Below are 113,146 nucleotides of genomic sequence, written 5' to 3'. Positions count from 1 at the left end.
AGCCGGAAGTTTTCAATCTCGCTCAAACTGTCGTCGGCTTTGACGAAGCGCGGCAGGATCGGCTTGCGGCCCTCTGGCCGCGCCGTGCAGCGCATCGCGATCTCGACCGTGTTGGCGAGTGCCTCGGGCAGGTCCGCGAACAGCGATACCATTTCAGCTTCGGTCTTGAGATAATGCTCGGGACTGGCGCGACGGCGGTTGTCTTCGACGACGTAGCGGCCGTCGGCGATGCACAGCAGAACGTCGTGTGCCTCGTAGTCACTCCGTTGCGCGAAATAGCATTCGTTCGTCGCGACGATCGGAATGCGCCGTGCGTAGGCGAGTTCGAGAAGATCGGGCTCGACGTCGGCTTCCTCGGGCAGGCCGTGGCGCTGCACCTCGACGTACAACCGATCACCGAAAATCTTCTCGAGCGTTTTGATGCGCTCGAGGGCGAGATCGTGCTGGCCGTCGCGGAGGGCTGAATCGATCGGGCCTTGCGGTCCGCCGGTCAGCGCGATGATGCCTTCCGAAAACTCTTCGATGCGCGCGATCTTGACGTGCGCGGGCTCGTCGGCTGCGGCTTCAAAATAGAGCGCCTTCGACAGCCGCATCAGATTGGCGAAGCCGTCCGCCGTCATCGCGAGCAGCGCGATCTTGCCCGCAGGTTTGCTGCGCGGTTCGTTGCTCAGCGATCGCAACGCCGACGGCTGCGCGTCGCGGTTGTCGCCGAAGTCGACATCAAGCGAGCCGCCGGCGATCGGCTGCACGCCCGCGCCCCAAAGCTTGTCGGAAAATTCCAGCGCGCCGAAAAAGTTGTTGCTGTCGGTGAGGCCGAGCGCCGGAAGCTGCATCGCTTCGGCGAGCTTGGCGAGCTTGGTGATCGGCAGCGCGCCTTCGAGCAGCGAGTATGCCGAATGCACCTTGAGATGCACGAACTGCGGAGCTTTGGCGGGCCGAATCTGTTCCATGCTTTAGACTACGGCATCATAGCCGTTTTCGTCAGAACGCCATCCACAGCCGGAAAAGGCAGCGCGTTCAACGTCCGACGCTTGCCGGAGCCAGCTCGACGAGCCGCCCTTCGTGCATCTGCAGAACGCGGTCCATGCGCCGCGCCAATTCGAGGTTGTGGGTCGCGATCAGCGCCGCGACGCCCTGATGGCGAATGAGGTCGATCAGCTCGCGGAACACGTATTCGGACGTGTGAGGATCGAGGTTGCCGGTCGGCTCGTCGGCCAGCAAGAGCTTGGGCGAATTCGCCAGTCCTCGGCAAATCGCAGCGCGCTGCTGCTCGCCGCCGGAAAGCTCCGCCGGGCGATGGTTGGCGCGCTCGCCGAGGCCGAGGCCGCTGAGCAGGGCCAATGCGCGGGCTTCGGCAGCCTTGCGGGCGCGACCAAGAATGAGCTGCGGCAGCACGACGTTTTCAAGCGCCGAGAATTCCGGCAGCAACTGATGGAACTGATAGACGAAACCGATTTCCTTGCGCCGGAGCCGCGTGCGTTCGCCTTCCGAAAGCGTCGCACAGTCACGGCCGTTCAGGAGGACGCGGCCGCTCGTCGGAGATTCGAGCAGCCCTGTGATGTGCAGCAGCGTCGACTTGCCTGCGCCAGACGGTCCGACGAGGGCGACGGCCTGGCCCGGCCACAGCACGGCGTCGACACCCTTCAGGACCACGATCTCGCGCTCACCCTGGCGGAACGATCGCGTCACGCCCTCGAGCTGCAAGATCGGCGAAAAAGTCGTACCTGCTGGCGATGTCTCCATGAGCGTCACTCGTACCGCAGCGCTTCGACGGGGTCGAGCCTTGAAGCCCGCCACGACGGATAGAGCGTTGCAATGACCGAAAGGACGAGCGCCATGATGACGATGCCGCCGGTCTCGTGCACATCGATGTCGGCGGGCAGCTTCGTCAGGTAGTAGACGCTCGGATCGAAGACCGTCGTGCCTGTCACCCAAGACGCGAAATTCTTGATGCTGTCGATGTTCCAGCAAAAGACGACGCCGAGCAGCAGCCCCGCCAGTGTGCCGACAATACCGATCGAGGCTCCGGTGATGAGGAAGACGCGCATCACTGCGCCTTTCGTGGCCCCCATCGTGCGCAGAATGGCGATGTCGCGGCCTTTGTCCTTCACCAGCATCATCAGGCCGGAGATGATGTTCAGCGCCGCGACCAGCACGATCAGCGACAGGATGATGAACATCACGTTGCGCTCGACCGAGAGCACGTTGAAGAACGTCTCGTTACGCTGCCGCCAGTCGGCGACGGCGATCGACGGGCCCCCTGCCTGCAGAATATCGGTGCGGAATTTATCGACGTTTTCAGGATCGTTGACGATGACCTCGACGACGTCGACCTCGCCGCCCTTCGAGAAATATTTCTGCGCTTCCTTGAGCGGCATGAAGATCATCATGCGATCGTATTCGCTCATACCGAGTTCGAAGATCGACGTGATCTGATAGGGCTTCGATCTCGGAGCGGTTCCGAACGGCGTTGCCGCTCCGCGTGGCGAGACGAGCGTGATGCTGTCGCCGAGGCCGACGTGCAGCTGGTTCGCCAGTCGCACGCCGATCGCGATTCCGGTTTGCGCGTCGAAGCCGTCGAGCGTTCCTGCGCGGATATTCCCTGAAACGAGTTTCAGAGCTTTGAGATCGCTTTCGCGCACGCCGCGAACGAGCCCGCCCAAGGCCTGCGAGCTCGACGATACCATCACCTGGCCTTCGATGACCGGCATCGCGACTTGCACGCCGGGCACGCGGGCGATCTTGTCCGCCATCTGCTCGTAATCGTCGAAGCGCTCACCGAGCTTCTGCACGATCACGTGGCCGTTGAGGCCCATGATTTTGGAGAACAGGTCGTGGCGGAAGCCGTTCATCACGGCCATGACGATAATGAGCGTCGCGACGCCCAGCATGATGCCGAGAAACGAGAATCCGGCGATGACCGAGATGAAGCCTTCCTTGCGGCGAGCGCGCAAATAGCGTCCGGCGATCATCCATTCGAACGACGAAAAGGGCTTGGTGTCCCGGACGGCCGTCGTCATTGCCCCTCGCTCCGTCTTCCCCGTGAAGCGCGCCGCATCGCACCCCCATGTGTCTGAGTTAAGGCATGGGGTGAGTTGCGGCTGCGCGATTCCCTAAGGGTTTTTAATAGGCTCGGGCGATTAAGACATACTCCTTCGCGGGTTCTCCCGTGAAAAGACACTTGCCCACCGCTTGTTCCTGCCCGAGCGGGGCGTTCCGGATGGTCAATTTCAAGGCTTTCAGGCGATCCGCGATCGCGTCCAGGCTATTGCCCTCGGGCCGCGACCAGGGAACGCGCGCCCAGCCCTTGAAGGCGCCACCTTCGTCGTCGCCCTCCGCCGGCCCGAAATACGCGGCCAGATCTTCGAACGAATTGAGGTTCGTGATGATGTTGCCGTCGAGCCGTGCCTTGGCTTCGGCATAGAGCGCCTGCTGGATTTCCTTCAGCAGCGCCGGAGCCTGACTGACGAATTCGGCGCGCGGAAGGGTCTGCGAGATGACCTTGTCGCCGTCGCGCAGCTTGTCGCGGCGCATGAACGTGACGTTGCCGCCGCTCGCGTCGCGGCCGCCGATTTCGACGATGACGGGCGCGCCGCGGCGCACCCAGTTCCAGCGCTTCTCGGCGGACTTCACCGCCTTCGCATCGACAAGCGTGCGAATGCCGGCGGCCTTCAAATCCTTTTCGAGAGCCGCGCAATATTCGATGAGTGCGGCGTCTTCCGGCTTCTCGCGCAGCATCGGTACGATGACGATCTGGCGCGGCGCGATCGCGGGCGGCAAACGCAGGCCATCGTCGTCGCCGTGGGTCATGATCACGCCGCCGATGAGACGGGTCGAAACGCCCCAGCTCGTCGTATGGCAATAGGTGAGCTTGCCGTCGGCGTTCTGGAACTGAATGTTCTGCGCTTCCGCAAAATGCGTTCCGAGATAATGCGAGGTGCCGGCCTGCAGCGCCTTGCCGTCCTGCATCATCGCTTCGATCGAATAGGTGTTGTCGGCGCCGGGGAAGCGCTCGTTCGCCGGCTTTTCGCCCGCGATCACCGGCATCGCGAGGACATCCTCGGCGAACGTGCGATAGACTTCGAGCATCTTCAGCGTTTCGGCGACGGCGTCGTCCTTGTCCGCGTGCGCGGTATGGCCTTCCTGCCAGAGGAATTCCGCCGTGCGCAGGAAAAGACGCGTGCGCATTTCCCAGCGCACCACGTTCGCCCACTGGTTCACGAGCAGCGGCAGGTCGCGATAGCTTTTGATCCAGCGCTGAAACGCGTCGCCGATAATCGTCTCGGATGTCGGACGAACGATCAGCGGTTCTTCGAGTTTCGCATCGGGATCGACGACGAGCTTGCCGCCCTCGTTCTTCAGCCGGTGGTGCGTGACCACCGCCATTTCCTTGGCGAAGCCTTCGACGTGCTCGGCTTCCTTGGCGATGAAGCTCATCGGAATGAACAGCGGGAAGTAGCAATTGTCGTGTCCGGTATCCTTGATGCGCGCATCGAGCTCGGCCTGCAGGCGCTCCCACACGCCCCAGCCCCACGGCTTGATGGTCATGCAGCCGCGCACCGGGCTCGTCTCGGCCATGTCGCCGTCGCGGACGATCGCCTGATACCAGTCGGGGAAGTTCTCTTCACGGCTGACGGACAGGGCACGCTTGCTCATTCAATAGGCTCGCTTTTTTGGGGCTCAGCCGGGTGTCGTGCCCGGCCCGTATCGGTCATCGGCGATAGCGGATTGCGCCGCTTCTGGCAATGCGAAGGCAAGGAACGCGTGCGCGGCCTCGGTCCAGCAATTCGAGATTGCGGATCGTGCCCGACACTTCGACAGCGGATCAGTTAGCGGGCTCGCGTCCCAGCACCACGCCGAAAAAGCCCGCGATCGCATCGAAGTTGGCGATGACCACGTAGACGACCGCGAACGCGACGATCGCCACCAGCGTATTCACCAGAAACAGCTTCCAGATGTTGATGCGGGACGGGGCGCTTTCAGGCGTGCCGGGCACGACCTCTCCCGCCTCGTCCTGCGTCTTGGCGAAGAACGGAAGAACGCCAAAGAGCGTAATGAACCAGAGGCAGAAAAAGATGGCTATCGCGATCGACGTTCGCATCAGTCGGCCCTTGCCTGCCTTTCGCCTTTCGGCGGCTCAGTCTTAAACCTGCTCAAGCTCGACGAGCGTGCCGCAGAAATCCTTGGGGTGCAGGAACAGCACGGGCTTCCCATGCGCGCCGATCTTCGGATTGCCGTCGCCGAGAACGCGCGCGCCTTGCGACTTCAGCTGATCGCGGGCGGCCGTGATGTCCTCGACCTCGTAGCACACGTGATGGATACCGCCATCCGGCGCCTTCTCGAGGAATTTTGCAATCGGTGAATTCTCGCCGAGCGGCTCGAGCAGTTCGATTTTCGTATTCGGTAGCTCGATGAAGATAACGGTCACGCCGTGCTCGGGTTGCTTCAGCGGCGGGCCGACCTTGGCGCCAAGGGCGTTTTTATAAACCGATGCAGCCTTTTCGAGATCTTTGACCGCGATGGCGACATGGTTCAAACGTCCGATCATGCGTCGTTCTCCAGAATGGTGAATATCGGGCGGCACCTGTCAGGCGCGGCTAGCCCCTAGCTTCCACCACGGAGAGCAGCACTTTGACAACCGGCTTCTTGCCCCAGGCTTCGTTAATGGCGGCGCGAACGGCCTTTTGAACGGCCTCCTGCACCATCGAGAGATCGCTGCGCCGCTTCGGCGGGATCGACCGGAACGTCCCGTCGATGGCGTCGAACACGACTTCCCGCATCGAGTCGCCGTCGGCATCGGCCGCCGGGATACCTTCGAGAACGAGCCCCGGCTCGCCGAGCACATCGCCCCGGCGCGACAGCACCAGCGATACGACCGCGATGCCGACGAACGACAGCTTGCGGCGCGCCTTCACCGGCCCTTCGACATCGGGAACGATCAGATTTCCGTCGCGATAAAGCCGTCCGACGGGTGCTTCGTCGATGACGCCCGCCTGCCCCGGCCAGAGCTTCAGAATTTCGCCGTCGACGATCGTGAACGTCTCGCTGACGCCGCAGGCGCGCGCGAGCTTCGCGTGCTCGCGCAAGTGGCGGGCTTCGCCATGCATGGGCACGGCCAGCTTCGGCCGCAGCCAGGCGTACATGTCTTTCAATTCCTCGCGTCGCGGATGTCCCGTGACGTGAACGAGCGCGTCCGTATCGGTGATCAGGTCGACGCCGATGCGTGCCAGCGCGTTCTGGACTTTCGAGACGGCTTTCTCGTTGCCGGGAATGGTGCGCGAGGAAAAGATCACGAGATCGCCCTTGTCGAGGGAGATATCGGGATGCTCCTCGCTGGCAATGCGCGCGACGGCAGCTCGGCTTTCGCCCTGGCTACCCGTGCACAGCACGAGCGTCTTGTTGCGCGGCAGATCGGAAAAGCGCTGCTGATCGAGATATGTGAAACTCTCCGGCAAATAGCCGGTCTCTTTCGCGACTTCGATGATGCGGTGAAGCGCGCGGCCTGCAACGACGAGCGTGCGCCCGGACTTGCGCGCCGCCTCCGCGATCGACGCAACACGCGCGACGTTCGACGCAAACAACGTCACGGCGACGCAACGCGGCGCGTCTGCGATGATCTTCATCAGCGTGTGGGCAACGTCGGCTTCTGAGGCCGAGCGGCCGTCGCGCATCGCGTTCGTCGAGTCTCCGACGAGGGCGAGCACGCCTTCATCGCCGAGCGATTTCAGCTTTTCCGGATCGTGCGGCTTGCCGACGACGGGCGTCGGGTCGAACTTCCAGTCGCCGGTGTGAAACACGAGCCCCGCAGGGGTCCTGATCGCGATGCCGTTCGGCTCGGGAATCGAGTGCGTCAGACCGACGAACTCGATGTCGAAAACGCCGGCTTTGAAACGTCCGCCGAGCGGAATGGTGCGGATCGGAAGCGCCGCCGACCTTCCCGCCTCGCCGACTTTGGTCTTCACCATGCCCGCGGTGAAGGGCGTCGCGAATATCGGACATTCGAGCGACGGCCAGAGATCGAGCACGGCGCCGATGTGGTCCTCGTGTGCGTGCGTCAGAACGAGCCCGACGAGATTCTTTCGGTCGGCCACGATGTAGCGCAGATCCGGCAGCACGACATCCGCGCCCGGTTCCGATTCATGCGGGAACGTCACGCCGAGATCGACCATCAGCCACGAACGAGCATTCGGCGGACCGTAGCCGTAGAGATACGTATTCATGCCGATCTCGCCGAGACCGCCGAGCGCCATGAACACCAGTTCGTCGGACTTGCCTTTATGCGATCGCTGCGATGACCTGTCGTACTCGCTCATGCATCCCCATTTGGCGTGTCCGCGCCGCCGAGCGCCACGTCGCCGTGATTGATCTCTCGCAGTTCGCCGCCGACCTCTGCAAGCAACGCCCCGTTGTCGGCAAGCCCGCGATATGTCCCGCGAATTGGTCCGTCAATCGAATTGACGGAAATTGCTTCTCCGATCGAACCCGCCCGTTCCATCCATGCGCGCCGGATGGCCGCGAAGTCGTCGCCGTCCTTCCAGAGGTCGAGCCACTCCGGAAACTGCCCGGCCAGAGCATCGAGTAAAGTTGCAGGTGCTGGCGCTTGCGCGTGCTGGCTGAGCGCGGTCGCTGCGCGGCCGAGGTCATCGGGATGCGACGCGAGGTTCAAGCCAAAGCCCACGACCGCGAGGAAACCGGGGCTCCCGCGCGCAGTGGTGCTTTCGACCAGAATGCCCCCCATCTTGGCGGTCCCCATCAGAATGTCGTTCGGCCATTTGAGGCGAAGCGGGGCGTCCCGCGCAAGGTCCGTCGAGGCGCGAATGGCCTCGAAAAGCGAGATTCCCGCGATGAGTGACAATTGTCCCGCTTTTTCCATCGGCGCGGAGCAGCAGAAGGCAATGCTCGTATAGAGGTTTCCTTCCGGCGAGACCCACGAACGACCGGCGCGCCCGCGACCCGCCGTCTGCCGACCGGCGATCACCCAGAGCGGGAGCGCCTCGCCCTTGAGAGCGAGGCGCATGGCATCGGCGTTGGTCGATTGCGTTTCGTCGATATGCAGGATGCGCGGTGCGGGTTGAGCATCCGTCATCGCGCTACAGTGCGTGCGCCGGCGTCAACACGGCAGCCGCCGCCGTCGCCGCATCGACGAGCGTTCCGCCGATGAACGGCAGGACGAACAGAACGATGAAAGCCGCCGAGAGAAGCATCACCGCGGAGATCTTTCCCTCGCGCGGCTGGAAGGCTTCAGCGCTGTCGTCGAAGAACATGATCTTGACGATGCGCAGATAGTAGAATGCGCCGACGACGCTGGTCACGACGCCGATGACGGCCAGCGGATAAAGGCCCGCTTTGATCGCTGCCAGGAAGACGTACCACTTCGCCCAGAAGCCCGCGAGCGGCGGAATTCCGGCTAGCGAGAACATCAGGATTCCAAGAATCGACGCATAGGTCAGGTCCGTTTTCGCGAGGCCTGCGAGATCGGAGATATTCTCGACGTTCTCGCCCTTGCGGCGCATCGCGAGCACGCAGGCGAAGGCGCCGAGCGTCATCGCGACGTAGATGGCGAGATACAGCAGCACGCCCGCCGTGCCTTCGGTGTTGTTCGCCGCGAGGCCGACGAGCGCAAACCCGATATGGCCGATCGCCGAATACGCGAAGAGGCGCTTGATGTTCGTTTGGCCGATCGCGGCGAAGGCGCCGAGCGCCATCGAGGCAATCGAGAGGAAGATGATGATCTGCTGCCATTGTCCCGGCACGCCGGGCATGGCGGCCTGGGTGAAGCGCACGACCATGGCGATAGCTGCGACCTTGGCGGCGCTCGCGAGGAACACCGTCACCGGCGTCGGCGCGCCCTGGTAGACGTCCGGCGTCCACATGTGGAACGGCACCGCCGAAATCTTGAACGCAAGTCCAACGAGCACGAAGACGAGGCCGAACGTCAGGCCGATATTTGTTGCCATTTCGGGAAGCTGCGTCGCTGCCGCAATGGCGCCATAGCCGGTCGCGCCGGTAACGCCGTACAGTAGCGAAGCGCCATAAAGAAAGAGGCCCGACGCAAGCGCGCTCAGCACGAAATACTTGAGACCGGCCTCGCTCGATCGCACGTTGTCGCGCTTGAATGCTGTGATGACGTAGAGCGAAAGGTTCTGCAGTTCGAGGCCGAGATAGAGCGTGATCAGATCGTTCGCCGACACCATCAGCATCATGCCGAGCGCGGCGAGCAGAACGAGCACCGGATATTCGAACACAAGCAGCTTGGCGCGGGCAAAGCTGTCGAAGGTCAGAATGAGCGCCACGATCGCGGCGACCAGGATCATAACTTTGAAGAACCGCGTCAGCGGATCCGAAACGAACGCGCCTTCAAACGCCTGAGAAACGCCGGTCTGCTGAAACAGCGCGACGATCGCCGCGCCGAGCACGCCGATGGTAAGCCAGCCGATGAAACGGCCGGTCTTCTCGCCTTCAGGGCTGAAGACGCCGAGCATCAGCAGCGCCAGGGCGCCGAGCGCCAGGATCAGCTCCGGCGAGATGATGTTGAGTAGCGCGCTGTCCATCGGTCAATTCCTCATGGCGCCAGGAGAGCGGCGGCCGTGTGCTGGGCATCCTGATAGTTCTGGACGAGATTCTTGACCGACGCCGCCGTCACATCGAGCACGGGCGCGGGATAGAATCCGTAATAGATCGTCAGCAATATCAGCGGCGCGAGGATCGCGATCTCGCGAGGCGAGAGATCGAGAATGCTCCGGAGATTGGCTTTCTCGAGCACGCCGAAAATCACGCGCCGATAGAGATAGAGCGCGTACGCGGCCGACAGGATGATGCCGGACGTCGCAAGGATCGCAACCCAGGTGTTGGATTTGAAGGCCGCCATCAGCGTCAGGAATTCGCCGATGAAGCCGCTGGTGCCGGGAAGCCCGACGTTGGCCATCGTGAAAATCATGAACGCCACGGCGTATTTCGGCATTCGCTCGACAAGTCCGCCGTAGGCCGAAATCTCGCGCGTGTGCATGCGGTCGTAAATGACGCCGACACAGAGGAACAGCGCCGACGACACGAGGCCATGCGACAGCATCTGGAAGATCGCGCCGTCGATGCCCTGCTGCGAGCCCGTGAAGATGCCCATCGTCACGTAGCCCATGTGGGCAACGGACGAATAGGCGATCAGCTTCTTCATGTCCTCCTGCACGAGCGCCACCAGCGACGTGTAGATGATCGCGATGATCGACAGCGAGAAGACGAGCGGCGCGAGATCGGCCGAGGCGTTCGGGAACATCGGCAGCGAGAAGCGCAGGAAGCCGTAGCCCCCCATTTTCAAAAGAATGCCGGCGAGGATGACGGAGCCTGCCGTCGGCGCCTCGACGTGCGCGTCGGGAAGCCAAGTGTGCACCGGCCACATCGGCATCTTCACCGCGAACGAGGCGAAGAAGGCGATCCACAGCCACCACTGCATGTCAGGCGGGAACTTGGTCTGCAGAAGCGTCGGAATGTCCGTCGTTCCGGCATGCCAGTACATCGCCATCATCGCGAGCAGCATCAGCACCGAGCCGAGCAGCGTATAGAGGAAGAACTTGAAGCTGGCGTAGACGCGCCGCTTGCCACCCCAGACGCCGATGATGATGAACATCGGAATGAGGCCGCCCTCGAAGAACAGGTAGAACAGCACGAGATCGAGCGCCGAGAACACGCCGAGCATCAGCGTTTCGAGCACGAGGAACGCGATCATGTATTCCTTGACGCGGTTCTCGACCGACACCCAGCTCGCGAGGATGCAGAGCGGCATCAGGAACGTCGTCAGGATGATGAACAGCATCGAGATGCCGTCGACGCCGAGCTTATATTTTAGCGATCCGAGCCAGGCGTGTTCCTCGACGAACTGGAAGCCCGACTGGGTCGTGTCGAAGTTCCACCAGATCAGCAGCGAAACGGCGAACGTGACCAATGTCGTCCAGAGCGCGATCCAGCGTGCGTTCTGCTTCGCTTCCGCATTCTGCACGGCGATCAGAAGCGCGCCGACGAGCGGCAGGAAGGTGATAACCGAGAGGATGTTGTTCATTTAAACACCCCGGCGAAAAGCCCGTTGTAGGTGAGCCAGGTCATGAGCGCCGCCACTCCCAGCAGCATCGCGAAAGCATAGTGGTAGAGGTATCCGGTCTGTAGACGGACGACCCGTTCGGTGACGCGTCCGACACCAGCCGCCGTCCCGTCGATCGCGCCATCGATGATCGCGCCGTCGCCGCCTTTCCAGAGCAGGCGTCCGATCGCGAACGCCGGGCGCACGAAGATCAGATTGTACAGCTCGTCGAAGTACCACTTGTTGAGCAGGAAGAGATACAGCGGCTTGAATGCCCGCGCCGTCGCTGCGGGCAACCAGGGCGCGCCGATGTAATAGACCCAGGCAATGCCGAAGCCGATCAGCATCGCGATGAGCGACGAGTAAGGCACCCATCCCGGCACATCATGCATTTCGTGCAAGATGTGGTTCGTCTCGGAACGGAAGAGCGCCGCGCCCCAGAACTCATTCTCGTGATGTCCGATGAAGTAGCCGGAGAACACGACGCCGGCGAAGATCGCGCCGGCCGACAACACGGCGAGCGGCAGCATCATCGTCCACGGGCTTTCGTGCGCGTGATCGTAGGTGTGATGATCGGCGCGGGTCTTTCCGTAGAACGTCATGAAGATGAGACGCCACGAGTAGAACGACGTCATCAGCGCACCGACGACGAGAAGCCAGAAGGCGTAGTTGTTCGGCGTCTGAGCCGCGTACGCTGCCTCGATGATCGCGTCCTTGGAATAGAAGCCAGCGAAGCCCGTCAGATGCGGGATGCCTACGCCGGTGATCGCCAGCGTGCCGATCAGCATGGCCGCGAACGTCCACGGGATCTTCTTGCGCAGGCCGCCCATCATCCGCATGTCCTGCTCGTGATGCATGGCGTGGATGACCGAGCCCGAGCCGAGGAACAGAAGCGCCTTGAAGAACGCGTGCGTAAAGAGGTGGAAGATCGCGACGCCGTAAGCGCCGATCCCGCAGGCGACGAACATGTAGCCGAGCTGAGAGCACGTCGAATAGGCGACGACGCGCTTGATGTCGTTCTGGACGAGACCGACGGTCGCCGCGAAGAACGCCGTAATGGCGCCGATCAGCGTCACGAATTTCAGCGCCTCGGGCGCCAGTTCGAAAATCGGCGACAGCCGCGCGACCATGAACACGCCGGCGGTGACCATCGTCGCGGCATGGATCAGCGCCGAGACCGGCGTCGGGCCTTCCATCGCGTCCGGAAGCCAGGTGTGCAGCAGGAACTGCGCCGACTTGCCCATCGCGCCCATGAAGAGCAGCAGCGAGAGCGTCGTCAGGATGTCGACTTCGTATCCGGCGAAGACGAAAGTCTTGCCGACGGCGGTGGGCACGGCGGCAAAGATGGCATCGAGGTTGACGGTGCGGAAAACGTAGAACAGTCCGAAGATGCCGAGCGCGAAGCCGAAGTCACCGACGCGGTTGACGACGAACGCCTTGATGGCAGCAGCGTTGGCCGACGGCTTTTTATACCAGAAGCCGATGAGCAGATACGATGCGAGGCCGACGCCTTCCCATCCGAAGAACATCTGGACGAGGTTGTTGCTCGTCACCAGCATCAACATAGCGAACGTGAACAGCGACAGATACGCGAAGAAGCGCGGGCGCGAGTCGTCCTCGTGCATGTAGCCGATGGAATAGAGGTGAACGAGCGAGGACACCGTCGTGACGACGACGAGCATGACCGCAGTCAGCGTGTCGATCTTCAGCGCCCAGGAGGTATCGAGTTCGCCCGACGTGATCCAGCGGAACAGCGTGACGGTGTGCGTCTCATGTCCGAGCGCGACCTGAAAGAACGTCACCCAGGAGAGCGCCGCCGCAATGATCAGCAGCGCCGTCGTGATGACTTCGCTCGGACGGTCTCCGATGATGCGACCGAAGAGGCCAGCGATAAGCGCGCCGGCAAGCGGCAGCAGAACAATCGTCGCGTAGATCATGCGGAAACAATCCCCCTATTCCCGTCATGCCCCTCGTTCGTGGCGAGAGCGTACGACACGTGTCGTTGCCAGAACCCGATCACGTCTCACCCCTTCATCATGTTGACGTCTTCGACCGCGATCGAACCCCGATTGCGATAGTAGACAACGATGATAGCGAGGCCGATCGCGGATTCAGCGGCGGCGACCGTCAGCACGAACAGCGCGAACACCTGGCCGACGAGATCGGCGTTGAAATGCGAGAACGCGACCAGATTGATGTTCACGGCGAGCAGGATCAGCTCGATCGACATCAGGATGACGATGACGTTCTTGCGGTTGATGAAGATGCCGAAGACGCCGAGCGTGAACAGGCAGGCGGCGACCGTCAGGTAATGTCCGAGTCCGATGGTCATTCCACAGCCTCCGCGCGCTTGCTCGCGGCGGGGACGACCGATCCGCCGGTTGGAACTTTCACGACCTCGAGCGTCTTGGCCGGATCGCGCGACACCTGGGCTGCGATCGACTGGCGCTTGACGTTGGTGCGGTGCTTCAAGGTCAGCACGATAGCGCCGATCATCGCGACCAGCAGGATCATGCCCGACGCCTGAAACAGGTAGACGTACTTCGTATAAAGGATCTGCCCGAGCGCCGCGGTGTTGGTGAGCGTCGATCCCGCCGCCGGCATCGGCGCCGTGACATTGACGGTCGGCGCGACGTTGAAACCGCGGAAGCTGAAGAGGGCGACGAGTTCGGCGAGCACGACACCGCCGACGATGGCGCCGACCTTGGCGTTCTTGATGAAGCCCGCTTTCAGCTCGGCGAAGTCGACGTCGAGCATCATGACGACGAACAGGAAGATCACCGACACGGCCCCGACGTAGACGATGACGAGGAGCATCGCGAGGAATTCAGCGCCGAGCAGCAGGAAAAGTCCGGCGGCGTTGAAAAACGCCAGGACGAGGAACAGCACCGCGTGCACGGGATTTCTGGCGAGGATGACCATCGCGCCGGACGCGACCGCCAACACCGCAAAGAGATAGAAGAAACCTGCCTCCGCCATCGTTCTCGTTCTTCCTGTTATCCCGTCGGATGGGCGATTTAGCGATACTTCGCGTCGAGCGCGATGTTCTTCGCGATCTCACGTTCCCAGCGATCGCCGTTCGAGAGCAATCGCTCCTTATCGTAGAAAAGCTCTTCGCGCGTTTCCGTCGCGAACTCGAAATTCGGCCCCTCGACGATGGCGTCCACGGGGCAAGCCTCCTGGCACAGCCCGCAATAGATGCATTTCGTCATGTCGATGTCGTAACGCGTGGTGCGGCGCGTGCCATCGTTGCGGCGCGGACCGGCCTCGATGGTGATCGCCTGCGCCGGGCAGATCGCTTCGCAGAGCTTGCAGGCGATGCAGCGCTCTTCGCCATTGGGATAGCGACGGAGCGCGTGCTCGCCACGGAAGCGCGGCGACAGCGGGCCTTTTTCAAATGGGTAGTTCAGCGTTTTCTTCGGCGCGAAGAAATAGCGGAGCGTCAGCACGAACGCCACGACGATTTCCGTCAGGAACAGCGACTTTGCAGCGCGAGCGACGCTCATGACAGAAATCCTCCGAACCTGAGCACTGCGGCCGTGACCACGACCATGAACAGTGACAGCGGCAGAAACACCTTCCAGCCGAGGCGCATCAGCTGATCGTAGCGATAGCGCGGCAGCAGCGCCTTCATCATCGCGAACATGAAGAACACGAAGACGACCTTGGCCAGGAACCAGAAGAAGCCCGGGATCGCGTTCAGCGGCCAGATGTCGAGCGGCGGCAGCCAGCCTCCGAGGAACAGGATCGTCGTCAGCGCGCACATCGTGACGATCGCGACGTACTCGCCCAGCATATAGAGCAGATACGGGGTCGAGGAATATTCGACCATGAAGCCCGCGACGAGTTCCGATTCCGCTTCGACCAAGTCGAACGGCGTGCGGTTCGTTTCGGCGAGCGCCGAGATGAAGAACACGATGAACATCGGAAACAGCGGCAGCCAGTACCAGTCGAGGAAGGAGTTGGTCAGGCCGGCGCGCGTCCCAAGGCCGGCGCGCTGTGCATTGACGATGTCGGTCATGTTGAGCGAGCCGACGCACAGCAACACGCAAATGATGACGAAGCCGATCGAGACTTCATAGGACACCATCTGCGCCGCAGACCGGAGGCTGCCCATGAACGGATATTTCGAGTTCGACGCCCAGCCGCCCATGATGATGCCGTAGACGCCGAGCGATGAGATCGCGAGCAGATAGAGAATTCCGACGTTCATGTCGGAGATCACCCACTTACCCCAGATGTTCTGGTCGAGCGGAATGACGGCCCAGGCCGACAGCGCGAACATGGCGGTCGCGAGCGGCGCGAGCAGGAAAACGGCCTTATCGGCGCCGGCCGGGATCACCGGCTCCTTGAAGACGAATTTCAAAAGGTCGGCGAACGACTGGAACAAGCCGAACGGCCCGACGACGTTCGGACCGCGGCGCATCTGCACGGCGGCCCAGACCTTGCGGTCGAACAGCAGCAGAAAAGCGATGATGACCAAAAGGCCGACAAGCACGGCCAGCGATCCCACGAGGAGGATCAGCAGGTTCCAGCCGTAGTCGGTCATGAATGTTTGCAGGGTCTCGAGCATCGTTCCTATTCCGCCGCGCTGAGCCTCTGGTCGCGGGCGCTTCGAAGCGCACTCATTCCGGCCATGACAGCCGAAGCCCGCGCGACCGCGTTGGTTAGATAGAAATCTTCAATCGCCGATGCGAAGGCCGTCGCCGTCGGCTGCCCGGAAAGCTTTGCGAGCGTTTCAAGGCCCGACACCGCACGGGTTTCGACCGCATCGATCTCGGCAAGCTGCGGTGCGGCCTTGTACATGGCGGCGCGCAGGTCTTTCAATGTGTCGTAAGGCAATGTCTTGCCCGCACGCGCAGACAGCGCGCGCAGGATGGTCCAGTCTTCCTTGGCGCTTCCCGGCGAGAACGCCGCCTTGGTCGTCTGCTGGACGCGGCCTTCCGTGTTGACGTAGGTCGCGCCTTTTTCCGTGTAGGCCGCGCCCGGAAGGATGACCTCAGCGCGCTCCGCGCCGCGATCGCCGTGACTACCCTGGTAAACCACGAAGGCGGTTCCAAGTTTCGACAGATCGCTTTCGTCGGCCCCAAGCAGATAGACGAAGTCCATGCCGCCGCCGAGGATGCCGGCAGCATCCTTGCCGCCCTTGCCGGGCACGAAGCCGACATCGAGACCGGCGACGCGGCCCGCTGCGGTGTGAAGGACGTTGAAGCCGTTCCATGCCGCGTCCTTGCCGGCCGACACGGCGGTGACGATGCGCGCCGCCTGCGACAGCACGGCGAGACCATCGGCGCGCGCGAACGCGCCCTGCCCGACGATCACCATCGGGCGCTCGGCCGATTTCAGAACGTCCGCAAAGGCGTGCTTGCCGCTCGCGACGTCTGCGAGCGTGTCAGGGCCAGCGCCCAGATACTCGTATGGGTATGTAAGATCGGCCTTGGCGCCGATGAGCGCGATCTTCGTCGACGCCGTCCGCCAGCGCTTGCGGATGCGCGCATTGAGCACCGGCGCTTCGAGGCGCGGATTGGACCCGACGATCAGGATCGCGTCGGCGTGTTCGATGCCTTCGATCGAAGAATTGAAAACGTAGCTGGCGCGGCCGAGCTTCGGATCGAGCTTGTCTCCGGCCTGGCGGCAATCGATCGAGGTGGCACCGAAACGCGTCAGCAGATCCTTCAGCGCGAACATTTCTTCCGCAGCCGCGAGGTCGCCCGCAATCGCACCGATCTTGTCCGGCGAAGCCGCCTTGAGCTTCTCGGCGACGAGCGCCAGCGCTTCATCCCAGCTCGCAGGCTGGAGCCGTCCGCCCTTGCGGATGTACGGCTGGTCGAGCCGCTGGATTTTCAAGCCATCCGCGACGTGGCGCGTCTTGTCCGAAATCCATTCTTCGTTCACGGCGTCGTTGTTGCGCGGCAGGATACGCATGACGGCACCGCCGCGCGTGTCGACGCGAATTGCCGAGCCGACGGCGTCCATCGCGTCGATCGTCTCGGTCGATTCCATCTCCCAAGGCCGCGCGGAAAACGCCCACGGCCGATGCGTCAGCGCGCCGACGGGGCAGAGATCGACGGCGTTGGCGCTCATCTCCGACATGATCCCGCGTTCGAGATAGGTCGTGATCTCCGCGTCTTCGCCGCGTCCGATGAGGCCAAGCTCTTCGACGCCCGCGACTTCGGTCATGTAACGGACGCAGCGCGTGCAGTGAATGCAGCGCGTCATCATCGTCTTGATCAGCGGACCGATGTGCTTCTCTTCGACGGCGCGCTTGTTCTCATGGTAACGCGAGCCGCCCATGCCGAACGCCATCGCCTGATCCTGCAGATCGCACTCGCCGCCCTGATCGCAGATCGGGCAATCGAGCGGATGATTGATGAGCAGGAATTCCATCACGCCTTCGCGCGCTTTCTTGACCAGCGGCGACGTGGTGCTGATGATCTTCGGAGAGCCGTCCTTGTTCGGCGGCAGATCGTTGACCAGCATAGCGCAGGATGCGATCGGCTTCGGCGAGCCCTGCACCTCGACGAGGCACATGCGGCAGTTGCCGGCGATCGACAGGCGCTCGTGATAACAGAAGCGCGGGATGACGGCGCCGGCGATCTCGCAGGCGTGCATCAGCGTCGTGCCGTCTTCGACCTCGATTGCCTTGCCGTCGACTATCAGTTGCTTTGGCATTGCTCGTTGTCCGCCACCCTACTCCGCCGCCACGCGCGCGTGCTTCGCCTGATACTGGTCGATGCGCTCTTCGATGACGGGACGGAAATTCTTGATCAGTCCCTGCACCGGCCAAGCCGCCGCATCGCCCAGCGCACAAATCGTGTGGCCTTCAATCTGCTTCGTGACGTCAAAGAGAAGATCGATTTCGCGCTTTTCCGCCTGCCCGCGCTCCATGCGCTCGAGCACGCGCCACATCCAGCCGGTGCCTTCGCGGCACGGCGTGCACTGGCCGCAGCTCTCGTGCTTATAGAAGTACGCGATGCGCCGGATGGCTCCGATGATGTCCGTCGACTTGTCCATGACGATGATCGCCGCGGTGCCGAGGCCAGAGCCGAGCTTGCCGAGCGCATCGAAATCCATCGTCACGTTCATCGCCTGCTCGGCGGTGATGCAGCGCACGGACGATCCGCCGGGAATGACCGCCAGCAGGTTGTCCCAGCCGCCGCGAATGCCGCCGCAGTGCTTGTCGATCAGTTCCTTGAGCGGGATGCCCATCTCTTCTTCGACGGTGCACGGCCGCTCGACGTGACCGGAAATCTGGAACAGCTTGGTGCCGGTGTTGTTCGGCAGGCCGAGCGCCGCGAACCAGCTCGCGCCACGGCGCAGAATTTCACCCGTGACGGCGATGCTCTCGACGTTGTTGATCGTGGTCGGAGCGCCGTAAAGACCGACGTTGGCGGGGAACGGCGGCTTCAGACGCGGCTGGCCCTTCTTGCCTTCGATGCTTTCGAGCATCGCGGTTTCTTCACCGCAGATGTAGGCGCCGGCGCCGTGATGAACGTAGAGATCGAAGTCCCAGCCGTGGACGTTATTCTTGCCGATCAGCTTCGCCGCGTAGGCTTCGTCGATTGCACGTTGCAGCGCCTCGCGCTCACGGATGTATTCGCCGCGCACGTAGATGTAGCTCGTGTGGGCGCGCATCGCGAAGGCCGCGAGCAGCGCTCCCTCGATCAGAAGATGCGGATCGTGCCGCATGATCTCGCGGTCCTTGCAGGACCCCGGCTCCGACTCGTCGGCGTTGATGACGAGATAGCTCGGGCGATGATCCGCCTTCGGCATGAACGACCACTTGAGGCCCGTCGGGAAGCCAGCGCCGCCGCGTCCGCGCAGGCCCGACTTCTTCACCTCGTCGATGATGTAGTCGTGACCCTTGTCGATGAAGAACTTCGTGCCATCCCAGGCGCCACGGCTGATCGCGCCCTTGAGGCGCGCGTCATGGAAGCCATAAAGATTTCGAAAGATGCGATCGCGGTCATGAAGCATGCGAGCTAGTCCTTCGGCCTTTCACCGGCTTTCGAATCCGGTCGCCAACCCGACGCGAGCTTTTGTGCCTGCTCGATCCATTTCTCTCGCGTCACGCGACCCTTGAAACCGTCGAGGCGGCTTTCGAACCAGGCGACGTTCGCGGGCGTCCATTTGGCGATCTGATCGAAGTGCCAGACGCCGATCGAATTCAGCTTTTCGACCATCTTATCCGCAACGCCCCAAATCAGCGAGAGGTCGTCGCCTTTGCCGCCGCGCGGCTGGTTCAACAGTTCGGGGTCTTGAGCGGCCTGCGCGGCTGCGATCGCACGATCACGCAGCATATCTGCCTTGATCTTATCGAGTTCGCCGGCCGACATCGCCTTGCCGCCGCCGCGCGCCTCGAGTTCCTTGACGAGGCCTGCGTTCGCGATCGCAGCCAGCGCTGCGGGATGAACTGCAGGCGCCGCCGCCGATGATGATCCGGCCGGAGAGGACGGCGATGTCCCTTCCGCGACGGCGGCCTTGTGTGTCGGCGATGCGAGAGCCGAAGGCGGCGACGTCTCCTGGGCGTTATCGGACGTTTCCGACGTTTCCTCGAAGCGCTTTCTCCAGGCGTCGATCGTCGAACCATCGTACAGCGATTGATCCGTAAGGCTCGTCGGACCACCGGCGGGACAGGACGCAGTGCGTCCCGTCTGCGAGCCCGGCTTCGGCGGCTTGCCGGCGATGAAGCCGTCGAGCACTTTTTCGAATTGCTCCGCCGTCAGATCTTCGTAGGTGTCCTTGCCGATCTGAACGACCGGCGCGTTGGCGCAGACGCCGATGCACTCGACTTCTTCCCACGACAGCGTGCCGTCGCTATTGGGCGTGTGCGGATGTTCGTGAATGCGATGCTGGCACACCGAAATCAGATCGCGCGATCCACGCAGCATGCACGGCGTCGTACCGCAGACCTGCACATGCGCTTTCGTTCCGACCGGCGACAGCTGAAACATCGTGTAGAACGTCGCGACTTCCATGCCCCGGATGTGGGCCATTCCGAGAAGATCGCAGACGGCGCGGATCGCAGGCTCAGGCAACCATCCGCCCGACTGTTCCTGCGCGCGCCACAACAACGGGATGATGGCGGATGCCTGCTTGCCCGAGGGATACTTCGCGATTGTCTCTTGCGCCCACGCAAGGTTCTCCGCTGAAAAAGCGAACTCAGCGGGTTGATCCGGATTCACTCGGCGAACAGCCATCAACGGCTCCTGAAAACCAAGGGTCGCGGCGCCGAATCGTACGTGGTCGGGTCAGACGAACGACCTTGCCCCGTCACGCCAATGCCGACTCTTGCAAATCGACATTACCCTTCGAGCGTCAACACGGTCCAGTACGCGGAAGAACGCGACTAGGCAAGGATTTGCAGATGCGGCTAAAGCATGAAGCGACCGTGATAAACAGCAAGCAGGTGCGACTAATGGTTCCCCGATCTATGACTGGTTGATGAGGATCAAGGGGTCGCGTCTGAGGCCGGCGGATTGGGCACGGCGACGGACGAATCGGGTTTCAGAATTCCGCGCCGCTGAAGCGTTTCAGAAGGACGTTCCGTCGCCCAGCGACGCTCTGCAAAACCGAGCGGCACCGCCAGCCAACCGAGCAGCAAAAGAAACGTCGCGATCGGCGCAAGGATCAGCGACAGCTGCGAGGCGACACGCAGGAACCCGGTCCACAATACTGCAAACAGCAGGCCGAGGGCGATGATGACCCAGCCGCCGTCGTCGGAGCCGCGCGCGGCGGCGAAGATCAATCCCGCAAACAGTCCCGCCAGCCCTATCAGCACGGGAATGAACGGCGCGTCGGCCTGCAGCGCGCCCATCGGCCAGCCCCGCGAGCGGGCAAAAAGGCGATACGTAGAAAGGCTTAAGCCCCATCCCAGCGCGACGACCGCCAGCAGGAACAGATTGTCGATGACTGGGCTTGCACCATAAATCATACGCATCACCTCGGGATTACTTGGACTGCGAAATCGCGAGGCGCTGTTTTGCCAGGGCTTTGAGGCGGATGCTAGTCCGTGTTGCTCCCGGATGACAGCCGCGCGACAGCGTCGCCGCCGCAAGGGCCGCCGGAATGGCACGCACGCGGCCGGGCTAAAGCGTGATGCGCCGCGCGAAACGGCTCAACCGTTCCCGGCGGTCACAGCAGCCAGCCGCACGACGCCCGCCGTCAGCGGTCGATCTCGCCGAACACGATATCGAGCGAGCCGAGGATGGCCGAGACGTCGGCCAGCATGTGCCCGCGGTTCAGGAAGTCCATAGCCGCGAGGTGCGGGAAGCCCGGGGCGCGGATCTTGCAGCGATAGGGCTTGTTGGAGCCATCCGCCACGAGATAGACGCCGAACTCGCCCTTCGGCGCTTCGACGGCCGCATAGACGTCTCCGGCGGGGACGTGAAAACCTTCCGTGTAGAGCTTGAAGTGATGGATCAGCGCTTCCATCGAGCGCTTCATCTCTCCGCGCTTCGGCGGCACGACTTTCTTGTTCTCGGCCGAGTGCGGACCCTGGCCGCCTGGCGACTTCAGCAGCTCGCAGCACTGCTTCATCAGCTTGGTCGATTCCCGCATTTCCTGCATGCGGATCAGATATCTGTCGTAGCAGTCGCCGTTCTTGCCGATCGGGATATCGAAATCCAGTTCGCTATAGCATTCGTAGGGCTGCGACTTGCGGAGGTCCCACGCCGCGCCGGAGCCGCGGACCATGACGCCCGAGAAGCCCCAGGCGAAGGCCTCGTCCAGCGAGACGACGCCGATATCGACGTTGCGCTGCTTGAAGATGCGGTTCTCGGTCAGGAGCACGTCGATGTCGTCGACGACTTTCAGGAACGGATCGCAGAAGGCGTAAATGTCGTCGATCAGCTTTTCCGGCAGATCCTGGTGCACGCCGCCGATGCGGAAATACTTGGCGTGCATGCGCGCGCCGGATGCGCGCTCATAGAACACCATCAGCTTCTCGCGTTCCTCGAAACCCCAGAGCGGCGGGGTCAGGGCGCCGACGTCCATCGCCTGCGTCGTGACGTTCAGGAGATGCGAAAGGATGCGGCCGATTTCGGAAAAGAGCACGCGGATCAGCTGGCCCCGGCGCGGGACGGTGATGCCCAGCAGGCGCTCGGCCGCGAGGCAGAACGCATGCTCCTGATTCATCGGCGCGACGTAGTCGAGACGATCGAAATAGCCGATCGCCTGCATGTAGGTCTTGTGCTCGATGAGCTTTTCGGTCCCACGATGCAACAGGCCGATATGCGGATCGACGCGCTCGACGACTTCGCCGTCAAGTTCCAGCACCAGCCGCAACACGCCGTGCGCGGCCGGATGCTGCGGTCCGAAATTGATGTTGAAGTTGCGGATTTCCGTTTCGGCCATTTTCAACCAGTTCCCCGCGTAATTGGAGAGAGACGCGCGAGCTTCGCCTTACCGTTTACGCGCTGCTCGAACTTTTCCCAATCGACGACCACGCGCTCATGCTCGCCCTCGCCAATCAGGTCAATCCCGTCGTGGGCTTTAACGTGGAAAAAGATGCGACGCCCCGCGACTTTCGTGCACTCGGCCTCGACCGTGACCGTTTGCCCTGGAACAGTCGCCGCGACGTGCGACACGTTAATATGCACACCGAGCGAGCCTTCGCCTTGATCGAGATGGTCCTCGATGATGTGCAGGCAGGTCCATTCCATCAGCCCGACCATGAAGCCGGTCGCGAAGACCGTCGGCATGAGCTGGAATTCCCGAGCCTCCGGATAAAGATACGGCACCGTTTTCGTTGCCGGCACACGAAACGAAAACTCAGTGCGCGCTCCAGCCTGAAGCGAAGGTTTCACTGCGTCGGCCCTCACAGTCTGTCTTTCAGATTTCGGATCGTTATATAGAGGTTAGAAGCTGTTGCTGCGACCGAAAATAAGCCGATCGCGAATGACCACAGGCTCGGCGATTCGGTGCGCCCGAGCAGCGGGTAAACGAACTCGCCGCCGATCGAGATGAGGACGACGCCGAGCGGAACGACGATCGTCGCATAGGGCAGAAACCGGCCCAGAACTCCGAACGCCACGCCCACGATTGCGCGCGGCCAGTCGAGAACGAATGCAGCGACCATCAACCCGGCCGAAATGGCTACATTCGTTTCAAAATCCATTCAAATGCCCACGGTGCAGGTGATGGAAGTGGAACCGGGCCGACGCCCGGCGGCCGTCATGAACGCTGTGCTTTTTCGTCGCCCGGAATGATGTAGTTCGGACCTTCCCACGGGCTTTCGAAATCGAAATCGCGGAATTCCTGCGTGAGCTTGACCGGCTCGTACACGACGCGCTTCTTTTCGTCGTCGTAGCGAACCTCGACGTAACCGGTGAGCGGGAAATCCTTGCGCAGCGGATGCCCCTGAAAACCGTAGTCCGTCAGGATGCGCCGGAGATCGGGATGTCCGGTGAAACGGATGCCATAGAGATCGTAGGCTTCGCGCTCATACCAGTTCGCGGCGGGGAAGACGTCATTCACGCTCGGCACCGCAGTCGTCTCGTCGGTCGAGATCTTGATGCGCAGCCGCTGATTGAGGCGCGGCGAAAGCAGATGATAGACGACCTCGAAGCGTTCCGCGCGCTCGGGATAGTCGACACCGCAGATATCGATCAGAACCTCGAACTGGCACTTGGGATCGTCGCGCAGCTTCGTCAGCACGTCGACGATCCGGTCGCGAGGCACGGAAATCGATGCCTCGTCGAAGGCCGTGCTGCTGGCGAGGATGTCGGCTCCGAAGAGCGTGCCGACGTGAGTGATAAGGTTTGCGATTTCCATCAGAACAGCATCCGCTTAGGGCTTTTTATCAACGCGCGTGAGGTCGGAACAACCAGCCGTCGCTTCCGTTCCGGCTTCGATGTAACAGGCCGCAATGTGATCGTCGCCGAGAATTCGGCCTTCCGTCACGGATTTCGCGGCGGTCGAGGTCCACGCGAACGACGTGTTATCGGGAAAGACGATCCCGAAGAAATCGCGACGGCCGCCTTCGTAGACGAAATAGCCGCGAAACCTCCGGTCGGTCTGCTCCGTAATATGGACGGTGCGTTCGCGCGTCCTGAGACCGTAAATATCGCCGATCGAATCCGTGTGGCCCGACCATGTGCCGACAAGATTCGGACCGGAATCGGCGGCGAGTGACGGCTGCGATAGCGCGACGGCCGCAACGAAAACCGAAAGGGTGCCTGCAGCTGCAGTTATCAGGCGGCGGTTCACGACACGGCCTTTCCGAGTTGCCTATCTCTCGATCGTTCCCGTCCGGCGTATTTTGCGTTGTAGCAGCAGAATTCCATAAACCAGCGCCTCGGCGGTCGGCGGGCAACCCGGGACGTAAACATCGACCGGGACGACGCGATCGCAACCGCGCACGACGGCGTAGGAATAATGATAGTAGCCGCCGCCGTTGGCGCAGCTTCCCATCGAAATCACATAACGCGGTTCCGGCATCTGGTCGTAGACCTTGCGCAACGCCGGAGCCATCTTGTTGGTCAGCGTGCCGGCGACGATCATCACGTCGGACTGGCGCGGCGAAGCGCGGGGCGCAAAGCCGAAGCGCTCGAGATCGTAACGCGGCATCGAGGCCTGCATCATCTCGACGGCGCAACAGGCGAGACCGAACGTCATCCACATCAGCGAGCCGGTGCGCGCCCAGTTGATGAGGTCATCGACTGTCGTCACGAGAAAGCCCTTGTCGGCCAACTCGTTGGAGATTCCGGTGAAGAACTGGTCGTCGGGACGAATGATCGAGGTCGCGGCGCCGGAGACGCCTTCGCGCGCCTTGTCCAACGCGCGGTCGAAGATGATCTGCCCGTCGTTGGTGCGTATCACTCCCATTCGAGCGCGCCCTTCTTCCACTCGTAGATGAAGCCGACCGTCAGCACGCCAAGGAACGCCATCATCGACCAGAAGCCGAACACACCGATGTCCTTGAATGCCACCGCCCACGGAAACAGGAACGCAATTTCGAGATCGAAGACGATGAACAGAATCGACACGAGGTAGAACCTCACGTCGAACTTCATGCGCGCATCATCGAAGGCGTTGAAGCCACATTCGTAAGCAGACACCTTTTCGGGGTCCGGATTGCGGTATGCGACCAGGAACGGCGCCACCATCAGGGCTGCACCAATCAACAGCGCAACGCCGATGAAAATCGCAATTGGCAGGTAGTGAGAAGTCAGATCGACCATCGCATCTCGTCCACATAGGGCACGGAGCCTGCAAAGGCGCACGATGCCGCCGCGCACGCCCGGTGTTAGCCCAGGACCTAATGGGGTGCAACTCGCGAGTGCTTCAAACGGCTGGGACTATATGTCTATGAGCTAAAAAGGAACCGTTTGACCGATGCGGTTGCTGGCGCCGTCCTGCCGCAGCGGCCTCGCGCGGACGCCGGTCTGATTCAACGACTCATAGGGTTGCGGGTTGCCTGCAGACTGATGGTTTATTTGGCACCGGCCGGACAGCCGGCAGCGTAGACCGCGCCAGGGTCAATGCATCGATATTTTTTATGAATTGAAGCAATTGCGCTTATTCTAGCGCGGCCGCCGAACATCCCCTGGCGCCGGGGTCGTGGGTCGAACGAATCGGCAGGCGGCTACCGGCCGGACACGAGGTGTGAAGGAGCGGCCTCCACACCTCGTCGAAAATCAACCGGCCTTCTTGACGGCCTTCTTCGACACGATGTGCTTGTGACCGTGCTTTGCGGCGTGCTTGTGCGCCTTCTTCGCTGCATGCTTCTCGGCGTGCTTGGAAGCATGCTTTGAAGCGTGCTTGTGGTGCGCAGCATGATGCGCGTGATGGGCATGATGATGATGGACGCCCTTGGCGGTCTTGTCATGCGCGCTGGCAACGCCGGCTCCGAGCATCATAGCAGCGGCAGCAAGTGCGACAGTCAAAGTGGTCTTCATAATTAGGCTCCTAAAGGTGCGTTGGCGTCACTCGCGACGCGCGGCACTTCTAGGTGAGGATTCCTGTCAGGTTGATGAATATCTACGTTTAAAGAATATACTGTTTGGTAAGCTTGCACTCATTCCCGTTGCAGAGCCTTTTTTCGCCATCGCCGATTTGCGCGCGTGCCCCGATGACAAAATAAAGGGCGCCAGCTTGGGGGAAAGCCGACGCCCGAAACGCAGCAAATTCAGGGGATGCTTTGCGCGCGTGCCGCTCTTGGGGGACGGAGCGGAACGCTCTTATATCAGTGTCAAACTATCGCAGACGTTAACGCCGCCGATCTTCATCCATTTAATACCAGCAGACGCGGTGGCCATAACGCCAATAGCAATGCCGGTAATCGTAGCCCCAGGCCGGATAGTAGCCCCACGCGGGGTAGCCCCATCCATAGCCCCAGTGACGCCGGTGGCCGTATCCGCCGCCATAGTAGCCGTGGCCGTATCCATGCCAGTGTCCGTATCCGCGACCGTGATAGGCCTCGGCCGACGCGGAAAACCCGACGACGGCCAAACCCGCAAATGCGACTGCTGCAAGCTGTTTCATCGATGTCATAGGAAGCTCCCGGTTATCGAACTCAGGTACTTCCAACAACGTGCGAAAGCCGCACTTCCGATGGCGGCGCGCTTTACTTCTTCGTATTGTAGATGAGTGTTTATTCAGGAATTCAGCGAATATGATCAGCGGGAATACTGCGCGAGGCTGCGCAGTATCCCCGCCGTTCGAATTCAGCGGCCGTCGAAATCGCCGAGGCGATTAAAACAATCCTGAAGCTGTTCGGCACGTCCGCGCTGCTCTTCCGCCAGCGCCCGGCGCGGAGCCCAGCGGCACCACTGGAAATGCGGCCTCAAATCCGAATCCCACCGCGGGCCGCGATAGCCGCAACGGAACCTATTGTTCGCGTCGGCCTGCACTTGAGCGATGCGCGCATAAACTTCGCAGCTCGCGCGCTTGCCTTCGACCTCGCCGCGCCGATCACTGCCGCCGAAGCGGAATGAGAAATTGCCATCGTTGAAGCGGACGGTCTGAGAGTTCGCGGCCATCGTCGAGACGAGAACAGCAGCCGTAGCCAGGCCAATGGATGCAAGACGCATTTTTAAGATCCTCGGTTGCCTTCGTTGGTGCGCGGACTAACCAATGAATTGTGGCTGCCTCTTAACCGGCTCCTGGCGAATTCAAGGGGAGAGCAAATAAACGACGGCAACCTTCGTAATTGCGTTGCCTGCCATCGGACGCGAGGCATTGGGCGGCACGCTCGCCGAATTAATCCTTCAACTCGCAAGGCATGCGGAACCACGCAACATTCGCCTATAGGTTTCCGCCTTCACCGTGCGATCATCACTCACGACTCCTTATGAAGCGATCGCAGGTCACAGCATCAGGTTTTCGCTCATGTCCCGGTATCCGGCGCTTTTTCGCATACCCCTGCATGCGCTCGTTGCAATTGCAATTCTGGCCGCCTGCGTTGCGCTGCGCGTCGCCGATCCGCAGCCGATTTCGCAATTGAGGCTATCCGTTTTCGATACTTATCTGCGCGCCGCGCCACGCGCCGCCGATCCGTCGTTTCCGGTGCGCATCATTGCGGTCGACGAAGCCGCTTTGGCGCGCGCAGGCCAATGGCCCTGGCCGCGATCGGTTCTTGCGGAATTGACATCGCGCCTGCATCAGGCCGGCGCCAAATCGATCACGTTCGACATCGTGCTGGCAGAGCCGGATCGGCTGTCGCCCGACGCGCTGTTGCGATCGCTGGACGGGCAAGCGGTCAGTGCGGCCATCGTTTCGGAGATTTCACGGCTTCCTTCGAATGACGAACGATTTGCGAATGCCCTTGCGTCCGCTCCGGTCGTGCTCGGCGTGGCGGGCGAAGCGCAGTCCAATCGCAGCATCGCCGCCTATCGCGGCGGCATCTCGTTCGCGGGCGACGATCCGATGATGTTCGTCCATGCCTATCCCGGCGGGGTCGAAAATCTTCCGATACTGGCGCAGGCGGCACGTGGCGTCGGCGCCGTCAACTGGGTGCCGTCCGAGGATCAGATCGTCCGGCGCATTCCGCTGCTCGTTGCGATCGGCGGCAAGCTCTACCCTTCGCAAGCGCTAGAGGCGCTTCGCGTCGGCACCGGACAGTCGACGATTTTCGTCAAGTCGTCGGGCGGCAGCGGCGTCGAAGCCTTTGGCAGTCAAACCGGCATCGAGTCCGTTCGCGTCGGGCAAACTATTCTGCCGACAACGGGCCGCGGCGAGCTGTGGCTCAAATTCTCGCCGCACGATCCGCGGCGCACGATCTCGGCCAGCACCATCCTCGACGGCAGCTTCGATCCCGAGGCGATCAAGGCGCGTCATATCTTCATTGGGGCGACGGCAACTGGCCTGCTCGATCTCCGAGCGACGCCGCTGGCGTCTTCGATCCCAGGCGTCGAAATCGAGGCGCAGGCCTTGGAGCAGATGCTTTCCGGCGAGCATCTGATCCGACCAGCCTACGCGACCGGGCTCGAGATCGCATTCATCGTGCTGTTCGGTGCGCTGGTCGCGTGGATGATCGCGCGCAGCGGTGCGCTGATCGCGGCCATCGTCGGCGGCCTGGCGATTGCGGGCATCGTTGCTCTGTCCTGGTTTGCGTTTTCTCGCGCCGGCCTGCTGTTCGATCCGGTGTATCCCGGATTGGCGATTGCGTTCCTCTATCTCGGGACGTCGCTGACCAGCTACGTTCAATCGGAAATCGAACGTGCGCAGATCCGCTCGGCGTTCGGGCATTATATTTCGCCGTCCGTCGTTTCCGAAATAGCCCGGCATCCCGATAGATTGAAACTCGGCGGCGACGAGCGCGACGTCACACTGCTGTTCGCCGACGTCCGCGGCTTTTCGAAACTATCGGAAGGACTGCAACCGGACGAGTTGGTTCGCTTCGTCAATCGCCTATTCACACCGCTTGCCGACACCATCCTCAGTCATCGCGGCACCATCGACAAGTTCATGGGCGACGCCGTGATGGCATTCTGGAACGCGCCCTTGCAGGATGAAGAGCACGCACGAAACGCGTGCCGCGCGGCGCTCGCGATGCTGGACGATGTCGCGCGCTTCAACGCGAAGCTTTCGGAAGAGAGCGCGCTGCTTGGCGAAACCGCCGTGCCCGTGCGGCTCGGTATAGGATTGAATACCGGCGCGTGCGTCGTCGGCAACGTCGGCTCGCCCCAGCGCTTCGACTATTCCGTTCTGGGCGATGCCGTGAACGTCGCCGCACGCTTCGAGGAAGCGACGAAGACGTTCGGCGCCGATATCGTCGTTGGCGAGCGAACGGCCGCCGATGTGCCCGCCTTCGCATTTCTGGGACTGGGCACCGTGATGCCGCGCGGCAAGGATCGGCCGGAGCGGATCTTCGCGCTGATCGGCGACGAGACCTTTGCGGCGTCGTCAGAATTTTCCGAACTCAAGGCGGCGCATATGACTTTGCTTGCTGCGCCGGCGGACGACGGCGAGCGCGAAGCGGCACTCGTCAAATGCCGCAAGCTTTGCCCGTCATCCATCGCGGGTTACTACAGCCGGGACTTAAGCCAGTTCGTCCAGCGCTGACGCCGCGCGACGTGTCACGCACGAGCGGCGCCTCCAATGCTAGCGTCCTCGGAGACCGCCGCTCGGCCTGTCACCGCCACCATAGCCGCCACCGCCGTAGTTGCCCCGGTTCGGAATGCGGATGCCGCCGCCGCCGATGACGATATCCATTCCGCGCGCGCCGTTGCCCCAATCGTCGTCATCGTTCTTCGGCCGGCTCGCGGTACGTTTCGGCTTAACCGGTTTCTGAGCCGCTTTGGTTTTCTTTGCGGGAGGCGCCGCCTTGCGTGGCGTGCTCGCCTTCTTCACGCCAAAGCGCGGATGCGGATTGAGACAGGCTTTTTCCTCCGAGGGAGGAAACGCGCCATCGACGATCATTGCGCGCGTGAGAAGCGGATTGGGATCAATCGCGGGCGCGTTCGTGACGAAAGGAAACGCCGTGTCGAACGCGACGGTCGCGTTGTTAGGCAGCTGAGGCCAATTCACCGGCTTCTCGACGGTGCCATCGTCGGAAATACGGATCAGCTGACCGGGACGTTCGAGAACGTGACACACGTTGCTCTTACCGGTCGCCTCGAGTGCGCCTTCGTGCAGCAAAATCCACACCGATCGATCGGGAAGGATGTAAACGTCGAAAATCGTGCCGCGCACGGTGATCGATGCGTTGGGCGTGTTGATGACGTACGTCGTTTTCGCCGCGGCGCCAGTGATGAACCGGAACGCGCCCTTCATCATGTTGACGACGATGGAGCCGGCCTTCTTGTCGCTGTCATAGACGAACTTATCGAGCACGAGCCGCGACCCCGGGCCGAGGGCGAGCTTCGTCTCGTCGTCCAGCCTGAATTCGCCCTGCGCGTCGGTGTTGACTTCGATGGACTCGTCCTGGCGAACTTCATCGCCTTTAGCGAGCTTGCGTTGCTTTTCGGCGAAGTCCGCCATGACCACGTTCGTTATGACGACGGATTCGCCGATCCTGTCTCCCGAGGCCGCCTGCGCCGATCCAACGGCAGCCAGCAGCAAGCCGCCGACGCTGACGGACAACAATAGGGATTTCATAAACGCATGACGGGCCATCGCACTGCCTCTAATGAAAATTGATATCGCAGAAATATGAGCGTGAAACTTAGCATACGGACTGTTGCCGGGCCATTGGAACAGATCCTGGAAGCGGTGATTGTTCCCCGCGGAACACATGAAGGTTCTCCAACGCACTTGCACGGTGCACGGGCGTCTGTTGCATCGCCGAAGACGATGACGACACGTCGGACTTCAGGATGCTGCCAGAGCGCAGCCCGTTTGCGATCCTGATGCCTCGCTGGTCATCGTTCCCATTCCCCTCATTTCGACGGAAATTCTGCGCCCCCGCTATTGCCGAATTGGCAGTGATATTATCAAATTGGAGATGATTATTTCTCGTAATTCATTTATTGCACTGCGCAACTGCATAAAAATATATTGAACGTTTATAGAAAATCGCCAAATTCGGCCTCGCTTTTAATCACTCGCTTACAGATTGCACTATATTTAGCGCACCCTACTTAAGTGCGAGTGGAATGCGCAGATGCCGACCGACGCCACAAAAAAAGCAAAACAACATTCAGGTGTCAGACGATCGCCAAAACCAAGCGATCGCCGATCTCAAAAAAAGCCCGCCAAGGCCACGCGCGCGCGTCGAGCTGCCAAAACTCCATTGCCGGCTGCAACGATCGATGGCGATCGGATCGCGCAACTCAATCGCTGTCTCGAGCTTGCGCTCAACAACATGGCGCGCGGCTTGTCGATGTTCGACGCCAATCAGCGCCTCATCGTCTGCAACCGGATGTATGAGGAGCTCTACGATCTTCCGCAGCATCTGACACGTCCAGGCACGACGCTCGCGGACTTGGTGCGCAATCACGTCAAACGCGAAGCAGGTCTGGACAATGCGCAGGAACGCAAAAAGCAGCGCGCCTGGATCGAGCACCACGTGGCCGCGCTTGCTCGCGGCGAAACATTTACGCACACGCAACATCTCAAAAGCGGACGCATCGTTCTTGTGACCAATAAGCCGCTGGAAGGCGGCGGCTGGGTGGACATCCAGGAAGACATTACCGAGCGCCGTCAAGCTGAGCAGAAAATCCACTGGCTGGCGCGCCACGATCCGCTCACTGAAATTGCAAATCGCCTGCAATTCCATGAGGCGCTCGACGAAGCGCTGAGAAATCTCGCGCCCAATCAGACGCTGGCCCTGCATTGGATCGACCTCGATGGCTTCAAAGCCGTCAACGATACGCTGGGGCACCCGGTCGGAGACGCTCTTTTGAAAAGCGTCGCCAAAAGCCTCAAGCGCGCGGTGCGAAAGAACGATATCGTCGCCCGGCTCGGTGGCGACGAGTTCGCGGTGTTACAATCCGCGTCCCGCGTCGCCCGCAAAGCTGATGCCGAACGCATGGCGCAGCGCCTTTTGAAGGAAATCTGCAAGCCGCATGACCTTGGTGGGCAGCAGGTTTCGTGCAGCGCAAGCATCGGCATCGCGTTCGCTCCGCTTCATGGACAAACGACGGAACAGTTGCTCAAGGCCGCCGACCTCGCGCTTTACAAAGCGAAAGCGGGCGGCAAGGGCATTGCCTACTTGTATGACCCCGACATCGCCGACGACGCGAATTCGCGCTACGAATTGCAGTCCGATCTGCGCGGCGCCCTCGATCAGAACCAGCTTGAGCTTTACTATCAGCCGCTCGTCGATACGGAGAACCGGGACGTCATTGCGTTCGAAGCGCTGCTGCGCTGGCATCATCCGCTGCGCGGAATGATAGCGCCCACCGACTTCATTCCGATCGCCGAGGAAACCGGATTGATCGTCGAAATCGGCGAATGGGCGTTGATCCGTGCCTGCCAGGAGGCCGTCAAATGGCCTGACACGATCCGCGTTTCGGTCAACCTGTCGCCGATTCAATTCGAGCGTGGCAATCTCTATCAGGCGGTCGTCAACGCGCTGCGGATTTCGGGGCTCGCGCCGCATCGGCTGGAACTCGAGATCACCGAAGGCGTGCTCCTTCGCGATGAAATCAACACGCGCGCGATCTTGCATAATCTGCGCACGCTCGGCGCACGCATCGCGCTCGATGATTTTGGCACGGCCTACGCGTCGCTCAGTTATTTGCGCAGCTTTCCCTTCGACAAGATCAAGATCGACCGCAGCTTCGTGCGCGATCTCGACGTCGGGAAGCGAAAGGATTGCGAGGCCATCATTCAGGCCGTCGCCGGGCTCGGAAGACAGATGCAGATCAGCACCGTTGCGGAAGGGATCGAAACGCTCGACCAGGCTCAGACAGTCACCGCCGCCGGGTGCAACGAGCTGCAAGGATTCTTCTTCAGTCATCCCGTTCCGGGTTCCGACGTGGACAAGGTGCTGGCCCTTTGCCGGTCAAAGCTGGATCAACGGCAATACAGCCCGTAACGCGGCAGACCGCGACAGCTACGCCGCTCGTCGCGACGGCATCATTTGCGAATGCGAAGAAGAGGGTTCGGCGCACCCGTTACAGCGAGCTATATGCTCATGAGCTGCGAACGGAATGGCGCGAGAGACGGGACTTGAACCCGCGGCCTCCGCCGTGACAGGGCGGCGCTCTAACCAACTGAGCTACTCCCGCAATCCAGAAAGTCACGGGCGCCGAAGCGCCCGTCGTCACAGCGTCCGAATACGTGATGGGCGCGCGGGCGTCAAGCCGCTGTTCGCGTTCGCGGGCGACAATCGCGCCTCCCCCGGCATCTATCTGCGGACGAAATCGCGTTTGCCGATCTCGAGGCCGTTATGCCGCAGGATTCCGTATGCGGTGGCGCAATGGAAATAGAAGTTCGGCAGCGCGACGTGCAGCAGGTAATCCTGCCCTGAGATCGTCATTTCCTGGCCGCCGATCTTCAGCGTCAGCTGCTTCGTTTCGGAGCCGTCGAGTTGCTCAGGCTTATAGCCCGCGAGCAGCGCCTGGGTTCGTGCGAGGCGTTCCTTCAACTCCGGCAGCGTCGTTTCCTTATCGGGGAAGCTCGGGACCTCGAGGCCTGCGAGGCGCGCCGGGGCGGCCTTCGCGAAATCGGTCGCCAGCTGAACCTGCCGGGTCAGGTTGAACATATCGGGATAGAGCCGCGAGCCGAGCAACACCGCCATGTCGATCTTCCTGGCCGACGCATGCTCGGCGGCTTTGTCGAGAATGGCTTCGAGAGACGCGAGCTGTTTCTGAAACGTCGGAATGGCGATGGCATACATCGAGACGGACATTGGCGTGCTTCCTCGTTAGCTGAGAGCTGATGCGCTCATGCTGGACTGGATCAAAGCTTCAACAAGGCCGTCCCTGCGTCCGGCTCCGCTCGGCGGAGTCGCAGGGACCAACAAAGATGGTGGGCGGTGAGAGGGTCGAACTCCCGACATCCTCGGTGTAAACGAGGCGCTCTACCACTGAGCTAACCGCCCGCACGACGCATCTTCTAGGCAGGTATGGCCGGGCCCGCAAGATGCTCTCTCGCCCGTCCGCCGGCAAAGAGTCCGCGACGTATAGGCTGTAGCAAACCCGCGCCCGATATTTCCTAGCCATTAACCGCCGACGGAAATTTGCCCCGCAGCGCAAGCAAATGCGGCATCGCCTTTGATATTCTCGTGCCGGACCGACGAGGGAGCGTGCGCAATGACCGTCAGCAAGATTGGACTTACCGCGGCTATGCTGACGCTGTTCAGCTTCAGCGCTTATGCAAATCCGTATGATGCCGATGGCAATCGCAATCAGGCTGTGAGCGTGTCAGTCAGCTATACGTTCACGCTGCCGCCGAACGGCCCAACCGACGTCGCGGACGGTGAATCGGAGCGAGGCCGGCGGCAAGCTTACGAAATGGCGGGACGTGAGTGCGCCAACCTGCTCGCGACCATTGCCGCGACCTGCAGCCTTACCAGCATCAATGTGTCGAGCCAGCCGCAGCGCGGATATGGTCAGGCGATGGAAATGACCAGCATCCGCGCATCGGCGAATTTCAAAATTACGCCGAAGGCGCAGACGGCATCAGAGCGTCCAGCGACGCAGCCTTGATCGTCGTCCGGCGAGTCCTCGTTTGAACCGTCGTGTCTTGCAAACAAAAAAGGCGCGCCGTTTCCGGGCGCGCCTCGAAATTCCGATAACGACCGCCTCAGTTGAGCGCGTCCTTCAAACCCTTCGCGGGCGTGAACTTCGGCACGCGTGAAGCCGGGATCTGGATCGTCATGCCGGTCGCGGGATTGCGGCCTTCGCGGGCTTTGCGAGCGGCAACCTTGAACGTGCCGAAATCCGGAATGCGGACTTCATGGCCTTCCTTCATCGCTTCGCGGATATGCGCGAGCACGGCATCGACGACGCCGCTGGCTTTTTCCTTGGTGAGTTCGCAGTCGCGCGCGACGGCGTCGATCAAATCTTTCTTGCTCATCTCATCAGTCCTCTAGTGTCGGAGATTGGGTTTCATCGGGCAGAAGCCCGGGACGGTCACCGTGGGGGAGTTTCGACCGTGCATGGGTCGGTAAAAGCGCCCAATCTCCAACGTCCGTCAAGCGGAAAACGCCCGTATTTCCGGACAAAAGCGCATGCAAATGCTCGCATTTAACATAAATAAATGCCCCCGCGCGTTTGACGCACGGGGGCAATAACCACTTCGCTTATCTTTCGACAAATCGTCAGTGCGCCGTTACGCGCGACCCTGTCTTGTCGGCATCTTTCGCCTCGAGAGCTTCCGCTTCCGCGACTTCATCCCAGGTGATCGACTCCGGCATTCTGACGAGCGCGACCTTCAAGACCTCTTCCAGCTTGGAAACCGGAATGATGTCCATCTTGGTCTGCACTTCGTTCGGAATCTCCGCCAAGTCCTTGGCGTTCTCTTCCGGAATGATGACCGTCTTGATGCCACCGCGCAGAGCCGCAAGGAGCTTTTCCTTGAGGCCGCCGATCGGCAGCACGCGACCGCGCAACGTGATCTCGCCCGTCATCGCCACGTCCTTGCGAACGGGAATTCCGGTGAGCACGGAGATGATCGCCGTCGTCATCGCGATGCCTGCGGACGGTCCATCCTTCGGCGTCGCGCCTTCCGGCACGTGCACGTGGATGTCGCGCTTCTCGAACAGCGACGGATGAATTCCGAAATCGACCGAGTGCGATCGCACGTACGCGTTCGCGGCCTGGATCGATTCTTTCATCACATCGCGCAGGTTGCCGGTGACCGTCATGCGGCCCTTGCCGGGCATCATGACGCCTTCGATCGTCAGCAACTCGCCGCCGACCTCTGTCCAAGCAAGACCCGTCACGATGCCGACCTGATCTTCGAGTTCGGCTTCGCCGTAGCGATACTTCGGCACTCCGAGGAAGTCGTGGACGTTCTCGGCCGTGACCACGATCGACGACTTCGACGACGTCAGGATTTCCTTCACCGCCTTACGGGCCAGCTTGGCGATTTCGCGTTCCAGCGAACGCACGCCCGCTTCGCGCGTGTAGCGACGAATGACTTCCTTCAGCGCGCTGTCCTCGACAGTCCACTCGCCGGCTTCGAGGCCGTGCGCGGTGATCTGCTCGGGGATCAAGTGGCGCTTCGCGATCTCAAGCTTCTCGTCCTCCGTGTAGCCCGCAAGGCGAATGATCTCCATGCGGTCCATCAGGGCGGGCGGGATGTTGAGCGTGTTCGCCGTCGTCACGAACATCACGTTCGAAAGGTCGTAGTCGACCTCGAGGTAATGATCGTTGAACGTCGCGTTCTGCTCCGGATCCAACACTTCGAGCAGCGCCGCTGCCGGATCGCCGCGGAAGTCCTGACCCATCTTGTCGATCTCGTCCAAGAGGAAAAGCGGGTTCGTCCGCTTCGCCTTCTTCATCGACTGGATGACCTTGCCCGGCATCGAGCCGATGTAGGTCCGACGATGGCCACGGATTTCGGCCTCGTCGCGCACGCCGCCGAGCGACATGCGGACGAATTCGCGTCCCGTTGCGTTCGCGATCGATTTGCCAAGCGAGGTCTTGCCGACGCCGGGAGGTCCGACGAGGCACAGGATCGGCCCCTTCAGCTTGTTGGTGCGCGCCTGAACCGCGAGATATTCAAGGATGCGTTCCTTGACCTTCTCGAGGCCATAGTGCTCCAGGTCGAGGATCGTCTGCGCTTCGGCAATGTCCTTCTTGACCTTGCCCTTGATCCCCCACGGGATCGAGAGCAGCCAGTCGAGATAGTTGCGCACGACCGTCGCTTCGGCCGACATCGGCGACATCTGCTTGAGCTTTTTAAGCTCAGCCAGCGCCTTGTCCTTGGCCTCTTTCGACAGCTTCGTGTTCTCGATCTTCTCTTCGAATTCCGAGATGTCGTCGCGCTCGTCGGAGTCGCCGAGTTCCTTCTGAATGGCCTTCATCTGCTCATTCAGGTAGTACTCGCGCTGCGTCTTCTCCATCTGGCGCTTGACGCGCGAACGGATCTTACGCTCGACCTGCAGAACCGAGATCTCGCTTTCCATCAGCGTGTAGACGCGCTCGAGCCGCTCGGAAATGCTGGCGGTTTCGAGAACGTCCTGCTTGTCGGAAATCTTCACCGCGAGATGCGATGCGATCGTGTCCGCGAGCTTCGCGTAATCCTCGATCTGACCGACGTTGCTCAGAACCTCGGGCGAGACCTTCTTGTTGAGCTTCACATAGCTCTCGAACTGGGTCACGACCGAACGCGCCAGCGCTTCAAGCTCGTCCTTGGCGCCCGGCACTTCGGCCACGCGCTCGACTTCAGCTTCGAAATAGTTGGCGTTCGCGGTGTAGCGGGTGATCTTGGCGCGCGCGTTGCCTTCGACCAGAACCTTCACGGTTCCGTCGGGCAGCTTCAGAAGCTGAAGCACGGAGGCAAGCGTGCCGATCTCGTAAATTGCGTCGGGTGACGGATCGTCGTCGCCGGCGTTCTTCTGCGCGGCAAGCAGGATCTGCTTGTCGGCGCGCATGACTTCTTCCAACGCCGCAATCGATTTTTCACGGCCGACGAAAAGGGGCACGACCATGTATGGGAAAACGACGATGTCCCGCAGCGGAAGAACCGGAAACAGTTCCTTGCCGACGGCCTTTTCCCTGGTCTTTTTATCTTCGCTCATTTGACTACCTATCGCCGTACGCTGGCACCAGTGAGGCTACCAGCACGATCCACGCTCGTTCCACCTTAAGAGCCACGCGTCCCGTCCCTTTTTATGGCGACGGTCGGCATTCTCGTGAAGCGCGAGCGCGGGGTGAGACCCAATTGCTAAATACCGGTTGCGGAGGAAATGCCCCGGCTGGCTCTTGTTGCCACTCCCTCCGAACAAATGGGGATCGAGCCCCCTTAAACAAGAGCCGGGGATTTCCCCCCGGCCATCCGTAATTATCGCGATTATGCGGAGCCCTTTTCCTCGGCCCGGTCGGAATATATCCGGAGCGGCTTCGCGGAACCTTCGACCACCTCAGGTCCGATGACGACTTCTTCGACGCCCTTGAGCGTCGGCAGATCGTACATCGTGTCGAGCAGGATGCCCTCCATGATCGAGCGAAGGCCGCGAGCACCGGTCTTGCGTTCGATCGCCTTGCGCGAGATCGCGCGCAGAGCGTCGAGCGTGATCGTGAGCTTCACGTCTTCCATCTCGAAGAGGCGCTGGTACTGCTTGACGATCGCGTTCTTCGGCTCGGTCAGGATCTGAACGAGGGCTGCCTCGTCGAGGTCTTCGAGCGTTGCAATGACCGGCAGACGGCCGATGAATTCCGGGATCAGTCCGAACTTCAGCAGATCCTCGGGCTCGACGCCACGCAGAATGTCGCCCGTGCGACGCTCGTCCGGACCCGTAACGCGAGCCGAGAAGCCGATCGACGATCCCTTGCCGCGGCGAGAGATGATCTTTTCCAAACCCGCGAACGCGCCGCCGCAGATGAACAGGATGTTCGTCGTGTCGACCTGCAGAAATTCCTGCTGCGGATGCTTGCGGCCGCCCTGCGGAGGCACGGAGGCGACGGTGCCTTCCATGATCTTAAGAAGCGCCTGCTGCACGCCTTCGCCCGACACATCGCGGGTGATCGACGGATTGTCAGACTTGCGGCTGATCTTGTCGACTTCGTCGATATAGACGATGCCGCGCTGCGCCCGCTCGACGTTGTAGTCGGCAGCCTGCAGCAGCTTCAGGATGATGTTCTCGACATCCTCGCCGACATAGCCAGCTTCGGTGAGCGTCGTCGCATCGGCCATCGTGAACGGCACGTCGAGGATGCGGGCCAGCGTCTGCGCCAGCAGCGTCTTGCCCGAACCCGTCGGACCGACGAGCAGGATGTTCGACTTCGCAAGTTCGACGTCGTTGTTCTTCGTCGCGTGGTTCAACCGCTTGTAGTGGTTGTGAACGGCGACCGAGAGAACGCGCTTGGCGTGGAACTGGCCAATCACGTAGCTGTCGAGAACGTTGCAGATTTCCTGCGGCGTCGGCACTCCGTCACGCGACTTGACGAGAGTGTTCTTGTTCTCCTCGCGAATGATGTCCATGCACAGCTCGACGCATTCATCGCAGATGAACACCGTTGGGCCGGCGATAAGCTTGCGTACCTCATGCTGGCTCTTGCCGCAGAAAGAGCAGTAGAGAGTGTTTTTCTCTTGAGCCATTTTCTCTCACTTTCAGTGCAAACCCACCGGCGCCCCGATGTTCTTGCTTTGGCCCGCTTGCTACGTCCCGGCAATTGCCGATGTGCGGCGACGTAAAATCACGGGATTCAATCTCTCACGCTAGCGTTCGGCAGATCAAGAATGGATTAATGGAGCCCACCCGGGCCTGCCTCGCAAGCGGCGGTATTGCCACAGTTGGTGAACGATGTGGCAACATCGCTATTCACCCTAACAGTTCATATAAACAATGGCGGATGTACGTCCTTTGTTCTACCCGCATAATCCCTGTGGAGCGAGGGCCTGCGTGTCCACAGGCCTTCGCCTTGTCGATGCACTTACTCTTTCGGGCTCTTGAGTTCGAGCGCGGCGACGTCGACTTCGTCGCGGCTTTCAAGAACCTTGTCGATGATCCCGAAATCACGAGCCTGGTCGGCGGTCATGAAGTAGTCGCGGTCGAGCGTCTTCTCGATCATCTCGTAGCTCTGACCGGTGTGCTTCACGTAGGTCTCGTTCAGACGGCGCTTCATCTTGATGATGTCTTCCGCGTGCCGCTCGATGTCAGAGGCCTGGCCGGAGAAACCGCCCGACGGCTGATGCACCATGATGCGCGCGTTCGGGAGCGCGAAGCGCATGTCCTTGGCGCCCGCGCACAGCAGCAGCGAACCCATCGACGCCGCCTGCCCGATGCAGAGCGTCGCAACCGGCGGCTTCACGAACTGCATCGTGTCGTAGATCGCCATGCCGGCGGTGACGACGCCGCCCGGCGAGTTGATGTACATCGAGATTTCTTTTTTCGGGTTCTCGGACTCGAGGAACAGCAGCTGCATGCAGATCGATGCTGCCATGTGGTCCTCGACCGGACCCGTCACGAAAATGATGCGCTCTTTCAGAAGGCGCGACGGCAGATCGTAGCCGCGTTCTCCGCGCGTCGTCTGCTCGACGACCATGGGCCAGAACGTGTTCGTCACGGTGTTGATGGGATCGCGCATCGCCTCGGTCTTTCCTGATTTCAACCGACGATCCCCGGAAGGGGTAAGCCGGTCAGATTCGCCGCTCTAGTTCGCACGCTCGTAGCACACGGTCCGAGCGCCGGCTGCGGCGCTCGGTCAACTGCGTCTCAAGCTTCCGCTTCGGTCGCTTCCTCGACCGCCTTCAGAAGCTCGTCTCTCGACACCTTCTTTTCGACCGGCTTGGCCTCGGCGATCACATGGTCGATCACCTTCTCCTCGAAGATCGGGGCGCGCAGCTCGTTGAGCGCGCCGGGCGTCTTTTCGTAGAATTCGTAGACCTGCTTTTCGCGGCCCGGATAGCGACGCGCCTGCTCGACCAGAGCCCGGCGCAGCTCGTCCTGGGAAACCTGCAGTTTGTTCTTTTCGCCGATTTCGCCGATTACGAGGCCGAGACGAACCCGGCGCTCTGCGATGGCGCGGTATTCAGCGCGCAGATCTTCCTCGGATTTGCCCTCGTCCGCGATGGTCTTGTTGGCGGCTTTGAGATTGTTCTCGAGCTGAGTCCATATATTGTTGAATTCGAAATCGACAAGGGACGACGGAAGCTCGAAATCGTGCGCCTTATCGAGCGCATCGAGGATTTCGCGCTTCAGCTTGACCCGCGACGCCTGATCGTATTCGCGCTTGATCTGGTCGGTGACGAAGCCGCGGAGCGTCTTCAAGTCCTCGGCGCCAAGGCCCTTTGCAAAGTCCTCGTCGACTTCCGGCTTCTTCGGCTTCGCGACAGCTGTGACCGAGACGTCGAAGTCGGCGGCTTTCCCTGCGAGATTCGCCATCGGATAATCTTCCGGGAACGTCGCCGTGACGACCTTCTGATCGCCGGCCTTCATGCCGACGACGCCTTCTTCGAAGCCAGGAATGAACTGCTTCTTGCCGATCGCGAGGCTCGCGCCTTCGGCTGAGCCGCCTTCAAACGCTTCGCCGTCGATGCGGCCAACGAAATTCATTGTCACGAGGTCGCCCTCGCTCGCAGCGCGGCCTTCTTCCGGCTCGTAAGACGTGTTGCGTTCTGCGAGATCGGACAGAGCTTTATCGACCGCCGAGTCATCGACGTCGGCGACGAGTTTCTCGAGCTGCAGCACGCCGAGATCGGCAACCGGGATCGGCGGCAGAACCTCGAAGTCCATCGTGTAGGAAAGATCCGTTTCGCCGTTGACGACGCGTTCGATGCCGCCGTCCTCGACGCCGAGCAGCTCCAGTTTCGGCTGCTGCGCCGGGCGCTCATTGCGATCCTTGACGGCCTTCGCGCTTGTATCGTTGATCGTCTGCTCCAGGACTTCCTGCATCAGCGATTTGCCGTAGAGCTTCTTCAAGTGCTCCATCGGCACCTTGCCGCGGCGGAAGCCTTTGATCTGTACGCGGTCCTTGAGCTCCACGAGGCGTTCGGAAAAGCGCTCGCCAAGCTCGGCCTTCCCCACCACCACCTGCAGGGTGCGCTTCAGTCCGTCTCTCGCTGTTTCAGTGACCTGCATCGTCCGTTTCCTGATTGGAGGCCGACACCTTGGTGCCGCGCCTCGCCGATCGACAAATTATCTAGGGAGATAGCGTCTCGTCTACAAAGCTCAGGCGGTGCCTTTGAAGGCGCCGCGCTGGTGCGGGCGGAGGGATTTGAACCCCCACGACTTGCGCCGCTGGAACCTAAATCCAGTGCGTCTACCAGTTCCGCCACGCCCGCTGAAGACGTTCCGATCTCACCTTTCCCGCTCTCTGTGAACCGTTGATTACGGGCTGCGCAAGGCGGCCGCAAACATCCAGAATTCCTCGATTGGCGCGAGTGTCCTGCCCCTTGCGGAGGGCGTCCGGCACACGAGCGGCGGGGAAGCCGCTGTCATACGCAAGAGCGACCGCGAAAACAATGCAGAAATGTATAAAATCAGACCGGCGTCCGCGCTGCGTCGGCGCAGCGGCAAAGCTCAATCCGCCGCACCTAGAACCAAGTAGCTCAAAATAGCCGAAGCCGGGAGCAGCAGAAAATAATAGGCCTGTTCCAGGTCCAAGTCGCTCTCGACCAGTAAATAAGCCAGTATTCCCGCCAGTCCTAAGGAAATGATCTTGGGAAACATCGCCGTACCCGCTTTTGCGAGTGTGGTTGGAGACCTCTGCAATGGAATTACCTGTCGCCCCAGCATCGATCCCGGACAACGCAAAGCTTCAAACAACAATAACAAATGATGTCTGCGGGACCGCTCCGTGAGGGGGCGTCCGCCTCTCGGCTTCAACTGAATTTCGTTCAAAAAATGATGCGGCGCGGCATGCGTTCGCGGCATTCAGCAACTTGCGACGCGCGCGGTATTTGCCTATCTGCTTTGAGCCGCCGGAAAATATTCCATCCAAGCCAAGCCACGGGGTGCTCCTTGCCGAAGTCTGCCAAAAATTGGATCGTCGAAACGGATTGGCTTGCGAGCCACCTCTCTTCTCCAGATCTGGTCATCCTCGACGGCAGCTGGCATCTCCCGACCGCCAATCGCGACCCCAAGAAGGAGTATCTGGCCGAGCATATTCCGGGCGCCCTGTTTTTCGACATCGACGATCTTTCGGATGAAAAATCGTCGCTGCCGCATATGCTTCCGTCGACCGTCAAGTTCGCATCCCGCATGAAGAAAATGGGCATCGGCGACGGCGCACGTATCGTCGTCTACGACACGTCGGGAATCTTCTCGGCGGCGCGCGTCTGGTGGACGTTCCGGGCCATGGGGCATCAGGACGTTGCGGTGCTGAACGGCGGGCTGCGGAAGTGGAAAGCGGAAGGACGGCCGCTCGAGGACGGCCCGGCCCCGAAGCGCTACGAGCGCCATTACACGCCGCTGCAGAATACCGAGATCATCCGCGAACTCGAGGAAATGCGGGCCTTGTTCCAGAAGCCCGGCACGCAGATCGTCGACGCACGCCCCGCCGCGCGCTTCGAAGGCCGCGATCCCGAGCCTCGTCCGGGTTTGCGCGCCGGTCACATTCCCGGCTCCAAGAACATCCCGTCGCAAGAGCTTCTCAATGCCGACGGAACGCTGAAGTCGCCGGAAGAACTGGGCAATCTGTTCAAGACCGTGGGCATCGACGTTTCGCGGCCCGTCGTCACCACCTGCGGGTCGGGCGTTACGGCATCTATGCTGGCATTGGCGCTTGCGGTCCTCGGCCAGACGAATGCGGCCGTTTACGACGGCAGCTGGGCCGAGTGGGGCCAGGACAACGGCTTACCGGTCGAAACAGGGCCCGCGCGCTAAGCCACCAGTCGATTCTCCACCCGAAGGCTCAATGCGGCGCGGCTTCCAGCGAGGCCGCGTTCTCCGCGAGAGCCTTCTCGATCATGCCGGCGATCTCCGGCGATTCCGGCGGGAGCTTAGTCGAGAACGATCGCAGCAGGCGTCCATCGCGCCCGACCAGATACTTATGGAAATTCCAGTTCGGCACGCCGGCCGGACCCATCGCCTCAGCCGCCCATTTGTAGAACGGGTGCGCGTCAGGACCGACGACGTGCTGCTTCGACGTCAGCGGAAATGTCACGCCGAATGCGCCCTGGCAGAACGTCTTGATCTCTCCCTCGGACTTCGGCTCCTGCTCGCCGAAATCGTTCGACGGAACGCCGATGACGACGAGCCCTGCCTTTTCGTATCGCGACCACAGATCCTGCAGTCCCGCATACTGTTTGGTATAGCCGCAGAACGAAGCCGTGTTGACGATCAACAGGGCCTTGCCGCGATACGCCGAAAGCGGCATCGGCTTGCCGTCGATCCCGGTAAACTCGAAATCATAGGCGAGGCCATTGACCGGATGTGATGGCGCGGCGCTCGGCGCGGCCGTCCACATCGCGACGAGGCTGACGATCATCGACCAAATCTTTCCCATTTCACCGCTTTCCGCATTCGTTCGAGCAGGCCATTCCCGCCGTCACGATACAGGCAATGGGCGGGATGATCACCCCCCTCGCCGCGCCGGCTTTTCCCCAAAAAAACTAACGCCTGCTCTGGTGTTCCGGCCGGAACAGCCGCGCCTGGCCGCTCACTTTAAAACTCCCTCCAGAACATGAGTTCACGGCCAATCAGCCCCAATGGAGGACACAACAATGGCATCATTCAAAACAGCACTCGCGATCGCAGCCGGCTTCGCAGCTCTTGCAAGCGCTTCCGCCGCCAACGCGCGCGGCGGCGCCAAGGAAGTTTTCGTTCAGGACTATCAGTTCGCGAAGCCGATGCACGGCTACTCCGGCCATTCCGGCAATTACTATTGCGATTATCAGCGCCTTCCGAACCGCAAATGCTCGATCAACGCCAACGGCACGGAAAGCTGCCGCATCGTCGGCTGGACGCTGCGTGAGATGTGCCAGTAAGCGCAATCGCAGTAGAGTTCTGCAAACCAAAAATGGGCTTCGGGCGTTCCCCGGAGCCCTTTTTCATTTTCGGTTCCGCAAACAATTTTTCAAATCCGCTCGGCCTGTTCCGCTGGAAACAGCGATGCCGAGCCAAGTCCCTTACGTCGATGCTCATGCAAATCCCTAAGGAGGATGACGTCATGAGCGCAGATGAAACCTACACCCGCCCGAAACGCAGAATTTTCCTGAAGCTGTCGCTGTTCGCGCTGATCGCGGCGGGCGCAGGCGCGTTCGGAGCCGTCAACATTTCTCGCAGCGACCTGCTCGGCGCGAAGTCCGGGGACGACACACTGAAATCGGAACAGGCTGTGACGCGCGTCGAGTGGCTCGCCGCCGCTCCTGGCCGCATCGAACCGAAATCGGGAACCGTTCGCGTCGGATCGGCTTTGCTCGGGCGCATCGCGGAAGTCGCCGTCAAGCAGAACGACAAGGTCGAGGAAGGCGAACTTCTGATCCGCCTCGACGATGATGAAGCTCGCGCACGCCTGCAAGCGGCAGAAACCGAAGTTGCCTCGCGCAAACGCGAGCGTGACGCGCAGCCGCTCGACAAGGCTCGCGACGAGCTTCGCGAAGCCGAAGACAATGTTTTCGCTACCGAACGCGAACTGACGAACGCGCGCTTCGAACTCGAATATGAATTGCAAGCGCGCCGCGAAGGCAACGGCACCGACCAGCGCGTTGTTCATGCGCGCGACGGTCTCGCCAAAGCCAAGGACAAGCTGCAGGACGAACGGTCCGCTTATGCCAAGGCTCAGGCGAAATCGAACATTCCTGCCCCGAACCGGCTGGAATCGGCGCTCCAGGCTGCGCGTTCCGACGTTGCCGTCGCGGAAGCTCTGCTCGAGAAAACGCGCATCCTCGCGCCCGTCAGCGGCACCGTTCTGCAGCTGCCCGCAAAGGCCGGCGAGATGGTCGCGCCGTCACCCGACCAGACGCTTGCCGTGCTCGGCGACATGTCGGTCGTTCGTCTCAAAGCTGAAGTCGATGAGATCGACGTTTCGAAGATCAAGGTCGGCGGAAAAGTCGTCGTCAAGAGCAACGCTTATCCGGGCAAGGAATTCGAAGGGACGGTTGCGGAACTCGCGCCGTCACTCACCTCGCCGCAGTTCGCCCTGCGCGGCGCGCGCCGGCCGGTCGACGTCGAAGTGCTTCCGGTGACGATCGACCTGCAAGGCAACCCGCCACTGCTGCCCGGCATGCGCGCCGACGCCTTTTTCAAATGACGAAATTCTGCGCAGAGACGCTTCTTCCGGAAGCCTGCGCAGACGAGCAATGGACCGGTGGCGGTGCGCGTCCTCCTTAGCGGAGCTGCCGCAGGTCCTGGCCGGGGAGGAGCGAGTTGTCCCACTCGCTCCTCTCCTTTTTGTTGTTGTCGCGTCTGGCTCCCGCCTGAAAAAATCGTGCTTCGATCCGTACACGCATGAAACCTGTCTCGCCCGGAACAGCGTGCTCGCAAAATTCTCCGCATCCTTGAGCCTCAGAAACAGAAGCTCACATCGGAGAACGATCATGTACGGAGAAATCAAGAAATTCCGCAGTGATATCGGCATCGGCATCATCGCCGCCGAGGACGGTCACGCCTATCGCTTCAAGCACGATGAAATCCTCAATCGCCACGCCGATCTCGAAGGACAGGAAGTCCATTTCGAGCTTGGCGATCTCAATGCGCGCGACATCATCGTGCTTGCCGGATCGCCGTGGTCGGCGTTCGGCGGCGTCGCTCTCTGAACTTTGCGGAGGGAGACGCGCCATGGCAGCCAAGCTCGATCCGACCGACATTCCGCAAGTCGCAGCATCGGATCTCAATCGTCCGATGCAGATGCTGATCGAAAAGGGCCAAGGACTGGCCCTTCTCACAGGTTTGAGCGAGCACGATCTGCGCGAACTCGAGACGTCTCTCTGGTCGGACTTTCAAACGGACCCGAATACTCGCGTCGCGATTGCGCTGCGTCTGCGCGCGCTCGTCGATGTGTTCGCGGCGCGCCGCCTCAAAGACATGCTGCTTGCGCGCGGTTTCAAGGTGATCCCGGCCGCGATCGCCGCGGCATCGAAGGAACGCCTCAACACGCGCTTCGGATTCAACGCCCAGCGCCTGCTGCTCGCGATCGATGCCGCGACCGCGCCGAAGCCGCAGCCGGTCATCACGATGCCCGCGATGCAGACGGCCGCGTGAGCCTGTCACGAGCGGAACTGCCGCCAGCGACGCGTCCAACTAATCCTTGAAACATCGAACAAACATGCACCTCGAGAGGCGACGATGGCGACAGACGCGAGTTTCAAAATCAAGGGCGGAAAAGTCGGAATTCTGCTGCTGCATCGGCTGTGCGGAACACCCGTCGAGATGCGTTTCGTCGCCAGCGGACTCGCGAAGCAAGGCTATACTGTTCTTTGCCCGACACTTGCCGGTCACTGCGGCAGCGAAACCGAGTTGAGGGCAACGTCGTGGACGGACTGGTATCGCAGCGCCGAGATGGCGCTCGATGAACTCCGGCAAGAGTGCGACGTCGTTATCGTCGGCGGTCTGTCGGCAGGCGCGGTGCTTGCGGTTCTGCTCGCCGCGAAAAATCCCACGAAGGTCAACGGAACTGCGCTGCTCGCGCCGACGCTCTGGCTCAACGGCTGGATGATCCCGTGGTACGCGCGGCTGTTTCCTCTCGTTCGCTTCAAGTGGTTCGCGAACCTGATGAGCTTTCCGCATCACGATCCGCACGGCATCAAGGACGAGCGCATTCGCGACTTCATCCAGCGGGCGCGGGCGTCTCGCGGCACCTCGGAAACCGGCAATCCGTCAACGCCGGGCGGCGCGGTGTTCGAGCACCGGAAAATGGTGAGCGCGGTGCGCAAGCTCGTCTCATACGTCCGCCAGCCGACGCTGATCGTTCATCCGCTTGAAGACGACTACGCCGCGATGAGCAACGCGACCTATCTCCGCGACAGCCTCGGCGGCCCGGTCGATCTCGAGGTCCTCGACGACTGCTATCACATCGTCACGGTCGATCGGCAGCGCCACCTCGTCGTGGACGCGATCGATCGCTTCGTCGCCAACCTGACCGGCGTCACTGCCGAAGCGCACAGCGATGTCAGAGCCCTGAGCAACGTCTCGGCCGCCTGATCAAGTATCTGATATAATTATATAAATTAAAAACTTGAGCTGCTTGCACGCGTGTTCCTGCCGGAACAGCGGCGGCGGCATGGACAGGGCAATCTGCAGTCATCGCCGGAGAAGACCGGCATCGAGATCCAACGAAACCGGCTCAGGCCCTCAGGAGGCTCCAATGACGAAGATCACCCTCACACTCGCCGCCGCACTGCTGGCCGGCACCACGTTGACCAGCGCCGCCAACGCCGGCGGTCTTCGCGTCGGCTTCGGCTTCCCCCTCGGTTCCTTCATCGCCCACTCGGCGCAGAACTCGATGGACGATGGTTACAGCCGCCGGTACGAGCGCCGCCGCCGCGTGTACGAGGCCGAACGTGCTCCGGTGCGCAAAGCCAAGCCGGTCAGCAAAGTCGCATCCGCGAAGCCGGTCGCCAAGCCTGCATCCAGCCAGGTCATCACGACCGCGAAGCTCGAAGACAAGCTCTCGAGCGATCCGGCCACCACGACGGAAATCGCCAAGACGAGCGACGTGACCACGGCATCGACAACGCCGGCTTCAACGCCAGCTCCGGCCGCAACAACGAACACGACGACAGCCGAGACCGCGAAGGTCGAGAAAGTCGCGACGGTCGACAAGACGACGACGGAGGCGAAATCGAACACGTCCGAGACGGCGCCTGCGAAGCAGATCTGCCGCCGCTACTCGGCAGCGATCGCCGGTCTGGTCGACGTTCCCTGCAACGAATAACGAAACCGGAAGCGGCATCGCACCTGCTTCCGGCTCGATTGGGACAAACAGAAACAGCCACGAATTCGGCCAACGCCCTCAAGGAGGAGGACAGGTCATGGAACTCGCAGCCAACATGCCAGCCGCCGCAAGCGCTCAACGCACGGCTTCCAAGCGCCCACGCTCACGCCGCCGTCCGGTGCCGATGGTGATGAAGCTCGCCTACCGCAATCTCTTTCATGATCGCATGAGCTTCTTCGTGACGATCGTCGGCATCGTCTTTTCTGTGGTTCTCGTCGCCGTGCAGTCGGGCATCTATCTCGGCTCGCAAAAGAAGATTTCGGCGATCATCGATGCGGCCCCCGCCGATCTTTGGGTGATCCCGCTGGGCACGAAGAGCTACGACGATCCCTCGTTCCTTTCGGGACGCGAGCGGCACATGGTTCTCTCGACGCCCGGCGTCGAAAGCTCGGAAGACATGGTCGTGTCCTTCTCAAGCTGGCGCAAGCCGCAGGGCGGCCGCAATACGATCCTTCTGATCGGCACCGCAGGCGATAGCCCGAAGGCGCTGCCGTGGAACATCGTGCAAGGCAGCCGCGCAGCGCTCGAAGCGCCCGGCACCGTCGCGATCGATCAAAGCTATTTCAATGATCTCGGCGTCAACGGTCTCGGTCAGCACGCGGAAATCAACGGCGCGTCCGTCGAGCTTGTCGCGATCACGAAACGCATCCGCTCGTTCACGACGCTGCCCTTCGTCTTCACCTCGATCGAGGAAGCGCGCCGGCTCTCAGGCGCCGAGCAGGACCAGGCCTCCTACCAGCGCGTCATGCTGACGGCGGGCGCCGATATCGAAGCGGTGCGTTCCGCCATCGAGCAGCGTCTTCCCGATACGGAAGTTCTGACCCAGGATGAATTCCGCAAGCGCAGCCAGAACTACTGGCTGTTCCAGACTGGCGCCGGTGCGGCGTTGATCGCAGGCGCTCTCCTGGGCCTGATCGTCGGTATCGTGATCGTTGCTCAGACGCTCTATTCGAGCACGAAGGACCACATCAACGAGTTCGCAACGCTGCGTGCACTTGGCGCCGGTGCGGGCTACATTGTAAAGGTGATCCTGATGCAGGCCGTATTGTCGGGGCTGATCGGATATGCACTCGGCATGATCCTGGCGTTGGCGGCGATCCGCGGCGCTCAGGACACCAAGTTGACGATCATCATGACGCCGGGACTGGCAGGCGGATTGTTCGCCGTCACCGTCGGAATGTGCATATTCGCTGCGATCAGCGCCATCATCAAAGTCGTCCGGATCGACCCGGCCGTCGTCTTCAGCCGCTAAGCCCGGAGAGCAACAATGTCCACGCCAATGAACAGCAAGGTCATTCTGGAAGCCCAGGGCATCGTGAAAGTGCTCGGCACGCCTCCGAACGAAGTCAAGGTTCTGAAGGGCATCGACCTTCAGCTCCACACCGGCGAACTCACGCTGCTGATGGGCCCTTCGGGTTCGGGCAAGACGACGCTTCTGTCGATCCTCGGCTGCATCCTGTCGCCGACGCAAGGCAAGCTCGAAGTCGCCGGTTTCCAGACGCATGATATGAACACGGAAGAACTGGCGAACCTGCGCCGCAAGCACGTCGGCTTCGTGTTCCAGTCCTACAACCTCGTGCCGACGCTGACGGCGGTCGAGAATGTGATGCTGGCGCTCGACCTCCGAGACCTCAAGGGTCCGGACGCCTACGATCAGGCTGCAGAGGCTTTGGAAGCGGTTGGCCTCGGCCATCGCATCAACGCCATGCCGTCGAAAATGTCGGGCGGCGAGAAGCAGCGCGTTTCAATCGCCCGTGCGCTTGCCGGTTCGCCCTCCGTCATCCTCGCCGACGAGCCGACGGCGGCGCTCGATGCCAAGAACGGCATGGCCGTCATGGAGCTATTGGCAAAAGTTGCACAGGACACCCGTCGCGCGGTGCTTGCCGTCACCCACGATCACCGGACGCTGCAATATGCAGACCGCATCATAACGATCGACGATGGTCGTATCGCGGGTTCGGAGCGACCGAAGCTCTCGGGCAAGGAAGTGCAAGTCCCAGCGCATTGAAAGTACTTTTACTTCCGCAGCTTACGAGATCTGGCGGGAGCGTTTTCGACGTTCCCGCCCCGGTCCAATCGCCGCGCATGTATGCCGCCCCGCCATCTGGACCGGCAAACGCATTTGTGTAGGATGCGCGCCAGCCCAACACCCATCAGAAATAATTCAAGGAATTTGAACCCATGGCGGGGTCACAGGCGAACACGTCCGCAGCCGCTGGCCAATTGATGGCAGGTAAACGCGGTTTGGTCATGGGCGTCGCCAACAACCGGTCGATTGCCTGGGGCATCGCCAAGGCCTGCGCATCGCAGGGCGCCGAGATCGCACTGACGTATCAGGGCGACGCGCTGAAGAAGCGGGTCGAGCCACTCGCGGCCGACCTCGGCACGAAGCTGGTGCTGCCGTGCGACGTGACCGACGCGTCGTCGATCGACGCCGTCTTCGAGACGCTGAAAAAGGAATGGGGCGAACTCGACTTCCTCGTTCACGCCATTGCTTTCTCCGACAAGAACGAGCTCGACGGGCGCTACGTCGACACCACGGAAAAGAACTTCACGCAGAGCATGCTGATCTCGTGCTTCTCGTTCACCGCGCTCGCCCAGCGCGCCGAGAAGCTGATGCCGAACGGCGGATCGCTGCTGACGCTCACCTATTACGGCGCCGAAAAAGTCATGCCGCACTATAACGTCATGGGCGTCGCGAAGGCGGCTCTGGAAGCGAGTGTGCGCTATCTCGCGGCCGACCTCGGCCGCAACAACATTCGCGTCAACGCGATCTCAGCTGGCCCGATCAAGACGCTGGCCGCGGCCGGCATCGCCGACTTCCGCTACATCCTGCGCTGGAACGAATATAACTCGGCGCTGCGCCGCAACGTCTCGATCGAGGATGTGGGAGGCGCGGGCCTCTATCTCCTTTCCGATATGTCGCGCGGCGTGACGGGCGAAGTTCATCATGTCGACAGCGGCTATCACATCCAGGGCATGAAGAACGAGGACGCTCCCGACATCTCGGTCGTGAAGAGCGACGAGACTTGAGCGACCGCGTTGCGACGGCACGTTTAAAGCCGGGGCTGACGCTCTATCTCATCCGACACGGCCAGACCGACTGGAACCGGGATGCGCGCTATCAGGGCCAGCGCGACATTCCGTTGAACGACATCGGCCGGGCGCAGGCACGGCGTCAGGGCGACGCCTTGAAAGCGCGGCTCCCCGGCATCGCCGCCGCGGATTTCGTTTCGAGCCCGCTTGGACGTGCCATCGAGACGATGCAGCTCATGCGCGCGGCTCTCGGCCTCGATATCGATGGGTACCGTACCGACGCGACCATCCGAGAGCTGAGCTACGGCCACTGGGAAGGCGAATTGGCCTCCGAGCTGTCCGCTAAAGACCCCGACGGCGTCGCGGCCAAAGCGTCCGATCCCTTCGGCTGGCAACCGACTGGCGGCGAAAGCTACGCGGAATTGCAGGCACGCATCGCAATCTGGATCGAAGGTCTGGAACGCGACACCGTTGCCGTCACGCACGGCGGCGTCAGCCGCGTCGCGCGCGGCGCAGTCCTCGGCACCGATCCCGGCCTCGTGCCATTTCTTGAGGTGCCGCAGGACAAAATCCTGGTTCTGCGCGACGGCGTCATGAACTGGCTCTAGTCAGCGCTTGAAACGCAAAAGAGCCGGAGAAGCGGCTCCCCGGCTCTTCGGCATCCGTTGACGGATGCATGCTGAAAGACCCCTCGACCGCGGATGCTCCAGTCCGGGAGGAACGGTCTTTTAAACGCGCTACGAGAGTGCGTTTCGCGACGTCCGAAACGTCCGATCTTTCGATGCGACGCGGGCTGCAGTCAGGCAGCAATCACGTGCTCGGTCGGGTTGCAGATCAAAGCGAATACAAAGCTACGGCTGCCGCCAGCCCTTCTCGCGCTTGGCGAAAAAGGGTGGCGAACGCGCACTGTGGCGGAGTTAATCTGCGTCGCGGAGACTTGTCACGCGCTTTACCGGTGATGCGGGCTTGCCGCCTTTCGCCGCCGCTCCTAAGAAAGATTGTGACGCAACCCGGCAACACAATTGTTGCAGTGCCATCGCTGTCGATGCGCGGCCGGGCTCACCATTCGAGCGAATGATCAGGCGATGTCTCACAACACCTTCGGCCACCTCTTTCGCGTAACGACGTGGGGCGAAAGCCACGGCCCCGCCATCGGTGCGGTCGTCGACGGCTGCCCGCCCGGCGTGGCGCTCGACGAGGCCGACATCCAGGTTCATCTCGACCGCAGGCGGCCGGGGCAGTCGCGCTTCACGACACAGCGCCAGGAAGCCGACGCGGTGAAAATCCTGTCGGGCGTTTTCAACGATACCTCGGGCCGACAGGTCACCACCGGCACGCCGATCGCGCTCGAAATCCAGAACACGGATCAGCGCTCCAAGGACTACGGCGACATCAAAGACAAGTATCGTCCGGGGCACGCCGATTTCACCTACGATGCGAAGTACGGCATCCGCGATTATCGCGGCGGCGGACGTTCGTCGGCGCGTGAGACGGCATCGCGCGTTGCGGCTGGGGCCGTCGCGCGCAAGGTTCTCGGCGGCGTGACGATCCGAGGCGCGCTCGTTCAGGTCGGCCCGCACAAAGTCGATCGCGCGAACTGGAATTGGGACGAGATCGCGAACAATCCGTTCTTCTCTCCGGATCGGAAAGCCGTGGAGACTTGGACCGAGTATCTCGACAAGGTCCGCAAGGCCGGTTCGTCCGTCGGCGCGATCATCGAAGTCGTGGCGGAAGGCGTGCCCACGGGCTGGGGCGCACCACTCTACGGCAAACTCGATCAGGATCTCGCCAGCGCGATGATGTCGATCAATGCCGTCAAAGGCGTCGAGATCGGTGCGGGCATGTCGGCCGCCGAACTGACTGGCGAAGAGAACGCCGACGAAATCCGCATCGGCAACGACGGCAAGCCGAACTTCTTGTCGAACCATGCGGGCGGCATACTTGGCGGCATCTCGACAGGGCAGCCGATCGTCTGCCGCTTCGCCGTCAAGCCGACGTCGTCGATCCTGGCGCCGCGCAAGACCATCGACAAGCAGGGCCACGATACCGAGATCATCACGAAGGGCCGCCACGATCCGTGCGTTGGCATTCGCGCCGTTCCCGTCGGCGAAGCGATGATGGCGATCGTGCTCGCCGATCACTTCCTGCGCCATCGCGGCCAGACGGGCCGTTAAGCTTTTCGCTGAATTGCGGCCTCGCTAACGCATTGCGCCTTGCCTAGCGCCGGAAGACGGCGACGACTTCGACGTGTGCGGAATAAACGAACTGGTCGATCGGCGTTACGGATTCGATTTTGTAGCCGCCGTCGACGAGATGCCGCGCATCGCGCGCCAGTGTCGCCGGATTGCATGAGGCCGCGACGACGGTTTTGACCTTCGACCTTGCAAGCCGCTGCGCCTGTGCTTCGGCTCCGGCGCGCGGCGGATCGAAAACGATGGCATCGTGCTCGTTGAGTTCCAGCGGCGACAACGGCTCGCGAAAGAGATCGCGCACGCGCGCGGTAATCGGCTTCAAGCCCGTCGCTTTTTTTGCCGCTGCGTTGAGCGCCGCAATGGCCGGCTGATTACCATCGAAGGCCAGAACTTTCGCGCGGGCTGCGAGCGGAAACGTGAAGGCACCCACGCCGCAGAATAAATCCGCGACGGATTTCACTTTGCCGACGGCGACGAGAATTCTTCGCGCCATCTCGGTCTCGGCTTCGGCGACGGCCTGCACGAAACATCCTGGCGACAAAACCACGTCGGTGGTGGCGAATGTGAGAAACGGCGGCAACGTCTCGACGACGACATCGTTGCCGATGGCGAGCCGCGCGAGTTGCAAAGCGCTGGCTTCCGACGCCAGCCGGCTACGAACATCGGGCGTCAGCTTGCGCTCGATCCCATCGAGCAGCACGTCGAGACCCGACTTCGTGGCTGTTACGGTCAGGCGCGCGCCGAGCTTGGATATCAGCGGGGCTATCAGCGTTTTGAGTGCCGGAATCGCGGCGACGATCTTCGGATCGAGAACGGGGCACTCCGTGATCGCGACCAGCGCATGCGACTGGGCTTCATGAAATCCGATCGCGACGCCGTTGTCGCTGCGTTCGGCGGACAGGACCGCACGGCGTCGTTTGCCGCCCGGCTCGACGAGATCGCCGACAGTCACATCGAGCCCGCGCGCCGCGAACGCGGAGACGACGAGATCGCGCTTCCACGCACGATAAACGTTCGACGACATATGCTGTACGACGCAGCCGCCGCAGGTTCCGAAATGGCGGCAAACCGGCTCGATACGATCCGGACTTGGCTGCAGGACGCGGAGCAAGCGCCCGCGCGCACCATCGACATCGGCAATCACACGCTCGCCTGGCAGCGCGAACGGCACGAACACAGGTGCGCCGGTGGTTTCGGCGACGCCGTCGCCCTGCGCGCCAAGTCGTGTGATCAGTAGCTCGCACTCGTCAGACATCGCGGCGCGCTCCGATCAGAAATTCGATGTTGCCGGAACCCCCAGAGATTGGAGATTCCATCTCGCCGATGACGCGCCAGCCGGGCTGTTGCTGAAGCCAGGCGCGAACGGAATCGACAGCGTCACGACGCGCCGCTTCATCGCGAACGATGCCGCCGCCGCCAACGCGCTCGCGCCCGACCTCGAACTGCGGCTTGACCAACACAACGAGCCACGCACCGGAGGCAGCAAGCGGCAAGACGTGGCCCAAAACTTTTGTCGCGGAAATAAAGCTGACGTCGATGACGACGGCTCCGACGGGAGCCGGAACATGCTCGCGGGTCAGAGTGCGAGCATCGCAGTTCTCGAGCGACACGACGCGCGCGTCGGATTTCACATCGTCATGCAACTGCGCGCTGCCAACGTCGACGGCGAAGACCTGTGCCGCGCCGCGTTCGAGCAAAACCTGCGTGAAACCTCCGGTCGATGCGCCGACATCGAGCGCAACAACGCCCGTCGCATCAAATCCGAACTGATCGAGAGCCGCAGCGAGCTTTTCGGCTCCGCGCGATACGTAGCCGGGAGCATCCTTCGAGACTTCGACGATCTCCGGCTCTGCAACGTCCATCGCGGGCTTACGGCACGGCTCACCCGCAACGCTGACGAAGCCCCGCCGGATCAGATCTTGTGCGCGCGCACGCGACGGCGCCAGTCCGCGCGCTACGAGTGCCAAATCAAGCCGCATATATTTGCCGATGTTTGCATCATTGATTATAGCTGGATTGCTTCCCACTTAGCCGTATCTGAAATTGGAGGGAAACTCATGAGACTCGTATTTGCCAGCGCAATTCTTGCATTGGCATTCCCTATAAGCGCATTGGCGGATGGCGAACGCACGCCGGCACCCCCGGGGGCCAAGGTGTTTATCATCGAACCGGCGGATGGCGCGACAGTTACCAGTCCCGTCACCGTGAAATTCGGCGCCGAAGGCGTCGAGATCGCACCGGCCGGCACCGACAATCCTAACAGCGGGCATCATCATCTGCTCATCGATTCCGCCATTCCGGATTTGAATTCCGCGATCCCCAAGGACGAGCATCACGTCCATTACGGCAAGGGACAGACGGAAGCGATAGTCGAGCTTAAGCCCGGCAAGCATACGCTGCAGCTTCTGCTCGGCGATAAAAACCACATCCCGACCGATCCGCCGGTCGAGTCTCCGGTCGTCACCATCACGGTGCAGTAATTTCCAGCGAAGCCCGGTGCTGCCGGGCTTCGTCCATGCCTTTTTATCCCACGAAAAAGAATTGCGTTACGCGCGCTCGCCGACGACGTCTGCGCGTCCGAGCGCGGCGAATACCGTTTTCACGATTCCTGACGCATTCAGACCCGCATCTTCGTACATCACTTCCGGCTTGCCGTGATCGATGAACACGTCGGGCAGCACTTTGGTGCGCACGCGCAGGCCACGGTCGAGCAAGCCTTCATCCGAGAGGAACTGCAAAACGTAGCTGCCGAAGCCGCCAACGGAGCCTTCCTCGACCGTCACGAGCACTTCATGATTGAGCGCGAGGTCGCGGATCAGACGCGTATCCAGCGGCTTGGCGAAACGCGCGTCGGCGACCGTCGTCGATAGCCCGAACGATTGCAGCTGATCGGCCGCCTTCAGGCATTCCGCGAGCCGCGTTCCGAGCGAGAGCAGCGCGACCTTGGAGCCTTCGCGAATGATGCGCCCCTTGCCAATTTCGAGCGCGACGCCCGATTGCGGCAGATCCACGCCGACGCCCTCGCCGCGCGGATAGCGCAACGCGCTCGGCCGGTCGTCGATCGCGACCTGCGTCGCGACCATGTGAACGAGTTCGGCTTCGTCCGCCGCCGCCATGATGACGAAATCGGGCAGGCAACCGAGATAGGAGATATCGAATGAGCCCGCATGCGTCGCGCCATCGGCGCCGACAAGTCCGGCACGATCGAGAGCGAAACGCACCGGCAGCTTCTGGATCGCGACATCGTGCACGACCTGATCGTAGGCGCGCTGCAGGAACGTCGAATAGATCGTCGCGAACGGCTTGTAGCCTTCCGTCGCCAACCCGGCTGCGAATGTCACCGCGTGCTGTTCCGCAATGCCGACGTCGAACGTCCGCTCAGGGAATTCCTTGCCGAAATAATCGAGCCCCGTGCCGGACGGCATCGCCGCCGTGATCGCGACGATGCGATCGTCCTTGCGCGCTTCCGCGATCAGGCTGTCGGCGAAAACCTTGGTATAGCTCGGCGCGTTGGGCTTCGGCTTGACCTGCGCGCCGGTGACGACGTTGAATTTGTTGACGCCGTGATACTTGTCGTCGGCAGCTTCCGCCGGCGCGTAGCCTTTGCCTTTCTTCGTCACGACATGCACGAGGATCGGCGCCTGCTCGGCATCGCGGACGTTTTTCAAAACCGGAAGCAGCTGGTTGAAGTCGTGACCGTCGATCGGGCCGACGTAATAGAAGCCAAGCTCTTCGAACCATGCACCGCCCTGCCAGATGTGGCGGGTGTATTCTTCGACGCGGGCGGCGCGGCGCTCCCATTGCTTCGGAAGCATCTTGGCCAACTGCTTGGCGTAATCGCGAAGATGCAAATACGTGCCGCTGGATGTGGCGCGCGCGAGATAGGCCGACAGCGCTCCGGTGGGCGGTGCGATCGACATATCGTTGTCATTCAGGATGACGATCAGGCGTTCGTTGCGCGCGCCTGCGTTGTTCATCGCTTCGTAGGCCATGCCGGCGCTCATCGCGCCGTCACCGATCACTGCGATGACGTTGTTCGAGCCGCCGCTGAGGTCACGCGCGACGGCCATGCCGAGCGCCGCCGAAATCGAGGTCGAGGAATGCGCGGCGCCGAATGGATCGTAGGGACTCTCATCGCGCTTCGTAAAACCCGACAGCCCGCCTGGCTGACGCAGCGTGCGAATGCGATCGCGCCGACCCGTCAGAATCTTGTGCGGGTACGCCTGATGTCCGACGTCCCAGATCAGACGGTCATCCGGCGTGTTGAAAATCCAATGGAGCGCGACCGTCAGCTCGATGACGCCAAGGCCTGCGCCCAAGTGGCCGCCCGTCACCGAGACGGCGTCAATCATTTCCGCGCGCAATTCGTCCGCCAGCTGCGGAAGCTGATCTTCAGCGAGCTGGCGAAGCTCGTGAGGTGTCCCGACGCGATCGAGTAACGGTGTCTTGCTCACGGAATTATCCCAACTTAACGGAAAGTCTGCCGATCATCGCAACCTGAGGGAAACAAGCGGATGCTCATGCCGTTCATAGCGCTGATCGGTGCGCTCCCCAACGGGTCGGACGCTCAAGATGAATAGTGCGCGGGCTTGCCGCACGGGACTATGTACTACATTCTCTGCGCGGGCGAAATTTTTACGTCGCAGCTCAAAATGGCGCGCCATTATCCTTGTCTAGCGGGGTCGTTCCCTTCGGCGTTCCGTCGGCCCCCAACGTCAGTTTTTCGACTTTTGCTTCGGCCGCCTTCAGCAGGCGGTCGCAATGATCGCGCAGCGCTTCGCCGCGTTCATAAATCGTGATGCTTTCCTCGAGATCGACATCGCCACGTTCGAGCCGCCCGACGATCGCTTCGAGTTCTTTGAGCGCGCGCTCGAACGTCATCGCCTTGATGTCGTCGAGCGTCTTGGCCGGTACTTTCGGTTCGGTCATGAATTTTGCCCTGCGGCTCTATCGTGTTGGCGTTAGCGTCTTTTACTCAGGAGCCGGCCTGCATCAACGCCGAGACGTGTACTGCGACGGATTGCGCGAGTCCCCTGAGATCATACCCGCCCTCGAGAATCGATACGAGTCGGCCATTTGCATGACGGCGTGCGACCTCCGCCACCGCGTCGGTCGCCCAGCGAAAATCATCCTCGACGAGTTCCAGCCCGCCGAGCGGGTCGCGCTGATGCCCGTCGAATCCGGCCGAGATCATAATCAGGTCTGGCGCAAAATTATGGAGCGGCGCCAGAATTCGATCTCGGAACGCCTCCTCGAAATGATAGCGGCCGTCGCCTGCCCTGAGGGGCGCGTTGAAGATATTGCCGGCACCCGTCTCCTGCAATGCGCCAGTTCCTGGAAATAGCGGCATCTGGTGCGTCGAACCGTAAAACAAATTTTTGTTCGACCAGAATATTTCCTGCGTGCCGTTGCCGTGATGGACGTCGAAATCGACGACCGCGACGCGTTCGACGCCGTGCTTCGCACGTGCATAGTGCGCGGCGACCGCGATGTTGTTGAACAGACAAAATCCCATCGCGAGATTGCTCTCGGCGTGGTGCCCCGGAGGGCGGACCTGGCAAAAGGCGTTAGCGGCCGCACCGCTGACGACATGGTCGACGGCGTCGAGCCCGGCACCGACGGCACGGCGTGCCGCTTCCCAACTGCCGGGCGACACGACCGTGTCGCCATCGATGTGGTGCTGGCCTTCCTTGACCGTTTCGGCGAACCGCTTGAGCCCCTGCACGTAGTCCTGCCGATGCGCCAGCGCGACGAAGTCCAGATCGTCGTCCCGCAACGGCGCTAGCTTGCGATCCAATTTGGCAAAGCTGGCGTCGCTCAAAAACTTGTCGATCGCACGCATCCTGTCGGGACGTTCGGGATGGCCCTCGCCGGTTTCGTGATTGAGAAAGGCCGGATGCGTTATGAGAAGCGTGGTCATGAAGCCTGCCGTTTCTTGATATTTTTTTGCCGTGTAATCAGCTGAGGTTCGAGTACGGGGCCACCGTCACGCCGGGCGGCGGTCTACTATCGGCCGGAACGAAAAAGTCGGGCGCCAATGGCACCGATGGATCGACGCGATATTTTTCGAAATCCGTGACGCCGCCAACGGAATGAAGGAATGTATCGTCGATGAGAAAATTGCCGGTGAACGCCTTCGCCGGTTGCTGAAAAACAAGGTGAGCGGCGTCGGCGACGATCTCGGGAGAGCGGCTCATGTGCATCATCTTATCGCCGCCCAGGATGTTGCGTACGGCGGCCGTCGCGATGGCAGTGCGCGGCCAGAGGGCGTTGACGGCGATACCGTCGCTTTTCAATTCATCGGCGAGGCCGAGCACGCAAAGGCTCATTCCGTACTTCGCGATCGAATAAGCGACGTGACCCGAGAACCACTGCGCCTTCATGTCGAGCGGCGGCGACAACGTCAGAATGTGCGGGTTTTTCGCTTTTCTGAGATGCGGCAGGCACGCTTGCGAAACGAGAAACGTTCCGCGCGTGTTGACGCCGAACATCAGATCGAAACGCTTGATGTCCGTTTTGTCGATCGGCGTCAGGGAAATCGCGCTGGCGTTATTGACGCAAATATCGATGCCGCCGAACGTGGAAACTGTCTGCTCGACGGCGCGCTGAACCTCGTCTTCGCGGCGAATATCGCAGGCGATGGCCAACGCCTTGCCGCCGGCGTCCTCGATCTCTTTCGCAGCGGTATGGATCGTGCCTTCGAGCTTGGGGTTGGGATCGGATGTCTTCGCGACGATCGCGATGTTGGCGCCGTCACGCGCCGCGCGTTTCGCGATCGCCAGTCCGATGCCGCGACTCGCGCCCGTGACAAAGAGGGTTTTGCCCTTGAGCGACGCCATTCTTGTTCTCTCGTTTTGAAGCGCGATCGGGGGGCATGCTAGCGCGCCGCAGGCTCGGGCGTAAGAGTGCGCTACACAGGTTTGCGGAAATTGGGGGATCGTTTTTCAAGAAACGCGGTAAATGCCTCGAGCGCTTCGGGCGAAGACAACCGCTCGCGGAAGGCGACGACCTCTTTGTCCGTTTGCTGTAAAATCTCGGCAGTATTGCCGCGCATGAGGCTGCGCGTCACCGCGAGAGCTTCGGGCGGCATACTTGCGAGCCGCCGCGCCGCCGTCAAAGCCGTCTCTTCGAGCCTATCGAACGAAACGATTTTGTTGACGAACCCCGCGTGCACGGCCTGCTCGGCAGAATATGTTTCACCCAGCGCCAGCATTTCAAAGGCGCGCGCATAGCCCATGCGACGGGGCATGAGCACGCTAGATCCGGCTTCCGGAACGAGACCGAGACTTAGGAAGGGCGTTGCGAACGTCGATGACGGCGTTGCGTAAACGAGATCGCACTGAAACAGCATGGTCGTTCCGACGCCGATTGCCACGCCGTCGACCGCTGCGATCAGCGGCTTGCGGATCATGGGCAGCAGATAAACGAAACGGCGCACGTTGGCGCCGAGATCGCCGGTGCCCTGTGCGGTTGCCAGAAAATCACCGAGATCGTTCCCAGCGGTAAAGACACCGGCCGAGCCCGTGATCAGATGGACGGCAATCGCGGGATCGTTATCGCCTCGGTCGAAGGCGTCGCACAGGTCTCCATACATGGCGCTGGTCAGCGCGTTCTTTTTTGTTGGCCGCGTCAGGCGCAAAACCTGGACGCCCTCGGCGACTGAAATTTCGACGTCGCCCGTCATGCGAAAAGCGGCCCGTGTGCATCGACGAGCACGGACTGAGCACCCCCTTGCACGGTTTCGGAAAGCCCTGCAGCTTCGGTCAGCAGATTTTCCGCGAAGAAGCGCGCGAGCGCGACGCGCGGCGACGAAGCATCCTCGGACAGCGCACCCTTCGCGAGATAAGTGCCCCCTGCCGTCAGGCTCATCAGGCGCAGATAGGGCGTCGCCGACGCCAGCGCAGCCTCGGGCTCGCTTTTCAACATCAGGCCCATCCACAGCGTTGCGGTTTGAAGGCCGGTGAGCGCTTCGGTCAGCCGCTGCGCCATGCGCCCGAACTCGGGCCGGTTGGAGGCGCGGACTTTCGCGATGACGTCCGCACGCTCGGCAAGGTACGCGCTCACCACGCCGCCGTTTGCGAGCGGCAGTTTGCGCGTGACGAGGTCGATCGCCTGAATGCCGTTGGTGCCTTCGTAGATCGGCAGGATGCGCGCATCGCGAAGATACTGCGCGGCACCGGTTTCTTCGACGAAGCCCATGCCGCCATGCACCTGCACGCCGAGCGACGCGACCTCATTGGCGATATCGGTCGAGAACGCTTTGGCGAGGGGCGTCAGCAGCGCCGCCTTGTCGAGCGCGGCCTTGCGCTCGGATGGATCGTTCGACAGACGCGCGATGTCGTGCTCTCGCGCCGTCGCGAAACAGATCATGCGCGCGGCTTGCGTCAGCGCTTTCATCGTCAACAGCATGCGGCGAATGTCGGCGTGCTCGATGATCGGGCTCATGCCGCTCGATCCATTCGACGCGAGGCTTTTGCCCTGGCGGCGCTCCCTGGCATAGGCGATCGCGTGCTGCGTCGCGCGTTCGGCCACGCCCACGCCTTGCAGGCCGACGCCCAGCCGCGCCGCGTTCATCATCACGAACATGGTCGCGAGGCCGCGATTTTCCTCGCCGATCAGATAACCCGTCGCGCCGCCGTTCTCTCCGAATTTCATCACGCACGTCGGGCTGGCCATGATGCCGAGCTTATGCTCGACCCCGGCGCAGACGACGTCGTTGCGTTCGCCGAGCGATCCGTCGTCGTTGACGAGAAACTTCGGAACGAGGAACAGCGAGATGCCGCGCGTTCCGGCCGGCGCGTCGGGGCGGCGCGCGAGCACGAGGTGGATGATATTCTCCGCCATGTCGTGCTCGCCGTAGGTGATGAAAATCTTTGTGCCGGTGATGCGGTACGTTCCATCATCCTGCGGCACGGCGCGCGTCGTGAGCGGCCCGAGATCAGAGCCTGCGTGCGGCTCGGTCAGGTTCATCGTGCCGGTCCATTTGCCCGCCACCATGTTCGGCAGATATTTGGCTTTGATCGCGTCGGAGCCGCCCGCCTCGATGGCGTGGATCGCGCCCTGCGTCAGCAACGGACAGAGCCCGAACGAGACGTTCGATGCGTTCCATATCTCGCCCACCGCCGCCGAGACGATCTCCGGCAAGCCCTGCCCGCCAAACTCCTCGGCGCAGGGCAACGAGCTCCAGCCGCCTTCCGCGAATTGCCGGTACGCATCGCGAAAACCGGGCGGCGTCGTGACGGAGCCTGCGGAAAATTTCGATCCCGTCTTGTCGCCTGGCGCATTGAGCGGTGCTAAGACTTCGGCGCCGAAGTTTCCGGCTTCTTCGATGACGGCCCGTATCGTTTCGGCATCGAGCCCGGCATAAAGCCCGCGACGAAGAAGATCATCGAAACCAGCTGCCGTCTTGAGCGCGAAAACGATGTCGTCTACTGGAGCCTGATAAGTCATGGGTGGTGTCTCGGGCCTCTGCGTGTTTGCCGAACACTATGCTTGATGCGAAGCCGTAGCAAACCGGGTGATGGACGAATGCAAGGCAGGATCGTGCCTGCGAACGCGGAATGGATCGAGGAAGCCGGCGGTCTGCTCCGCTCGGGCGCCCTCGTGGCATTTCCGACAGAAACGGTCTACGGCCTCGGGGCGGACGCGACCAACGGAGAAGCCGTGGCGCGCGTTTTTGCCGCCAAGGGACGGCCGTCGTTCAATCCGCTGATCGTCCACGTGCTCGGGTTGGAACAGGCTGTCATCATCGGATCGTTCTCGGCAACGGCGCGGCGGCTGACGGAAGCTTTCTGGCCGGGGCCTCTGACGCTCGTCGTGCCACGCATCGAGACGACGGACGTCAGCGATCTTGTTTCCGCGGGCTTGCCGACAGTGGCGCTCAGGTCTCCGGATCATCCGGTTGCGCGCCAGTTGCTCAAGGCCGCGCAACGGCCGATCGCCGCTCCCTCCGCCAATCTGTCAGGCCATGTCAGCGCAACGCGTGCCGAGCACGTCGCGGCGGATCTCGGCGACAGAGCCGCTGTCATTCTCGACGCCGGGCAAACGCCGCGCGGGCTGGAATCGACCGTCGTCAGCCTCACGGGCGCGGCTCCCGTTCTGCTCAGACCAGGCGCGATTTCCGCGGACGCGATCGAGAAGGTCCTCGGCGAGAAAATCGCGCGCGCCAGCGAGAGCGGCGAGCATCTGACCTCGCCCGGTCAGCTCAGAAGCCATTACGCGCCGAACAGCAGAATTCGATTGAATGCCACGGCGTGGGAACCGCACGAAGCGGTGCTCGCCTTCGGCGCGGTCGAGCAGCATCCTGCAAAGGCAACGATCAACATCAGTCCGTCCGGCGATCTGATCGAGGCGGCGGCGAACCTGTTCGCGGCGCTACGCAAGCTCGACGGCAGCGGCGCAGCGACCATCGCCGTCACGCCCATTCCGGCTCACGGTCTCGGCGAAGCCATCAACGACAGATTGGCGCGAGCGGCCGCGCCGCGCGATTGAAATCTTGAAATTCTCAGCGTCCGACGATGATGCGATCCACGACCGGTCGCAACAGCGGGCTATCGATGGCGAACGTCTTGAACGACGATTGCGCCGACTGGACGAGGTGCGGGACGGACGGCGCGAAGGCCCAGACGGCGCCGTACATCAGAACGGTCAGCGTTCCGTTCACGATCAGATACCGACGCAACATCCTCGCACCCTGACGCCCGTTAACACTTCCTTAATCAAAACACGGACGGGCGGTCAGGCACAACCCCTTGTTGGCCATTTTCAGTGGGTGATCGGAAGTTGGTGAACACGGGCGGGATCAGCCGGAGATCGGCAGCGCGCGCCGCCCCGCTGTCCTGATCCAGTTCGTTACAACCGGCCTCAGCCGCAGCGAAGGCTTTTCAACGAAGCGCCACGATGCGATCGCCAGCGGCAGCACGATTGCGAACGCAACCAGCGTCAGCACGACCGGTGATATCGCGGGGAACAGCCAGAGAAGCGCCTGCTGGACGGGACCGGCAAAGATGTAGATGCCGAACGATGCGTCGGTGCGATTGCAGAGCCCGCGCAGCGGTCCCCAGGTTTTCGTCGCAGCCCACAGTGCGCCGTAACCGAGAAAGAGCATGGCACCCACTTCCGCGAACGACGTCTGCACGGAGGCGACAAAAATCAGAAACAGCGGCAGCAGCAGCGCGGCGGATATCCGCAGATAGTCGCGCAACAGATAGGCCAGCACGCCACCGTAGAAGTAAACGACGAAGTAGCGGAGGTTCTGCGTAAAGCCGTAGTCGTCCGGATTGGCCGGCAGCGATAGCGAGACGGTCGCGACGATTGCGCCAAGACCGGCAGCCGCGAACCAGCGAAGCTTCTCGTCGAACAGGCCCGCAATGCCGAGCAGGCCGAGCGCGACGTAGCAAGCCACTTCGTATTTCAGCGTCCACAAGGACGAGTTGACGTAGTCCGCATAGGCATTCGTTTCAAAAACTCCCGGCAGCGGCGCGGAGCCGGTTGCGAGCGTCAGCGTCTTGACGACGTAGCCGTAGAGTTCCGTGCTTTTGAAGTACGCGCCGGCCGGCAGCGTCGAGACGACAGGTCCGAGCACGAACGCGACGGCAAGCACGCAGACGATCAACGCCGGAAAAATCCGCAGCCCGCGCGCGACGGTGAAATCGACAAGGCTGCGGCTGCGATCGAAGCTTTGTGCGACCATCACGCCACTCAGGATGAAGAAGACGCGTACGGCACATTCGCCAAGCGAGCGGCCGAGCCAAGGTTGCAGCGGCTCCGCTGCCGACGTTCCCGCTGCGTAGAGGTAGCTGTGCGAGACGAGCACCAGCGTCGCCATCGCGAAGCGCAGGACGCCGAAGCTGTTGCGGTCGGGAGAAAGAATGTCGGCGAGACGTGGCGAGCTGGCGAAATGCGTATGAATTGTCATGGCGTCCGGGCGTGCTGGATTGAACTGTCAGCACGCGGCGACGCACGGTCCGTGCCAGCGCGGTTAACGGCGAACACACGCCGACGCTGGCTGCTTAACGCTTCACTCTATCCTGCACCAAAACGAGTCTCAGGCTGGCGTTTCCGGCTCTTTTCTGGAAGGCCAGCTTGCGCCCATCCAGTCGTCGGTGCCGAACAGCCAGTACCAGAAGCCGTGCCGGCGCTGGTATCGTGCCACGACGAAACGGTTCATCGTGTCCATGTGGGCGTTGATCTGATTGAGCGTCTCGACCGGCAGCGCCGCGTCGCGATCGACCTCGGCGATCCGGTTCAGAATGTTGGCGACATCGGTCGCGGAGTCGGTTCGCCACTGGTCCATCGATCCGGCGAGCGTGTGCTGGTTCTGGTTGAGCTTCATCAGCGCATCGTGCAGCTCGGAGAGATCGTTCGCGTACGCCTGATATTTTGCGGCCGCCGTTTCGATCTCGCCCGTCAGGGCGCGCTCGACACCCGCGACGCGTTCGGCGAGGTTCGTGGTGACCTGCGCGACCATGCGATGCTGATCGTCGAGCCTGTTGGCGAGGCCGTTGATGTGTTCGAGACCGGCAACCAGCGTTTCGAGGCGGCCGCCGTCCGTCGTCGTCGACAGCGCACGCTGCACGTCGCCATGCAGCTTGTCGAAGCGTTCGCCGAGTTCGCCGCTGCTGTCGCCGCGACGCTGCTGATCACCGAGAAGCGCTTCCTCGATGATGTCGAGGCGGCTCGAAATCGGCTTCAGATCGACGGCGTTGCGCAGCTCCTCCACGGTTGCGCCATTGGACGGCGCTTGCTCACGAATGGAGCCTTCGAGGTCCTGCAGTCGCTGCGAGAGCACGCTCCAGGATTGCGACATCTCCTGCAAACGGAGTTCGAGGCCCGCCTCGATATCCTCGAGCTTGGTAACGAGGGATTGGTCGGAGGGCACGGATGCGCCGCGCGTTTCAAGCACCGCTTGTTCCAGCGTTCCGATGCGATCCAGCAGGACGCTCTGGCGGTGGTCCTGGTCGCCCTGATGCGCTTGCGCGTCGCGTCCGAGATCCCGCACAAGGCCCGAGATGATGTGGCGTTCGTTGGAAAAATCCTGGCTCAGAGCGCGAACCATTTGCTCGAGCGCCTCGATGCGCGAATTCTGCAGCGCATCGGTGGGGCTTCCCAAGCTGTCGCCGCGATAAGACCGCGTCTGGTCCGAAACGTAGCGAACACCGCTCGATGCCGTGTAGCGCAGATCGGCGTTGGATCGCGTCAAGGGCGGCAATGGCTCGCTGACGTCGCGCAGCGGAGCGCGCGCTGCAAAGCGCAGTATGATATCGGAGCCCGGCAAATCAGAGCGATGATCGAGCAGCACTTGCAGAAGGTCATCGACGTCGGCCTCGGAATTGCGACGGCTCGCAGACGCGGCAGCGAGGCGCAGCAGATCGGCGAATTCGTCCGAACGTCGCGGCGACACGGAGCCGTTGCCGCCGGCGGGCGGAATGTCTCCCGCAACGATCGCCGCCGTCTCGCGCCGGAGCGACGGCACGCGGATGCCGCGCGCCTCGAGCGATGCGATCGCGGCATCGATACGCGTCATCGCGTTGAGGAGATGCTCGATGCGGACTTCGCCGGCGCGATGGGCGACAGCAACGTCGTAGGCGAGATTGCAGCAGGCGAGCACCGTTTCGTCGACGAGGATCGGACCGGCGCGATAGACGCCGCGCTTTCCGTTCTGCGCCGCCTGCATCTCGGCAGGCGTTACGAGTTCCGCCGGAGTGCCCGTCCACGTCTGCGGAGTCCTGAGATCAAGATCCTCGCCCCTGTATGCCATTACCTCGTCTCCCATCACGCGCGCGCTCTCAACGCACCAACATCACCCTCGACCGCGCCGTTGATACGAGCGGATATCGTCAAGCTCTTGACCTAATGGAGTTTAGCGGCGAATGCGCGGCACCGCGAGTCGGCATGGTTACCGGAGACGCCCAAAATCTCGTCCCGAGGGCGTGGCAGCGTCCCGGCCCAGCTATTCTAAAGAAGCGTCGGGTTCGGCGACTGATGCAGGTCAGGCCCTTCAGCGCGAGGGTCATTCAGCTTCGGGTTGATGGCCATGACGGTCATGCGTCCTGTGGGTGGCGGCCCAAGCAAGTCCAGAACTCCATTCTCGCTGCCGGAACTGCAATCGAGCCAACGCTCGTAATGCTCTGGCGCAATAATCACCGGCATGCGGTCATGGATGGAGGCGACGTCGGCGTTCGCCGCCGTGGTGAGGATCGCCATCGTCTCGATTTCGCTGCCATCGGCGCCGAGCCAGCCCTCCCAAAGCCCGGCCATCGCGAAAACGGGACGGTCGGCTACTTTGATGAGATGGGGCTGCCGCGAGCCGCGCCCGCCGGTCCACTCGTAGTAGCCGGTCGTCGGAATGAGACAGCGGCGATGGCGCATCGCTCCCCGGAACGAAGGCTTCTCAGCCGCCGTCTCGGCACGGGCATTGACGAGCATGCTCAATTTCGCCGGGTCCTTGCTCCATGACGGAATGAGGCCCCAGCGCACCAGCTGGAATTCCTGCCCGCCCTTGACGCTCGCCCTGAGAATGAGGACCGGCTGCGACGGCGCGATGTTGTAGCGGGGCGGAAAATCCTCGACCTCAAAGCATCCGAACGCCCGGCAGAGGTCGTCCGGCGAGCAGATCAGACTGTAGCGGGAGCACATTGCGAAGCCCTTCGCGTCTCATCGGAATATTTTATAAGAATGCCGCCGTCCGCCGGCCCAGAATCTGATTTAAGCGCAATCGCGATGCAACGGTCAGTCAGAAAAGCTCCGCTTGGCGGCATGTGCCGGAACGCCGTTCTGGCGGTTCTTCTCGCGTTCGGCACGCTAGGGTTGACCGCAAATGCCGCAACGGCCGCGCCCGACGTTAAGCCGTACGACGACCGCCTGCTCCGTCTCTCGGAAATTCTCGGCGCGATTCACTATCTGCGCGAGCTATGCGGCGCCAACGAGGGCCAGTACTGGCGCGACCGGATGCGCGACCTGATGGATGCGGAAGGTTCGAGCGCACTTCGCCGCGCCAAGCTCACACGTGCGTTCAATCAAGGTTATCGCAGCTACAGCCGCACCTATAATACGTGCAGCCCTTCGGCGCAGACCGCGATCACGCGATTTCTCTCGGAAGGCTCGTCGCTTTCGGAAGGCTTGCTCAAGGCCTTTCCCTGACGCACGCGTGCACCGCAGCGCGACAGATGTTGCTGAACGGCGGGTTTACTGTGAATTGTGGCCGCTTAGAACTTCCGTCGAGGCTCGTGCTAGTCCACAATCTCCGTTAGGGGAACCGCCCGCAACGGGCGGGCAACGGGCTGGAAATTGTATGCAGTGTTTCGAAGACATCGACACCAAAAACCCGACGCTCAAGGCGCTCGATCTGATTTTGGCCGCTTGGGATGAGGGCGTCGACACGGGGGTCGAACCGCAGCAGATGGCGTATGCCGCGTTGTTCACGGCGCTTACCGATCTCGTCGCGATTTACGGGGAAGACGCGGTCATTCATCTGACGCGCGGACTTGAAAAGCGCGTCGTCGAAGGCGAATTCACGCTCACGCGCCGCGACCAGTAATCGCTCGCGTCAGCCACGAAGCGCTGGTCAGAAACTTCCGCCCTTCCAGATCACTTCCGCGATAAGGATCGCGCCGAAACTGCCGAGCAGCAGTCCCGCGATCCGGTTGACGAACGCCAGCGTGCGCAAGTCGATCCGGTGACGATAGCGGCTGATGATGTGTGACAGCGTGATCCACCACAGCATGCTGCCACCGACGATCGCCGCCACCATCAGCAGAACGTCGATCGTGGAATGAACTTCAACGAAGGTGCTGACGCCGCCGAAGACGGCGAAGAGCCCGAGCACCGCTCCCGGATTCGTAATCGTGAGAAAGAACGTCTGCGGAATGTCCCAGACGAAATCCCTGAGGCTTTCGGATGAGCCCTCGGCTTCCGAGACGATCCGTAGCCGTGGCGACGTGAAGTAGAGGCGCGCGCCGAACGCAATCAACGCCACTCCGCCGAGCGCCTGAATGATCGCTCGATGTGTTTCGACTGCGCCCGAAATCGTTCCAACGCCAAGCCCAGCACAGAGTGCGATGAGACCATCACCCAACACCGATCCGATGCCGGCTGCGATGCCGCCCCAGAATCCGCGTTCGATCGCGCGCTGAATGCACAGCACGTTGACAGGCCCAACAGGCGCCGCGATGAGAATCCCGACAATGATGCCGATAGGGATAATGAGGGGATTGGGAATATAGTCCATCAAGGCGGGCGTGCTCGCGTCCGGGAGTGGAGTTTGCGCTGACCGTTACCCGGCTGCGCGATGTCTTGAGCCTCAGGTGGAAGTGATTGGTTCGGTGACTATGCTGGAACGCTCATCAAGTAAACTCTCCTCGCAGGCGAGACGATCCCGGCTGCGCCGATACGCCTCCGCTCCGATGATTAGTCGTGCACTTCTGATTCTACTCGTAGTGACGCCCATTGCTCTTGTCCACGTCTCGCGAGCTGCGGCTGGGGAAAGCGTGCAAGCTCCAAAACTTCCCGAGCACGTCGCCGATCTGCGAGACGCCATTCTGACGGCGGCGCGCTCGGGAAATATCGACGAGTTGAAGGCGGTGTTCGAAATGAGCGGCAGGACGCCGGATATCGGCGCACCCGGTGCTACCGATCCGATCGCGGCGCTCAAAACACAGTCCGCCGATGGCAAGGGACAGGAGATTCTCGCGAACCTGATCGAGCTTCTGAACATGCCACCCGCGGCAAAGCCTTTCGGCAGCGACATCGAGAACAACCTGCTCTACATCTGGCCTTATCTGGCCGAGCGTCCGCTCGACAAGCTGACGCCGGCTGAGGAAGTCGACCTCTATCGGCTCGTCAGTCCGGCGAAAGCCGCTGAGATGCATGATAAAAAGCGCTGGATGTGGTGGTGCGTCGTCATTGCCGCCGACGGCAATTGGCTGATGTTCAAGCGCATCGAATGACGGTGCGCCGAAATCAGGCTGCAATTTCTGATTGACTGCGAATTGCCGCAGAGGGGTGGCCACCGCGTCTTCTTTTGCTTTATTGCGTGCCGCTACAAGCGAGACGCAAAGCAAGGGTTTGTTTGATGACGCGTATGAGTATTCTTGCAGCCGCTATTTTGAGCTGCGCCGTCGCCGCACCGGCGCAAGCCTTCCATCCATTCCAGCAAAACTACGGATACGTTCCCCCCAAAAAGCAGAAGCGTAGCAGCCAGCGCGCCGAGCGGGCGCCGCAACCGCTGTTCGGAATGGGCTGGGACTGGGATCGCCCGCAAAACAGCGGACGCGATGACGAAGACGACGACAACGCGCGCTCATCGGCAAGCGAAGGCACGCTGACGGGCGGCGGCAGACCGAATATCTCGGCCGTCGCTCCTCCCAAGGTGTCGTTCCCGAACAGCTACGCCGCCGGTTCGATCGTCATCGATACGGCCGGACGCCGCCTCTACTACGTTCTCTCCTCGACGACGGCGTATCGCTATCCGATCGCTGTCGGCAAGCAGGGCTTCGCGTGGTCGGGCGTTGAAAAGATCTCGCGCAAGGTCGCATGGCCCGACTGGTATCCGCCGGCGGAGATGCGCGCGCGCAAGCCCGGACTTCCGGTTCACATGCAGGGCGGCGTGCGCAATCCGCTGGGCGCGATGGCGCTCTATCTCGGCAGCACGCTCTATCGCATCCACGGCACCAACGACGTCAGCTCCATCGGCACGGCGACATCGTCGGGCTGCATCCGCATGACGAACGGCAACGTCACGCACCTTGCTTCGATCGCGGGCGTCGGGACGACCGTGCACGTGTTGAAGCGGCTGCCCGCTGGTCTCGCACGCGTCGCGAAGGCCGGCAGCGAAGGCTGATGCCGTCCGCTTCGCGCGCTTGCCTCAGCGAACGAAGCCTTCGAGGAACTGAACGGGCTCGCCACGCGCGGGCCCGTTGATTTCGCCCTCCCACATGGCCTTGTGACCGCGCACGAACGTGCCTACCGGCCATCCCGTCACCGTTGCGCCGTCGTATGGCGTCCAGCCGCAGCGGCTTTCGATCCAGTCGTTCGATATCCGGACCCGGCGCTTCAAATCGACCACGGTCAGGTCGGCATCGTAGCCGACGGCGATCCGCCCCTTGTTCCTGATGCCGAACAGTCGTTGTGGCCCGTGGCTGGTCAAATCGACCAGACGCTGCAGCGACAGCCGCCCTGCATTCACATGATCGAGCATCGTCGGCACCAGCGTCTGCACGCCCGTCATGCCAGAATGCGTGTCGGGATAGGTGTGCTCTTTTTCTTCGCGCGTGTGCGGCGCGTGATCGGAGCCCAGAACGTCCACCACGCCAGACTGCAGCGCATGCCATATCGCCGCCCGGTGGCGCGCGTCGCGAACCGGCGGGTTCATCTGTGCGTAGGCGCCGAGGCGCTCGTAGCATTCGGGCGCCTGCAGCGTCAGATGATGCGGCGTGACTTCGACCGTGGCGTAGGATTTGTGATTGCGCAGGAACTCCATTTCCTCCGCCGTCGAGACGTGCAGCACATGCACGCGCTTGCCGTGCTTTTCGGCGAGACCGACGAGCCGCTTCGTCGCGATCAGCGCCGCCTCCGGATCGCGCCACTCGGGGTGCGAAGACGGATCCCCCTTGCGGCGGAGATGCATTCGCGCCTTGAGGCGGTCTTCATCCTCGGCATGAAACGACGCGCGCCGCGAAATTCTGGCGATGATGCGATCGAGCGCGTCTTCCTCGTCAACCAGAAGGTCGCCGGTGGACGAGCCCATGAAGACTTTCATGCCGGCCGCGGCTTCGAGCTTTTCGAGCTTCGGAATTTCCGCGATGTTGTCGCGCGTGCCGCCGACGAAAAATGCGAAATCGCAGAACATGCGATGACGCGCGCTGCGGACCTTGTCGGCCAACGTGTCTTCCGTCGTCGTCAAAGGCTTCGTGTTCGGCATCTCGAAAACGGCCGTCACGCCGCCAGCAACCGCCGCTCGGCTCCCCGTCTCGAGATCTTCTTTATGCGTCAAGCCCGGCTCGCGGAAATGCACCTGGGTATCGATGACCCCCGGCAGAATATGCAGGCCCGCCGCGTCGATGATTTCAGCCGCGCCGGCCGAGCCAAGGTCGCCGATTTCCGCAATCCTGCCGCCCGAAATCGCGATATCGCGGACGCCCTCCCCGTCATGGTTGACGACTGTCGCGCCACGGATCAAGACATCGAATGTATCGGCCATTTTTGCCGGCGCTCCTCACACTTGCCTTCGGCTTGAACCCCGCATACGTAACTCTCACTCTGTTTGCAATCGAGGCGAACGCTAATGTCCAGCGTAAAGATCGCGCGACTTACCGACCGCGGCGTCGTTCGCGTCGATGGCCCCGACAGCGAAAAATTGTTGCAGAGCCTCGTCACCAACGAAATCGAGGGGTTGAACGCGGGCGAAGCGCGCTTCGCGGGGCTGCTGTCGCCGCAAGGCAAAATCCTGTTCGATTTCTTCATCGTCCGCACGGAGACGGGGTATCTTCTCGACGTTGCCGCCGCCAAGGCCGCCGATCTCGTCAAGCGCCTGACGATGTATAAGCTCCGCGCCGATGTCGCGATCACCGACGCCTCGCCGGGCTTTGCCGTCTACGCCGTCTGGGACGACGGCGCCGCCGCTCTGTCGGCGACGCGCGCGTGCGTCCAATTCAACGACCCGCGCCATCCGGCGATGGGCCTCCGCTGGCTGATGCAATCGCCGCCGCCGGCCGACGCGCAGGTCGTCGAGCTGGCGCATATCGATTACGACGCCTTACGAGTCCGCCTCGGCGTTCCCGAAGCGGGCAAGGATTTCGAGTTCGGCGACGCCTATCCGCACGAAGCGGATTACGATCTCTTCAACGGCGTCTCCTTCACGAAAGGCTGCTACGTCGGACAGGAAATCGTCGCGCGAATGCAGAACAAGACCGTCGTGCGCAAGCGCGTCGTGAAAATCTCCGCCGCCGCGCCGCTGATCTCCGGAGCCGAGATCCATCTTGGCGACGTCGCCATCGGCCGGGTCGGCACGGTCGACGGACTGCATGGGCTCGCGATGGTTCGCCTCGATCGCGCCATCGAAGCTCAAGACAAAAATCAGAGTCTGCGCGCCGCCGGCACGACGATCGACATCGATGCCGACGTGCTCAGGCGTTATCGCAAATCGGCGTCGTCGCGGCCTTCGGCAGCATTGCCATCATGAGCCGGCAGGACGAACGCGAACGCTGTCCCTGGGCGGGAGCGACGGGAACGGAGTACGCGCGCTACCACGACGATGAGTGGGGCGTCCCGATGACCGACGATCGCGCGCTGTTCGAAAAACTCACTCTCGAAGGCTTTCAGGCGGGATTGTCGTGGATCACGATCCTTCGGAAGCGCGAAAACTTCCGCAAGGCGTTTCACGGTTTCGATGCGGCGCGCATCGCGCGCTTCGGCGAACGCGACATCGCGCGGCTGATGAACGATGAAGGCATCATTCGCAATCGCGCCAAGATCGAAGCGACGATTTCGAACGCGAAGGCTTATCTCGCGCTCAGCGAGAAAGTTTCGTTTTCGCATTTTCTTTGGGGACTGATCGACGGACGTCCGGTCATCAACAAGCTGCAGTCTTTCAAGGATGCGCCGACCGAAACGGACACGTCGAAACGCATGAGCAAAGCTTTGAAGAACGCAGGCTTCCGTTTTGTCGGCTCGACGACGCTCTACGCCTTCATGCAATCGACGGGCATGGTCAACGATCACATCGTGACCTGCTTTCGTCATGCGCCATGCGCCAAACTGCAGAAGTCACTCAAGATCGAAGGCCTATGAGCGGCGAACATACGTCTCCTAAGCGGGCATGGCAGCGGATGCTGTCGGGCCGCCGTCTCGATCTCCTTGATCCGAAGGCGGACGATATCGAAATAGAAGATATCGCGCACGGGCTTGCGCGCGTCGCGCGCTGGAACGGGCAGACCGTCGGCGAGCATGCTTTTTCCGTCGCTCAGCATAGTCTCGTCGTGACAGACATTGTGCGGACAATCGAGCCTCTATTCGGAGCGCGCGAGTTGTGCGCGGCGCTGCTCCACGACGCGCCTGAATATGTCATCGGGGATTTAATCAGCCCGTTCAAAGCGGCGATCGGACTCGACTACAAGGCCTTCGAGCAGAAGCTGCTCGCCGCCATCCACGAACGCTTCGGCTTAGGTCAAATGGACGCCCACGTCATTTCCGCGATCAAGCGCGCCGACACGATCGCGGCGTACTACGAAGCGGTGACGCTCGCCGGGTTCGATCCCGAGGAGGCAAAACGCTTTTTCGGCCGCCCGGAACTTCCCGATGTAATCGACAGGGAACTTAGGGGGCTCACGCCGCATTCTACTAGCGATGCCCAAGCCCGATTTGTCGCTGAATTCAAAGCACTTTGCCGCCTCTGACAATCGGGCCATTTTGCGGCGGAAGTGTAGGTTTTAGTTGCGCAGGACATCTGAAAATCGCCACGATCGCCCACTAGCTCGCCTCATGGGGAGCACGGGGAAGACTAGATGAACATGGAACTTTCAGGCCGGAGAAAGCCGACGCCCGAGACAGCTCATCGGACTCCAGATACCGACACGGAGCTTTCTCCGTCGGTCGGCATTGGCCTTAATGCGGCTATCGTTGCAGTCGCCGAGAATGAGCCTGTCGCGCTCGTCGTGCGCGGCGAGCCGGACCGGATCGGCGCCACCGACATCCTGCCATTTGGTCCTTTCGATCCAATTGAACATCGTACGCTTGAAAGCGGACTGCGGGCCTGGGTCCATAATCAGACAGGGCTCGATCTTGGCTATGCAGAGCAGCTGTACACGTTCGCAGATCGCGGCCGTCACGCCGAACCGGACGATGCGTCTCCGCATGTCGTATCGATCGGTTATCTCGCTCTTACCCAGGCTGTCGGCCATCATGGGCTGACGAACGGCGTCTGGCGGAGCTGGTATCAGTATTTTCCTTGGGAAGACTGGCGTCGCGGGCGTCCCGAGATCATCGCGCACGAGATCGAACCGCGGCTCAAATCCTGGGCCGAGAAGCCCAGCGCTCCGAAGGCCGGCTCATCGCCCATCCCGAGAGCCGACCGGGTTCGCATTTGCTTCGGACTCGACGGCATGGCGTGGGACGAAGAAAAGGTGCTCGAGCGCTTCGAAATGCTCTACGAGGCGGGCCTCGTGGACGAAGCATTGCGTGATGGCCGAAGCGCCGCGAGAGAATGGACCGATCGTCCGAAGCTCGGGCTTCCGATGCAGTCCGATCACCGGCGTATTCTCGCGACCGCGATCAGCCGGACGCGATCGAAGATCAAATACCGCCCGGTCGTATTCGAGTTGATGCCGGACGAATTCACGCTTTACGAACTGCAGAAGACCGTCGAAGCCATTCTGGGACCGCATCTGCATAAGCAGAACTTTCGCCGGTTGGTCGAAGGCGCGGGCCTTGTCGAGCCGACGGGCGATGTCAAAACCAGAACGGGCGGTCGTCCGGCAAAGCTCTTCCGCTTCCGCCGCGAGGTTCTGTTGGAGCGACCGGCTCCGGGCGTCAGAGTTTCGGCTCCGCCGGTTCGGAACTGATCCGCACGACGCTGTCATGACAAATCCAGGGTCGACGGAACCGTCGCCCTGGAAATTTGTTTTCAACTCCACTATGTTAATAACGTCCCTAGAATGCTCTAGAAGAGCATTTCTATGACGTGAAATGCGGCTTGCTGTGCCGACGCTGTTTTTATCCCGTATATGCTCACTAAGAGTATATACGCTCTTACGGGAGACGGGTCAATGGTTCAAACCCTTGAGCGACTGGCGAAACCGGCCACTGCATCGCATCCGGCCGCCAAAGCCGTGCCCCCCTATTCCTGGTCCAAGGCGCTCGAAGCCGAGATGGCGCCAATGTATGCGCGCGTTCAGCACGTCGTGACGCCGATGGAATGGCCGCACTACGCGCCGCTGATCAAGTCGATCAACGAGCTGAAGCAGCAGCGCAACGCCGTCATCCTCGCGCACAACTACATGACGCCCGAAATCTTTCATTGCGTGGCGGACTTTCGCGGCGACTCCCTGCAGCTCGCGAAGGAAGCCGCACGCGTCGATGCGAAGATCATCGTTCAGGCCGGCGTGCACTTCATGGCGGAAACGTCGAAGCTTCTGTCGCCGGACAAGACCGTGCTCATCCCGGACATGCGCGCCGGCTGTTCGCTCGCGTCTTCGATCACGCCGGAAGACGTTCGCATGCTCCGCGAAGCCTATCCCGGCGTTCCAATCGTGACCTATGTGAACACTTCCGCCGCCGTCAAAGCCGAATGTGACATCACCTGCACGTCGTCCAACGCCGTGAAAGTTGTGGAAAGCCTCGGCGCGCCCCGCGTTTTGTGCATACCTGACCAGTACCTGGCGAAGTGGGTGCAGTCGCAGACCAAGGTCGAAGTCATCACCTGGAAGGGCGCGTGCGAGGTGCACGAGCGTTTTACGGGCGAAGAACTTCAGACGATGCGCGAGGCCGAGCCTGGCCTCAAGATCATCGCGCACCCCGAATGCCCGCCGGACGTCATCGCCGCCGCGGACTTCACCGGCTCGACGTCGGGCATGATTCAGTGGGTGAAAGACAAACGCCCGCCGAAGGTCATGCTCGTCACCGAATGCTCGATGGCATCGAACGTCGCGATCGAAGTTCCGGACGTCGATTTCATCCGGCCATGCAATTTGTGCCCGCACATGAAGCGGATTAGCCTCGAGAACATCTACGACAGTCTCGTCAACTTGCGTCACGAGGTGACGGTCGATCCCGATGTTGCCCATCGAGCCCGTCGCGCTGTCGAGCGCATGGTCAACCTGACCAATTAGTTTTTGAGCGACGGCTCACGGGGAGGCGATGCAATGACTGCACAAAGACAACGGGAGGCACGATCCTTCGTCCCTTTCGAAGGTAAGCCCGGCCCGGGCGACGTCGTCATTATCGGGGCCGGGCTTGCGGGGTTGTTCACCGCACTCAAACTCGCGCCGCTGCCGGTGACGGTCATCGCGGCGGCGCCGCTCGGCGAGGGTGCGTCGAGCATGTGGGCTCAGGGCGGCATCGCGGCTGCCGTTGGCGAAGGCGACAGCACAGATAAACACGCAGCCGACACGATCGAAGCCGGCGGCGGCATCGTCGACACGCAAGTCGCACACGTCGTCGCCGATGAGGGTCCGGACCGCATCCGCGATCTGCTGAGCTATGGCGTTCCCTTCGATCGCGACCTTGAGGGGCATTACGTTCTCTCGAAGGAAGCGGCGCATTCGGAAAAGCGCGTCGTCCGCGTGTCTGGCGACCGCGCCGGAGCCGCGATCATGCAGGCTCTCATCGCTGCGGTGCGCAACACGCCATCGATCCGCGTGCTCGAAGGCTATGAAGCGGACGGCCTGATCGCGGACAACGACCGGATCGAAGGTATTCGCCTCATCAGATCGCGATCGCACGGGACCGGCAGCTACGTTTTCGTGCCCGCATCCGCGATCGTGCTGGCAACCGGCGGCGTCGGCGCGCTGTTCGCGCTGACCACCAATCCGTCCTACGCAAAAGGCGAAGCCATCGCGATGGCGGCGCGCGCGGGCGCGGTGATTGCCGATCCCGAATTCGTGCAGTTCCATCCGACCGCGATCGATGCCGGGATCGATCCCGCACCGCTCGCGACGGAAGCGCTGCGCGGCGAAGGCGCGACGCTCGTCAACTCCCTCGGCGAACGCTTCATGCTGGCGATCGATCCGCGCGGCGAGCTTGCGCCGCGTGATGTCGTGGCTCGCGGCGTGTTCAATGAACTCAACGCAGGTCGCGGCGTGTTCCTCGATTGCCGCGAGGCGATCGGCATGCATTTCAAGGACGAGTTTCCGACGGTCTGGAGTCACTGTCAGCGCGCGGGTATCGATCCCGCCAAGGATTTGATCCCGGTCGCGCCGGCGGAGCACTACCACATGGGCGGCATCGCCACCGATCTTCGCGGGCGCACGAGCCTCGCCGGACTCTGGGCCGTCGGCGAAGTCGCATCGACCGGATTGCACGGAGCTAATCGTCTGGCATCGAACTCATTGCTCGAAGCGGTCGTCTTTGGCGCGCGCGCAGCTGCCGACATTCGCGCATACCTGCCGCACGATCGCGTCGGGCATTTCGTTCACCCGCGCCGCGTGCCCGGCAACCGCGCGTCGGCACCCGAACAACGCAGCGAGGCCATCGACACGCTGCGCGCGATCATGACGAAGTACGTCGGCGTTCAGCGTTCCGCGAAGGGCCTGAAGGCGGCGCTTTCGGCTCTCAAGAAGCTCGACGAGTCAGCAGCCGACGATACGGTGCTTTCGAATATGATCCTGACCGCACGTCTGATTGCCGCGGCGGCGCTGGCGCGCAAGGAAAGCCGCGGCGGTCATTTCCGCGTCGATTACCCTGCAGCCGATCCGGCATTCGCGAAACGCACCTTCATCACGGTGGATGATCTGAAAGCGACCGAGGCGGCGCCGCGTGCGTCCCGCAGCGTGTCCGCAGCGGCGTGCCGACCATGAGCCGCTCGACACGCAGCCTGCCGTCGTTGCCGCAGAATCTCGTCGACGCCGCCATTCGCGTTGCGCTCGATGAAGATCTCGGCCTCGCCGGCGATATCACGACGAACGCAACGGTCGCGGCGAACGCAACGGCCAACGCCGTCATCGCCGCGCGCAAACCTGGCGTCGTTGCGGGTCTTGCGCTCGCGGAGGCTGCCTTTCGCGCCATCGCGCCGGACACAAATTTTACGATCGAGATCGGCGATGGCGAGCCGGTCAAGCCCGGAGCCGTGATCGCGCGCGTCTCGGGCAATGCACGCGCACTGCTCACGGCCGAACGCGTCGCGCTGAACTTTCTCGGCCGGCTCTCCGGCATCGCGACGCTGACGCGACAGTACGTCGACCGGGTTTCGGGTACGCACGCGAAAATCGTCGATACGCGCAAGACGACGCCAGGACTTCGCGCATTCGAGAAATATGCCGTGCGCTGTGGCGGCGGCTTCAATCATCGCGTCGGGCTTTTCGACGCTGTACTCATCAAGGACAATCACATCGTCGCCGCAGGCGGCATAGCGAGCGCGATCAAAGCCGCAAAGGCTGCTGCCGGACACATGACCAAAATCGAGGTCGAGGTCGACACGCTGGCGCAACTCGAAATCGTGATGCGGGAAAAAGTCGACTGCGTCCTGCTCGATAACATGACGCCCGCTGACCTTGTGAAAGCCGTGGCAACTGTCGGTGGGCGCTGCCTTACCGAGGCTTCGGGCGGTGTTAGTCTTGAAACCGTGACGGAAATCGCGCAAACCGGCGTTGACCTGATTTCAGTCGGCGCGCTGACGCATTCGGCATCGGTTCTCGATCTCGGACTGGATTTCATCGCGTCGCCGAAGCAGGCGACAATTCAAGCATGAATTCGCCATAGTCGCTGCCCAACTGGCTAATGTCGCCAGATGCGTTTGCGCCAACTGACAGCGACGGCGGATTGAAGTGAGGGTTCGATGGCGATGCAGTGGATCGTGGCTTGGGGCGTGACGGCCGTTACGGCGTCTGTGCTTGCGGCCATTCTGGCCGGCATCAAAAACCGCGACTATTCCTATTGGATGGCGTGGTGCTTCTTCGTGCCGCCGGTCGTGCTCTGGCTGTTGTTCCTGCCGAAGAACAAAGGCCCGCGTCCGCGCCAGCCAAGCCTCGACGATATCGATCGTCACCAGAATGGCCCGTTGTGATTCATCGGCCTAATTTGCGCGACTACTCTTGCTCTGGCGAAGGCTGAGGCTTGCTGGCGTCGCGCAGCCGGATGGCGGCCTGGGCCGCAGCGAGGCGGGCGATCGGCACGCGATACGGCGAGCAGGAAATATAGTCGAGGCCGATGCCTTCGAAAAATGCGATCGATTTCGGATCGCCGCCATGCTCGCCGCAGATGCCGGTTTTGAGATCGGGCTTCACGGCGCGGCCGCGTTCGGCTCCAATTTTCAGAAGCTCACCGACGCCGCCCTGATCGATCGTGACGAAGGGGTCCGTCGAGATTACTTCATGCTCGAGATAGTTCGAGAGGATCGGCGCGGCATCGTCGCGCGAGAGCCCAAGCGCGGTTTGCGTCAGGTCGTTCGTACCGAATGAGAAGAAGTCCGCGCCCGCCGGTCCGCGGGCAATGTCGGCGGCTCTCAACGCGGCGCGCGGCAGCTCGATCATCGTGCCGACGTCGTAGGGGATTTCGACGCCCATTTCGCGCTGCACAGCTTCGGCGGTCGAGATAATGACCTCGCGCAGAACGTCAAACTCGCGGCGATACGCGACGAACGGAACCATCACCTCCGGACGCACGGCATCGCCCGCTTTTTTCTGAGCGTTGATCGCGGCCTCGAAGATAGCTCGCACCTGCATGCGCGTGATCTCGGGATATTTTATCCCGAGACGGCAGCCACGGAAGCCGAGCATCGGATTGAATTCTTCAAGCTCCGCCACGCGCGCCTTAAGACGCATCAGGTCCATGCCCAGCGCGGCTGCGACCTGCGCCGCCTCGCGATCCTCGTGCGGAAGAAATTCATGCAAGGGCGGATCGAGCAGACGGATCGTGATCGGCAACCCGGCCATGATCTCGAACAGTTCTTCGAAATCGGCGCGCTGAACGGGAAGCAGCTTGTCGAGCGCCTGCTGCCGCCCCTCCTCGTCTTCGGCGCAGATCATCTCGCGCACGGCGAGAATGCGGCCTTCCTCGAAGAACATGTGCTCGGTGCGGCAGAGACCGATGCCCTCGGCGCCGAACTCGCGCGCCTGACGCGCATCGCGTGGCGTGTCCGCGTTGGTGCGGACTTTCATGCGGCGCGCGCCGTCGGCCCACTGCATCACGGTCGCGAACGTGCCGGAAAGTTGCGGCGGCAGCATCTTCGCCTTGCCCGCATAAACGCGCCCGGTGCTGCCGTCGATCGAGACGATGTCGCCGGATTTGAAAATGCGTGCCCCGGCGCGCATCGTTCCAGCATTCGTATCGATGCGCAGCGTGCCTGCGCCGGAAACGCACGGCCGTCCCATGCCGCGCGCGACGACGGCGGCGTGGCTCGTCATGCCACCGCGCGCCGTCAGGATGCCGACGGCTGCGTGCATGCCCTGCACATCTTCCGGGCTCGTCTCCGAGCGAACCAGAATGACATCGCGTCCCTTGGCCTTGAGCGCTTCGGCCATTTCGGAATGAAAGACGATTTCGCCGGACGCCGCGCCGGGCGACGCGGGCAATCCCTTCGCAATCAGATCGTGTTCCGCCGACGGATCGATCGCCGGATGCAGAAGCTGATCGAGCTGCGCCGGTTCGATGCGCAAAATAGCCTCGTCCTGGCTGATCAAGCCTTCCGCTGCGAGATCGACCGCAATCTTCAGCGCGGCCTCGGTGGTGCGCTTGCCGGATCGCGTCTGCAAAATCCAGAGCGTGCCGAGCTGAACCGTGAATTCCACGTCCTGCATGTCGTGATAGTGCCGCTCGAGCCGATCGAAAATCTCCTTGAGTTCGTTGAATGCGCGAGGCATCGCGGACTCGAGTGCCGTTCCCGGAGCCTCGCGGGCGCCTTTGCTCGTCAGCGGCTGCGGCGTGCGTATGCCTGCGACGACATCCTCGCCCTGCGCATTCGGCAGATACTCGCCGAAGATCTCACGCTCGCCAGTCGAGGGATTACGCGTGAAGGCGACGCCGGTCGCGGAGTTGTCGCCGAGGTTGCCGAACACCATCGCCTGGACCGTGACGGCGGTGCCCCAATCATCCGGGATATCGTGCAATCTGCGATACGTTTGCGCACGCGGGTTGTGCCACGAATTGAACACGGCAGCGATCGCGCCCCAAAGCTGTTCGCCGGTGTCCTGCGGAAAGGGTTTCCCGTGCTCGCGCTCGATGGCGGCCTTGTAGTCGGCGATGATTTCGCGCCAGGACTCTTCGTCGAGATCGGTGTCGGCTGCAAATCCGTTGAGGTTCTTGAAGTTCTCGAGAATGTCCTCGAACGCGCCGTGATCGACGCCGAGCACGACGTCGCCGTACATCTGGATGAAGCGCCGGTAGCTGTCGAAGGCAAAGCGTGAATCGCCTGTCAACGCGGCCAAACCTTCGACCGTCTTGTCGTTGAGGCCGAGGTTGAGGATCGTATCCATCATGCCCGGCATCGACGCGCGGGAGCCGGAACGCACGGAGACCAGCAGCGGCCGCTTGTAGTCGCCGAAGTGCGCGTTGACCGTCGTGCCGACTTCGTCGAGCGCCTTCGTGACATCGGCTTTCAATGCTTCGGGCAGCTTGTTTCCGGCCGCGAAAAAAGCGTCACAAACTTCGGTCGTAATCGTGAAGCCGGGAGGAACGGGCAAGCCCAGCGTCGCCATCTCGGCAAGATTGGCGCCCTTGCCGCCCAGCAGTTCCGACATGTCGGCGCCGCCCTCGGCGCGACCCGGCGCAAAGGCGTAAACCCATTTCTTTTTGCCGTCCGTGTCCGGCTGTGCCATCAGACCTCCGGTGCGGTCTTCATGCTGCCATGATCCGCGTCAGGAGACGTGCCATAGCAAATGGAGTTCCGTATTCCTAGCTGAAGCCTTCCTGGCTTCGCTCGCCTTTTGGAAAGTCTACTAAGATGACCGCGCTGGAAACCGTTCTCGATACACTTGGTCAATCAAAAGCTGCCGGGCTCGAGCGGCTGTTCGAGCTTTTGCGCATCGATAGCGTTTCGACCGATCCGGCGTTCAAGGCAAGTTGCCGCAAGGCCGCGGATTGGTGTGCCGCGACACTCAAAGACATCGGCTTCGCTGAGGCTAAGGTTGTGCCAACAAGCGGGCATCCAATGGTCGTCGCGCATGACCGCACGAACCGCGAGCCCGGCATCCCACATGTTCTTTTCTACGGGCACTACGACGTGCAGCCAGCCGATCCGCTCGATCTCTGGAAGTCGCCGCCGTTCGAGCCGCGCGTTACGAGCGAACCGCACAACGGCGAGGTGATCGTCGCCCGCGGCGCGGAGGACAACAAAGGTCAGCTGATGACCTTCTTCGAAGCCGCCCGCGCCTGGATGACGGTCGCCGGAAAGCTTCCGATTGCCGTGTCGGTGCTTATTGAAGGCGAGGAAGAATGCGGCTCGCCATCGCTCCCAGAATTTCTCGCCAAGTACGGCGATGAGCTGAAAGCCGATCTCGTGCTCGTCTGCGATACCGGACAATGGGATAAGGATACGCCTGCGATCACGACGATGCTGCGCGGTCTCGTCGGCGACGAGCTCGTTATCAGCGGCCCGGGCCGCGATCTTCATTCCGGCATCTACGGCGGGCCGGTGACGAATCCGATCCGCGCGCTGGCGAAAGTCATGGCCGCGCTTCATGATGACAACGGTCGCATCGCCGTGCCGGGATTCTATGACGGCGTGACGGAGCCAGCCCCGGAGCAGCTCGCGCAATGGAAAACACTCGGCTTGACGGGCGAAGCCTTCCTCGGCTCGGTCGGCCTCAAAACGCCGGCAGGTGAAAAAGGCCGATCGGTCATCGAGCAACTTTGGTCGCGTCCGACGCTGGAGTTCAACGGCGTGACGGGCGGCTATCAGGGCATCGGATCGAAGACGGTCATTCCGGCAAAGGCGTCGGTGAAGATCACGTGCCGGCTCGTCGCAGGACAGGACCCGGACAAGGTGATGACGGCGCTGCACGACTATGTCGAGAGCGTGCTTCCCGCCGATTGCACGGCGACATGGCTTGGCCATCATGGTTCCGGCGCGGTGAGCTTCGACACTGCGGACCCTTCGATGCAAGCGGCTGCGAAAGCGCTCGAAGAAGAATGGGGCAAGCCCGCCGTGCTGATGGGCAGCGGAGCATCGATCCCGATCGTCACATCCTTCCGTGATGCGCTCGGCATGGACAGCTTGCTGATCGGCTTCGGCCTCGACGACGACCGCATTCATTCGCCAAACGAAAAGTACAACATGCGGAGCTTCGAGAAGGGCGCGCGAAGCTGGGCGCGCATCCTTGCGGCGCTGGCTGCGAAGGCTGCGAAGCCTGCGTAGAAATTCATTCGCTCGTTTCTATTTCCGGCCCCGTGCCGCTTGAGACCATGACATGCTGAAACCGCACCTGCTTCTGACTGCCATCGTTCTACTGCTCATCGCGGGGTTCGCCGTGCATATGACGCGGCAGCAGAATGTGTCCGTCGCGACGGGCAATCAGACCAGTTCAGCCGATCGCACGGAGACTGCCGACAATCGTTCGGACGGCGGCGGCAACGGCTACAGCAGCGGCGACGGCTACAGGGATCGAGGCCGGAACAGCTACGGCAATGGCGGCGACCGCGACGTGCCCGGACAGTTCGACTACTACGCGCTCGTTCTTTCGTGGAGCCCGACGTACTGCGCGGAAAAAGGCCAGGACGACGATGCGCAATGCAACCGGCGCGATGGGCGGCGCTATTCGTTCATCCTGCATGGGCTCTGGCCGCAATACAATTACGGCTATCCTTCCGAGTGCCGTCTGCCTCGGCGTCCTTTCGTGCCGGATAACGTCATCTCCAGCATGCTCGACATCATGCCGAGCCGCGGTCTCGTCATTCACGAATACCGGGCGCATGGCACGTGCTCGGGAATGGACCCAGCGCGCTACTTCGCGACGGCGCATCGCCTGTTCGACGGGATCAACATTCCACAGCGCTTCCGCAACCCGTTTGAGACTCAGGTCGCGTCACCTGACGATATTCGCCGCGACTTCGCGCAGGCCAATCCGAATTTCAAGCCTGATATGATTGCCGTCGTCTGCGGCTCGAAGGGGCTGAGAGAGGTCCGCCTTTGCCTATCGAAAGACGGTCAGCCGCGATCATGCGGGCAGAACGAAAATCCGAGAAAGCTTTGCGCGAGCGATCGCGTCTTCATTCCGCCGACGCGATCGACAGGCGGTCCGGATACCACCACCAGACGCAGCGTGCCGGACAATACTTCCGCCGACAGCGCACCTCAGAATACCCAACGCCAGGCGCCGTTGCCGGGGCCGCGCATGGATTACGATTACGGGCGGCAGGCTCGGTAAGGCACTAATCGGGATCTGTTGTGATCGGAGTTAGCGCGATCTAAGTCGCGTTTCCGTCTCTCAGGCCGCCGAGCGCACACGTTCCGCACGCCACGCATGCGGTGCGCGCGCGATCCAGCCGGTGCTGTGTCGACCGCCAAGCGCTTCGATCGTCATCGGGTTCAAGCCCCAACCACCTGCGATGCCGAGCACGTGCGACTCGGTCGGGTGAAGCAGCAGCGCCCCGCCGATATCGCCTTGGCGATTGGCGATGCCGCGAAGTTCCAACGTCGACAGGCCTAACTCCCGTTCGCGTGCGGTCGGACGGCCTGAGTCCCACACAGGCGCCGCTTCGCCAAAGGCGGAAGCGCGCATCGGCTGGCCGTTCTCGAACCACGCCCAGGCGTAGAAGTCGATGATCGGGAAAGTTGCGAAATACTGCACGGAGCGAAATTCGCGGGCGACACGCGTCAGAAGCGGCGCGGCCTTGTCGACGAACCCTCCCCGCTGCGGCAACGGCAAGGACACACCCGCGACGAACGTCCAACCCTCGACCGGAGGTGAAATGAAGACGAACGTATCGGAGAGCTTCAGGTCGTAGATCGCCCCGATCCCGGAATTCCAGTTCGCGACGCTCAAATCGTCGAGGCCGAGAACGGCCGCCAAGCGCCCGGCGTCATCCGTCTTGACGGCGAGCCATGACATCTCGCTTCCAAACGCCCGCGGGCGGTCGGGAGCGACGTCCATACGCACACGGCGCGGCAAAAGCCGCGGTGCAAGCAGCGCGGTTGCAATAGCGATGGTCAGAGCGACCAGGATAAAGACTGCCGGAAGCACGAATATTGTCGCCCGCCGAAAGAGCCCGAACGACTTTTGTGTCGTGAGTTGCGGACCTACGCAAGCGCCTCGTCTCATGTATGCAACAAAAAACCGGGGCCCAACGAGGGCCCCGGTTCGACTCAGTCGGGAGATCTAGAAGAAAGAAGTTATGGCAGATTGACGCCAGCCGAGAACACGAAGCGCGAGTCGGCCGTTGAGTTATTGAAGTCGTTGCCAACGTTCTTGCTGATGTTGGTATCCCAATAGCGGAAGTCCATGAAGTACTTGTCGACAGCAAGCTTCAAACCGACGTTCCAGTACGTGTAGTCGCCTTCGCCAAGGAAGAAGCCGGCTCTATCAGCATTGGAGTAACCGAGGGTACCACCAATTGTCGGGTCAAAAATCGCGAATTTCGGCAAGGCATAGCTGATATTGCCTTCAACCGTTTCGGTCTCGCCGTAGTTGGTACCCTGGTCCGGCGTCCAATAACCAGTGACACCCAACGTCAGGTTTGTAACCGGCGTAATCGACGCAGAAACCTTGAACTCCACGTAATCGGTCGCACTCCATCCGAGGCTATTCGCCGGATAGGTGTAGTACACAACTCCCAAGTCCCAGCTCACAGGCCCTGTAACTGGGCGGATACCGGCGCTGATGTCCATCTCGAACGGCTCATAGCCTTGGCCGGAGATGTTTGAACCCCAGAAGTTCACATAGGCGATACCATACGTAAATTCGATAAACGGCTGGAACGCCGGCAGCTGATTATTCAACGACATACCGCGGAAGATATAGTCGCTCGTTCCCGTCAGCGTGATCGAATAGCCGAACTTCCGATCTTCGCTATCGTCTGCGAGTACAGCCGTCGACATCGCCAACGACGCGAGTGCTGCGACCCCAGCCGCACCCAAGAAACTTTTAAATTTTGCCATAGACAACCCCCGTCCAATCAGCGGTTCGCAGTCGCCGCACTTGCGGACCCCTCGATTCACACCGCGTTGTTGGTGAGAGAAACTTCTTCGGCCGGTTGACACAAGTGTTTAGGCCCAGGAAACACCGACTTCGGGGGGGCGCTGTCACATTGTGGCAACGATGCCGCAATAGCTGGCCCCGATAAAGCAAATTTGCCTCCAAAATATGCACACTCCAGGCTGCCGCTTGCCTGCAACAGCGGCGGAATGAGGAGCAACTGAGCAGTGATTCGGCTACGCTTTTGCGGCCCAGGGCCCCTCCCCGGCGGCCGAAGCTCGGAGCGGTCGTGATTCCCATGTTCGATTCTGCTAATCGGCAGCCATGAGCCAAACATCAGAAGCCAGCCAGACCGTCCTGATCACAGGCGCCGCCCGCCGCATCGGACGCGCCATCGCCCTCGATCTGGCCGAGGCGGGCTTCGCCGTCGCCATCCACTACCGGAATTCGGGGACGGAAGCCGAAGCCCTCGCGCAGCATATCCGCGACCGCGGCGGCCGCGCGCGCACCTTCCAGGCCGACCTCGCCGACCGTCAGGCTCTGGACGCCCTGGTCGCAACGATCGGACGAGAGCTCGGGCCGCTCACGACCCTTATCAATAATGCGTCCGAGTTTCTGCCCGACAGCATCGGACACCTCGACGAGAAGACCTGGGACCTCCACCTCTGCATCAATCTCAAGGCCCCCGTCTTCCTCTCCGAGGCCATGGCCAGGCAGCTGCCGGAGGGCGCCGACGGCAACATCATCAACATCATCGACCAGCGAGTCTGGAACCTGACGCCGGAGTTCTTCTCCTATACGATCTCGAAGGCCGGGCTCTGGACGGCGACGCGAACGCTCGCGCAGGCGCTGGCTCCCCGCATCCGTGTCAACGCCATCGGTCCCGGCCCCGTTCTTAAAAGCATCCATCAGACCGACGACGACTTCGATAAGGAGAAGCAGTCGACTCTTTTAAAGCGTGGGCCGTCAGCGCAGGAAATCGCAACCGCCGTGCGTTTCATCCTCGCGACGCCCTCGCTCACGGGTCAGATGATCGCTCTCGATGGCGGCCAACACCTCACCTGATCCGCTCCAAAGTGAAACGACGGCTGCGATTCATGAATCGCGGCGCATGCCGTTTCCGCCTCAATCTGACCCTGTCGCGCCCTAATTACCGCCCTATTGCTTGGCGATCCTCGCGGTGACTCACGGGGGGTCTCAACTCTTTTTTAACGTTAAGCGCTTACGAACCTTAATTGGTTTTGTATGGCGCTCTTCGAGGGGTGCCGCGTCGTTATGGGTGTATCCATGATAAGCCGCGTTCGGACGCCATTGGCGTTCGTCTTCGCTGCAGCCATGCCTTTGGTTGTAGCGCCTCTGCCGGCCTCGGCGGCAGACCTTCCACAAGTCAAAATGACGAAGACAAACACCGTTCCGGCGTGCGCCACGCCTGGACGCTTGATGGCGTTCCTCAATAGCCGCAACGGCAATGTGGACGGCCATTTCTCGACGATCGCCGCAGATTACATGCGCATCGGCGATGAATTGAAAATCCGCTGGGACATCGCCTTCTTCCAGATGTTGCTCGAAACGGGCAACCTGACGTTCAAAGGCGACGTCAAATCCAATCAGAACAATTTCGCCGGTCTCGGCGCCACCGGAAAGCACGTCCCTGGCGAAAGCTTTGCGGATGTCGCGACGGGCGTGAAGGCCCATCTTCAGCATCTCCTTCTTTATGCCGGCGAGCATCTCGATGATCCGGTCGCCGAGCGGACCCGCAAGGTGCAGGAATGGGGTGTGCTGACGGATTGGCAGAAGACGCTCAAAGGCCCGATCAATTACGAGCAGGTCTCGAAACAGTGGGCGCCGACGTCGCGCCGCTATGCGCGCGATATCTCGAATATTGCCGAGAGCTTCTACGGCAGCCCGTGCCGGGCACCTGATCCCAATCCTGAGTTGCTGGCTCTGGCTCGTCCGGGCGCCGCACCAGCTCAGACATCGACCGCTTCCGATCCGAAGGTTGCGATGGCGGACGCTGGCGCGTCATCGTCCAAGCCGTCGGGAGCTGAACTTGCTCGCCGCGCCGTCGAAGAAGCGCGCAAGTCCGGCTCGTTCGTTCGCTCCGGCCTCGGCGCGGAAGAACTCGTGCCGCAGACTGACGACGCACAGACTGTCTCTGTCGGCGAACCTGCTCAGCCGGAAAAGGCGCAGGCCGTGAAGATCATCAACGCTGCCGCTCCACCGGCCGACGCCGTGGCTGCTGCATCGGCTGAAACGGAAGCGCGTCGACCGGCAGACTCCGCGCCTGTCGAGCCGACCAAGAAGACAACCAAGAAAATACAGACGGCTGCTCTCGGCTCCGGCACCAAGTCGGCCGTGCTTCCGGGCATCACGTCGAAATCGACGCCGACGCTGTCGCCCTCCGCTCGGCCGACGTGCAAGGTCTGGACTGCGAGCTACGGCGGCGGTCACTCCGTGATCATCAGAGCGCGCGCCGACCGGCAGGACAACTACACCGTCCTCGATGTCAACGAAGGTTCCGAGAAGCGCGAAGCGGCGGCGTATATCGCGGCTTACGCCAAAGGCGGCGAGACGGTCGGTGAATTCACCAATCCCTCGCAGGCGCTCGACAAAGCCTTCGAACTCTGCCCGGATGGCTGAGTGCGGCGCGTAGTGAAGGGCCGCATTCGCATGGCAATGCCAAACTCATCGCTTCGCAAACGCGCCGTCGCGACGTTTGCTTCGGCGGCCGCGCTCGCGCTCTATGCGACTGTGGCCGACGCAGCGCCGCCCATTCGTACCGGCGCGACGAACCAGGTTCCGGCGTGCGTAACGCCGGACCGGCTGATGGCCTTCCTGGCGCAGCGCAATACCAAGGTCGACGCGCGTTTCGCGAACATCGCCCGGTTCTACAAGCTCTACGGCGAAGGCTGGCATGTGCGTTGGGACTTCGCCTTCTTCCAGATGGCGATCGAAACCAACTTCCTGAAGTTCCGGCGCGGTGATGGCCGTCGCGGCGACGTCAACGAGACGCAGAACAATTTCGCAGGCATCGGTGCGACGGGCAACGGCGTTCCAGGCGAACGCTTCGCAGACGTTGCAACCGGCGTGCACGCACAAATTCAGCACCTCGTCGCGTATTCGGGTGAACGCCTCGTGCAGCCGATCGCGAAGCGCACGCGCGAAAACCAAAACGACATCATCGCGAAATCGAACCGCCTCGGCCGCGCCGTGACATTCGGTGATCTCGCACGACGGTGGGCCGCCGATCGCCATTACGCCAAGTCGATCGACTTCATCGCAGGTCAATATCAAGAGCAGTATTGCACCGGCGAGACGCATGCCGCGCAGGAGACGATGCCGCCCGCACCACGACCGGCGCGCGGCTGGCAAGATTTCGCGCCGCAGCCGTCAGGACTTGGCGGACCGCTTCCCGAATACGTCGTTGATCCCAAGAATAGCCGCTAAACAGCTCGGGCCATTTCCCTCGACAACCGTCATCCTCGGCCAAGCGCAAGCGAAGGCCGCGGATCCAGCGCAAGACTCGTCGCAGACGCGATATTGAGCCTTCGGCTCTTTTCGTGCTGGATCCCCGAACGGTCTCGCAAGCTCACCCGCTCGAGGATGACGAAAGCGATCAATCAGTCGGCTTGAAGTAGTTGAGCGCCGCCGTCGACGCCGCGCCGCCGATCACGCACGGGATGCCGAATTGAACCTGCCCCAGCGCACCGGCTGCGACGCAGCCCAGCGCCAGCACAGTCTGCCCGGCCTGTCCCCACCAGTTGTAGTTCCGGAGTTTCTCCGAGCCTTTCGCCTTAAGCTCGTCGATCGACGCGAGCGCATCCTTGCGGATCTTCGAAAGCTCCAGCGTTTCCGACGCGTCGATAACTTCGGCGAGCGGCTTCTTGATCGAGGGATCGCTGTCGCTCGATATTCGCTTCAACATCATCAGAAGATCGTTGTCGCGCGAAGCGTTCTGCGCCAGCGTCCACTTGGCCATCGCGCCAATCGTCAGCGTATCGACCTTATCCTTCTCGAGCGAGTAGGCCAGCGCCGACGCTATGCGGCGGATCGGTGCTTCCCATCCGGTCGCGAAATAGTAGCCCCAGTTCAGATCGATGACCGTCGCGTCGTCCTTGATCGAGAGCGCCGTCAACACGGGCTTGTCGCCGTAGAGAAACTTTTCGATCAGATCCTTGCGCGCCGGCATGCGTTCGATGAAAGTACGAAGCAGAGGCCGCCAGCCGGGAAGGCCGGAATAGGCAATGCCCTTGATGATCACCACCTGATCTTCGGGCGGCAGCGGAAACATCTTCGAGACGAGATCTTCGGCGCTCGCCGAATTCGATCCGATGACGCCCGCGACGAACCCGATGTAAATGCCCGATTGATCGGAATCCTTCGTCAGCCCGTACGCCGACATCGCCTTGACGGCATCGGGCACCCGTTGCGGCTCGGGTTTATGGCGGTAGCCGTTGATCCACCGAAGCAGGTCCTCGTTGCCCCGGAATGCGGCCTCCGGAGCCTTCTCCCGGACGGGTTTTGCGAGTAGAACTCCGGGTAGCGACAGGATCAGCGCGAAGCCCAGAATGGCGAAAACAGAGCGCATGGTACCCCCCACAAAATCCTGCTCTCTTTTGATGTGCTGAGGGCTTCAGACCATCCCTCGGACGTGGTGATTTTGTGGCGCGAACGCCCGGTTTGCTTGACCTCTGCCGTTGATCGACCTTAGGTGCGCCGAAATTCAGGTATGCGATGACTGAAGACCAGATACCGGCGGCCCACGATGCCGGGCCCGAAGCGCCGGCCAAGACCGGCGCCGACGTCATAGCCGGCTACCTGAAGACTCTGCCGCAGTCCCCCGGCGTCTATCGCATGCTCGATACGGCGGGCGAGGTCATCTACGTCGGCAAGGCACGGCAGCTCAAATCGCGCGTCTCGAACTATGCGCGCCTCAACGGCCATACGAACCGCATCGCGCGCATGATCCTCGCGACGGCGTCGATGGAATTCGTGACGGTTTCGACCGAAGCCGAGGCCTTGCTCCTCGAAGCCAACCTCATCAAACGCTTCCGGCCGCGCTTCAACGTGCTGATGCGCGATGACAAGTCGTTCCCGTACATTCTCATCGCGCGCGATCATCCGGCGCCTGCGGTGATGAAGCATCGCGGCGCGCGCAACCGAAAGGGCGAATACTTCGGTCCGTTTGCTTCAGCGGGCGCGGTGGATCGCACCGTCAACATGCTGCAGCGCGCGTTTCTTCTGCGCTCCTGTTCCGACAGCGTCTACGAGAGCCGCACACGTCCGTGCCTGCTCTATCAGATCAAGCGCTGCTCAGCGCCGTGCACCGGCGAAATTCAGCTCGAGGATTATCGGGAACTCGTCGTCGAAGCCGAACGCTTCCTCAAAGGCGAGAGCCAGAGCGTGCGCGCGATGTATCAACGGCTGATGCAGGAAGCAGCCGACGCGCTCGAATTCGAGACGGCTGCGAAATATCGCAATCGCCTCTGGGCGCTGGCGCACGTCACGGCCGATCAGGCGATCAATCCGGATGGTGTCGAGGAAGCCGACGTGTTCGCTGCCTATCAGGATGGCGGGCAAACGTGCATCCAGGTCTTCTTTTTCCGCACCGGGCAGAACTGGGGCAATCGCGCCTACTATCCGAAGGCCGATCGTTCGCTCGATGCGCCGGACGTGCTCGATAGTTTCATCGCGCAGTTCTACGACGACAAGCCGGTGCCGCGCCTGATCCTCATTTCGCACGACATTCCGAACCGCGCGCTGCTCGCCGAAGCGCTAGCGAGCAAGGCCCAGCGCAAGGTCGAAATTCGCGTTCCCGCACGCGGCACGAAATCGAGCCTCGTCGAACATGCGCTGACCAATGCGCGCGAAGCGTTGGGACGGAAGCTCGCCGAAAGCTCGACGCAGGCGCGGCTGCTCGAAGGCGTGGCGGAACGCTTCGCTTTAGCCGCCCCGCCTCGGCGCATCGAAGTCTTCGACAACAGTCATATCGCGGGCACGAACGCCGTCGGCGCGATGATCGTCGCGGGACCGGAAGGTTTCGTCAAAGGCCAGTATCGCAAGTTCAACATCAAGTCGCCCGATGTGACGCCGGGCGACGATTACGCGATGATGCGTGAAGTGCTGACCCGGCGGTTCAAGCGCATCGCCGATGCCGAAGTGCTTGAAGAAATCGAAACAGAAGTCGCGGAACTCGTCGCCGACACGGTGAGCGAAGCGATCCCAGCCGCCCTCGTCGACAAAGCTGTCGTCGACGAGGCCACCACCGACGACGACGTCGCGTTCCCCGATCGACCGGACCTCGTGCTGATCGACGGCGGCCTCGGCCAGCTTTCGGTTGCACGCGAGGTTCTCGCAGGCTTCGGATTGCACGACATTCAATTGATCGGTGTCGCAAAGGGACCCGATCGCGACGCAGGGCGAGAGCATTTCCACATTCCCGGCCGCGAGCAGCCGATCATGCTCGAAACGCGCGATCCGGTTCTCTATTTCGTGCAGCGGCTGCGCGACGAAGCTCACCGCTTCGCTATCGGAACGCATCGCGCCAAGCGGGCAAAGGCGCTCGGTGTCAATCCCCTCGATGAGATCGACGGCATCGGTCCGACGCGCAAACGCGCGCTGCTCAAGCATTTCGGCTCGGCCAAAGCGGTTTCGCGCGCGGGTATCGAGGATTTGAAAGCGGTTGAGGGAATTTCTGCCGATATGGCTCGGAGAATCTACGACTTTTTCCACGATCGATCCGTCTAGAGCCAGCGCGTGCGAGCAAAAGTCACTGGTCAGCCACACGGGTGTTGCCCTAATTTCGCGGCACTTGAGCGCCAAGCGCTTGCTCTCAAATCCAGATCGTCAGGGAGTTCGCATTTCGCCGATGCTGAAACATGTGTTTGCGGCTGTCGTTGCGCTCGCGCTGGCGGCTCCTTCCGCTGAAGCAAAGCCGGGAACGCCGAACTGGACTTCGACGACGACACCGGCTGCGGGACAGGCGGCGGCACAGGCGCAGCCTGCGGCTCCCGCGCCGAACCAAGCCGCGCCGGCGGCGCCCGCTCCGGCGCCGCAACCCGCGAAGACGCAGCCCGCTCCCGTCGCGCAAACCGCGCCTGCAACGCAGCCTGCAGCCGCCGGACAGCCAGCGGCGGCGCCTCAGCCCGCTGCGCCCCAGCCAGCCGCTCCTGCAGCCGATGCTGCGCCTCCCGCCAGCCCTGATGCCGTGCCCGGCGAGCCCGCAGCCGCCGAAGCTCCGCCGCCTCCTCCGCCGCCGCCAAAGCCGGCGCCCGTCCTCTCGCCCGAGGTCAACGATGCGATCACTGTCATGGTCGACTCGATGGACACCGCCGAGAAACGTCTCTCAGGCATCAGCGCAGCCAACGACACGCTGTCGGAATTGCGCGACCAGATCGATAGCGTCATCGCGCAAGCAACCAAAACCGCCGACTCGATCCGGCCGAGACAGGATGAAATCGACCGCCAGCTGAGCAAGCTCGGGCCGCCACCGGCCAAGGATGCGCCGCCTGAGTCTGCAACGGTCGCCGCCGAGCGCGTACGCCTCGCGGTGCAATCGGCAGAGCTCGACGAAGCGACGAAGACGCTGCGTGTCACGTGGTGGCGCGCACGGCAGGCGATCGACAAGATCACCAATCTGCGGCTGTCGTTCTTTGTCAAAAATCTCACCGAGCGCATCACCAGCCCGCTGTTTCCGCAGTTCTGGACCGATCTCGCGCGCGTCGCGCCGAACGTCGAATGGCGTCTCAAATATAACGTCAACGATTGGACGTCGTCGGTCGACAAGCAAAAGACCAACGTCGCGATGCTGATCGCGGCGGTCATCGGTCTCTATATTTTTCTCAAGGGCCTCGCGCTCGCGATCACGCGCTACAGACCCAACGAGAACGCGACCCCTCCGACGTTTTTCGAACGCGCCGCGTCCGCATCCTGGATAGCGCCAGTCCGCGCCATTCCGGGTGTCGCGGCGACGTTCCTGCTCTTCGGCGGCCTCAATTATTTCGGATTGCTGTATGAGCCGACGGCCGCGCCCGTAGGCGGGGCGCTGCTCAATAGCGCGCTGATTTTCGTCGGCGTTTCGGCATTGATTTCGGCGGTATTCGCACCAGGCCAGCCGGAGCGCCGGCTTGTTCTGCTGTCGAGCCGCAGCGCGCGACGCATCTCGCGACTGATCCGCTTCCTGGCGCTGATCTATTGCATCGACCTATTCCTGTCGTCGTTCGCGCAGGTCTTCTACTTCCCGCTGGCGCTGAGCGTCGTGCAATCGCTGTTCACCAGTCTCGCATTCGCGTTCGTGCTGATTGGGCTTCTGCTGACACCGTTCGAAGCGAGCGAAGCGGGCGGACTCAAGCCGGTCGGTCGCCACCGGCCACTATGGCTTAAGCTTCCGCTCTGGCTCGCGGCCTTCGCGATCATCGGATGCTGCCTCGTCGGCTACGTGGCTCTCGGACGCTTCCTGGCGCAGCAACTCGTCATGACCGGTGTCGTCGGGATGATCTCGACGCTGCTGTACCTCGCAATCCGCGCCTTCACGCGCGGCAACACCACGTCGCGCGGTCACATCAGCGTGCTGCTCGAAGAGCGCATGGGTTTCGATGATACACGCCGCAAACAGCTTGCCTGGCTGACGGAAAGCCTGCTGACGCTCGGCGTCATTCTGGCGACCATTCCGGTGCTGATGCTGCAGTGGGGCTTTTCGGGCGCCGAGATCCGCGACTGGTCGGCGCGCCTGCTGTTCGGCTTCGAGATCGGCCAGTTCCGGATTTCGCTCGTTCGCATTCTCATCGGAATCGCGATCTTCGTTGCGTTCGTCTTCGTTACGCGTCTCGTGCAGCGGCGTCTGCGCGATAATGTACTCGTCGCGCCTCGGATGGACCCGGGCATTGCGAACTCGATCGACACGGCCGTCGGCTATGCCGGGACAGGGCTCGGCGCCATCGCCGCCGTGTCCTATGCGGGCTTCGACATCACAAATCTCGCGATCGTCGCGGGCGCGTTGTCGGTCGGCATCGGCTTCGGCCTGCAATCGATCGTCAACAACTTCGTATCCGGCCTGATCCTGCTCATCGAGCGCCCGATCAAGGTCGGCGACTTGGTCGTCGTCGGCGGTGAGCAAGGCCTCGTCAAGCGCATCTCCGTGCGTTCGACCGAAATCGAAACGTCCGACCGCGCCAGTCTCATCGTGCCGAATTCCGAACTCGTCACCGGCCGCGTTCTGAACTGGACGCACCGCAATGCATTGGGCCGCGTCGTGATGAAATTCAGCTCCGGACCCGATACCGATCCGCGCCTTGTGCTCGCGGTCCTATCGGAATGCGCCAATCGGCATCCGAACGTCATGCGGGAACCTGCGCCCGTCGCCGTCTTCGAAGGCTATTCGCCGACGACCACGGATTTCTCGCTGCGCGTCCTGCTGCCGGACATCACGCACTCTCTCAGGGTCCAGTCGGATCTGAGGGTCGCCATTTACGAGGCCTTACGGCGCGCGCACATCGGCGGATCGGAGGGCTTTGCGGCGCATCCGGCCGTATCGGAGGCCTCATAACTGCGACTTTGCTGCACTTTGAGAGTACCCCATTGACGCAGCCTTGCCCCTGCGGCTACCCCAAATCATGGATCATATCGCGCAACGCTCGCTGCCGACGAGCCTGCCCAACATTCTGACCTACGGCCGCATCGCGGCGGTGCCGGTTCTCGCAGGCGTGCTGTTCTTCGGAATGACCGACACGGCGCGATGGGTGGCGTTCGCGATCTTCGTTGCCGCCTGCGTCACGGACTGGCTCGACGGCTACCTCGCGCGCATGTGGGAGCAACAGTCCACGCTCGGGCGCATGCTCGATCCGATTGCCGACAAGCTGCTCGTCGGCGCGACCCTGCTGATGCTCGTCTATACCGATACGATCGGCGGCTGGTCGATCTGGGCGGCGATCATCATTCTGTCGCGCGAAATCCTTGTCTCGGGGCTGCGCGAGTTTCTGGCGGAACTCAACGTGAAAATCCACGTGACGCAGCTCGCGAAATGGAAAACGGCCGTTCAATTCATTGCGCTCGCGATGCTGCTTGCGGGACCGGCTGCGGAAGGTCTCCTGCCTGGGACGACGACCGCAGGCGTCACCCTTCTCTGGGTCGCCGCGCTGCTTACATTGGTGACCGGCTACGATTACCTCAAAGCCGGCATTCGCCACGCGATAGGCGGGTAAGTCGTCATGACCGCTGTGCACGATCAAACCGTTGTTTTGCGCTATTTCGCCTGGCTCAGGGAAAAGACGGGCCTCAACGAGGAGCGTCTCGCGTTGCCGCCTGAGATCGTTACCGTTGGCGATCTTCTGAATTGGCAGCCGACACGCGGACATCCATTCGATCTTGCCTTCGCGAAGCCCGAGGCCATCCGCGTCGCGCTCGATCATGCCCACGCGAAGCCCGGAGCGGCGATCGCCGGAGCACGCGAGATCGCCTTCTTTCCACCTGTGACGGGAGGCTGACGTTCGTGGCTGTTCGCGTCAGCACATCGGACTTCGATATTTCAGCGGAGATGGCGCGACTGACGAACGCCGATACCGGCATTGGCGGCGTGGCGCTGTTCGTCGGCAAGGTTCGCGATCATAAGGATGGCGACGCGCTCACCGAACTCGTTCTCGAGCATTATCCCGGCATGACCGAGGCCGAACTCGAGCGCATCGAGGCCGAGGCTCAACGCCGCTTCGACCTTTCCGCGTCCCTCGTCGTGCACCGCGTCGGGTCGTTGAAACCCGGCGACAACATCGTGCTCGTGATCGCGTGCGCGTCACACCGGCAGAACGCCTTCGCCGCCGCCGAATTCCTGATGGACTATCTGAAAACGCGCGCGCCCTTCTGGAAAAAGGAAGTCCTGGCAAGCGGTGAAAGCCATTGGGTCGACGCCCGCGAAAGCGACGACGAAGCGGCCGCGGCGTGGCAAACGGCGAAGCGCTAACGCCACGAATTCGCTCGACTCAAAGCCTCTCCTCACGCTTAACGAGGGCTTAACCGTGCCATCCGATAACCTTAACGTCGTACCGCGCCGACCGCCAAAACGCCACGTTCCGTAGGCACACATTCGATGTGTGGCGCTTTGGGGAATGGCAGCGCCACGGGGGACCAAGAATGCGAAGACCGGCACACCGAGCGAAGCGCTGCGCGATGGCAGCGGCCTTGCTCTGTGCCGTCACGGGCGCGGGAACCGTTGCAGGCTCTGCCGCCGACGCGCCGAAAACGGGCAAGTCCCAGATCGCGATCGCCAATCCCTCTTCCGACGCCGATTCTCGTTCGAAGGTTCTTCGTACGCGATTTGTCGTCGGGCTCGAGCGCAAGGTCGACTATCGCGTTTTCGCGATCGCCAATCCCAACCGCGTTGTCATCGAACTTCCCGACGTCACCATGCAACTCCCCGCGATCGACGAGAACAAGCCCGTCGGCTTGGTGAGAGCCGTGCGTGCCGGACTGGCGGCTCCGGGAACGACGCGCATCGTCATCGGCGTAACGCAGCCGGTCGTCGTCGAAAGCTCGGCGATCGAGCAGGACGACAAGGGTCTGTCGCGCCTTGCCATCGTCATACGTCCAGCCGGTTCTCCGATGAGCGGCCCAGGCATGAAAGGTTTCGCTGAGCCGTCCGCCCTAGGCGCTGCGGGTTTGCAGTTGCAGCCGCCGCTTCCACGTCCGGCTGTGAAGCCGACCGAACGCGCCGCGAAAGCATTCAAGCCGATCATCGTGCTCGATCCCGGCCACGGCGGATACGACTCGGGCGCGGTGAAGTTCGGTACGGTCGAGAAGAACGTCGTGCTGGCGTTCAGCCTCGTGCTGCGCGACCTGCTCGAAAAAACGGGGCGCTATAAAGTTCTGATGACGCGCAACGACGACACGTTCATTCCGCTCGACGACCGAACGAAGTATGCGGAGCGCAACAGAGCGAACATCTTCATCGCCATTCATGCCGACTATTCCGACCAGGGCTCTCGCGCACGCGGCGCCACGATCTACACGCTGCGCGATGGGGTCGCGAAAAATCTCGAACGCTCAGCCAAAGGCAACGCCGCCGAAAACGTTCTCTCGGCGGAGGAAATCGATACGGTCAAGAAAGTCAGCGACGACGTCAGCGCGGTCAGGGGCATCCTGGCGGATCTCGCGGAGCGCGACGTGGAAATGACACACGAACGCACGGGCATGTTCGCTAAGACGGTGATCGAGAACATGGGCGAGAGCACGCCGATGCGAAACGAGCCTGACCAGCAGGCCGCTTTCCGCGTGCTCAAGACGGCGCAATTCCCCTCTGTCCTGATCGAACTCGCCTACGTCACCAACAAACAGGATGCGAGCAACCTGCAGTCGGATGGTTGGCGCGGAAAGGTCGCGCAGTCGATCGTCTCGGCGATCGACAATTATTTTTCGCACGAGATCGCGCGGCTGCCATTTTAGTTGGCGCTTCCGACTCGCGTTCCGCGAGCCGACCGGAAGCTTTGGTTTTGGTTGGCGCTTCCGACTCCGCTTCGCGGAGCCGGCCGGAAGCGCGAAGACCCGGAGACCCAGCGCCAACAAAAAAGGCTGGCGCGGCGGCCAGCCTTTTCTGGTTCGATGTGGCCGGGGTTCGTCGCACACTACCCGGCATAGCCCAGTTACCTCCTACTTGGAGGATGTTTCAGGTGTTGTCGCCAGAGCAGAAACAACCAGCGCGGTTTTCTCGACAGTTCACGCGGAGCATTTTTCGCATGTGGTCTCAGAAAGTCGGCTGGCCGGCGATAGCGCTTCTGCATGAGGCACTCCATCTTCCAGATGTCCGCGGCCCCGCCGCAAGGGCGAGGTGGTCTTCGTGGTCGGGCGAAACGCACGCATACGCTCAGCACACGGGCTCGCTGAGCGGCGCGCTAACGTCGGATAGTCGACATCGAAGTAGCGGGAAGGGGTGGACAAGGTCGTGAAGGCGACGAACCTGAGCCTGAGCGACGCTCCCTCGGGCAGCCCTGTCCATTGCTGCCGCGCGCCGTTCATAGCCATCTGCCGGCCCTTGAGGATCCGGTTCAGAGAAGAAAAGGGCATTGACCCCCGTATCTCGCTCTGACGCTCGCACGTGTTGTAAGGCTAAGCCTCACAACGCTTCACAGTTCTCAGGGTACGCGATTCGTATGACGATCCGTGAGATCAGCAACATACACATCCGGGACAATCAGCCGAATGCGCGGGCCGTCCGCGTTCACCTCAGCCGGAGACGTGCCCGCCTCGTCGCCGTCAACCTCGAGCGCTACTGTGGTCTGGCGTCCGATCAGTGCACGCCGCACCGGCAGCACATGCACGCCTGACGGACACGACGCCGGATCGCCGAGGCGACCCAACGCGAGTGAAATGGCGCTTCCCGCAATCGCAGTGCGCGAGCGCGCCTCGATGACGACCGCGATCAAGCGATCGCGTCCGACGCTCGTTTCGCGCGTCAGTACGAAGGACCCGCCATAGCGGCTCGCGAACGTCAGGATCACCCAGCTTGCCTCGAACCGCCGCCCGTCCAGCTCGACGTCGAAATGCTCGATGCCTTCCGCAAGCGTCTTGATCACCGGATAGCCGTAAGCTGCACGGCCCAGCACGCGCTTGGTGCGATAGTTCAACCGCGCGACGATGCGGGCGTCGAATCCGGCGCCGACCATCAGGAAGAAGGGCGCGCCATTGACCGTGCCACCACCGACGTCAATCTCCGCTCCTTCAAGCAGGACGTGCGCAACATCTGCGGCGCGACGCGGAAGCCGGATCTCGTGCGCCAGGACATTGCCCGTGCCGAGCGGCACGAATCCGATCGGCAGTTCCGTGTTGGCCGCACCCGTCGCAACGGCGCGGAACGTGCCGTCGCCGCCAGCAGCAATGACGGCATCGCAATTGCCTTGCCGCGCGACGTCCGCCACCCTCTCGCTGGCTTCGGCTGCGCTGCGCGCCGGAAGCTGGAAGATATTTGCTCCCGCTCCCCGCATTACGCCGAGCACACCGTCGAGCAGGCGCGGGATCGCCACGCCAGCTTTGGAATTGAAGACGAGGGCAAACCGTCGGCGCATGAAAAAGCAATGAATATGATGATGGCGGCACCGGTTGGCGCCGCCATGCTTCGAAAGCAGATTTGTCGGTAAGGGGCAGACCTGGCCGCGTCAAGAAACAAACGGCCAAGCCTACGAGCGGGTTACGCCGCCGGCGCTTCAGCCCGCCGGGCCGTCGAGGTCACCGCCTTCTGAACCTTCTCGAAGGCGCGCACCTCGATCTGGCGGATGCGCTCACGGCTGACGCCGAACTCAGCCGACAGTTCTTCAAGCGTCGCCGGCTCTTCCGCCAGACGCCGCTGTTCGAAAACGCGGCGTTCACGGTCGTTCAGCACCGATAAGGCCGACGAGAGGTACGACTTGCGCCGCTGCAGCTCCTCGTCCTCGACGAGCCGGTCTTCCTGCGTCGGCGTATCGTCGACGAGCCAGTCCTGCCATTCGCCGGACTCCGATTCGGCGCGGATCGGCGCATTGAGCGAAGCATCGCCGCCGAGGCGACGATTCATGCTCACCACATCCTCTTCCGGAACGCCGAGCTTCGTCGCGATCGCCTTGACGTGCTCCGGTCGCAGATCACCGTCGTCCAGCGCCTGCAACTGGCTCTTGGCGCGCCGCAGATTGAAGAACAGCTTCTTCTGCGCCGCCGTGGTGCCCATCTTCACAAGGCTCCACGAGCGCAAAATGTACTCTTGAATGGATGCCCGTATCCACCACATCGCATATGTGGCGAGGCGGAAGCCCTTTTCCGGGTCAAACCGTTTCACCGCCTGCATCAAGCCGACGTTGCCTTCGGAGATCACTTCTCCGATCGGCAAGCCATAGCCGCGATAGCCCATCGCGATGCGCGCGACGAGGCGAAGATGCGACGTGACCAGTTTTTCGGCCGCGTCGGAATCCTCATGCTGCTGCCACCGCTTGGCCAGCATGTATTCTTCGTCGGGCGCGAGCATCGGAAACTTGCGGATCTCCTCGAGATACCGCGAGAGGCCGAGCGACCCGCCAGCCAGTGTCGGAAGACCTTTTGTTGCAGCCATAAGCCCTCTACGGACCTTCACCCGCTCGAAGCGGTACAGTCCGTCGCTCCCTTCATGTCGTGGGAGTCTATCTTCGCGCCCCCAACGCCGCACGTTACATAGTCGTTAAATCTCGCAATTCATCGGGGGTTCCTGTCACGACGTTTTGAGCGTCGCGCGAGCGGATTAACCGCTGATTGCGATACCCACTACAAACGTTTCTTCCTGGGCTTTTCCGTCGCTGCGAACGCAATTGCGAGATCACTGAGATCGGCGGGTAATTCACTGGAAAATTTGAGCTTTTTCCCGCTGGTCGGATGCTCGAACTCCAATGTTTCGGCATGCAGAGCCTGGCGCGACAGCTCTGAAGCCGCCACACGCGCGGCGTCCTTCAAAGATGCGAGCCGCGTCCGGAAACCGCTGCCGTAAACCGCATCCCCCAAAACGGGATGTCCGATATGCGCGAGATGCACGCGGATCTGATGCGTACGTCCGGTTTCGAGCACCAGCCGTACGAGCGAGACGTCGCCCGTCGAGCGCTCCCCGGGAAAGACTTGGAGAACTTCATAATGAGTCGTCGCGGAACGTCCGGCTTCGCCGCGCACCACGGCGATTTTTGTTCGGTTGGCCTGGCTGCGGCCGAGACGTGCGCTGATCGTTCCTTTCGGAAGCGGCAGCCGCCCCCAGACGAACGCGAGATAGCTCCGGTACAGCCGACCGTCGCGGCCGTGGCTCTTGAACTGGTCCGCAAGCCCCTGATGCGCGGCATCCGTCTTCGCCACGACGAGCAATCCGGATGTGTCTTTATCGAGCCGGTGCACGATGCCGGGCCGCTTGACGCCACCAATCCCGGAGAGGCTGTCACCGCAATGTGCGATCAGCGCATTGACCAGCGTTCCTGAGGCATGTCCGGCCGCCGGGTGCACGACAAGCCCTGCGGGTTTGTCGATGACGACGAGATCCGCATCTTCATAAATGATTGAAAGCGGCAGCGTCTCTCCGGCGACATCCGGTTCGCTCGCAGGCGGCAGTTCGACCCTATAGGTGGCGCCCGGTTTGACCGGCGTGCGCGCCTCTCGTATCGTTCCGCCGTCGCTGACGTAGCCGTCGTGAATCAGCGCTTGGATGCGGGCTCGGCTCAGGTCTTCGATCTTTTGCGCCAGCCAGCGATCGAGGCGCTGACCGGCGTCCTCTGCGGCGGCAGTCAGCTCGATCGCGTCATGGGATTTCGTAGTATCTGGCACGATCAGAAACGGTGAAAAGAAAGAAGCACGATCAGAATGACCAACGGTGAGCCGACCTCGTCGGAAGTGATGCGCGAACAACGGCTGCAGCGCAACCTCAAGATCGTCGTCCTTGGGCTGGGCGCCTTGATCCTCATGGGGCTCGGCGCCGTCATCGTGAGAGTGATCGGGCTGGCGACCTCGGCACCGGCGGGGCAAGGAATTCCGAGCATCAGCGCCGCCTGGCGGACCACCGGCGAGGTGACGCTCGAAGTTCCGAAGGGCTCCAAGGTTGTATCGATCTCGCTTTCCGGCAATCGGCTGGCCGTCCATCATGACGGTCCTGAGGGGACCGACATCACCATCATCGACCTCAATACGGGCCGCCGGGTCATCGATGTAAAGCCGGTTGAGGCGCTGCCGAAAAACTAGCGCCGCGCGACCGCGGGCATTGACGATTCCGGCTTGGCCGCCACCGGCATTGATACCGGCACTGATGCTGTCCGGTACGGATTTCAGCTTGCGCGTCTTCGACGCTGTTTTCGGGGTTGATCGAACGGCGCCGACCGACTACACGTCGGGACTTGCGCCGGCCCCGTTCGTCTAGTGGCCCAGGACACCCGCCTCTCACGTGGGCAACAGGGGTTCGAGTCCCCTACGGGGCGCCACAATTCAGCCACTATCGCTAATTCCGCCACTTAAGGACGTACTAGTTTAGGCCTCGCCTTTTGGCGGAGCGCGCTTCAGCGCTTGAACGCCGCCGTGAAGTTCGGTCAGATCCTCGACGGACCCCGCTTCACTCGCGTTCTGAGAAATAGCGATGAGATATGGCGAACTGTCCGCGGACCTCCTTCTCCAAAGAAATTTCCAATCGACTCCGCATATTCTTCGTTAGTTTTGTCACTCCGGCAAGGGTCGGTTTTTGTCAGTGGGCAATGCCAGGGAATGAGCGTGGTATGATCGTAGATTGCCCGTATTTCACTTTTTTGTGAGCGTTTCCGGGAATGCCAATGAGTTGCCAACGACAGTTATTGGGAGGCCAATTTAATCGGCAGCACTGAGATCACTGAGCGCGAAAGTAAAGCTTTTCGCACCTCGCATCAGGTCGCGCAGCGTGCTCTAGGTAACAAGGGTGGGTCGAGATCGCTTTATCCCAAAAGGCGACCTGAGCAAGTGCAACGTGCCCGGCAGATCGATAGTCGCTTTGCCGAGTTTGCAGACATCGCCCACTCGCTCGAGATTGAGCACACGACGCTATCAGCGAGGACCGTTGCACTCCCTCAAGCGGACACAGCTTGCTGCGAAGCACATCTGGATGCTAGCGCCTCGGCGGCAAGCTCTGCATCATGCCGCGCCATGGACCGCATCATCACGGACTTCGAGAAAAACTAAGGACTTGATGTGAAGACGCCGGCACGATAAGTGCCTAAGCCTAGATGTACCTCGCGTAGTCCGAGCTGACCTTCTCGTCCGTTACGTGCTTCAGCACTTCGCCAACGGCGCGGGCTGCCCGGATCGGAATGGGCAGCTTCTGATTCATTTGCGTTGAGTTCCAGTTGATCTTCGTAAGCGCGAGCACCTCGCTTGCAATTTGAGCGATCGTGCTGTCACTGCCTTTATAGGGGCAGAGCAGCAAGGGCCTCGGATCATACATCCCCGGATAGGTGCCGTAGTAGGGGATGCTGCCGTTCGTGTAGAGCAGCCCCTTGCCGCCAAGATCGACGAACGTTCCACGCATGACGGGATAGTTTCCGTCCCTGAGGATCTTCACCGAATACGACTCCTGAACCCAGACCAGGTCGCGAAGCTCGGCTCCCGCTTCGTCGAGCGCTTCGAGGATGCCCTCTGCCTCTTCGTCGCGAAATTGCGAGGTCTTGAGAACGATCACACGGGCCGGATAATTCTTATGATGATTCCTGTAAGCGGCGAGTGCGTCCGCGATAAGCTGGCGGGCATCGGCCTTTGTCATGTACGGATGCCTGCCGCGGCTCTCTGTAAAGGCGCGTTTGCCCTTGAGGATGAAGCCCCGTCCCCGCTCATCGAACATCTGCGCCGCGCTCGTGAAGAGCTGCTGGCCACCGACCTCCCGGTAGAAGCTGACGCCGATGTAACAGGCGGTGAATTCGCCATCGTGAGGCATCTTGCGCCAGGGAATGCGCCCGGTGCCTTTGTAGTAAAGCGTCGTTAAAAGATTCCAGGTCCGGCCGGCCTGATCCTGAATCTTGCGCGCACGGTTTTCCTTGATCTTGCGCGGGATTTTTGCGCCCTCGTCGAACACATCCTCCCAGACGATCTGAATGGGGAAGCTCAGGGTCATGGCCTTTGCCTTCAGCATCCCCCTGAAATCCGGCGCATCGGACCCGCCGCTGTCTTCCTTCTCGACCGTCCCTTTAGAATCCACCTTGGCGTTCCAGACCCTTTCGATAAGGCTCACGGGCAAGGCGATGATCGCGACGTGCGGGCGGTGACTGCTCTCATCGAGCGTTTCGAGGAGCTGAACGATTTCTTCGACCGCCATTTCGACAGCCTTGCCGTGATGCGGCTCCTTGCGGATTTTGTCGATCTTCGAATGAGAGATCGCCGCGATCGCGCCCTCGGCTATTTCGAACTTGCACCGAAAGGGGTTTTGGTTGCCAAGGCCGGGGAAATCCGGATGCAGATTGGGGTGCTTTTCGCCCTTGCCCTTAAACCCCGTCGCCGCGTCGACGAAGAAAGCCCTCGCATCCTCGATGGTCTTCGCGTCGCCGACGACGGCGATGTTGACGACATCTCCCAAAGGAATTTGCAGAGGACCGGCCTCGAACAGACCAAGTCGCGGATCGGGATGATGGTGCTTATCACCAAACTCCAGATCTGGTTCCTCGAATATCTTCGTCTCGAATTTCATCCGAACAAGCGCTCCTGTCCATCGTCAGAGTCCGGCGCGGATTTCGGCGAACCCCATACGTCTTCCGGCACGCGCGTTGCGAGCGTGACCGCCGGCGGCTCGCCGAAGATGAGGCGTGGCTCCGCCGTGACCGCGGCGAACAAGCTGGTTTTTTCTTTATCGGACTGGCTGAGAAACCGGTGCCACATCACTACCTGTCCGCGCAGAGAAGCGCTGTTGTCGAGTCGCTTCTTCCCGGCGAGGAGAGCGGCCGGATATGAGTGTGGCAGGAACCCGTTCGTCGTGAAAAAGTAGGTTGGGTTGATCACGAGATACCACTGATCGAACAGCCGCTCGAATCGCGGGACGAACGCGTGATGACGGACGAACTCGACGCGGGCCTTATCGGTTTTGTTGCGGGCGACGTTCACAACTTCCGTCGAGGTTTTCTTCTTCAACGCCTCATAGGCGAAGCTGCGCGATGTATTCTCGGCCAGTGCACGGAAATAGTAGAGCTTGCGATCTTTGTTCCACGACAGGTCCGCGCGCACCTGATGGTCGAGTGCTTTGCGGAGCAGGAAGGCAAAGTTGTTCAGCTCGTCGTGATCCTCGTGGTAAGCGATTTCGGCGGTATCGATCGCCTCGACTTGATCAATGTCGACAATGTGCCTGCAGCTCGATTCTCGCGGATCGGCGAACGACCAGAACGTGCCGCCCTTGATCGCCCAGTCGAAGCGGGGAGGCTCGTCGCCGTCCAGCAGGACGGAACCGGCCTTCCGCGCGTCAAGCGGGGTCGACGCCACGAATACTTCCGCCGGAAGCGTGATAGGCAGGATGTTGACGAGCGCCTCTTCGCCGCCGCCGAGCGGTGGGACGTAATAGCCAAATCCCGTCTTCGGGACCGTGAGGTCCGCGAGGCGGTCCACTGCGTTCTGGTCAAGGACGTCGCGGGTCTTGTCGAACTGGAGTTTGCGGCCGTCACCCTCAATGTCGAGACTGACCGATTTCCAGAAAAATGTCTCATCCGACCTGCGGTAAAGAACGATGATGATCGGAAGGTTGGAGCCGCGCCAGTAGGCGAGGTCATCCGCGCGCAGCAGATAGCTGAAGCCATTGTCGTCTTCGGACGCGTAGCGGGAGGATTCCGTCGCCTTGACCTGCACCGCTATCATGCGCGCGAGCGGCTTGCCGTTGTCCATGACCTCGGCGATGCCATCGATCCCAGCCTCCAGCCGGGAGCGGCCGTCGAACTGAAACCCCATGGTGAGGAAGCGCAGCCGAACGGCGGCCTCGCCGATCTCGCCCAGCAGCTGGTTGTTGGTGATGGTCTTGGCCATGCTCACATCATAGAACAAGTCAAGAACATCCATAAGCGATTTCTGCCCGTAATCCGCAGGAACCTTAGGGCGAGCCGGCGGAGCGCTAATGGCGGCAATCAAATCCGCGCGGCGGTGGCTTAAATTGCCCGTTGCGAGGCTTCAGAATGCGGGGGCAAACTTCGCCGCTGTCCAATTCATTTGCTATAGCTCGCCGTACCACCTGCGAACCCCGATTCGCTGCCCAGTCGTGTTCTTCAGCCATTGAGACGACGAATGAATATTGGCGAAATCTATGTGCAGCTCACCGAATTGGTGCAAGCGCCCTTCGACCCGGCTGAGTTCCCGTTCCGTCTCCTCGAATTCTATAACGCGCCCAAGGCAACGCTGACAAAGCTGCGCACCGGCGCCCAGAACAAGGGTGAGCAGGCGGGTGATGTGCTGTGGTCGCGCAAGCTGTTCTTCCGCCCCGCCCCTCAAGGCCAAACCGCCGCGACGCTCGACGCGCTCAAGGAGGCTAAAGCTACCAAGACCCACAAGCCGCGCTTCCTGCTGGCCACGGACGGAACCGAGGTCGCGGCATACGACGTAAAGGCCGACGACCCACTCCACATCGATTACGCCAAGCTCAACGACCGCTTCGACTTCTTCCTGCCGCTCGCCGGCATCGAGAAATACGAGGCCGTTGCCGAAAGCCCGGCTGACATTAAGGCTGCCGGGCGCCTGGCCAAGCTTCACGACGAGATCGAGCGCTGCAATCCCGATTGGCTCGCCCCGGACAAACGCCACGCTCTCAACCAGTTTCTTACGCGCGTGCTGTTCTGCATGTTCGCCCAAAGCACGGGAAGTTTTTCAGCCAATCTCTTTGTCAAAACAGTCAGCGAGTTCGGCGGCATCGATGGGGAGAACCTGCAGAGTCTTCTGAAGAAAGTCTTCGACGTCATGAATGTGCCGGAGGATTGTCGTCAGGGTCTGCCTGTGCACATTTGCGCCTTTCCCTACGTCAATGGTGGGCTGTTCGCCGACAGCGCCGAGGTTCCGGCCTTTAACAGGCGCGCCAAGCGCATGCTGGTCGAAGCCGCCCAACTCGATTGGAAAGAGATCAACCCCGACATTTTCGGGTCCATGATCCAGGCCGTGGTTGATACCGACATGCGCGGCGACCTGGGCATGCACTACACCTCCGTGCCGAACATCATGAAAGTGCTGCAGCCGCTGTTTCTGATGTCGCTCGAAGAAGAGTTCGAGCGGGCGCGCGGCCACCGCGAAGAGCGCTCGCTGCTCCGAAAGCTGCTCACGCGCATCTCCAAGCTTCGCGTGTTCGATCCGGCCTGCGGCTCCGGCAACTTCCTCATCATCGCCTATCGGGAACTTAGGAAACTGGAAATGCGCGTCTTCCAGCGGCTCGACGAGATTTCCGGCGGCACGACGACGTGGCGCGAACAGAGCGGCGTCAGGCTTTCGAATTTCTACGGCATCGAACTCGCTGATTTCGCGGCCGAGACCGCCAAGCTCTCACTCTGGATCGCCGAATACCAGATGAACCAGAAATTCAAGACGCTGTTCGGCGAGGCGCCCCAGAGTTTTCCGCTCAAAGAGGGCGGACATATCGTTTGCGGCAATGCGTTGAGGCGCGACTGGTTGGATGTCTGCCCGCCGCCGACAAAGACGGTACAGAAGGAGAAGGTGTTCGACCTCTCACGCATCGAGAAAGCGCACGCGATGGAAACTGTGCCCGATGACGAGGTGGAAACGTACATCGTCGGCAATCCTCAGTTCGAGGGCGCGCGGGAGCAATCCAAAGCTCAAAAATCAGATATGCGCTTTTGTATGGATCGATACGACGGCGTTAACAGCCTGGATTACGTGTGTTGTTGGTTAGAAAAAGCAGCGCAATACGCCACTAAGAATCGCTCCGCAATTGGCTACGTTGCAACAAGTTCCATTTGCCAAGGCCAATCCGTACCGCTGTTCTGGAAGGCATTCCTCTCCCACAACATCGAAATTCACTTCGCGTACAGACCATTTCTTTGGCGGAACAACGCGAAGCAGAATGCGGCTGTTACCTGCGTGATTGTGGGGCTTCGGGAGCCATTAAAAGCTCCAAAGTATATTTTTGATGACGCAAGTCGCAAGCAGGTTTCCAACATTTCTCCGTACCTGACAGACAACGAAGATGTGTTTATCGAAAAGCGGATGACGCCTATTGATGGGCGTGCCGAACTGGTGTCGGGCAACCAATCTATCGACGGCGGCTATCTTATCCTTACTGGCGCTGAGCGGACCAAATTGATTTCGTCGTCCCCAGAGGCAGAACGCTTCTTGCGCCCACTCTATGGCGCAAACGATTTTGTTCAGGGCACTCCGCGATCCTGCATCTGGGTTCGCGATACAGAGGAACAAGATGCATGTAAGATTCCCGCGCTCGCGGAGCGTTTCCAAAACGTCAAAGAGTATAGAGAGAATGGAGGAGAAGTCGCTCGGAGCTTGACGCAAATCCCGTATCGCTTTCGCTATGTTCATGAGGCCCGCGAAAGCATGCTTCTTGTTCCAAGGCATACGACAGAACGTAGAGACTACATACCGATAGGCTTATTGGATTCAACGGCCATCGTTACTGACGGAATACAGGTCATATATGACGCTGAGGTTTATTGGTTTAGCGTCTTGTCTTCGCGCATGCATATGTGCTGGATCAAAGCAGTCGCTGGGCGAATAAAAACTGATCCGCGCTATTCCAACACGCTTGTTTACAATAACTTCCCTCTTCCGACATTCAGCGCAGAGGGTAAGACGTGCCTAGAAGATCATGCGTGGAGCATCATTTCGGCTCGCGATGCCCATCCCGGCAAAACTCTCGATTGGCTTTACGATCCAAAGACAATGCCCGGCAACCTTGTCGATGCGCATAAGGCTCTTGATGAGGCGTTGGAGAAGATTTACATCGGCCGGCCCTTTAAGAATGACACTGAAAGGCTTGAGCACTTATTCAAGCTCTACAGAGAAATGACGGCTGGCAGACACAGGGAGGCTGTCGATGCCTGATTTCGTACACGTCAGCTACGGCCAGACCGGCGCGAGCCAGAAGCAGGATGCGACGGGCATGCGCGCCATGCAGGCGCGGGCCTATGCGGAGCGCGGCTCTCAGTATCTTTTGGTCAAGGCGCCGCCGGCGTCCGGCAAATCGCGCGCGCTGATGTTTATCGGGCTGGACAAGCTCCAGAACCAGGGCATTCGCAAAGTCATCGTGGCGGTGCCTGAAAGGTCGATCGGCGCATCATTCAAATCGACGAAGCTGACCGATCACGGCTTCTTCCGCGATTGGGAGGTGGAGGAGCAGTGGAACCTCTGCACGGCTGGCGTCGACGCGGGGAAAGTCGGCAAGTTTGAAGCGTTCATGGCGGCCCCGGCCCAGGTTCTCGTCTGCACCCATGCCACGCTCCGCTTCGCTTACGACAAGATCGGCGCAGAGCAGTTTGCGGGTTGCCTGATCGCAGTTGACGAGTTCCATCACGCCTCAGCGGATGCGGACAGCCGACTTGGCGAGGTTGTCCGCGGGTTGATGGCGGACGGCCGGGCCCACATCGTAGCCATGACCGGCAGCTATTTCCGGGGCGATAGCATCCCCGTTCTCAGGCCGGAGGACGAGGAGAAATTCACGCGCATCAGTTACACCTACTATGAGCAGCTCAACGGCTACACGTACCTGAGGACGCTTGGCATCGGCTATCACTTCTATCGGGGTCGCTACCTCGATGCCATCACCGAAGTTCTCGACCCTGACAAGAAGACCATCATCCACATTCCAAGTGTCAATGCCGCCGAGAGCACGAAGGAAAAATACGTCGAGGTCGATCGCATCCTCGACCATCTGGGTGAGGTCACCCATACCGATCCTCAGACCGGCCTCCATCACGTGCGCCACAAGAGCGGGAAGATCCTCAAGGTTGCCGATCTTGTCGAAGACGACGAGAAAACCCGCAACCGCGTCATGGAAACGCTGCGCAACATCAAGCATCGCGACGATGTCGACATCATCATCGCCCTCGGCATGGCCAAGGAAGGCTTTGACTGGACTTTCTGCGAGCACGCCCTCACTGTCGGCTATCGCGGCTCGCTCACCGAAATCATCCAGATCATTGGCCGCGCCACCCGCGACAGCCCCGGCAAGCCCCATGCCCAGTTCACGAACCTCATCGCCGAGCCGGATGCCGACGCCGACAACGTGGCCGATGCTGTCAACAATATGCTGAAGGCGATCGCCGCCTCGCTTCTCATGGAGCAGGTGCTGGCGCCTAACTTCAAATTTAAGACGCGGCCGTCGGATGACACCATCGAGGGCACGACCAAGATCGTCGATATCGACTACACCAACAGCGAGACGACGGTCGCGATCAAAGGCTTCGCCGAACCCAGCACGACGCGCGTGCGCCAGATCCTCGAAAGCGACCTGGTCGATCTCACGGCCTCTGTCATGCAGGATGACCGGGTGCTCCGCGCCGCCATGAACCCCGACGAGATTCCACCCGAAGTCGTCACCCAGGTTTACGTGCCCAAGGTCATCGAAACGAAATATCCCGACCTCTCGCCGCAAGAGGTTGAGGAAGTCCGCCAGCACGTAGTCGCCAATGCGGCCTTTAAATCAAGCTGCGGCGGCGGCTTGCCGGAGCTCAACGATAACCTCATCAAGATGGCAGACAAGTTCATCAACGTGAAAGACCTCGACATCGACCTGATTGACAGCATCAATCCCTTCCAGCTCGCCTACGAGATCATGTCGAAATCCGTTGACGCCGAAGTCTTGAAGCGCATCCATGGAGCCATCACGGCGCGGCGCATTCAAATGACCGAGGAAGAGGCGGTCGCTCTTTGGCCGCGCATCAAGAGCTTCAATGAGACTCACAACCGCGAGCCGAGTCTAGCCGCAGCAAGCCCGATGGAGCGTCGCCTCGCCGAAGCGCTCGAATGGATCAGAGCGAAGAAGCGCGAGCGGATGCGCGCCGAGCAGGGCTGACCGCCATGTCCAAGCCAACGCTCGACGACATTCTGTCCAACAGCGATCCGCTGCTGAACGTCAAAGCTGCGGTCAAGACCGCGTCCACCGAGCAACAGCGCATCCTCGATACGTTTTCCGAAATCAACCAGTTCATGGACTGGCATGGCCGCAGGCCGGGAGACGCAGACAAGCCCAGCGTAGCGGAGCGCGCGCTCAGGATGAAGCTCAACGGCTTGCTGGCGGATGGGGCCGCGCGT

105 protein-coding genes and 4 tRNA genes (2 of these 109 running past the window's edge) are annotated in these 113,146 nt (G+C 61.5%); 45 read left to right on the top strand and 64 right to left on the bottom strand.

Annotation, left to right across the window (positions count from 1 at the left end):
* From dnaE to HYPGJ_RS04740, 29 genes are all read right to left on the bottom strand, one after another.
* A protein-coding gene (gene dnaE / locus HYPGJ_RS04880; protein ID WP_046846141.1) for a DNA polymerase III subunit alpha crosses the window boundary here: on the bottom strand, window positions 1-950 show its 5' end (the start). It extends 2,593 nt beyond the left edge of the window; 950 of the gene's 3,543 nt are visible here — the first part of the coding sequence; the start codon lies at window positions 948-950; the stop codon falls past the left edge of the window.
* A 67-nt stretch (window positions 951-1,017) separates the two neighbouring features.
* Window positions 1,018-1,743, bottom strand: a complete 726-nt coding sequence (locus HYPGJ_RS04875) for an ABC transporter ATP-binding protein (protein ID WP_046846140.1) — start codon at window positions 1,741-1,743, stop codon at window positions 1,018-1,020.
* Between the two features lie 5 nt (window positions 1,744-1,748).
* Window positions 1,749-3,020, bottom strand: coding sequence for a lipoprotein-releasing ABC transporter permease subunit (locus HYPGJ_RS04870; protein WP_046846139.1), 1,272 nt, complete (start codon window positions 3,018-3,020; stop codon window positions 1,749-1,751).
* 103 nt (window positions 3,021-3,123) lie between these two features.
* Window positions 3,124-4,656 carry a proline--tRNA ligase gene (gene proS / locus HYPGJ_RS04865; protein ID WP_046846138.1) on the bottom strand — a complete coding sequence of 511 codons (1,533 nt, stop codon included), beginning with the start codon at window positions 4,654-4,656 and terminating at the stop codon, window positions 3,124-3,126.
* Window positions 4,657-4,825: 169 nt separating this feature from the next.
* On the bottom strand, window positions 4,826-5,101 hold the full coding sequence (locus tag HYPGJ_RS04860; protein ID WP_013215885.1) for a DUF1467 family protein: 276 nt from the start codon (window positions 5,099-5,101) through the stop codon (window positions 4,826-4,828).
* 42 nt (window positions 5,102-5,143) lie between these two features.
* Window positions 5,144-5,548, bottom strand: coding sequence for a methylmalonyl-CoA epimerase (gene mce, locus HYPGJ_RS04855; RefSeq protein ID WP_013215886.1), 405 nt, complete (start codon window positions 5,546-5,548; stop codon window positions 5,144-5,146).
* Window positions 5,549-5,597: 49 nt separating this feature from the next.
* Window positions 5,598-7,313 carry a ribonuclease J gene (locus tag HYPGJ_RS04850; RefSeq protein WP_046846137.1) on the bottom strand — a complete coding sequence of 572 codons (1,716 nt, stop codon included), beginning with the start codon at window positions 7,311-7,313 and terminating at the stop codon, window positions 5,598-5,600.
* Complete coding sequence (locus HYPGJ_RS04845) at window positions 7,310-8,086, bottom strand: biotin--[acetyl-CoA-carboxylase] ligase (RefSeq protein ID WP_046846136.1); 777 nt, start codon at window positions 8,084-8,086, stop codon at window positions 7,310-7,312. The genes HYPGJ_RS04850 and HYPGJ_RS04845 overlap by 4 nt, the downstream gene beginning before the upstream one ends.
* 4 nt (window positions 8,087-8,090) lie before the next feature.
* The gene (gene nuoN, locus HYPGJ_RS04840; protein ID WP_046846135.1) at window positions 8,091-9,551 is read right to left on the bottom strand and encodes an NADH-quinone oxidoreductase subunit NuoN; all 1,461 of its coding nucleotides are present in this window, start codon (window positions 9,549-9,551) and stop codon (window positions 8,091-8,093) included.
* 11 nt (window positions 9,552-9,562) lie between these two features.
* Window positions 9,563-11,050, bottom strand: a complete 1,488-nt coding sequence (locus HYPGJ_RS04835; RefSeq protein WP_046846134.1) for an NADH-quinone oxidoreductase subunit M — start codon at window positions 11,048-11,050, stop codon at window positions 9,563-9,565.
* On the bottom strand, window positions 11,047-13,005 hold the full coding sequence (gene nuoL / locus HYPGJ_RS04830) for an NADH-quinone oxidoreductase subunit L (protein ID WP_083984035.1): 1,959 nt from the start codon (window positions 13,003-13,005) through the stop codon (window positions 11,047-11,049). The genes HYPGJ_RS04835 and nuoL overlap by 4 nt, the downstream gene beginning before the upstream one ends.
* Window positions 13,006-13,091: 86 nt before the next feature.
* Complete coding sequence (gene nuoK / locus HYPGJ_RS04825; protein ID WP_013215892.1) at window positions 13,092-13,400, bottom strand: NADH-quinone oxidoreductase subunit NuoK; 309 nt, start codon at window positions 13,398-13,400, stop codon at window positions 13,092-13,094.
* The gene (locus HYPGJ_RS04820) at window positions 13,397-14,047 is read right to left on the bottom strand and encodes an NADH-quinone oxidoreductase subunit J (RefSeq protein ID WP_046846133.1); all 651 of its coding nucleotides are present in this window, start codon (window positions 14,045-14,047) and stop codon (window positions 13,397-13,399) included. Before HYPGJ_RS04820 ends, nuoK begins: the two co-directional genes overlap by 4 nt.
* A 38-nt stretch (window positions 14,048-14,085) precedes the next feature.
* Window positions 14,086-14,574 (bottom strand): NADH-quinone oxidoreductase subunit NuoI, encoded by a 489-nt coding sequence (nuoI, locus tag HYPGJ_RS04815; RefSeq protein WP_046846132.1) that lies wholly within the window; start codon window positions 14,572-14,574, stop codon window positions 14,086-14,088.
* Window positions 14,571-15,641 carry an NADH-quinone oxidoreductase subunit NuoH gene (gene nuoH / locus HYPGJ_RS04810; RefSeq protein ID WP_083984034.1) on the bottom strand — a complete coding sequence of 357 codons (1,071 nt, stop codon included), beginning with the start codon at window positions 15,639-15,641 and terminating at the stop codon, window positions 14,571-14,573. Before nuoH ends, nuoI begins: the two co-directional genes overlap by 4 nt.
* 5 nt (window positions 15,642-15,646) lie before the next feature.
* On the bottom strand, window positions 15,647-17,740 hold the full coding sequence (gene nuoG, locus HYPGJ_RS04805) for an NADH-quinone oxidoreductase subunit NuoG (protein ID WP_046846131.1): 2,094 nt from the start codon (window positions 17,738-17,740) through the stop codon (window positions 15,647-15,649).
* Window positions 17,741-17,758: 18 nt separating this feature from the next.
* A complete protein-coding gene (gene nuoF / locus HYPGJ_RS04800; RefSeq protein WP_046846130.1) occupies window positions 17,759-19,045 on the bottom strand; it encodes an NADH-quinone oxidoreductase subunit NuoF in 1,287 nt (428 codons plus the stop codon).
* Between the two features lie 5 nt (window positions 19,046-19,050).
* The gene (nuoE, locus tag HYPGJ_RS04795; RefSeq protein ID WP_046846129.1) at window positions 19,051-20,268 is read right to left on the bottom strand and encodes an NADH-quinone oxidoreductase subunit NuoE; all 1,218 of its coding nucleotides are present in this window, start codon (window positions 20,266-20,268) and stop codon (window positions 19,051-19,053) included.
* A 251-nt stretch (window positions 20,269-20,519) separates the two neighbouring features.
* The gene (locus tag HYPGJ_RS04790; RefSeq protein ID WP_046846128.1) at window positions 20,520-21,002 is read right to left on the bottom strand and encodes a hypothetical protein; all 483 of its coding nucleotides are present in this window, start codon (window positions 21,000-21,002) and stop codon (window positions 20,520-20,522) included.
* A 230-nt stretch (window positions 21,003-21,232) separates the two neighbouring features.
* The gene (locus tag HYPGJ_RS04785) at window positions 21,233-22,423 is read right to left on the bottom strand and encodes an NADH-quinone oxidoreductase subunit D (protein WP_046846127.1); all 1,191 of its coding nucleotides are present in this window, start codon (window positions 22,421-22,423) and stop codon (window positions 21,233-21,235) included.
* A 2-nt stretch (window positions 22,424-22,425) separates the two neighbouring features.
* The gene (locus tag HYPGJ_RS04780; protein WP_046846126.1) at window positions 22,426-22,875 is read right to left on the bottom strand and encodes a thioesterase family protein; all 450 of its coding nucleotides are present in this window, start codon (window positions 22,873-22,875) and stop codon (window positions 22,426-22,428) included.
* Window positions 22,876-22,886: 11 nt separating this feature from the next.
* Window positions 22,887-23,186, bottom strand: a complete 300-nt coding sequence (locus tag HYPGJ_RS04775; RefSeq protein ID WP_046846125.1) for a hypothetical protein — start codon at window positions 23,184-23,186, stop codon at window positions 22,887-22,889.
* 56 nt (window positions 23,187-23,242) lie between these two features.
* Window positions 23,243-23,842 carry an NADH-quinone oxidoreductase subunit C gene (locus HYPGJ_RS04770; RefSeq protein ID WP_046846124.1) on the bottom strand — a complete coding sequence of 200 codons (600 nt, stop codon included), beginning with the start codon at window positions 23,840-23,842 and terminating at the stop codon, window positions 23,243-23,245.
* 15 nt (window positions 23,843-23,857) lie between these two features.
* Entirely contained in the window at window positions 23,858-24,277 is a 420-nt protein-coding gene (locus tag HYPGJ_RS04765; RefSeq protein WP_046846123.1) for a hypothetical protein, read from the bottom strand.
* A gap of 21 nt (window positions 24,278-24,298) precedes the next feature.
* Window positions 24,299-24,895: an NADH-quinone oxidoreductase subunit B gene (locus HYPGJ_RS04760; RefSeq protein WP_013215905.1), complete on the bottom strand. Its 597-nt coding sequence runs from the start codon at window positions 24,893-24,895 to the stop codon at window positions 24,299-24,301.
* Window positions 24,886-25,251, bottom strand: coding sequence for an NADH-quinone oxidoreductase subunit A (locus HYPGJ_RS04755; RefSeq protein ID WP_013215906.1), 366 nt, complete (start codon window positions 25,249-25,251; stop codon window positions 24,886-24,888). Before HYPGJ_RS04755 ends, HYPGJ_RS04760 begins: the two co-directional genes overlap by 10 nt.
* A gap of 456 nt (window positions 25,252-25,707) precedes the next feature.
* A complete protein-coding gene (locus tag HYPGJ_RS04750) occupies window positions 25,708-25,968 on the bottom strand; it encodes a hypothetical protein (protein WP_046846122.1) in 261 nt (86 codons plus the stop codon).
* 334 nt (window positions 25,969-26,302) lie between these two features.
* Window positions 26,303-26,563 carry a hypothetical protein gene (locus HYPGJ_RS04745; RefSeq protein WP_046846121.1) on the bottom strand — a complete coding sequence of 87 codons (261 nt, stop codon included), beginning with the start codon at window positions 26,561-26,563 and terminating at the stop codon, window positions 26,303-26,305.
* Window positions 26,564-26,736: 173 nt separating this feature from the next.
* Window positions 26,737-27,102: a hypothetical protein gene (locus tag HYPGJ_RS04740; RefSeq protein ID WP_046846120.1), complete on the bottom strand. Its 366-nt coding sequence runs from the start codon at window positions 27,100-27,102 to the stop codon at window positions 26,737-26,739.
* A 298-nt stretch (window positions 27,103-27,400) separates the two neighbouring features.
* Between HYPGJ_RS04740 and HYPGJ_RS04735 the strand changes: the two genes are divergently transcribed.
* Window positions 27,401-29,575 (top strand): adenylate/guanylate cyclase domain-containing protein, encoded by a 2,175-nt coding sequence (locus tag HYPGJ_RS04735; protein ID WP_046846119.1) that lies wholly within the window; start codon window positions 27,401-27,403, stop codon window positions 29,573-29,575.
* A gap of 39 nt (window positions 29,576-29,614) precedes the next feature.
* On the opposite strand, the gene HYPGJ_RS04730 is transcribed toward HYPGJ_RS04735, so the two are convergent.
* Window positions 29,615-30,628 carry a FecR family protein gene (locus tag HYPGJ_RS04730; protein WP_046846118.1) on the bottom strand — a complete coding sequence of 338 codons (1,014 nt, stop codon included), beginning with the start codon at window positions 30,626-30,628 and terminating at the stop codon, window positions 29,615-29,617.
* A 616-nt stretch (window positions 30,629-31,244) separates the two neighbouring features.
* Between HYPGJ_RS04730 and HYPGJ_RS04725 the strand changes: the two genes are divergently transcribed.
* Window positions 31,245-32,993, top strand: a complete 1,749-nt coding sequence (locus HYPGJ_RS04725) for an EAL domain-containing protein (protein ID WP_244466014.1) — start codon at window positions 31,245-31,247, stop codon at window positions 32,991-32,993.
* Window positions 32,994-33,109: 116 nt separating this feature from the next.
* On the opposite strand, the gene HYPGJ_RS04720 is transcribed toward HYPGJ_RS04725, so the two are convergent.
* The 3 genes from HYPGJ_RS04720 to HYPGJ_RS04710 all read right to left on the bottom strand — a co-directional run bounded on the left by HYPGJ_RS04720 (window position 33,110) and on the right by HYPGJ_RS04710 (window position 34,001).
* Window positions 33,110-33,186: transfer RNA gene (locus HYPGJ_RS04720), tRNA-Asp, on the bottom strand.
* Between the two features lie 119 nt (window positions 33,187-33,305).
* The gene (locus HYPGJ_RS04715; protein ID WP_046846116.1) at window positions 33,306-33,809 is read right to left on the bottom strand and encodes a DUF1993 domain-containing protein; all 504 of its coding nucleotides are present in this window, start codon (window positions 33,807-33,809) and stop codon (window positions 33,306-33,308) included.
* A 117-nt stretch (window positions 33,810-33,926) separates the two neighbouring features.
* Window positions 33,927-34,001 (bottom strand) — tRNA-Val (locus HYPGJ_RS04710).
* 211 nt (window positions 34,002-34,212) lie between these two features.
* On the opposite strand from HYPGJ_RS04710, the gene HYPGJ_RS04705 reads away from it, so the two are divergent.
* Window positions 34,213-34,608, top strand: coding sequence for a hypothetical protein (locus HYPGJ_RS04705; protein WP_046846115.1), 396 nt, complete (start codon window positions 34,213-34,215; stop codon window positions 34,606-34,608).
* Window positions 34,609-34,705: 97 nt separating this feature from the next.
* On the opposite strand, the gene HYPGJ_RS04700 is transcribed toward HYPGJ_RS04705, so the two are convergent.
* The 7 genes from HYPGJ_RS04700 to HYPGJ_RS19065 all read right to left on the bottom strand — a co-directional run bounded on the left by HYPGJ_RS04700 (window position 34,706) and on the right by HYPGJ_RS19065 (window position 42,446).
* Window positions 34,706-34,978, bottom strand: coding sequence for an HU family DNA-binding protein (locus HYPGJ_RS04700; protein WP_013215915.1), 273 nt, complete (start codon window positions 34,976-34,978; stop codon window positions 34,706-34,708).
* Window positions 34,979-35,222: 244 nt separating this feature from the next.
* Window positions 35,223-37,649 (bottom strand): endopeptidase La, encoded by a 2,427-nt coding sequence (gene lon / locus HYPGJ_RS04695; RefSeq protein ID WP_046846114.1) that lies wholly within the window; start codon window positions 37,647-37,649, stop codon window positions 35,223-35,225.
* Between the two features lie 272 nt (window positions 37,650-37,921).
* Window positions 37,922-39,169, bottom strand: a complete 1,248-nt coding sequence (gene clpX, locus HYPGJ_RS04690; RefSeq protein WP_046846113.1) for an ATP-dependent Clp protease ATP-binding subunit ClpX — start codon at window positions 39,167-39,169, stop codon at window positions 37,922-37,924.
* 335 nt (window positions 39,170-39,504) lie between these two features.
* Window positions 39,505-40,158: an ATP-dependent Clp protease proteolytic subunit gene (locus HYPGJ_RS04685; RefSeq protein WP_046846712.1), complete on the bottom strand. Its 654-nt coding sequence runs from the start codon at window positions 40,156-40,158 to the stop codon at window positions 39,505-39,507.
* Between the two features lie 128 nt (window positions 40,159-40,286).
* Window positions 40,287-41,651, bottom strand: coding sequence for a trigger factor (tig, locus tag HYPGJ_RS04680; protein ID WP_046846112.1), 1,365 nt, complete (start codon window positions 41,649-41,651; stop codon window positions 40,287-40,289).
* Window positions 41,652-41,769: 118 nt separating this feature from the next.
* Window positions 41,770-41,854: transfer RNA gene (locus HYPGJ_RS04675), tRNA-Leu, on the bottom strand.
* A gap of 238 nt (window positions 41,855-42,092) precedes the next feature.
* Window positions 42,093-42,446, bottom strand: coding sequence for a hypothetical protein (locus HYPGJ_RS19065; protein ID WP_143440494.1), 354 nt, complete (start codon window positions 42,444-42,446; stop codon window positions 42,093-42,095).
* Between the two features lie 87 nt (window positions 42,447-42,533).
* On the opposite strand from HYPGJ_RS19065, the gene sseA reads away from it, so the two are divergent.
* Window positions 42,534-43,397: a 3-mercaptopyruvate sulfurtransferase gene (sseA, locus tag HYPGJ_RS04665; RefSeq protein WP_046846110.1), complete on the top strand. Its 864-nt coding sequence runs from the start codon at window positions 42,534-42,536 to the stop codon at window positions 43,395-43,397.
* 28 nt (window positions 43,398-43,425) lie between these two features.
* On the opposite strand, the gene HYPGJ_RS04660 is transcribed toward sseA, so the two are convergent.
* Window positions 43,426-44,019, bottom strand: a complete 594-nt coding sequence (locus HYPGJ_RS04660; protein WP_046846109.1) for a glutathione peroxidase — start codon at window positions 44,017-44,019, stop codon at window positions 43,426-43,428.
* Window positions 44,020-44,236: 217 nt separating this feature from the next.
* On the opposite strand from HYPGJ_RS04660, the gene HYPGJ_RS04655 reads away from it, so the two are divergent.
* The 11 genes from HYPGJ_RS04655 (at window position 44,237) to aroC (ending at window position 53,657) form a co-directional block, all read left to right on the top strand.
* Window positions 44,237-44,500 (top strand): hypothetical protein, encoded by a 264-nt coding sequence (locus HYPGJ_RS04655; RefSeq protein ID WP_013215922.1) that lies wholly within the window; start codon window positions 44,237-44,239, stop codon window positions 44,498-44,500.
* Between the two features lie 182 nt (window positions 44,501-44,682).
* Window positions 44,683-45,765: an efflux RND transporter periplasmic adaptor subunit gene (locus HYPGJ_RS04650; RefSeq protein WP_046846711.1), complete on the top strand. Its 1,083-nt coding sequence runs from the start codon at window positions 44,683-44,685 to the stop codon at window positions 45,763-45,765.
* 286 nt (window positions 45,766-46,051) lie between these two features.
* Window positions 46,052-46,270, top strand: coding sequence for a hypothetical protein (locus HYPGJ_RS04645; RefSeq protein WP_013215924.1), 219 nt, complete (start codon window positions 46,052-46,054; stop codon window positions 46,268-46,270).
* Between the two features lie 22 nt (window positions 46,271-46,292).
* Entirely contained in the window at window positions 46,293-46,715 is a 423-nt protein-coding gene (locus HYPGJ_RS04640; protein ID WP_046846108.1) for a hypothetical protein, read from the top strand.
* Between the two features lie 84 nt (window positions 46,716-46,799).
* Window positions 46,800-47,654, top strand: coding sequence for an alpha/beta fold hydrolase (locus HYPGJ_RS04635; protein WP_046846107.1), 855 nt, complete (start codon window positions 46,800-46,802; stop codon window positions 47,652-47,654).
* 163 nt (window positions 47,655-47,817) lie between these two features.
* The gene (locus HYPGJ_RS04630) at window positions 47,818-48,387 is read left to right on the top strand and encodes a hypothetical protein (protein ID WP_046846106.1); all 570 of its coding nucleotides are present in this window, start codon (window positions 47,818-47,820) and stop codon (window positions 48,385-48,387) included.
* A 97-nt stretch (window positions 48,388-48,484) separates the two neighbouring features.
* Window positions 48,485-49,699 carry an ABC transporter permease gene (locus tag HYPGJ_RS04625; RefSeq protein ID WP_244466013.1) on the top strand — a complete coding sequence of 405 codons (1,215 nt, stop codon included), beginning with the start codon at window positions 48,485-48,487 and terminating at the stop codon, window positions 49,697-49,699.
* Between the two features lie 15 nt (window positions 49,700-49,714).
* Window positions 49,715-50,455 carry an ABC transporter ATP-binding protein gene (locus HYPGJ_RS04620; protein WP_046846105.1) on the top strand — a complete coding sequence of 247 codons (741 nt, stop codon included), beginning with the start codon at window positions 49,715-49,717 and terminating at the stop codon, window positions 50,453-50,455.
* Window positions 50,456-50,628: 173 nt separating this feature from the next.
* Window positions 50,629-51,480: an enoyl-ACP reductase FabI gene (gene fabI / locus HYPGJ_RS04615; RefSeq protein WP_013215930.1), complete on the top strand. Its 852-nt coding sequence runs from the start codon at window positions 50,629-50,631 to the stop codon at window positions 51,478-51,480.
* The gene (locus HYPGJ_RS04610; RefSeq protein ID WP_046846104.1) at window positions 51,477-52,091 is read left to right on the top strand and encodes a histidine phosphatase family protein; all 615 of its coding nucleotides are present in this window, start codon (window positions 51,477-51,479) and stop codon (window positions 52,089-52,091) included. The genes fabI and HYPGJ_RS04610 overlap by 4 nt, the downstream gene beginning before the upstream one ends.
* A gap of 477 nt (window positions 52,092-52,568) precedes the next feature.
* A complete protein-coding gene (gene aroC / locus HYPGJ_RS04605) occupies window positions 52,569-53,657 on the top strand; it encodes a chorismate synthase (protein WP_046846103.1) in 1,089 nt (362 codons plus the stop codon).
* Between the two features lie 43 nt (window positions 53,658-53,700).
* Here aroC and HYPGJ_RS04600 read toward each other — a convergent pair whose 3' ends face one another.
* Together HYPGJ_RS04600 and HYPGJ_RS04595 are read right to left on the bottom strand one after the other, a co-directional pair.
* Window positions 53,701-54,930: a class I SAM-dependent RNA methyltransferase gene (locus HYPGJ_RS04600; protein ID WP_046846102.1), complete on the bottom strand. Its 1,230-nt coding sequence runs from the start codon at window positions 54,928-54,930 to the stop codon at window positions 53,701-53,703.
* Window positions 54,923-55,654, bottom strand: a complete 732-nt coding sequence (locus tag HYPGJ_RS04595; protein WP_046846709.1) for a TlyA family RNA methyltransferase — start codon at window positions 55,652-55,654, stop codon at window positions 54,923-54,925. Before HYPGJ_RS04595 ends, HYPGJ_RS04600 begins: the two co-directional genes overlap by 8 nt.
* 78 nt (window positions 55,655-55,732) lie before the next feature.
* Between HYPGJ_RS04595 and HYPGJ_RS04590 the strand changes: the two genes are divergently transcribed.
* Window positions 55,733-56,155: a DUF4399 domain-containing protein gene (locus tag HYPGJ_RS04590; protein ID WP_046846101.1), complete on the top strand. Its 423-nt coding sequence runs from the start codon at window positions 55,733-55,735 to the stop codon at window positions 56,153-56,155.
* A gap of 66 nt (window positions 56,156-56,221) precedes the next feature.
* On the opposite strand, the gene dxs is transcribed toward HYPGJ_RS04590, so the two are convergent.
* The 6 genes from dxs to HYPGJ_RS04560 form a co-directional block, all read right to left on the bottom strand.
* Window positions 56,222-58,129: a 1-deoxy-D-xylulose-5-phosphate synthase gene (gene dxs / locus HYPGJ_RS04585; protein WP_046846100.1), complete on the bottom strand. Its 1,908-nt coding sequence runs from the start codon at window positions 58,127-58,129 to the stop codon at window positions 56,222-56,224.
* A 193-nt stretch (window positions 58,130-58,322) separates the two neighbouring features.
* Window positions 58,323-58,604: an exodeoxyribonuclease VII small subunit gene (locus HYPGJ_RS04580; protein WP_046846099.1), complete on the bottom strand. Its 282-nt coding sequence runs from the start codon at window positions 58,602-58,604 to the stop codon at window positions 58,323-58,325.
* A gap of 46 nt (window positions 58,605-58,650) precedes the next feature.
* A complete protein-coding gene (locus tag HYPGJ_RS04575; RefSeq protein ID WP_046846098.1) occupies window positions 58,651-59,595 on the bottom strand; it encodes a histone deacetylase family protein in 945 nt (314 codons plus the stop codon).
* A 37-nt stretch (window positions 59,596-59,632) separates the two neighbouring features.
* Complete coding sequence (locus tag HYPGJ_RS04570; RefSeq protein WP_046846097.1) at window positions 59,633-60,514, bottom strand: NAD(P)-dependent oxidoreductase; 882 nt, start codon at window positions 60,512-60,514, stop codon at window positions 59,633-59,635.
* A gap of 71 nt (window positions 60,515-60,585) precedes the next feature.
* Window positions 60,586-61,359, bottom strand: coding sequence for an enoyl-CoA hydratase-related protein (locus tag HYPGJ_RS04565; RefSeq protein ID WP_046846096.1), 774 nt, complete (start codon window positions 61,357-61,359; stop codon window positions 60,586-60,588).
* Window positions 61,356-63,125, bottom strand: a complete 1,770-nt coding sequence (locus HYPGJ_RS04560) for an acyl-CoA dehydrogenase (protein ID WP_046846095.1) — start codon at window positions 63,123-63,125, stop codon at window positions 61,356-61,358. The genes HYPGJ_RS04565 and HYPGJ_RS04560 overlap by 4 nt, the downstream gene beginning before the upstream one ends.
* Window positions 63,126-63,203: 78 nt before the next feature.
* On the opposite strand from HYPGJ_RS04560, the gene HYPGJ_RS04555 reads away from it, so the two are divergent.
* A complete protein-coding gene (locus HYPGJ_RS04555) occupies window positions 63,204-64,166 on the top strand; it encodes an L-threonylcarbamoyladenylate synthase (RefSeq protein ID WP_046846094.1) in 963 nt (320 codons plus the stop codon).
* A gap of 13 nt (window positions 64,167-64,179) precedes the next feature.
* On the opposite strand, the gene HYPGJ_RS04550 is transcribed toward HYPGJ_RS04555, so the two are convergent.
* From HYPGJ_RS04550 to HYPGJ_RS04535, 4 genes are all read right to left on the bottom strand, one after another.
* On the bottom strand, window positions 64,180-64,359 hold the full coding sequence (locus HYPGJ_RS04550) for a hypothetical protein (protein ID WP_046846093.1): 180 nt from the start codon (window positions 64,357-64,359) through the stop codon (window positions 64,180-64,182).
* A gap of 117 nt (window positions 64,360-64,476) precedes the next feature.
* On the bottom strand, window positions 64,477-65,592 hold the full coding sequence (locus tag HYPGJ_RS04545; RefSeq protein WP_046846092.1) for an acyltransferase: 1,116 nt from the start codon (window positions 65,590-65,592) through the stop codon (window positions 64,477-64,479).
* Between the two features lie 129 nt (window positions 65,593-65,721).
* A complete protein-coding gene (locus HYPGJ_RS04540) occupies window positions 65,722-67,434 on the bottom strand; it encodes a hypothetical protein (protein WP_046846091.1) in 1,713 nt (570 codons plus the stop codon).
* 197 nt (window positions 67,435-67,631) lie between these two features.
* Window positions 67,632-68,312: an SOS response-associated peptidase gene (locus HYPGJ_RS04535; RefSeq protein WP_046846090.1), complete on the bottom strand. Its 681-nt coding sequence runs from the start codon at window positions 68,310-68,312 to the stop codon at window positions 67,632-67,634.
* An 84-nt stretch (window positions 68,313-68,396) separates the two neighbouring features.
* On the opposite strand from HYPGJ_RS04535, the gene HYPGJ_RS04530 reads away from it, so the two are divergent.
* Together HYPGJ_RS04530 and HYPGJ_RS04525 are read left to right on the top strand one after the other, a co-directional pair.
* Window positions 68,397-68,816, top strand: coding sequence for a TIGR02301 family protein (locus HYPGJ_RS04530; RefSeq protein ID WP_046846089.1), 420 nt, complete (start codon window positions 68,397-68,399; stop codon window positions 68,814-68,816).
* 151 nt (window positions 68,817-68,967) lie between these two features.
* On the top strand, window positions 68,968-69,213 hold the full coding sequence (locus HYPGJ_RS04525; RefSeq protein ID WP_013215949.1) for a hypothetical protein: 246 nt from the start codon (window positions 68,968-68,970) through the stop codon (window positions 69,211-69,213).
* Between the two features lie 27 nt (window positions 69,214-69,240).
* On the opposite strand, the gene HYPGJ_RS04520 is transcribed toward HYPGJ_RS04525, so the two are convergent.
* Entirely contained in the window at window positions 69,241-69,903 is a 663-nt protein-coding gene (locus tag HYPGJ_RS04520; protein ID WP_013215950.1) for a LysE family transporter, read from the bottom strand.
* A 208-nt stretch (window positions 69,904-70,111) separates the two neighbouring features.
* On the opposite strand from HYPGJ_RS04520, the gene HYPGJ_RS04515 reads away from it, so the two are divergent.
* Both HYPGJ_RS04515 and HYPGJ_RS04510 read left to right on the top strand, forming a co-directional pair.
* Window positions 70,112-70,621, top strand: coding sequence for a hypothetical protein (locus HYPGJ_RS04515; protein WP_244466012.1), 510 nt, complete (start codon window positions 70,112-70,114; stop codon window positions 70,619-70,621).
* A gap of 134 nt (window positions 70,622-70,755) precedes the next feature.
* Window positions 70,756-71,514, top strand: a complete 759-nt coding sequence (locus HYPGJ_RS04510) for a L,D-transpeptidase (protein WP_244466011.1) — start codon at window positions 70,756-70,758, stop codon at window positions 71,512-71,514.
* A gap of 24 nt (window positions 71,515-71,538) precedes the next feature.
* Here HYPGJ_RS04510 and HYPGJ_RS04505 read toward each other — a convergent pair whose 3' ends face one another.
* Window positions 71,539-72,873: a dihydroorotase gene (locus tag HYPGJ_RS04505; protein ID WP_046846087.1), complete on the bottom strand. Its 1,335-nt coding sequence runs from the start codon at window positions 72,871-72,873 to the stop codon at window positions 71,539-71,541.
* 84 nt (window positions 72,874-72,957) lie between these two features.
* Between HYPGJ_RS04505 and HYPGJ_RS04500 the strand changes: the two genes are divergently transcribed.
* From HYPGJ_RS04500 to HYPGJ_RS04465, 8 genes are all read left to right on the top strand, one after another.
* Window positions 72,958-73,854 (top strand): folate-binding protein YgfZ, encoded by an 897-nt coding sequence (locus HYPGJ_RS04500; protein WP_046846086.1) that lies wholly within the window; start codon window positions 72,958-72,960, stop codon window positions 73,852-73,854.
* Window positions 73,851-74,462, top strand: a complete 612-nt coding sequence (locus tag HYPGJ_RS04495) for a DNA-3-methyladenine glycosylase I (protein WP_046846085.1) — start codon at window positions 73,851-73,853, stop codon at window positions 74,460-74,462. The genes HYPGJ_RS04500 and HYPGJ_RS04495 overlap by 4 nt, the downstream gene beginning before the upstream one ends.
* Window positions 74,459-75,067, top strand: coding sequence for an HD family hydrolase (locus tag HYPGJ_RS04490; RefSeq protein WP_046846084.1), 609 nt, complete (start codon window positions 74,459-74,461; stop codon window positions 75,065-75,067). The genes HYPGJ_RS04495 and HYPGJ_RS04490 overlap by 4 nt, the downstream gene beginning before the upstream one ends.
* A gap of 108 nt (window positions 75,068-75,175) precedes the next feature.
* Window positions 75,176-76,231, top strand: a complete 1,056-nt coding sequence (locus HYPGJ_RS04485) for an NAD regulator (RefSeq protein WP_200185669.1) — start codon at window positions 75,176-75,178, stop codon at window positions 76,229-76,231.
* Window positions 76,232-76,435: 204 nt separating this feature from the next.
* On the top strand, window positions 76,436-77,497 hold the full coding sequence (nadA, locus tag HYPGJ_RS04480) for a quinolinate synthase NadA (RefSeq protein ID WP_046846083.1): 1,062 nt from the start codon (window positions 76,436-76,438) through the stop codon (window positions 77,495-77,497).
* 33 nt (window positions 77,498-77,530) lie between these two features.
* Entirely contained in the window at window positions 77,531-79,183 is a 1,653-nt protein-coding gene (locus HYPGJ_RS04475) for an L-aspartate oxidase (RefSeq protein ID WP_046846082.1), read from the top strand.
* Complete coding sequence (nadC, locus tag HYPGJ_RS04470; RefSeq protein WP_046846081.1) at window positions 79,180-80,073, top strand: carboxylating nicotinate-nucleotide diphosphorylase; 894 nt, start codon at window positions 79,180-79,182, stop codon at window positions 80,071-80,073. Before HYPGJ_RS04475 ends, nadC begins: the two co-directional genes overlap by 4 nt.
* A gap of 87 nt (window positions 80,074-80,160) precedes the next feature.
* A complete protein-coding gene (locus HYPGJ_RS04465) occupies window positions 80,161-80,388 on the top strand; it encodes a hypothetical protein (protein WP_046846080.1) in 228 nt (75 codons plus the stop codon).
* A 22-nt stretch (window positions 80,389-80,410) separates the two neighbouring features.
* Here HYPGJ_RS04465 and ppdK read toward each other — a convergent pair whose 3' ends face one another.
* Window positions 80,411-83,137, bottom strand: a complete 2,727-nt coding sequence (ppdK, locus tag HYPGJ_RS04460) for a pyruvate, phosphate dikinase (protein WP_046846079.1) — start codon at window positions 83,135-83,137, stop codon at window positions 80,411-80,413.
* A 125-nt stretch (window positions 83,138-83,262) separates the two neighbouring features.
* Here ppdK and HYPGJ_RS04455 point away from each other — a divergent pair, with 125 nt between their 5' ends.
* Entirely contained in the window at window positions 83,263-84,675 is a 1,413-nt protein-coding gene (locus HYPGJ_RS04455) for a dipeptidase (RefSeq protein ID WP_046846078.1), read from the top strand.
* Between the two features lie 52 nt (window positions 84,676-84,727).
* Entirely contained in the window at window positions 84,728-85,684 is a 957-nt protein-coding gene (locus HYPGJ_RS04450) for a ribonuclease T (protein ID WP_046846077.1), read from the top strand.
* 60 nt (window positions 85,685-85,744) lie between these two features.
* Here the strand turns inward: HYPGJ_RS04450 and HYPGJ_RS04445 are convergent, their stop codons facing one another.
* Complete coding sequence (locus HYPGJ_RS04445; protein ID WP_046846076.1) at window positions 85,745-86,500, bottom strand: hypothetical protein; 756 nt, start codon at window positions 86,498-86,500, stop codon at window positions 85,745-85,747.
* Between the two features lie 149 nt (window positions 86,501-86,649).
* Window positions 86,650-87,414: a TorF family putative porin gene (locus HYPGJ_RS04440; RefSeq protein ID WP_046846075.1), complete on the bottom strand. Its 765-nt coding sequence runs from the start codon at window positions 87,412-87,414 to the stop codon at window positions 86,650-86,652.
* 361 nt (window positions 87,415-87,775) lie between these two features.
* Between HYPGJ_RS04440 and HYPGJ_RS04435 the strand changes: the two genes are divergently transcribed.
* From HYPGJ_RS04435 to HYPGJ_RS04425, 3 genes are all read left to right on the top strand, one after another.
* Window positions 87,776-88,516 carry an SDR family oxidoreductase gene (locus tag HYPGJ_RS04435; protein ID WP_046846074.1) on the top strand — a complete coding sequence of 247 codons (741 nt, stop codon included), beginning with the start codon at window positions 87,776-87,778 and terminating at the stop codon, window positions 88,514-88,516.
* 327 nt (window positions 88,517-88,843) lie between these two features.
* Complete coding sequence (locus HYPGJ_RS04430; protein ID WP_244466010.1) at window positions 88,844-90,091, top strand: glucosaminidase domain-containing protein; 1,248 nt, start codon at window positions 88,844-88,846, stop codon at window positions 90,089-90,091.
* A gap of 30 nt (window positions 90,092-90,121) precedes the next feature.
* Window positions 90,122-90,898 carry a glucosaminidase domain-containing protein gene (locus tag HYPGJ_RS04425; RefSeq protein WP_046846706.1) on the top strand — a complete coding sequence of 259 codons (777 nt, stop codon included), beginning with the start codon at window positions 90,122-90,124 and terminating at the stop codon, window positions 90,896-90,898.
* Between the two features lie 169 nt (window positions 90,899-91,067).
* Here the strand turns inward: HYPGJ_RS04425 and HYPGJ_RS04420 are convergent, their stop codons facing one another.
* Complete coding sequence (locus tag HYPGJ_RS04420; RefSeq protein ID WP_046846073.1) at window positions 91,068-92,039, bottom strand: hypothetical protein; 972 nt, start codon at window positions 92,037-92,039, stop codon at window positions 91,068-91,070.
* Window positions 92,040-92,185: 146 nt separating this feature from the next.
* Between HYPGJ_RS04420 and uvrC the strand changes: the two genes are divergently transcribed.
* The 6 genes from uvrC to HYPGJ_RS04390 all read left to right on the top strand — a co-directional run bounded on the left by uvrC (window position 92,186) and on the right by HYPGJ_RS04390 (window position 99,880).
* Window positions 92,186-94,198 (top strand): excinuclease ABC subunit UvrC, encoded by a 2,013-nt coding sequence (uvrC, locus tag HYPGJ_RS04415; RefSeq protein ID WP_046846072.1) that lies wholly within the window; start codon window positions 92,186-92,188, stop codon window positions 94,196-94,198.
* A 121-nt stretch (window positions 94,199-94,319) separates the two neighbouring features.
* A complete protein-coding gene (locus HYPGJ_RS04410; RefSeq protein ID WP_046846705.1) occupies window positions 94,320-96,995 on the top strand; it encodes a DUF3772 domain-containing protein in 2,676 nt (891 codons plus the stop codon).
* Window positions 96,996-97,062: 67 nt separating this feature from the next.
* Window positions 97,063-97,650, top strand: a complete 588-nt coding sequence (gene pgsA / locus HYPGJ_RS04405; RefSeq protein WP_046846071.1) for a CDP-diacylglycerol--glycerol-3-phosphate 3-phosphatidyltransferase — start codon at window positions 97,063-97,065, stop codon at window positions 97,648-97,650.
* 6 nt (window positions 97,651-97,656) lie between these two features.
* On the top strand, window positions 97,657-97,932 hold the full coding sequence (gene moaD, locus HYPGJ_RS04400) for a molybdopterin converting factor subunit 1 (protein ID WP_013215974.1): 276 nt from the start codon (window positions 97,657-97,659) through the stop codon (window positions 97,930-97,932).
* 5 nt (window positions 97,933-97,937) lie between these two features.
* Window positions 97,938-98,402, top strand: coding sequence for a molybdenum cofactor biosynthesis protein MoaE (locus HYPGJ_RS04395; protein WP_046846070.1), 465 nt, complete (start codon window positions 97,938-97,940; stop codon window positions 98,400-98,402).
* A gap of 206 nt (window positions 98,403-98,608) precedes the next feature.
* Entirely contained in the window at window positions 98,609-99,880 is a 1,272-nt protein-coding gene (locus HYPGJ_RS04390; protein WP_083984032.1) for an N-acetylmuramoyl-L-alanine amidase, read from the top strand.
* A 686-nt stretch (window positions 99,881-100,566) separates the two neighbouring features.
* On the opposite strand, the gene HYPGJ_RS04385 is transcribed toward HYPGJ_RS04390, so the two are convergent.
* The 3 genes from HYPGJ_RS04385 to HYPGJ_RS04375 form a co-directional block, all read right to left on the bottom strand.
* On the bottom strand, window positions 100,567-101,496 hold the full coding sequence (locus tag HYPGJ_RS04385; RefSeq protein ID WP_046846068.1) for a diacylglycerol kinase family protein: 930 nt from the start codon (window positions 101,494-101,496) through the stop codon (window positions 100,567-100,569).
* A 122-nt stretch (window positions 101,497-101,618) separates the two neighbouring features.
* Window positions 101,619-102,509 carry an RNA polymerase sigma factor RpoH gene (gene rpoH, locus HYPGJ_RS04380; RefSeq protein ID WP_046846067.1) on the bottom strand — a complete coding sequence of 297 codons (891 nt, stop codon included), beginning with the start codon at window positions 102,507-102,509 and terminating at the stop codon, window positions 101,619-101,621.
* Between the two features lie 188 nt (window positions 102,510-102,697).
* Window positions 102,698-103,732 (bottom strand): RluA family pseudouridine synthase, encoded by a 1,035-nt coding sequence (locus HYPGJ_RS04375; protein WP_046846066.1) that lies wholly within the window; start codon window positions 103,730-103,732, stop codon window positions 102,698-102,700.
* A gap of 36 nt (window positions 103,733-103,768) precedes the next feature.
* Between HYPGJ_RS04375 and HYPGJ_RS04370 the strand changes: the two genes are divergently transcribed.
* Window positions 103,769-104,143, top strand: coding sequence for a hypothetical protein (locus tag HYPGJ_RS04370; protein ID WP_046846065.1), 375 nt, complete (start codon window positions 103,769-103,771; stop codon window positions 104,141-104,143).
* A gap of 160 nt (window positions 104,144-104,303) precedes the next feature.
* Window positions 104,304-104,379: transfer RNA gene (locus tag HYPGJ_RS04365), tRNA-Glu, on the top strand.
* A 764-nt stretch (window positions 104,380-105,143) separates the two neighbouring features.
* Here the strand turns inward: HYPGJ_RS04365 and HYPGJ_RS04355 are convergent.
* Together HYPGJ_RS04355 and HYPGJ_RS04350 are read right to left on the bottom strand one after the other, a co-directional pair.
* Entirely contained in the window at window positions 105,144-106,598 is a 1,455-nt protein-coding gene (locus HYPGJ_RS04355; RefSeq protein ID WP_046846063.1) for a hypothetical protein, read from the bottom strand.
* The gene (locus HYPGJ_RS04350; RefSeq protein ID WP_046846704.1) at window positions 106,595-107,914 is read right to left on the bottom strand and encodes a DUF4365 domain-containing protein; all 1,320 of its coding nucleotides are present in this window, start codon (window positions 107,912-107,914) and stop codon (window positions 106,595-106,597) included. The genes HYPGJ_RS04355 and HYPGJ_RS04350 overlap by 4 nt, the downstream gene beginning before the upstream one ends.
* Before the next feature lie 255 nt (window positions 107,915-108,169).
* Here HYPGJ_RS04350 and HYPGJ_RS04345 point away from each other — a divergent pair, with 255 nt between their 5' ends.
* The 3 genes in view from HYPGJ_RS04345 to HYPGJ_RS04335 are tightly spaced (at most 5 nt apart) and all read left to right on the top strand, a layout consistent with a single transcriptional unit that may run on beyond the window.
* Window positions 108,170-110,938, top strand: coding sequence for a DNA methyltransferase (locus HYPGJ_RS04345; protein WP_046846062.1), 2,769 nt, complete (start codon window positions 108,170-108,172; stop codon window positions 110,936-110,938).
* Window positions 110,931-112,907, top strand: a complete 1,977-nt coding sequence (locus HYPGJ_RS04340; RefSeq protein ID WP_046846061.1) for a helicase-related protein — start codon at window positions 110,931-110,933, stop codon at window positions 112,905-112,907. Before HYPGJ_RS04345 ends, HYPGJ_RS04340 begins: the two co-directional genes overlap by 8 nt.
* Window positions 112,908-112,912: 5 nt before the next feature.
* Window positions 112,913-113,146: the beginning of a GIY-YIG nuclease family protein gene (locus tag HYPGJ_RS04335; protein WP_046846703.1), read on the top strand. The gene runs 924 nt beyond the window's last position; 234 of the gene's 1,158 nt are visible here — the first part of the coding sequence; it begins with the start codon at window positions 112,913-112,915; the stop codon falls past the right edge of the window.

Origin of the sequence: Hyphomicrobium sp. GJ21, assembly GCF_001006785.1 — a bacterium.
Taxonomy (GTDB): domain Bacteria; phylum Pseudomonadota; class Alphaproteobacteria; order Rhizobiales; family Hyphomicrobiaceae; genus Hyphomicrobium_B.
This window is presented reverse-complemented; position numbering and strand designations above follow the sequence as displayed.

What these genes read in the sequence shown, in the direction of transcription:
- HYPGJ_RS04875 (WP_046846140.1), bottom strand. Translation starts at nt 1,743, where the DNA reads ATGGAGACATCGCCAGCAGGTACGACTTTTTCGCCGATCTTGCAGCTC.
- HYPGJ_RS04870 (WP_046846139.1), bottom strand. Translation starts at nt 3,020, where the DNA reads ATGACGACGGCCGTCCGGGACACCAAGCCCTTTTCGTCGTTCGAATGG.
- proS (WP_046846138.1), bottom strand. Translation starts at nt 4,656, where the DNA reads ATGAGCAAGCGTGCCCTGTCCGTCAGCCGTGAAGAGAACTTCCCCGAC.
- HYPGJ_RS04860 (WP_013215885.1), bottom strand. Translation starts at nt 5,101, where the DNA reads ATGCGAACGTCGATCGCGATAGCCATCTTTTTCTGCCTCTGGTTCATT.
- mce (WP_013215886.1), bottom strand. Translation starts at nt 5,548, where the DNA reads ATGATCGGACGTTTGAACCATGTCGCCATCGCGGTCAAAGATCTCGAA.
- HYPGJ_RS04850 (WP_046846137.1), bottom strand. Translation starts at nt 7,313, where the DNA reads ATGAGCGAGTACGACAGGTCATCGCAGCGATCGCATAAAGGCAAGTCC.
- HYPGJ_RS04845 (WP_046846136.1), bottom strand. Translation starts at nt 8,086, where the DNA reads ATGACGGATGCTCAACCCGCACCGCGCATCCTGCATATCGACGAAACG.
- nuoN (WP_046846135.1), bottom strand. Translation starts at nt 9,551, where the DNA reads ATGGACAGCGCGCTACTCAACATCATCTCGCCGGAGCTGATCCTGGCG.
- HYPGJ_RS04835 (WP_046846134.1), bottom strand. Translation starts at nt 11,050, where the DNA reads ATGAACAACATCCTCTCGGTTATCACCTTCCTGCCGCTCGTCGGCGCG.
- nuoL (WP_083984035.1), bottom strand. Translation starts at nt 13,005, where the DNA reads ATGATCTACGCGACGATTGTTCTGCTGCCGCTTGCCGGCGCGCTTATC.
- nuoK (WP_013215892.1), bottom strand. Translation starts at nt 13,400, where the DNA reads ATGACCATCGGACTCGGACATTACCTGACGGTCGCCGCCTGCCTGTTC.
- HYPGJ_RS04820 (WP_046846133.1), bottom strand. Translation starts at nt 14,047, where the DNA reads ATGGCGGAGGCAGGTTTCTTCTATCTCTTTGCGGTGTTGGCGGTCGCG.
- nuoI (WP_046846132.1), bottom strand. Translation starts at nt 14,574, where the DNA reads ATGAGCGTCGCTCGCGCTGCAAAGTCGCTGTTCCTGACGGAAATCGTC.
- nuoH (WP_083984034.1), bottom strand. Translation starts at nt 15,641, where the DNA reads ATGCTCGAGACCCTGCAAACATTCATGACCGACTACGGCTGGAACCTG.
- nuoG (WP_046846131.1), bottom strand. Translation starts at nt 17,740, where the DNA reads ATGCCAAAGCAACTGATAGTCGACGGCAAGGCAATCGAGGTCGAAGAC.
- nuoF (WP_046846130.1), bottom strand. Translation starts at nt 19,045, where the DNA reads ATGCTTCATGACCGCGATCGCATCTTTCGAAATCTTTATGGCTTCCAT.
- nuoE (WP_046846129.1), bottom strand. Translation starts at nt 20,268, where the DNA reads ATGGCTGTTCGCCGAGTGAATCCGGATCAACCCGCTGAGTTCGCTTTT.
- HYPGJ_RS04790 (WP_046846128.1), bottom strand. Translation starts at nt 21,002, where the DNA reads ATGATTTATGGTGCAAGCCCAGTCATCGACAATCTGTTCCTGCTGGCG.
- HYPGJ_RS04785 (WP_046846127.1), bottom strand. Translation starts at nt 22,423, where the DNA reads ATGGCCGAAACGGAAATCCGCAACTTCAACATCAATTTCGGACCGCAG.
- HYPGJ_RS04775 (WP_046846125.1), bottom strand. Translation starts at nt 23,186, where the DNA reads ATGGATTTTGAAACGAATGTAGCCATTTCGGCCGGGTTGATGGTCGCT.
- HYPGJ_RS04770 (WP_046846124.1), bottom strand. Translation starts at nt 23,842, where the DNA reads ATGGAAATCGCAAACCTTATCACTCACGTCGGCACGCTCTTCGGAGCC.
- HYPGJ_RS04760 (WP_013215905.1), bottom strand. Translation starts at nt 24,895, where the DNA reads ATGGGAGTGATACGCACCAACGACGGGCAGATCATCTTCGACCGCGCG.
- HYPGJ_RS04755 (WP_013215906.1), bottom strand. Translation starts at nt 25,251, where the DNA reads ATGGTCGATCTGACTTCTCACTACCTGCCAATTGCGATTTTCATCGGC.
- HYPGJ_RS04750 (WP_046846122.1), bottom strand. Translation starts at nt 25,968, where the DNA reads ATGAAGACCACTTTGACTGTCGCACTTGCTGCCGCTGCTATGATGCTC.
- HYPGJ_RS04745 (WP_046846121.1), bottom strand. Translation starts at nt 26,563, where the DNA reads ATGACATCGATGAAACAGCTTGCAGCAGTCGCATTTGCGGGTTTGGCC.
- HYPGJ_RS04740 (WP_046846120.1), bottom strand. Translation starts at nt 27,102, where the DNA reads ATGCGTCTTGCATCCATTGGCCTGGCTACGGCTGCTGTTCTCGTCTCG.
- HYPGJ_RS04735 (WP_046846119.1), top strand. Translation starts at nt 27,401, where the DNA reads ATGTCCCGGTATCCGGCGCTTTTTCGCATACCCCTGCATGCGCTCGTT.
- HYPGJ_RS04730 (WP_046846118.1), bottom strand. Translation starts at nt 30,628, where the DNA reads ATGGCCCGTCATGCGTTTATGAAATCCCTATTGTTGTCCGTCAGCGTC.
- HYPGJ_RS04715 (WP_046846116.1), bottom strand. Translation starts at nt 33,809, where the DNA reads ATGTCCGTCTCGATGTATGCCATCGCCATTCCGACGTTTCAGAAACAG.
- HYPGJ_RS04705 (WP_046846115.1), top strand. Translation starts at nt 34,213, where the DNA reads ATGACCGTCAGCAAGATTGGACTTACCGCGGCTATGCTGACGCTGTTC.
- HYPGJ_RS04700 (WP_013215915.1), bottom strand. Translation starts at nt 34,978, where the DNA reads ATGAGCAAGAAAGATTTGATCGACGCCGTCGCGCGCGACTGCGAACTC.
- lon (WP_046846114.1), bottom strand. Translation starts at nt 37,649, where the DNA reads ATGAGCGAAGATAAAAAGACCAGGGAAAAGGCCGTCGGCAAGGAACTG.
- clpX (WP_046846113.1), bottom strand. Translation starts at nt 39,169, where the DNA reads ATGGCTCAAGAGAAAAACACTCTCTACTGCTCTTTCTGCGGCAAGAGC.
- HYPGJ_RS04685 (WP_046846712.1), bottom strand. Translation starts at nt 40,158, where the DNA reads ATGCGCGATCCCATCAACACCGTGACGAACACGTTCTGGCCCATGGTC.
- tig (WP_046846112.1), bottom strand. Translation starts at nt 41,651, where the DNA reads ATGCAGGTCACTGAAACAGCGAGAGACGGACTGAAGCGCACCCTGCAG.
- HYPGJ_RS19065 (WP_143440494.1), bottom strand. Translation starts at nt 42,446, where the DNA reads ATGCCGCGAACGCATGCCGCGCCGCATCATTTTTTGAACGAAATTCAG.
- HYPGJ_RS04660 (WP_046846109.1), bottom strand. Translation starts at nt 44,019, where the DNA reads ATGGGAAAGATTTGGTCGATGATCGTCAGCCTCGTCGCGATGTGGACG.
- HYPGJ_RS04655 (WP_013215922.1), top strand. Translation starts at nt 44,237, where the DNA reads ATGGCATCATTCAAAACAGCACTCGCGATCGCAGCCGGCTTCGCAGCT.
- HYPGJ_RS04650 (WP_046846711.1), top strand. Translation starts at nt 44,683, where the DNA reads ATGAGCGCAGATGAAACCTACACCCGCCCGAAACGCAGAATTTTCCTG.
- HYPGJ_RS04645 (WP_013215924.1), top strand. Translation starts at nt 46,052, where the DNA reads ATGTACGGAGAAATCAAGAAATTCCGCAGTGATATCGGCATCGGCATC.
- HYPGJ_RS04640 (WP_046846108.1), top strand. Translation starts at nt 46,293, where the DNA reads ATGGCAGCCAAGCTCGATCCGACCGACATTCCGCAAGTCGCAGCATCG.
- HYPGJ_RS04635 (WP_046846107.1), top strand. Translation starts at nt 46,800, where the DNA reads ATGGCGACAGACGCGAGTTTCAAAATCAAGGGCGGAAAAGTCGGAATT.
- HYPGJ_RS04630 (WP_046846106.1), top strand. Translation starts at nt 47,818, where the DNA reads ATGACGAAGATCACCCTCACACTCGCCGCCGCACTGCTGGCCGGCACC.
- HYPGJ_RS04625 (WP_244466013.1), top strand. Translation starts at nt 48,485, where the DNA reads ATGGAACTCGCAGCCAACATGCCAGCCGCCGCAAGCGCTCAACGCACG.
- HYPGJ_RS04620 (WP_046846105.1), top strand. Translation starts at nt 49,715, where the DNA reads ATGTCCACGCCAATGAACAGCAAGGTCATTCTGGAAGCCCAGGGCATC.
- fabI (WP_013215930.1), top strand. Translation starts at nt 50,629, where the DNA reads ATGGCGGGGTCACAGGCGAACACGTCCGCAGCCGCTGGCCAATTGATG.
- aroC (WP_046846103.1), top strand. Translation starts at nt 52,569, where the DNA reads ATGTCTCACAACACCTTCGGCCACCTCTTTCGCGTAACGACGTGGGGC.
- HYPGJ_RS04600 (WP_046846102.1), bottom strand. Translation starts at nt 54,930, where the DNA reads ATGTCTGACGAGTGCGAGCTACTGATCACACGACTTGGCGCGCAGGGC.
- HYPGJ_RS04595 (WP_046846709.1), bottom strand. Translation starts at nt 55,654, where the DNA reads ATGCGGCTTGATTTGGCACTCGTAGCGCGCGGACTGGCGCCGTCGCGT.
- HYPGJ_RS04590 (WP_046846101.1), top strand. Translation starts at nt 55,733, where the DNA reads ATGAGACTCGTATTTGCCAGCGCAATTCTTGCATTGGCATTCCCTATA.
- HYPGJ_RS04580 (WP_046846099.1), bottom strand. Translation starts at nt 58,604, where the DNA reads ATGACCGAACCGAAAGTACCGGCCAAGACGCTCGACGACATCAAGGCG.
- HYPGJ_RS04575 (WP_046846098.1), bottom strand. Translation starts at nt 59,595, where the DNA reads ATGACCACGCTTCTCATAACGCATCCGGCCTTTCTCAATCACGAAACC.
- HYPGJ_RS04570 (WP_046846097.1), bottom strand. Translation starts at nt 60,514, where the DNA reads ATGGCGTCGCTCAAGGGCAAAACCCTCTTTGTCACGGGCGCGAGTCGC.
- HYPGJ_RS04565 (WP_046846096.1), bottom strand. Translation starts at nt 61,359, where the DNA reads ATGACGGGCGACGTCGAAATTTCAGTCGCCGAGGGCGTCCAGGTTTTG.
- HYPGJ_RS04560 (WP_046846095.1), bottom strand. Translation starts at nt 63,125, where the DNA reads ATGACTTATCAGGCTCCAGTAGACGACATCGTTTTCGCGCTCAAGACG.
- HYPGJ_RS04555 (WP_046846094.1), top strand. Translation starts at nt 63,204, where the DNA reads ATGCAAGGCAGGATCGTGCCTGCGAACGCGGAATGGATCGAGGAAGCC.
- HYPGJ_RS04550 (WP_046846093.1), bottom strand. Translation starts at nt 64,359, where the DNA reads ATGTTGCGTCGGTATCTGATCGTGAACGGAACGCTGACCGTTCTGATG.
- HYPGJ_RS04545 (WP_046846092.1), bottom strand. Translation starts at nt 65,592, where the DNA reads ATGACAATTCATACGCATTTCGCCAGCTCGCCACGTCTCGCCGACATT.
- HYPGJ_RS04540 (WP_046846091.1), bottom strand. Translation starts at nt 67,434, where the DNA reads ATGGCATACAGGGGCGAGGATCTTGATCTCAGGACTCCGCAGACGTGG.
- HYPGJ_RS04535 (WP_046846090.1), bottom strand. Translation starts at nt 68,312, where the DNA reads ATGTGCTCCCGCTACAGTCTGATCTGCTCGCCGGACGACCTCTGCCGG.
- HYPGJ_RS04530 (WP_046846089.1), top strand. Translation starts at nt 68,397, where the DNA reads ATGCAACGGTCAGTCAGAAAAGCTCCGCTTGGCGGCATGTGCCGGAAC.
- HYPGJ_RS04525 (WP_013215949.1), top strand. Translation starts at nt 68,968, where the DNA reads ATGCAGTGTTTCGAAGACATCGACACCAAAAACCCGACGCTCAAGGCG.
- HYPGJ_RS04520 (WP_013215950.1), bottom strand. Translation starts at nt 69,903, where the DNA reads ATGGACTATATTCCCAATCCCCTCATTATCCCTATCGGCATCATTGTC.
- HYPGJ_RS04510 (WP_244466011.1), top strand. Translation starts at nt 70,756, where the DNA reads ATGAGTATTCTTGCAGCCGCTATTTTGAGCTGCGCCGTCGCCGCACCG.
- HYPGJ_RS04505 (WP_046846087.1), bottom strand. Translation starts at nt 72,873, where the DNA reads ATGGCCGATACATTCGATGTCTTGATCCGTGGCGCGACAGTCGTCAAC.
- HYPGJ_RS04500 (WP_046846086.1), top strand. Translation starts at nt 72,958, where the DNA reads ATGTCCAGCGTAAAGATCGCGCGACTTACCGACCGCGGCGTCGTTCGC.
- HYPGJ_RS04495 (WP_046846085.1), top strand. Translation starts at nt 73,851, where the DNA reads ATGAGCCGGCAGGACGAACGCGAACGCTGTCCCTGGGCGGGAGCGACG.
- HYPGJ_RS04490 (WP_046846084.1), top strand. Translation starts at nt 74,459, where the DNA reads ATGAGCGGCGAACATACGTCTCCTAAGCGGGCATGGCAGCGGATGCTG.
- HYPGJ_RS04485 (WP_200185669.1), top strand. Translation starts at nt 75,176, where the DNA reads ATGAACATGGAACTTTCAGGCCGGAGAAAGCCGACGCCCGAGACAGCT.
- nadA (WP_046846083.1), top strand. Translation starts at nt 76,436, where the DNA reads ATGGTTCAAACCCTTGAGCGACTGGCGAAACCGGCCACTGCATCGCAT.
- HYPGJ_RS04475 (WP_046846082.1), top strand. Translation starts at nt 77,531, where the DNA reads ATGACTGCACAAAGACAACGGGAGGCACGATCCTTCGTCCCTTTCGAA.
- nadC (WP_046846081.1), top strand. Translation starts at nt 79,180, where the DNA reads ATGAGCCGCTCGACACGCAGCCTGCCGTCGTTGCCGCAGAATCTCGTC.
- HYPGJ_RS04465 (WP_046846080.1), top strand. Translation starts at nt 80,161, where the DNA reads ATGGCGATGCAGTGGATCGTGGCTTGGGGCGTGACGGCCGTTACGGCG.
- ppdK (WP_046846079.1), bottom strand. Translation starts at nt 83,137, where the DNA reads ATGGCACAGCCGGACACGGACGGCAAAAAGAAATGGGTTTACGCCTTT.
- HYPGJ_RS04455 (WP_046846078.1), top strand. Translation starts at nt 83,263, where the DNA reads ATGACCGCGCTGGAAACCGTTCTCGATACACTTGGTCAATCAAAAGCT.
- HYPGJ_RS04450 (WP_046846077.1), top strand. Translation starts at nt 84,728, where the DNA reads ATGCTGAAACCGCACCTGCTTCTGACTGCCATCGTTCTACTGCTCATC.
- HYPGJ_RS04440 (WP_046846075.1), bottom strand. Translation starts at nt 87,414, where the DNA reads ATGGCAAAATTTAAAAGTTTCTTGGGTGCGGCTGGGGTCGCAGCACTC.
- HYPGJ_RS04435 (WP_046846074.1), top strand. Translation starts at nt 87,776, where the DNA reads ATGAGCCAAACATCAGAAGCCAGCCAGACCGTCCTGATCACAGGCGCC.
- HYPGJ_RS04430 (WP_244466010.1), top strand. Translation starts at nt 88,844, where the DNA reads ATGACGAAGACAAACACCGTTCCGGCGTGCGCCACGCCTGGACGCTTG.
- HYPGJ_RS04425 (WP_046846706.1), top strand. Translation starts at nt 90,122, where the DNA reads ATGGCAATGCCAAACTCATCGCTTCGCAAACGCGCCGTCGCGACGTTT.
- HYPGJ_RS04420 (WP_046846073.1), bottom strand. Translation starts at nt 92,039, where the DNA reads ATGCGCTCTGTTTTCGCCATTCTGGGCTTCGCGCTGATCCTGTCGCTA.
- uvrC (WP_046846072.1), top strand. Translation starts at nt 92,186, where the DNA reads ATGACTGAAGACCAGATACCGGCGGCCCACGATGCCGGGCCCGAAGCG.
- HYPGJ_RS04410 (WP_046846705.1), top strand. Translation starts at nt 94,320, where the DNA reads ATGCTGAAACATGTGTTTGCGGCTGTCGTTGCGCTCGCGCTGGCGGCT.
- pgsA (WP_046846071.1), top strand. Translation starts at nt 97,063, where the DNA reads ATGGATCATATCGCGCAACGCTCGCTGCCGACGAGCCTGCCCAACATT.
- moaD (WP_013215974.1), top strand. Translation starts at nt 97,657, where the DNA reads ATGACCGCTGTGCACGATCAAACCGTTGTTTTGCGCTATTTCGCCTGG.
- HYPGJ_RS04390 (WP_083984032.1), top strand. Translation starts at nt 98,609, where the DNA reads ATGGCAGCGGCCTTGCTCTGTGCCGTCACGGGCGCGGGAACCGTTGCA.
- HYPGJ_RS04385 (WP_046846068.1), bottom strand. Translation starts at nt 101,496, where the DNA reads ATGCGCCGACGGTTTGCCCTCGTCTTCAATTCCAAAGCTGGCGTGGCG.
- rpoH (WP_046846067.1), bottom strand. Translation starts at nt 102,509, where the DNA reads ATGGCTGCAACAAAAGGTCTTCCGACACTGGCTGGCGGGTCGCTCGGC.
- HYPGJ_RS04370 (WP_046846065.1), top strand. Translation starts at nt 103,769, where the DNA reads ATGACCAACGGTGAGCCGACCTCGTCGGAAGTGATGCGCGAACAACGG.
- HYPGJ_RS04355 (WP_046846063.1), bottom strand. Translation starts at nt 106,598, where the DNA reads ATGAAATTCGAGACGAAGATATTCGAGGAACCAGATCTGGAGTTTGGT.
- HYPGJ_RS04350 (WP_046846704.1), bottom strand. Translation starts at nt 107,914, where the DNA reads ATGGCCAAGACCATCACCAACAACCAGCTGCTGGGCGAGATCGGCGAG.
- HYPGJ_RS04345 (WP_046846062.1), top strand. Translation starts at nt 108,170, where the DNA reads ATGAATATTGGCGAAATCTATGTGCAGCTCACCGAATTGGTGCAAGCG.
- HYPGJ_RS04340 (WP_046846061.1), top strand. Translation starts at nt 110,931, where the DNA reads ATGCCTGATTTCGTACACGTCAGCTACGGCCAGACCGGCGCGAGCCAG.